The organism is Sphingopyxis macrogoltabida (assembly GCF_001307295.1).
In the GTDB taxonomy this organism is placed as follows: Bacteria; Pseudomonadota; Alphaproteobacteria; order Sphingomonadales; family Sphingomonadaceae; genus Sphingopyxis; species Sphingopyxis macrogoltabida_B.
This window is the reverse complement of sequence record NZ_CP012700.1, coordinates 4,204,753-4,319,474: the sequence shown is the minus strand read 5'-3', so window position 1 is coordinate 4,319,474 and position 114,722 is coordinate 4,204,753. Positions and strand designations below refer to the sequence as shown.

Sequence of the window (114,722 nt, the reverse complement as noted above, 5' to 3'; positions counted from 1 at the left end):
TCACTTCGGCGAGAATGTGCTCGTCACCCGCAAGGGGGCGGTGCGTGCGGCGAAGGGGACGATGGGGATCATCCCGGGTTCGATGGGCGCGAAATCGTTCATCGTGCGCGGGCTGGGCAACGCCGAAAGCTTCGATAGCTGTAGCCATGGCGCCGGCCGCGTCATGAGCCGCACCGCGGCGAAAAAGCTCGTCACTCTCGATGAGCATATCGCCGACACCGCGGGCGTCGAATGCCGCAAGGACGAAGGCGTCATCGACGAGACGCCGAAGGCGTACAAGCCGATCGAGGCGGTGATGGCGGCGCAGGCCGACCTCGTCGAGATCGTCCACACGCTGAAGCAGGTGGTGTGCGTGAAGGGGTGATCCCGTTCACGCCGCCATCGGGGAAAAATCATGTCATTGTCCGTATCCACCGCGATCGATCCCATCGTTCGGCAAGAGATTGACCATCGTCTCGGCAGGCTGGCGAGCGAAGAGGACGTGCGCCTGCTCCTTGCGATCGAATCGGGGTCGCGTGCGTGGGGCTTTCCCTCGCCTGACAGCGACTATGACGTGCGCTCCTCTATGTCCGGCCGCGCCGCGACTATCTGGCGCTGAGCCCGGTGCGCGACGTCATCGAGCGGGAAATCGTCGACGAGATCGATCTTAACGGCTGGGACATTCGCAAGGCACTGGGGCTGATGCTCAAGAATAATTCGGTGCTGTCCGAATGGGTCGGATCGCCGATCCGGTATCGCGACCCCGACCCAGTCATCGCGCGGATGGCCGAACTCAAGGACCGCCATTTCGACCCGAACGGGTTCGCGCTGCACTATGCGAAGCTCGGCAGGACCGCGATCGCGCGCTGGCTGAGCGATCCCGGCGAAGTCGCGGTGAAGCGCTATTTCTATGCGCTGCGCCCGGCCCTCGCCATCCGCGTGCTGCGGCGCGACCCGTCGCGCCGGCCGCCCATGCAATTGCAGCAATTGATGGCCGAGGCAGCGCTGACGCCGTCGACCGCCGAGGAGATCGAGCGGTTGGTGACGCTCAAGGCGAGCACGCGCGAAGCGGGTCTGATCGCGCGCGTGCCCGAGATCGAGGCGCTGATCGCGGATGAGCTGGCGCGCGCCGGTGAGGTCCCGGCGCGTCCGCCGAGCGAGGCCTTCGCAGCCGAAGCGAACGACCTGTTTCTGGATTTGGTAGAAGAATAATGATCATCATCGACGGATCGGAAGGCGAAGGCGGGGGGCAGGTGCTGCGCTATGCGTGCGCGTTGTCGCTGCTGACCGGTCAGCCCTTCACGATCGAGAATATCCGCGGCGGACGCGAAAAGCCGGGGCTCATGCGCCAGCATGTGACCGCGATCGAGGCGGCATGCGTGATCGGCGGCGCCGAATGCTCCGGCCTCGCCGTCGGATCGAACGGTATATCCTTCCGTCCCGGACGCGTGACGCCGGGCGACTATCATTTCGCGGTCGGTACCGCCGGCAGCACCGGGCTTGTCCTCCAGACGGTGCTCGTGCCGCTGATGACGGCCGATGCCCCGTCGCGTCTCGTCATCGAAGGCGGGACGCACGCGATCGCCGCGCCGCCGTTCGAGTTTCTGGAGCGTACGCTGCTCCCGGTGATAAATCGCATGGGACCGACCGTGTCGGCACGCCTTGTCCGCCATGGCTTTTTCCCGCGCGGCGGTGGCCGGATCGAGATCGATATCGCGCCGGCGCCGCTGCGGGCGATCGAATGTGTCGATCGCGGCCGCGCCGTGTCGGTGCAGGCAACCGCGATCGTCGCAGGCATTCCGTTCGACATCGCCGACCGCGAGCTGAAAAGCGCCCAGAAGACCCTCTCCGGCTGGCCCGCGGAGGCGTTCGTGACGCGTCAGCTTCCGGCCGATCAGGGACCCGGCAACGCGCTGCTGCTAGAGGCTCGCTTCGACAACGTAACGGAACTGGTGTCGGGGTTCGGGAAGCTTGGCGTTCCCGCGGAGCGGCTGGCGACGACGGCCGCGCGGCGCATGGCGGGTTATCTCGCGTCGGACGCCTTTGCCGGCCCCTATCTGCAGGATCAGCTTCTCTTGCCGATGGCCATCGCGCGCGGCGGGAGATTTACGACGGTCAAGCTCAGCGAGCATAGCAACACCGCTGCTGCGCTCATCGAACGGTTTACCGGCAGTCGTTTCCATATCTCCACCGGCGACAATGGAAATCTCGTCGAACTGATCGTCTGACCTCTCCGGTTGCCGGATGCCGGCTTTTGGGACCAGGCGCCCAAAGCCGGCATCGGCACACGACCGATCAGCCGTTACGGCCTTCGGACCGCTTCCGCACCGCGTCGAAGTCGTGGCGGACGAGCAATTCGCCGTTCCGCCACACCGGCACCAGCAGATCTTCGCCCGCCGCGACGCTGTCGAGTCGGGCCGTCGCCATCTGCTGTCCTTAATCACGACCGCCTACCGTCCGGCCTTGCTCGCCTTGCCGGGATCGGTGCTCGAATAGCGCCGAATAAATTGCCCTCACCACAGGCGACCTCCGACAATCTGATTGCTGGCACCGCGCCAGCTTGCTAGAGGGCCCAGCCTGCGCACCCGTAGCTCAGCTGGATAGAGCGCTGCCCTCCGAAGGCAGAGGTAAGTCAAGTGGCTTTGTTGTGGGTGTAGAAAATGTCGATAGAAACCAAGGAATTGGTGGAAGTCGATAGAACTGTGAAAATCGCTCTCTTGGTCGCGGAAGCACCACGGAAGCAAACTTTAAGGAGGTTGTAGAGTAAGAACGACGGAAGTTGGCGGCCCTCGGAACCGCATGAATGACGTTGATTCGAGTAACTGGTTTCGGGATTGACCTTGGTTGATCTCGCACACTATCAAAACGACGATGCACCCGTAGCTCAGCTGGATAGAGCGCCACCCTCCGAAGGTGGAGGCCACACGTTCGAATCGTGTCGGGTGCGCCACCCTCTTTTGAGGTTGGCTTGATGGGTCGAGCCTCGCTCCCCTAAACTAATTTCAAATTCACAGCGTGCTTGTCGTAACCGTCATAATGGCGTCGGCTGCTTAATCTACGAATGACATGCTTTGGAACTTAAAAAAGCCCGTCGGACGCCAGCTTGATAACAAGCTGTTGACTTGCCGTCAGGGGCAAGCCTTTTCCATCGTAAGCGAGCCATTGGGCAGCACCAGTGCGGGTCCTATCCAACGCGGGAATACGGATAAGCGTTCCTGATATAGGTGTTGAGGAATTGCCCTTTTGACGGAGCTGCCATTAGCTGCTCATGCAATCCGGCAGGTACGTTGAAATACTGGTATATCGAGCCGTTCGTGAATTCGATTTCCAGCGTTTCACTACCGGGATCGTAGCCGATGGACGCGATGTTGCTGGAGGAAACAGGGTCTCTAAGCATGTGTCTTCCTATTGCTCATCTTCGTTGATGGGAATTCGATCTATTGCAATGTTCCGTACGACAGCGGTTGTTCGTTGCGCCCGCCACGACGCCACCATGCGATCATAGCCTTCCGCCACGCGTCGGGTCCGCCAAGCTGCGCTTACTTCGGGGTCAGAACTGCGGGGCAAGCAATCTGCCGGGGGAAGCGATACACGGCAACGCACGGGCAGTCGTGCGGCTTCACCAGAGATGATGGTCTCCCCCGTCCGCAAGACTGGCAGTAGGTCCATGAGGCCTGATAAATTGTCAGGAAGAGCACCCTTCACGCGGCCGCGATCGGCTGGGTTGGAGAGGCGCAGTGCTATGAGCGTTCCGCACTGGGTGCTGTCGCGAATGTGGTGGAGTTTCGGGGTTGGCGTAGTCTCCGGGCATTGACCCAACCCTGAACGGCGGTTGCCGCCGCCGTGGAGACCACGCCATGGATGAGACTACGACGATGCAGACGCCCTCGCCACTTTTCGGTGCGGGCTGGAGCGATCCGCTGGAAGACGAGGTGCGCGGCCGGGTTCGCGCCTTCATCGAGGAGATCCTTGAGGAGGAGCTTTCGGCCGCGCTCGGGCGGGGCCGCTACGAGCGCGGCGATGAGGTCGGGCTCGGCTGGCGCAACGGCCACCGCGTTCGGCAGGTGATCGGCACGTTCGGCGCCGAGACGGTCCGCGTGCCGCGGGCGCGGCTTGTGCGCGAGGATGGCGGGACGGCGGAATGGCGCTCGAAGGCGCTGCGCCGTTATCAGCGACTGACGAAGCGGGCCGAGGCGTTGATCGCCGGCGCCTATCTCGCGGGGACGAACACGCGCCGGGTGCGCCGGGCCCTGGCGGCGCTGTTCGACGGTGCCGTGGGCAAGGATGTGGTCAGCCGCACCTGGCGCAAGCTCCGGACCGACTGGGAGGCCTGGAACGCTCGGGATCTCCGCGATGAGGACATCGTCCGGCTCATTCTCGACGGCACGGTGGTCCGGGCGAAGATCGACCGCAAGGCGACGGCGATCTCTCTGCTGGTGGCGATCGGCGTGCGCCGGGACGGCCAGAAGGTGCTGTTGGCGTTGAAGAACATGGGCGGTGAGAGCACTGCCGCCTGGACCGCCTTGCTCGAGGACATGACCCGCCGCGGCCTGAACGCGCCCGAACTGGTCATCGTCGACGGCGCGCCCGGGCTCGAGGCCGCCCTGGCGGCGCTCTGGCCTGACGTTCCGGTCCAGCGGTGCACGGTGCACAAGCACCGCAACCTGCTCGCGCATGCGCCGAAGCGGCTCCATGACGAGCTGACCAACGACTACCGCGACATGATCTACGCCGAGACCGCCGCCGACGTGGAAGGCCGCCGCAAGGCCTTCCTGCGCAGATGGCGCCTGAAGTGCCGGGCCGTCGCCGACAGCCTCGAGGAGGCCGGTGACCGGCTCTTCACCTTCACCCGCCTGCCGCCGGGCCAATGGAAATCGGCCCGGACCACCAACGCCGTCGAGCGGCTGCACGAGGAGTTCAGGCGACGCATCAAGACCCAGACCGTCCTGCCCGAGGCCGAGACCGCGCCCATGCTGTTCTGGGCGCTGCTGGCCTCTGGTCAGATCGTCATGCGCAAGGTCGATGGCTGGGAGACGCTCGCCGAGCCCCTCGCCGCCACGTCCATTGATCTCGCCGCATGATCGCGTAACCTTCGCCGCACCGGAGATCGCCAGCCGCGAATTTCCACCACTCCCCAGACAGCACCCCGCACTGGGAGAGGATAGTCTCATCGATTTCGGAAGGGCGCTGCGAGACGAGCATGGCTCCAACTCCGTACTTGCGACCCTCTTTTGCGATGCGCTTCACGACATCCGCAGCGACATTGCCGCTATCTGGGCCCACGTACCGATGGGCTTCCTCCATCACGATCAGCAGAGGCCGGAGCACGCCACCTTCTGTCTTTTCCCGGCTCCAATAGAGCGCCTCGTAGACAACGCGGAGTATGGAACCAATCAGCCGGACCAAGACGCTGCTGGGTACGCCGGAGAGATCAAGGATTGTGATTGGACGGTCGTGACCAAGCCAGCCGGCGAGCAGCGTATCAAGATCCTGTGCCGTTTGCCCGGCGAGGTCGGGCTCCCAAGGGCCGGGATGGAGGACAAAGTCGTACCGCCGGTCCAGAAGACGAGAGCGCAGCAGGTTAATCGGGCGGCGGATGCCCTTAGCGGCCTGATTGAGGAACGGCCCAGCAGCTCCCATAGCGTGCGGCGTGTATCGAGGAGCGGTTAAAGTTTCCGGGTTGCCCGCCGCTTCGAGTGCAGGCTGGTCGCGCTGCGGCCCGGTGAATGTGGCTGTTTCAAAGTCAATCAGGTCATACCAGAGCTGCTTCAGCGAGAACGGCACCGGACTGTCAACCGTGAGGGATTGAGGGTCGAGCCCGGGCAGTGCGCCAGCGCCCAGCCGGTTTTGCTTCAACTCCTGAATCTTGTCGGTAAACGCCATCAGATGATTGTCGCTGAGGCTGCCAGCGACGAAGTCGAGCAGTTCTTCAGCTTCCAGCGCCCAATAGGGCACAAACAGAGGCTCCTCACCGGGGGACGGCGTAGCACTGAACGTTTTGGCGAGATCTCCGAGTGCAGCGGAATACTCCCCGTGCACATCCAATAGAAGTATCCGGGCGCCGCTAGTGGCTACACTCTCCGACGAGCGAACTATGGAACGCAGTATACTCGCAACGGTTGTTGACTTACCTGCGCCCGTCGAACCGACGATGGCGCTGTGGCGAGTTACAAGCGCGTCGAGTGACAGCCGCACAATGATATTCTCGGCGCTTGAAAGCGTTCCAATTTCGACCTGATCTTCCTCTGTCCCGCCATATATGCGGAGGAGATCTTTCTGGGTCACCAAATGGACTGCATCATCAACATTGGGATGTTGACTGAGGCCACGCTCAAAATATTCGCCTGTGGCTTCGCCAGCCAGTTCGACCCGCATCCAGCGCCCGGTGTCCTGCCCGTCGGCTTCCAGAACGGCTACGGCATCCGTCACAGCTCCCGCCCCAATCTCGGCAACAACACCGTAGAGGTCCTGATAGCCAAGAGGTATACGGACAAAGCTCCCGACCTGACCGACGCGGTAGGTATGACCAGCTATCATTGCCAGTCCGGACGAGAGGGATTCTGCCAGCCTTACGGTGATGGTCGAGCCGGAAACAGCACTTACCCTTCCGAGATAAGTAGGGTCGGTTGCACTCATGCCGGCACCTCACTCGGATCAGTGTCGTCAATCGCGAGACCCGCGGCAGCTTGGCGAGCCAGGTCCGGCGAGTAGGACAGCGCGCAGAAGCGACTAAAACTTGCAAAGTCGCCCAGGAGAAAGGCATCTCCGCTGCCACGTTTGCCCCAGAAACTGGAACGGATATCCCCCCAGTTCTTGGGCAAATCACCCAATCGCCACTGTCCAGGAATACCGCCGATCACAGCAGCATCTGAGGCATAAACTGATAGGTTTGGGTGTTCGAACGCAAGCTTCCGTGCGGGTTCCTCTTCAGCAAGAGTCTGGAATTGCAACGCAATGACCGCGGTCGCGTCCGTCAAGGTGGTGTAATTTCGGCTGTGGCCGTGGGCCATCGTCAGGCGGCTTTGGCGGTGATGTGTAGGGGCTGATTTTCCTCCTCGATCATGGGTTGGTTGAGTTCGGCCATGCCTTCGATCTGCATGTATCGGTGCTGGAGCTGCCACTCGTCGTTCTGCTCCATCAGCACAGCCCCGACGAGGCGGATGATGCTGTCTTCGTTCGGGAAGATTCCGACGACGTCGGCGCGGCGCTTGACCTCCTTGTTGAGCCGCTCGAGCGGATTGGTTGAGTGTAACTTCGTGCGGTGCTGGGTGGGGAAGCCGGTGTAGGCGAGCACGTCGGTTTCGGCCTCGTCCATGCAGGCGCCGAGCTTGGGCCAACGGGTGCGCAACTGGTCGGCGACCTGTCGCCAGACCTGCGTTGCGCTTTTCTGATCGGGCTGCAGGAAGACCTGGCGGATCGCGGCGGCGACGACAGTGTTCTGGCCCTTGGGCACATAGGACAGGGCATTGCGCATGAAGTGCACCCGGCAGCGCTGCCAGGTGGCGCCCATGACGCGGGTGATCGCGCCCTTGAGGCCCTCGTGAGCATCGGAGATGACCAGCTTCACGCCGGTAAGACCGCGCCGAACAAGGTCCTTCAGGAAGTCGGACCAGAAGACCTCCGCTTCCGAGGGGCCGATATGCAGGCCGACGATCTCGCGCCGGCCCTCGGTGTTGACGGCCATGGCGATTATTGCGGCAACGCTGATGATCCGCCCGCCTTCGCGTACCTTGAGATAGGTGGCATCGAGCCAGAGATACGGCCATTCGCCGGTGAGCGGGCGTTTCAGAAAGGCATGGACGCGCTCGTCAATGTCCTTGCAAAGCTTGGAGACGGTGGACTTGGAGATGCCGGTCATGCCCATGGCCTGGACGAGTTCATCGACCCGCCGGGTGCTGACCCCGCCGATCCACGCTTCCTGGATCACCGCAACCAGCGCTTTCTCGACCATCTTGCGGGGCTCAAGGAAGCCCGGAAAATAGGACCCAGCACGCAGCTTGGGGATTTTCAGGTTCAGCGTGCCTACCCGGGTATCCAGCGAACGGTCGCGATAGCCGTTGCGCCAGGTCGCGCGCTCGCTGCTGCGTTCGTGGCGACCCGCGCCGATCAGGCCATCAACGTCGGCCTCCATGATCAGCTGCAGCACGTTCTCGGCGATGGTGCGCAAAAAATCCGGTTGGCCGCCCTTTGCAGCCAGCTCTTCGATCAGTAATCTGTCCTCGGTCATCGGGAACTCCTCTTCGTCACGGTTGAAGTGTGCAAACTCCACCATAACGATGAACCCGGTGGCCACCAGCGACGCCGCATTCCGGGGTGGGGCATGCCCCACCCCGGAATACACCATCGCCTACACCGGAAATTACACCACGAGCGCGGACGCTAACATGACCGCTGCATTGGCATTCATTGCGAGCGCCTCGCCCAGCACTGCACAGATATGGGCATCTCGAAACGAAAATCCCGTCGTCAGAAGCACCGTATCCGGGGTCAGCAAAAACCGCTTCAGTCTCTCGAACAGCGCCGCATAAGGCTGCTTCTGAGTGAGATCGTACTTCAGGTGGTCCGGGTATACGAGTTCGGTACAATCTGCACCTCCGCTCCTCACCACAGTACCATTCTCACTTTTCCAGCCGAGTGATCCGTGCAGTTTCCAAACGCGCGACCAACGCGGGGGCAAATCGTTGCCTGCTACAGTGACCGGATCAAAAAAGGGTGCATGCCCCCCAGAAAAGCCGTCGAAATACGGTGCTTTTGCCTGCTCAAAGGCGGATTCAATCAATAGGTCGTAGTTTGTCGTGAATATTTCTATGGGATGGGCCCGCTGCGTACCGCTCACCCAAGATACCAGTTCGTGATATGGCGTTCGACCTTCAGGTAGCTTGGCGCCGACGATCTCTCCGATAGCTGCGCAAATCGACTTCCCCAACCCAGCATAGCCTGCACCATCCAGCCCGTGCATTGGCGTGTCCCCCAGCGCTGTCTGAAGGAGACGAACCTTAGACAATATGGTCTCGATGTTGCCGCCATCCGGCAGCGAGTTGCGGATTGCAGCCGCTGCGGTTGCTTCCGTTCCAGTAAGGTGAACCAACGCCTGATCTGTCAGAACATTTACGCCCGGGATCAGCGGCTGACCTGTGGGGTCAAGTTTGCCGTGTGCATCTACTCTTACGGATAGCGGGCCACCCGCGCCGATTAGAACACCAATGCGTTTGCGACCTTGTGACAAGATCTGGCGAAGATCCGCCATAAAACGATCTGGATTATGCACCGTATCTAATACGCTCATCGTTCCTGTTGCCTTCCCCGCACCAAAGTAATTGTGTTTGATGTTCGAATAAGATTGCCTGCTTGAACAGCGTTACAACGCGGAGCTTTGTGAGGGCAGAACTGGTATGACCACTCCGGGTGTCATCAGCACAATCAAGCCGCGCTCTGCTCTGGTCACGTCGAGATAGGCCCTCACCTGCGCGCGATAATGATCGAGTGTCTCCGCCGCCGCCGTCACATCACTTTTCCAGTCCACGACGACGGCGGGGCGGCCCTCGGCCATCAGGGTCAGGGCGTCAGCGATCCCGGCCGTTGCGATTTCCACGCCGTCGGACATCTGTGCGGAGTAGACAGGAAATTCGGCAACAAGCTCCGGCCGCAAGGCTTTGATTTCAGGCAAAGCAAGAGTTCGGGTCACACAGGCCGCCAATTCCAGCGCCGACAGTCCTGTCGCCGCGTCGGCAGCCGGAGCCTTGCCGAGGGCACGGATAAGCTCGCCAGCTCGTTTGGTCAGGGCGGCTTCCGCTTCTTGGACTTCACCTGTCAGCACCTCTTCCATGAGCTTGTGGAGGATCAGCCCGCGCTCGCGGCCGCCCTGTACGAGGGCAGCGGTTTCCAGCACGGGGCCGGGGTCATCGGACGATCCCGTCCAGAGGGAGGTTTCTTCTTCTCGCAGTACGGTCCCGGCGGCATTTTCGTCACGGCTGGGCGCAAGCCAGGTCAACCGCGCCTGCGCGGCTTCGATGGCTTCGGCTTCCTCGGCAAAGCTCACGCGTGTCTGGGTGTTGTCTGCGCTCGCACCGGCGGCTGCGAGATCGGCAGGCAGGTGAGATACGTCCAGACCTGGCAGGTCGGCCAGCGACAGGTCGACGAGACCGATCCAGGCCGATTTCGAGGGTGTGACATCGAGCCGAGGCAAGACGAGGAGTTCACGGGCGCGGGTGGCCGCGACATACCAAAGCCGGATACGTTCGCGGTCCAGCTCATCCTTCTCTGCTTGGCGCGCTGTTTCGTAGCCCTCGGGCGTAACACCCAGGACTGGGCAATAGAAGGTCTCGGTCTGACGTTCGATGATGGCGTTGTCGGGCGCCATGACGCCGGTCATGGTGTTGATCGGAATGACGATCGGCCATTCCAGCCCCTTGGCCGCGTGCATGGTGAAGAGCGCTACCGCTTCCTCCTGCGCGTCGGGTCGTCCCTCAACTGCGCGGGCCTCGTCGGACCACGCGGCTGTCATCGCCTCGGAGAAGGCGCGCAGGCCGCGCACAGCGTAGCCAGTCGACAGACTAAGATAGAGATCGACATTGGCGAGCGCGCGCTCGGCCTGACCGCGGTGACGCTCAAGGAGAAGCGGACGGACGCGCAACACGTCTACGGCCTGCGAGAGTAGCTCGTGCGGGGTCGTGCTGTTGCCGCGCCGGGAGAGCGATTGCAGCCGCTCGATGACATCGCGCGCGAGCGGATGCATGATGAAAGCAGGGTCGATGCTGAGGTCCAGGCGCGGAATCCGATCCGGTTGTTCCTCCGAGCGGGGAAGTCCCCAGATGATGTCCAGCAGATTTTCTTCGGTGAGGCCAACCAGCGGCCCGCGCAGCACCGCGCCGAGCGCGAGCGTGTCGCGGCGGTCGGCCAGAACGCGGGTCAGCGCGATCAGATCCTGCACCTCCTGGCGGCGGAACAGCCCCTTGCCGGCCTGGGTCGCGACAGGGATGCCGCGGCGTTCGAGGGCTTCCTCATAGCGCCACAGCTCCGCGCCCGTTGGCGCCAGCAAGGCGATGTCGCCCGGCTGGCAGGGGCGCTCTGCGCCGCTGCGACGGTCGATGATGGGGTGGCTTTCGATCAGCCGGGCGCACAGCTCGGCGATAGCATCGGCTTCGGCGTCGCGCTGCTGTTCGGCGCTGGCCTTGCCGTTTTCGTCGGCCACGGCGATGTCTAGAGCCGCCACGCACAGGCCGCCCCGATCGTCATGGAACGGGTCGAGAGCGGTGAAGCCCGGCTGGCCATCGGCCGAGAGAACGGCCTCAAAGCGTTCATTGACGAATGTGAGGATCGAGGCGCAGGAGCGGAAATTGGTTGAGATCGACAGGAGACTGTCGGCGTCCTGGTCGCGGAAGGCATCACGTGCCTGCACATAGGCGCCGACATCGGCGCCCCGGAAGCGATAGATCGCCTGCTTGGGGTCGCCGACCAGGAAGAGCGCCCCCGGCCGGATTTGGAACCGCGTCCAGTCATCATGGTCATCGACCGGCTCGCCACACAACCGCCAGAAGATTTCTGTTTGCAGGGGGTCGGTGTCCTGAAACTCGTCGACGAGGACATGGGCGAAACGCTGTCCCAGAGCTTGGCGCACGGCGTCATGGTCGCGGAGCAAGTCGCGAGCAGCAAAAATCAGATCGTCAAAGTCGAGGTGGGCGCTGGCGCGCTTGTGGTCGCGGTAGCGTTGCAGGATCGGACGCGCTTCGTCGATCAGCGCGGCCAGGGCATGACCGGCGACGGCCTGCGTCAATGTAACCCAAGCGTCGCAACAAGACGTGTAGTGTGTTTCGGCGGTGTCGTTCAGCCGGTCGCCATCGGCCTTGGAGAGGCCAGCCTGTTTGGCTGTAGCGGCCCATTTGCCCTTTTTGCGGTAGGACGCGAAAGTGCCGGTCTTGGTACAAAGGTCCGGGTGTGGTCGCGCGGTCAGGAGCCTAACAAGGCCCGCAGGCGTCGCAGGATTAGGGCCGTTCGCCACGTCGGCCGCCATTTCGGTCAGCCGCTCGACGATTGTAACCGTTTCTGGCTCGGCCGCAGCCACGCCTTCCATGAAGCTCGCGAAATCCGCTGTGGCTTGCCGAAACGCCGCGAGGTGGCCGTCAAGTGGAGAGACCGGCGGCGCTGTGAGTGTGGGGCGACGGCGCATATTCTCGGTGATCTTGTGGATGAGCGCCACGGTCTCACCGGGGCTGTGCAGCACCATCTCGGCCAGGACACCGCCTTGACCGCCCGACAGGCGTTCGCGCAGCCAACCATCGACAATCTCAAGGAAGGTGAGATCGGCCTGGTTACGATCCATGACGCCTGCGCCAGGATCGATGTCTGCCTCCGCCGGATAGGGCTTAATCAGGCGCTGGCAGAAGCCGTGGATGGTTGAGCAGGTGATTTCGTCGATCGCTGCGCTGGCGGCGGCGAGATTGTCGCGATGGGCCTGGGACAACCCATCAGGCAATGCCACGCGCAGTTCGGTCGCAATCGTGCCGACCGAGAGATCGGCGACGAACTCGCGGACACGCGATAGCAGCTCACTCGCTGCGAGTTCGGTGAAGGTGACGGCGGCAATGGAGTACGGCGCGACGCCTTCGGCCAGCATGGCAGCGATGCGGCCAGCCATGACGGCGGTCTTGCCTGAGCCCGCGCCAGCCTCGACCAGGATCGAGCGATCATGGAGGCTGATCGCGGCGCGGCGCGCACCGTCGTCTTGCAGTACCTTGGACACGCTATTCATCATTCCGCCTCCCAGACCTGAGCGACTTCGCCAAGCCGCTCCGTGGCGGCAGGCATTTTGCGTTTGCAGTAGGTGGCGCTGGCATTGGCCGGCAGGGCGAAGGCGAGGTCGTCATAGTCGCTGCCGGTGTCCGGGCCAGGCAGGGCCGCGCCTCCGGCGAGACTCGACCGTGCCGCGCGCAGATAGCCTGTGATCTCCGCCAGCACGGCCTCGGGATCGTCGAGCTGGAGATCGACGGGCTCGCGCGGGTAGAGCAGCGAGGCGCTGATGGCGACATCGTCGCCGAGAAGCGCCTTCACCGCGAAGGCGTAAAGACAGCGCTGAAGCTCGCGTCCACCGTTCAGACGTATCTCGCCGCGCGGCGGCCGTCCGGTCTTGTAGTCCCGTACGAGGGCGCGCTTACCATCGCCCGAGATGTCGAGCCGGTCGATATAGCCCGCAATGTTGAAGCCCGTTTCGGGGATAGCGACCGGCGCATTCGCATCCCAGGGCGTCTCTGCCTCGGATTTCGGCTCGGAGCCACCGAAGGGCACCTCTCCATAAGAGCGTGTGCCCGGAAGGACATCATCACCGTAAGCCAAGGCGCGTCCCGCCAGCACGCGAGCGTCCTCAAGCGTACGGCTCCAGATGACGGCTGGCGGAACCGGGCGCTCGCTTTCCCAATCGGCGGCGACGGCTTGTGCAGCTTGCGCAACTGCGGCTTCGATAGTCGCGGCGTCGGCGTCGGCGAGCCCCTCTCCGGTCTCGAGGTCACGCAAGGCGCGGTCGAGAACCAAGTGAACGAGATCGCCGGTCCCGAGCGCGTCGAGCACGAGCGGTTCGGCGCTGCTCTGCGGTTCACGCCATCCGAATGCATAGACCCACACGAAGCTCAACGGATTGCGCAGCAGACGGCGTAGCGAGCTTGCCGACTGGGTGCGGCCGAGGATGGCGAGAACGAGCGGATGATCCGCCCGCACGAGCCCGTCATGGGGTGTGATCTCGGCCTGCCGCCAGTCCCGCCAGCAACTCAGCGCACCGATTGCTTGCGGATCGGCGGCGAACTCTTGGGGCCGGGCCATGAGGCGGTCTGTCTCGCTGAAGGCGTGCGCCGGCGTCGCGTTGCGACGCAGATAGGTTTCGTCGCCACGCCCGGCGAGCAGAGGACTGCGACCGAGCAGACGCCCGTCGCTGTCACGCCGGGCGCGCGACAGGACAACGGTATCGGCTGTCGTCGCGAGGATCGTCTCGAAGTCACGGCGGTCGGCGAGGTTGACTGGCAGAGGGTCGAGCACAGGGGTCGGAATGATATGGTGCGGGATCAACCGATCCTCGGTGATTCCGCGCGGCCAGCGCGAGGAATTGAGCCCGAGGAGCCGCACGAAGCGACGCGGCGATGCCGCGAGCGCGCTGGCCGGCATCCAGGCGATAGAGACGCACGCCTCCAGTTCGTCGTCCTGCTTCAGGGTTTCCAATGTTGCATCGATCGAGGCAGCAGGACCGGCGAGCAGAGCTTTGCGCCAGATCGAGAGAGCGCGGCCCGCGAGGAAGGCTTCTCCGATCTCGCTGGCGGCTTCTGATCCCTTCACAAGGATCTCGACTGCCATGCGTAGCGCCGCAACATGGTCGGCGCCGTCGGGCCAATCCTCCGGCGTCAGCCTGGCCAGCAGGCGATTCCATGCTTCCGCGGTCGAAAGCGGCGCATCGGTCGGCAGCACCCGCAGCCAGCCTTCGGGAAGGGTCTCGAAAGGCCCGCTGTCCCGGCAGAGCGCTGCGAGGCGGCGTAGCCGCGACTGCGACAGGCCGCGGATCACAATGTCGGCCAGCGCAGCAGCAGCCTGACCCTCGCGGGTAGTGACAGTGCGGATACCATGGACGAAGTGCAGGTCTATATTGGCATCGTTGCGCAGGGCCAGGAAATGATCATCGTAGTCTGCGGGCGAAGCGGTCGCGATGGCGATCTCCGAGGCCGATACGCCCGAAGAGAGTAGTCTTCGAGCCCAGCGCATTGCTTCAATGGCCTCGTGATAGGATGTCGCCGCGCTAACGGAACTGACCCCCGGCGTCTGCTCCGGTGCGCGCGCGATCGTGACGCCAGTGCCCTCCAGCCACGCTGGCACGCTTCTTGGGCCGGCCGTCCATTGCACGGGGATATGAGCCGTCAGGGCCTGGAGCAACGGCCGCCAGCAGGGCGAGAGTTCGGTAAGGCCAGCGATCTCAATCGAACCAAAGACCGTCTGCGCATGGGCGATACGGGCGGTTGCGGCCATGACGATGTCGAGAGGTCGCATCATGCCAGGCGGAAGCTGTTCGAGGACGGCAGCTTCCAGGCGCGCGAAAGCGGCGAGACGTGGATGGTCGGCCGCGCGAGTGGCAAGATCGATGCCCGCACGCCATGCTTTGTGAAGCGTGTCGACCGCCGCATCGATCATGCCCGGAAGCGCCTTGATTTCCTCTAGTTCTCCCATCGGGGTAGCGGGCAGAGCTGCTTGGATAGCCGCACGCAGGCTGTCGTCATCAATGGCCCGCGCAAAGCCGCCCGCCAGCCGAACTGCGGCCTGCTCGAAGGACATAATCTGAAGACCGTGCCGGCCGCTGCGGGCCGCCGCCAGGCGACTCTCACGCATGGCAAGGCGGCCATGAACGACCAGAGTGGATCGATGCGAAAGGGCCATAACCGTCTTCCTCCTCCCGGACTCCGCCTTGGGCTGAGAATCATGCCGGCGCTCTGGCGCTCCCACCATTGCCGCCGCATGCTTTGCCTCCCGCCCCGAATCTGATCGCCCATTGACGACAGACCGCAATGAGCATAATAAATACACGGACTATTATGGATTGTCCATATAGTTTTGATTCTGACTTGCGTGAGGCGAACACGATGGCGGAAGCCGCGACGGTGCTGAAGTGGGGGGTGGAGCGCCGACTCGAATTCATCGAGTTCCGACTGTTCTGGGAGGGCTCTATAAACCGCGCCGCCCTCGTTGAGACGTTTGGGGTGTCGGTGCCGCAGGCGTCCAAGGATTTGGCCCTGTATCAGGAGCGCGCTCCGGGCAACATGGAATATGACACGCGCGCCAAGCGCTATGTCGCCGCGGAACGGTTTGTCCTGCGTTTCCTTGAACCTGACCCTTACATCTACCTCTCGCAGCTTCGTTCGATCGCCGAAGGTTCTGTGCCGGCAAGCGATTCGTGGATTTCGGTTTTTCCTGGTGCTGATGTCGCGATGGCACCTCGACGGGACATAGACATAGCTGTCCTGCGCAAGATTCTCGACGCCACCCGCGAAGGCGTCTCTATCGACATTTTCTATCAGTCGATGAACAAGGCTCGGCCAGACCCAATCTGGCGTCGCATCACCCCCCACGCATTCGGCTATGATGGTTTTCGCTGGCACGCCCGAGCCTATTGCCATCTAGAGCATAAGTTCAAAGATTTCCTGCTGCCACGCGTTCTGGATGCTGGCGCCAAGAGTGAACCGGGAGAACTCGGTGAGCGGGACTGGCTCTGGAACAATTATTTTGACGTGATTATTGGTCCGCATCCCGCTCTGACGGCCAGTCAGAAGCAGGTTGTCGCCAAAGATTACGGATTAGATCACGGCAACGACGTACTCACGGTTCGTTATGCGATGCTCTTCTATGTATTGAAGCGCCTTGGTTTGCTTGGTGATGCTGCAAAGCAAAGTCCATACACTCAGCATATCGTGACTATAAATCGCAAGGAAACTGAAGACGCGCTTGAACGAGCGGAGCTTCAGCTATGAGTGCCCGGGGAGATGAATGATGGCCGCGAAGCTTGAGGAGATTAAGAACGGCGCGTCCGTTCGAGGCGTGGCTTCGGCGCAAGCTGTGCATGTTGTTTCCGTCGACTGGATCGGGGACCAGGCGATCAGTGTCGTTTTTCGTGATCACAACGGTGCGGTGGCAGAGGCCATTTTGTACCGAGACGACGAGCATCGCCTTGAAGTTGAGCAAAACGGACGGGCTTGGTCGTTCGATGCCGATGGGGCGTTGCTGCGCTTGGTGACGGAGGCCAATCGCATCAAGTTGGCGCATTTTTTCGACCCGTATCTGGCGATTCACACGAGCCTTGTCGATCCGCTGCCGCACCAGATTTCGGCGGTCTATGGTGAAATGCTGCCGCGCCAGCCGCTTCGCTTCCTCCTCGCGGATGATCCCGGTGCGGGCAAGACCATCATGGCCGGTTTGCTGATGAAGGAACTGATTGCCCGCAGCGATCTTGAACGCTGTCTAGTTGTTGCTCCGGGCAGCCTGGTCGAGCAGTGGCAGGACGAGCTCGGACAAAAGTTCAATCTCGAGTTCGACATTCTCTCCCGCGACATGATCGAGAACTCGCGTTCGGGCAATCCGTTTAGCGACCGGGATCGGCTGATCGTCCGTCTCGACGTGTTGGCGCGCAATGAGGAGCTTCAGGAGAAGCTCATGAGCGCGCGCGAATGGGACCTGATCATCTGCGACGAAGCCCATCGCATGTCGGCCACCTATTTCGGCGGCGAGGTCAAATATACACGGCGCTATCAGGTCGGCCAGAAGCTTGGCCAGGTCTGCCGCCATTTGCTGTTGATGTCGGCGACGCCACACAACGGCAAGGAAGAAGATTTCCAGCTCTTTATGGCGCTCCTCGATGGTGATCGATTTGAGGGCCGGTTCCGCGACGGTGTCCATTATGCCGATACCGAAGACATGATGCGCAGGCTGACCAAGGAGGAACTGCTAAAGTTCGATGGTCGGCCGCTGTTTCCCGAGCGACGGGCGCGTACGGTCAAGTATCAGCTGTCGGAAGGGGAAGCTGCGCTCTACACCGCCGTCACCGAATATGTGCGCACCGAGATGAACCGTGTGCAGCGTTTTGCCGAGGGCGACGGGAAGAAGCGCAACAATGTCGGTTTCGCTTTGCAGATCCTTCAGCGGCGTCTCGCCTCGTCGCCGGCGGCCATCTACCAGTCCCTCAAGCGTCGCCGGGAACGGCTGGAAAACGAGTTGGGCGAAGCCCGCTTGGCCTCCAAGGGTCGCAGGGCCGGCGCAACCGAGCCCGCGATCAACGCCGACATGCTGCGGAACATCGAAGAGTATGGTCAGGAGGAGATCGACGAGCTTGAGGATCTGATCTCGACAGGCGCGACGACGGCTGAGACGGTCGAGCAGCTTGCCCTGGAGGTCGAGACCCTGAAGGGGCTGGAGGCGATGGCGCTCGGCGTGCTGCGCTCGGGCGTGGACACGAAATGGAGCCAGCTCAACCGGATCCTCGACGACGATTTGATGATCGACGCGGCCGGCAATCGTCGCAAGCTGATCATCTTCACAGAGCCCAAGGATACGCTGCACTACCTGCTCGACAAGGTGCGGGCACGGCTCGGCAACACCGAGGCCGTCGAGGTGATCCATGGTGGCGTGTCGCGCGAGGAGCGGCGCAAGGTCGTAGAGCGCTTCATGCAGGACAAGGACATGCTGGTCCTGATCGCCAATGATGCGGCGGGCGAAGGCGTGAACCTTCAGCGCGGCCATCTCATGGTCAATTACGATTTGCCTTGGAACCCGAACAAGATTGAGCAGAGGTTCGGCCGCATCCACCGCATCGGCCAGATGGAGGTCTGTCATCTGTGGAATCTCGTCGCGGCCGATACGCGTGAAGGCGAGGTTTACGCGCGTCTGCTGGAGAAGCTGGAAGCTGCGCGCGAGGCGCTTGGTGGCCGTGTTTATGACGTGCTCGGCGAATTGTTCGATGGCGTGGCCCTGAAGGATCTGCTGTTCGAAGCGATCCAGTATGGCGAGCAGGAGGACGTTAAGGCCCGTCTTTTTCAGCAGGTCGATGGTGCGGTTGACCAGGGGCATCTGATTGAATTGCTGCGTCGCCGCGCCCTGACCAACGACACCATGCCGGAGGCAAGGGTCGAGGAATTGCGACTGGAGATGGAGCGCGCCGAGGCGCTGCGCCTGCAGCCCCACCACATCCAGAGCTTCTTCGTCGAAGCGTTCCAGCATCTGGGTGGCAAGATCAAACGCCGGGAGGAAGGGCGTTGGGAGGTTGCGCATGTGCCGGTACGCATCCGCGAACGGGATCGCCAGATCGGAACCGGCGCACCGCTCCAGACACAGTATGAGCGCATTTGCTTCGAGAAGGATAAGATCAACCAGCAGCCGGTTGCGGCCTTCGTTTGTCCCGGCCATCCGCTGCTCGACGCCGTAATCAGCCTTGTCCGTGAACAGTATGAGCAAATCATGCGGCAGGGCGCGATCCTTGTCGATGACACCGACGCGGGTGATGCGCTATCGGCCATTTTTCTGCTGGAGCATGTTGTCCAGGACGGCCGCGTAACCAGCGCTGGCAAGCCGCATGTGATCTCGCAGCGCCTCCAGTTCGCCGCGATCGACAAGGCTGGAAACACCGTCAATGCCGGTATCGCGCCGCATTTGAATCTGCGTCCTGCCAAACCGGAGGAGATCGACAGCGTACGGGACCTTCTGGACGAAAGCTGGCTGACCACTGATCTGGAGAAAGCCGCTATCCGGTTTGCGACGGTTGAGCTGGCGCAAGGCCATGTCGCCGAGGTCAAGGCACGGCGCCTGCCTGAGATCGAAAAGGTCGAGCAGGAAGTTCGCGCCCGGCTCAAGAAAGAAATCAATTACTGGGACTCACGTGCCTTCGAGTTGAAGGAAGAGGAACGCGCCGGGAAGAAGACTCGGTTAAACTGGCAGAACGCGCAGCGCCGGGCCGAGGAGCTCGCGGATCGGCAAAAGCGCCGTATGGACCAGCTTGAGCGGGAGCGCTTCATCTCATCGCAGCCGCCGCGTGTGCGGGGCGGCATGGTGGTTATTCCCCGTGGGCTGCTGGAGGCACGTAGGGCATCAAGCGCGCCAAGTCATTTCGCGGAAGACCCTGCGGCACGCCGCGCCATCGAACTTGCGGCGATGGAAGCCGTCATGGCAGCGGAACGGGCGTTGGGTAATGAGCCGGTTGACGTCTCCGCCCAGAAGATCGGCTACGACATCGCGTCCCACGATCCGAGGTCGGGGCATCTGCGCTTCATTGAGGTCAAGGGACGCATCGACGGCGCGGACAGCGTGATGGTCACGCGGCAGGAGGTGATCACCTCGCTGCACGAGCCAGAGAAGTTCGTTCTCGCTATCGTCCAAGTCGCTTCAGGCTTCGCCCAGGCTCCGCGCTATGTGCGCGGCCCGCTCGTGGAACGCGAACCCTCGTTCCTCGAAACCGCGATCCAGTTTGACCTCCGACGTCTGCTGGAGCGGGCGCAAGAACCGGCATAGGGGGTGATATGACCGACATTGCGGATTTTTCCATCTTGGCCCCCGTGCCGCTTGAGCACCTTCAATCGGGGGGAGCTATCGCCAACGCCAAGGGTTTCGTCGCTTTCGGATCACGGAAGTGGGAACTGTTTCGCAAGGTCGATGAACTGCGCGGCTGTGCCCGGGTGCCGGTCCTGATCTATCCGTCGCACGAGGACGTGGCGGCTAAGTTCAGTTTTGTTGCGTCCTGGTTGGGTTGGTATGTCGGCTGTGAGGAAAGTGGAAACGGCAAGCATTCAAAGGGAATGACGCATCGCCCGCCGACGACGGGCCAATATACGTCCGACAATCAGGGCCATTGGGCGGTGTTCTGGCACGTTTGCGATCTGCACGAACTGCCAACCGCGCAACGGTTGCCGATCTCCGCCATCCAGACCGTCAAGGGCGGCTGGCGCAAGACGGCCCCGCCGCGCGGACCCGAACTGGTCGCCACGCCGTCGAGGCTGGAGGCGCCGCTATGAGCGGGGGCCGCCAGATCGAGACCATCCTCACCGATCCTCCCGACTATTTCCGGTCGATCCAGGAGCGCGCGACCAAGCGCTGGGACCAGCTTGAGGCGGACCCGGAGCTTGCTGGCCCTTGGCACCAGCTCTTCAAGCAGGTGCAGAGCCCCCGCCATATTCTGTCAGAGCTGCTCCAGAACGCCGATGACGCCGGCGCCAGCGAGGCCCGGGTTTCGATCAAGAACGAACGCTTCGTTTTCGAGCACAATGGCGAGGACTTCATCGAGGCCCATTTCGCTTCAATCTGCCGCTTCGGCTATTCCAATAAGCGCGCGCTGCACACGATCGGCTTTCGAGGGATCGGCTTCAAAAGCACGTTCAGCCTGGGCGATCGGGTCGAGTTGTTCACGCCAACTCTGGCCGTGGCCTTCGAGCGTGCGCGGTTCACCGAGCCCCACTGGATCGAGAGCTATTACCAGACATCGGGAACCACGCGCGTCGAAGTGGCGATCGCCAACCCGCTGCTGCGCCGCGAAGTCGAGAAGAATCTCGACGAGTGGCTGAAGAGCCCGGTGTCTCTACTGTTCTTCAAGAATATTCGTCGCCTGCGGATCGGCGATAGCGAGGTGCATTGGCAAAGTCTCGGACCTGGGCCAATCGCCGAGAGCGAGTGGATGGCTTTGGATGAGAAAACGGATGATTCGTTCCTTCTCGTGCGGTCGGGGGAGGAAGCCTTCCCGGTTGAGGCGCTCGATGAGATCCGCAAGGAGCGGATGCTGGGGGCCGAGGACAACGGCGATTTCCCGCCCTGCCGCGTGGAGATCGTACTGGGCGCGAAGGGGCGGCTCTATGTCGTGCTACCGACCGGTGTGGAAACGGCGCTACCTTTCGCCTGCAACGCGCCCTTCATCCAGGACCCTGCTCGTCTCAAGATCAAAGACCCGGAAACCTCGCCAACCAACCGCTGGCTCCTGAATCGCGCTGGAGAATTGGCCGCCAGCGCCATGATAAAGTGGCTGGAGAAGACGAAGACCAGCGCGCGGGATCGGGCGGACGCCTATGGTCTGCTGCCCGACGTCGACCGCGAGGCGACCACGCTCGAAGGGGCGTGCGGCGCGATCGTGGAACTGGCGTTTGACGCGGCCATCGAAGGCCAGCCGATGCTTCTGACAGAAGAGGGGCGGCTGGTCGATGCCAAGGCCGCGATCACTATGCCGCGGCCTGTCTTCGACATCTGGCCGGCCGATCAGGCCATGGCGCTGCTCGATGCCAAATCCAGGCCGGCGCTGTGCCAGCATGTATCGGCGAAGAACCAGACCAAGTTGGTTCACTGGGATCTGGTCGAGGAGTTCTCAAAGTCCGACTTGCTCGAACGCCTGCGCACCAATCATTTGCCGCGGCCCGCGACCTGGCGGCACCTGTTGAACTTGTGGGCCTATATCGCGCCCGAGGTGACGGGCTGGCAGTGTCACGACACCGATGGCCTGCGGATCGTGCCTGTGCAGGGCAAGGAGGTGCTTTACGCGGCGTCGGAGATCGTTCGGCTCGGCGAAAAGAAGCTGCTTCAGTCGGAAGAAGATTGGGAGTTTCTCGCCAGCCATCTGATCGTCCTCAACCAGAACTGGACCCGGTTCCTTGCCGAGAAGCGCCGTGACAAGGCGGCGGGAGAGAACCACAACGACCCGGTTGAGGCGGCCTTCGCGGTGCTGGAGGAGATCGGCCTCGACGGGACAAGCGACGTCAACGCCGTGATCGAGCGGGTTGCCGTTGACTATTTCGGTTCCGATCAGCCGAAACTTGCCGAGTGCGTCCAACTTGCCCAGATCGCTGCCAAGCTTGGCGTCACGATCGGCGAATCTTTCCGATATGCCTGCGCTGACCGAACACTGCGGGTGATCAGTAAGGGCGTGTTGTTCGACGAGAACGGCGCGCTGGAGGAGCTACTGCCGGAGACGGTCCGAAAGGCGCAACTCCTGCATGGTGACTATGTTGCGAGTTTCAAATCCTGCACGCGGGAGGATTGGCTGCGCTGGGTGTCGTCTGGCCGTTCGGGGCTTCAGACGATGGCGCCCCTGGTCCAGAAGCGGCAGAGCCTATACGGGCGACAGCAGCTCACAACGGAAGCGCAGGCGCGCGGCGCCCGCAGCGCGCTCTACTATCCCTATGTCACCAACCAATTCGTCATTGAGGACTGGGATTTCCCTGCGGATTATTGGCGGCATTGGGAGGTGCTGGCGAAGACGGACGCAGGCATCTGGACGAAGATCGTCGGCAAGATCCTGGATCAGCGCGACACTTATTGGTCGCGGGCCGTCAGCGCTCGGCTGTTGCAGGTAGCGACCACCGGGTCCACGCGATCGGTTTCATCCGAGCGCCTGCTGACCGATTGGCTGCTGAAGTTGCGAGCCAAGCCTTGCCTTCCCGATACCCGCAACATGGTCCAGCTTCCGGCAGATTTGGTGCGCAGGACGCCGGAAACGGAGGCGTTGATCGATGTCGAGCCTTTCGTGCATGGGCTGCTTGATCGCGAAACCACCCGACCACTGCTTGACCTTCTGGGCGTCCGCAGTACCCCAAGCGGTCCCGAGCGTTTGCTCGACCGGCTGCGCGCCCTGGCCAAATCCGACACGGCTCCAGCCCATGAAGTTGAGAAATGGTATCGTCGCCTTGATCAGATGCTCGACGGATGCTCGACCGCCGACGCTCAGAACATCAGAACCGCCTTCAAGGCGGAGAAGCTGATCCTCGCCCACGACGGGACGTGGGTGACGTCCGGTGGTGTCTTCCTGGCAGGGGACGAGGAGGATGTTCCCGGCGCTGCCGTCGTGCGCGCGTCGGTGCTAGATCTCAGCCTGTGGCACCGTGTCGGTGTCGCGGATCGCCCATCGGCGGACCTTGCGCTGCAATGGCTCGGGACACTGGCCTCGGGAAAGGGGCTGTCGGCCGACGACGCCCGGCGGGTTCGCACCCTGCTGGTCCGTTACCCCACGCGCATCTGGGAGGAGTGCGGACACTGGCTGAACCTCGTGGGCGAGTGGGCGCCCGTTGAGACGCTCGCCTATGGCCTAAGCATGCAGACCCTGTTCCGGTGGAGCCACCTGCACGAATGGGTCAAGCGCAAGACCGCAGATTTTCAGCGCCTGTCGGGAGAAGTCGTGCAGGCGTCACCATTCTCGGCATTGCCGGCGCTCTCGGACCTTGTCGAGGAACACTTCAATCAGCCGTCGCTGCTCGCCAGCATGGATGATCGCCGCGACTGGCTCACCGCGTTCGGAAATCAACTCGGACGGATTGAGCTTGCCGACGCCGGAGAGACCGAGCGTGTGCGGGCGCTGGCGGAGGCGATCGCTGCGACGAGCTGGGTCCAGACTCCAAAGTTGGAGGTCGTTCCGTATATCGATGGCGTCCCGGCCGGCACCGCGCGGCTCACCGACATTCTATGGCTCGAGCGCAAGCTGTTTGTCAGTCCGCTGTCCAAGGCCAAGCTCGCCAAGAGAGTGCCTGAAGAGATCGGCAGGAGCCTGAGTTCGGATATTCGTGCGGCGCTGGCGTATGCGTTCGAGCGCTCACCGGAGGACATCAGGGAATATCTCGAAGAGAATTTCACCCTCGGCCCCGAGCACATCGTCGTCGCAGCGATGGTCCAGCCCGTCACCGAACCCGATGATGACGATGGTATCGACGGGCTTGCGGAAGAGGCGAACAGTGTTGGCGAGCCGGTCGCTGGGGAATATCTCTACCTGCAAGAGGATGAGCCCGAAACGCAGCCCACAGCTGAGTCATCGGCCGGGGAGCCAGAGCGAGAGCTGATCGAAACGGAAGTGGCGACCAGGCCCCGGGCCGCGCCGAAGCCGCCCCGTCCGAGCGTGATGGCGCGGTTTGCGTTGGCCCAAGGCTATAAGGCCGATGGCGAGGATCGCTTCTTCCATACGGACGGAAGCTGGATAGGCCGTGGCAACGGCACGCGCTTTCCGTGGGAGCGCCGCTCGGTGGGCGGCGAGATCCTGCGGCACTACTATCCCAAAGACCATTGCTTGGAGCACGAACCGCTCCAGCTTGAAGCTGACGTTTGGGGCCTGCTGGACCAGAAGCCGGACCTCTATTCGTTCATTCTCATCAACCCGGAAGGTGGTCCCGTCGAGATGACGGGTGCCCGCCTGCGCGCTTTGCGCGACGGCGGCGAACTGACCATCCATCCCGCAACGTACAGGCTTGTTTATGACCTCGACGACTAACACAAAGAAGAATCCGTCGGTCGTTTATTCCTTCAATGGGCGATGGGAGGAGCCATTGCGCCGTGGAGAGATTTCCGTGTTCTTCAGGAAGAGAAGGCCAATAAAGTTACCTGATAAAGTGTTTTTTTATATTGGTGTTCCCGTAAAATCTATTGTCGGATTTTCGACTGTTGGATCTATCACCGAGGTTTCCCTCGAAGAGGCTAAGTTATTTAGGAATGATGGGGCTATAACTGAAAATGAACTTATTGAATACATAGGCCACAACGGAACAGTTCATGCGATCCGTATTGGGAAACCGGTCCTGTTCGATCAACCCAAGAGATTATCCGACCTGAACGCAAAGTTCGGATTCAATCCTCCGCAAAGCTTTTCAATTTTAGAGGCGTCCTTCGAAGGCGCGCTCGTGGGTAGTGCAGAATGAAGAAAAAACTGATTGAGGTCGCGCTTCCATTAGAGGCAATTAACGCCGCTTCGGTGCGGGAAAAATCAATTCGCCATGGCCATCCCTCCACGCTTCACCTGTATTGGGCACGTCGCCCACTTGCTGCGTGCCGAGCCGTTCTGTTTGCACAACTGGTGGATGATCCCTCCAGCCATTCAGATCAGTTCCCTACCCTCGAAGATCAGGAGCGTGAGCGCCAGCGGCTATTCACCATCATTGAGGACTTAGTGAAATGGGAGAACTCGACCAACGAGGAGGTTCTGGAGCGTGCCCGCAGCGAAATCCGCAAGAGCTGCGGGGGCGAACTGCCGCCGGTCTATGATCCCTTCTCGGGTGGTGGGTCGATCCCTCTAGAGGCGCAGCGCCTCGGTCTGCCTGCCTATGGGTCTGACTTGAATCCGGTCGCGGTCATGATCGGCAAGGCAATGGTCGAGATCCCACCGAAGTTTAGAGATTTGTCCCCCATTCATCCCGGTCTCAAGGAGCGATCGTTCTACCGCAATGTCGAAGGATTGGCCGAGGACGTGAAATACTACGGCGAATGGATGCGCGAGAAAGCATGGGAGCGTATCGGCCATCTATATCCGCAAGTGGACCTACCGAAGGAGTATGGCGGCGGGAAAGGAACAGTGATCGCTTGGATTTGGACTCGAACCGTTCCCAGTCCAGACCCCGCCTTTGCGGACGTGCAGGTTCCAATTGCTTCGAGCTTTGTTTTGAGCACCAAGGCTGGAAAGGAAGCATGGGTAGAGCCGATTGTCGATAAGCAAGCAAAGACAATTTGCTACTCAATGCACAGCGGCGGAACTGCCAGTCAGATCGCCCTTGCAAAGGAAGGGACGAAGGCGGGCAGAGGCGCAAACTTTCGGTGCGTTATCTCTAATACCGCAATACCTACTGAGTATATCAAGAATTGTGGGATGTCAGGGAAGATGGGAAGAGCCCTTATGGGCGTGGTCGTTGAAAGAAAAGGTGGAATGATTTTCGTCGCGCCTGATGAAATTCAAGAGAAGGTAGCTCGGAGTGCGGAGCCAGACTGGCGTCCAGATGTCCAACTGCCCAACGACCCCAGAAACTTCTGGACGGTAGATTACGGTATTGCCAATTTTGGAGACCTATTCACTACGAGGCAGCTCGTTGCTCTTAATTGTTTTGCAGGCCTGGTTTCTGCCGTGGTCGACAAGGCGACGCAAGACGCCTCAAAGGCCGGCATGGCCGTGGATAATTTAGGTTTGGCCTCGAATGGTGGTGCAGCAAGAGCTTATGGCGAAGCGGTAGGATTCTACCTCGGTTTGGCGATTGGACGGTCGGCGAACTACTGGTCATCGCAGACCCCCTGGGGAGGAGGTTTTATTGTTCAAACATTCGGGCGACAGTCGCTTCCTATGGTGTGGGACTACGCTGAGGCGAATGTGTTTTCATCGTCAACGGGGGTCGCGTCCGTCAAGGTGGTGTAATTTCGGCTGTGGCCGTGGGCCATCGTCAGGCGGCTTTGGCGGTGATGTGTAGGGGCTGATTTTCCTCCTCGATCATGGGTTGGTTGAGTTCGGCCATGCCTTCGATCTGCATGTATCGGTGCTGGAGCTGCCACTCGTCGTTCTGCTCCATCAGCACAGCCCCGACGAGGCGGATGATGCTGTCTTCGTTCGGGAAGATTCCGACGACGTCGGCGCGGCGCTTGACCTCCTTGTTGAGCCGCTCGAGCGGATTGGTTGAGTGTAACTTCGTGCGGTGCTGGGTGGGGAAGCCGGTGTAGGCGAGCACGTCGGTTTCGGCCTCGTCCATGCAGGCGCCGAGCTTGGGCCAACGGGTGCGCAACTGGTCGGCGACCTGTCGCCAGACCTGCGTTGCGCTTTTCTGATCGGGCTGCAGGAAGACCTGGCGGATCGCGGCGGCGACGACAGTGTTCTGGCCCTTGGGCACATAGGACAGGGCATTGCGCATGAAGTGCACCCGGCAGCGCTGCCAGGTGGCGCCCATGACGCGGGTGATCGCGCCCTTGAGGCCCTCGTGAGCATCGGAGATGACCAGCTTCACGCCGGTAAGACCGCGCCGAACAAGGTCCTTCAGGAAGTCGGACCAGAAGACCTCCGCTTCCGAGGGGCCGATATGCAGGCCGACGATCTCGCGCCGGCCCTCGGTGTTGACGGCCATGGCGATTATTGCGGCAACGCTGATGATCCGCCCGCCTTCGCGTACCTTGAGATAGGTGGCATCGAGCCAGAGATACGGCCATTCGCCGGTGAGCGGGCGTTTCAGAAAGGCATGGACGCGCTCGTCAATGTCCTTGCAAAGCTTGGAGACGGTGGACTTGGAGATGCCGGTCATGCCCATGGCCTGGACGAGTTCATCGACCCGCCGGGTGCTGACCCCGCCGATCCACGCTTCCTGGATCACCGCAACCAGCGCTTTCTCGACCATCTTGCGGGGCTCAAGGAAGCCCGGAAAATAGGACCCAGCACGCAGCTTGGGGATTTTCAGGTTCAGCGTGCCTACCCGGGTATCCAGCGAACGGTCGCGATAGCCGTTGCGCCAGGTCGCGCGCTCGCTGCTGCGTTCGTGGCGACCCGCGCCGATCAGGCCATCAACGTCGGCCTCCATGATCAGCTGCAGCACGTTCTCGGCGATGGTGCGCAAAAAATCCGGTTGGCCGCCCTTTGCAGCCAGCTCTTCGATCAGTAATCTGTCCTCGGTCATCGGGAACTCCTCTTCGTCACGGTTGAAGTGTGCAAACTCCACCATAACGATGAACCCGGTGGCCACCAGCGACGCCGCATTCCGGGGTGGGGCATGCCCCACCCCGGAATACACCATCGCCTACACCGGAAATTACACCACGAGCGCGGACGCTAACTCAACGGGTAATTTCGGTGGGGCCGTTGAATGGGTTTCCAAGGTCTTGGAATATTTTGTGCCGAGAGAAACCGGAACTGTTGTTCAAAAAGAAGCCCAGGAATTGGACGGAGTGCCAAGCGGAGCGGTATTTTCCACCGACCCTCCATATTATGACAACATAAACTATGCCGACTTATCCGACTATTTCTACATATGGATGAAAAAAACTATTGGAGTCATTTTCCCGGAAAACTTTTCTACCGTCCAAACTCCTAAGTCTTCTGAGCTGGTAGCCTCGCCGTATCGGCATGGCGGAAAGGTTTCGGCGGAAGAGTTTTTTATGAATGGGATGTCGCGAGCGATGGTAAGAATTGCTGATACGACAAATCCCGATTTTCCGGCGACAATTTATTACGCCTTTAAGCAGAGTGAAATTGAAAAAGAAGGAATTTCATCAACAGGTTGGGCCACTTTTCTGGAGGCGGTTATTCGCGCTGGACAAGTTGTTGTTGGCACATGGCCTATGCGAACTGAGCGGGACACTGGCTTCAAGGCTGGTAAAAATGTGCTTGCAAACTCGGTCGTCTTGGTATGCCGGAAAAAGGAAAGCACGGCAGAGGTTATTACTCGTGCGGAGTTCATCCGCGCGCTGAAGCGCGAACTGCCACCGGCGATCGCCGAGCTGCAGGCTGCTAACATCGCACCAGCAGACATGCCGCAATCAGCCATCGGACCTGGCATGGGCGTATTCTCGCGATACAAGGCTGTGCTTGAGTCAGACGATAATCCGATGAGCGTTAAAACAGCGCTCCAGCTGATTAACAAGGAACTCGACGAGTATCTGGGCGGCATCCAAGGTGAGTTTGATCCAGATACGCGCTTCGCCATCACGTGGTTCGAGCAGAACGGGTTGAAGACTGGTGAGTACGGTACGGCCAACAGCATCGCCACGGCACGCGGCATCTCAGTTGAGAGCGTCAAGCACGCGGGTATCGTTGAAAGCGCTGCCGGCAAGGTGCGAATCCTTAGCCGAGACGAACTCGACGAAGATTGGCAACCGCACAACGATGGCCACCTAACGGTGTGGGAGTGTCTCCAACATCTGGTACGTCTGTACGAGAAGGATGGCATTTCGCACGAGACCGCTGTTCTTTTGAAAAAGATCAGCGCCCAGGCCGAGGCAGTAAAGGATCTCGCCTACTGCCTCTACGACATCAGCGCCAACAAGCGGAAGGATGCGAAAGAGGCCACGGCCTACAACGCTCTGATCGCCGATTGGGCCGAGTTGACCAAGGCGGCTGCGGCCATCCACGACACGAGCGGGGATCGTCAGACCCGCTTGGATATTTGAGGGGGAACGGGACATGGCAAAAAGCACCCGCCAGTATGTTTTTGAAGGCATGGAACTGCTGCCGTCGGCGTTGATCCCTTTCGTAGAAAAGCGGCTGGAGACCTCGCTCAAAGGTCATTGGCAATTAGAAGTCATCGAGCGCGTTCAGGGTCTCCGGCCGAACTCGACCGGAGAAGTCGGCTGGGACCAGCAAGGTCTGCTCAAGACCATGATGGCCTTCTGGAAGGACGCTTTCGCGAACGTCCTAGGCCACCCAGAACGCTCCTATGTTTCGGAACTCCTCGATGTCCGAAACAAGCTCTCGCACAATGAGAATTTCTCATACGATGACGCCGAGCGTGCCCTCGACTCCATGCGTCGCTTGATGGAGGCCATCAGCGCGGGTGAAGTCGCCGAGCAGCTTGGAAAGATGCGCGACACCATCCTCCGGACGAAGTTCACCGAACTTCAGCGCAATGAGGAGCGCCGTAAAACACAACGCCTCGAGATTTCGGTCGAGACCGTGGCGGGTTTGCTGCCGTGGCGAGACGTGGTCGAACCGCATCAAGACGTCGCCACCGGGGAATTCCAGCAGGCCGAGTTCGCTGCCGACCTCGCCAAGGTCCATTCAGGCAGCGCGCCGTCTGAGTATCGTGATCCACGCCAGTTCTTCAGCCGCACCTACCTTACAGAGGGCTTGAGCACGCTGCTGATCGGGGCGGCAAAGCGCTTGTCCGGCAGCGGCGGCGATCCTGTCGTCGAACTGCAAACTAACTTCGGCGGCGGCAAAACCCACTCGATGCTGGCCCTCTATCACATGGCAGGCCAGACACCGGTGCAGTGTCCGCCGTCAGCACCAATGGCACATATTTGAGGTTGAGATGTAAGGAGGATTTGGGCTTCGTCGTAGAGACGAAGGAACGAAGATGAAGCCCAAATCCTCCTTGAAGAAATCGGGGCCGAAGGCCCCTGCTGAGCGGGTGGTGAAGGACATACGGCGTGCGACGCGCCGGCACTTCTCTGCAGAGGACAAAATCAGGATCGTGCTGGAAGGCCTGCGCGGCGAGGACAGCATTGCCGAGCTGTGCCGCAAGGAAGGCATCGCCCAGAGCCTTTACTACACCTGGTCGAAAGAGTTTATGGAAGCGGGCAAGCGCCGCCTGGCGGGCGACACCGCGCGTGCCGCGACCACCGGCGAGGTGCACGACCTGCGCCGCGAAGCCCGGGCGCTCAAGGAATGCGTGGCCGACCTGACACTCGAAAACCGCCTGCTCAAAAAAAGCATGGTCGGGGATGGGGGCGACGACGAATGAGGTATCCGGCATCCGAGAAGCTGGAGATCATCCGGATCGTCGAGCAATCGCACCTGCCTGCCAAACGCACGCTGGACCAGCTCGGCATTGCCCGCCGGACCTTCTATCGCTGGTACGACCGCTACCTCGAAGGCGGGCCGGAGGCGCTGGAGGATCGGCCATCGGCGCCGAGCCGGGTGTGGAATCGCATCGGTGACGACATCCGGGACCAGATCGTCGAGATGGCGCTGGAGACGACCGAGCTATCCCCTCGCGAACTGGCGGTGCGGTTCACCGACGAGAAGCGCTACTTCGTGTCGGAAGCCACGGTTTACCGCCTGCTCAAGGCCCATGGTCTGATAACCAGCCCGGCCTTCGTCGTGATCAAGGCGGCCGACCAGTTCCACACCAAAACCACGCGGCCGAACGAGATGTGGCAGACCGACTTCACCTACTTCAAGATCATCGGGTGGGGCTGGCTGTACCTGTCGACCGTGCTCGACGACTTCTCGCGCTACATCATTGCCTGGAAGCTGTGCACCAACATGCGGGCCGAGGACGTGACCGACACGCTGGACCTCGCCCTGGCGGCTTCCGGCTGCGACAGCGCCACGGTGCTGCACAAGCCCCGGCTGCTCAGCGACAACGGCCCGAGCTACATCGCCGGCGAACTGGCCGAATATATCGAGGCCAACAAGATGACCCATGTCCGCGGTGCCCCGATGCACCCGCAAACCCAGGGCAAGATCGAGCGCTGGCACCAGACCCTGAAGAACCGCATCCTGCTCGAAAATTACTTCCTGCCTGGCGATCTTGAAACCCAGATCGAGGCCTTCATCGACCATTATAATCACCGCCGATACCACGAAAGCCTCGGTAACGTGACGCCCGCTGACGCCTACTTCGGCAGGGCACCGGCCATCATCAAACAGCGCGAAAGGATCAAACGACAGACCATCGAATATCGGCGCTTGCAGCACCGAAAGTTCGCCGCCTAATATCAAACCACAGACGAGGCCCGCTCTCCGCTAATTTACGCCACGAGTTGCGCCAAATGTTCTGACGACGGACAATAACCGTCAACCTCCCCTGTACGAAAGCCACCACTGGACGGGACCTTATCAACGAGAATTCCAAAGACGTTCATTTGGTGAAGTTGTCGGTCGTGGCAGGCGCAGATGCCAGTCGTACCCGCCTGCTTGAGTCTGGCAAAGAATTCGGAGGTCCTATCCCACTGAAATCTCAGCTAATCAATATCGAAAGTCATAACGTACCCTTTTCACCCTTGTTGTCATTGTTGGTGTACCGGCCTCAACAGCCTGTCCTAATACATATCAAAACCCAGAGTTATTGTCAAATCTGGTGTATGCCCATCAGGCAGCGTTCCTGTCAGATTGATCGTCCACCGGTATTCCATCCTGAAACCGGACGTTATTCACGACCAGCTTCAGCCGACATTCCCCAAGTGGCCTGCCGCTTGACTTCAAGATCGCCTGATTTTGCTCGCTGGGCAAGCGTTTTTCGCCCCGAGCGGTGTCTGTCGTCGCGCAAACGGCCGAAGTCGGGTGGATCAAGCCTCGAACCCGCAGCATTCTGGCCCGGCAGAGCCGCTTTTCCGCGCGGCAGACGGACCTGTCCTGCCGCTTTCGTTCAGCTTGGGCATGGATCGTGGTCATGCGCATGACGGAGGCGTTCGAAGACGGCGGATGGCGGCAAGGACGGCCCGCACCATCGGGCCGGTGACGGCGACCTCGGCCAACTGGAAGGTAATGGCGCGGGCGTGGCGGACGACGCGGGCGCCGATCTTGATCAGCTTGAGTTGCAGGCTGGTCAACGACCAGTCCGCCATGGCCTCGGGCAGTTCGATGCAGCGCAGGAAGGTTGCCAGGTTGTAGGCCAGCGCGTGCAGTTGCAGCCGCACCTCGTTGTGCCGGAACTTCCGGCATGACAGCCGCGTCCAGCGAAAGGCATATTTGCCTTCCTTGATGTGCTGCTCTGCGGTGCCGCGCTGGTTGTAGAACCTCACCACCCAGTCTGGCTCCATCGGCAGGTTGGTGACGATGAAGCCGACTTTGGGGAACAGCTCGCCCGGATGCCATTCGATCTTGGCGATGACGCGGCGCGGCTTGTCCCAGGACGCCGCCTGATACTCGAAGTCCTCGAAGAACCGTTTGACCTTGGTCAGCGAAGGCCGTCCCACGGGCCGTGTCAGCCGATGCGCGATCTTCTCGCGCAAGACGGCGTTGGCGGGCAGACGGATGGCGTAGAAGAACCTGGCTTCTTCCAGCCGCATATAGATCGCGGGGATCGCGTAGGCAGCGTCGGCCCGGAAGAAGCGTCCACCAAGGTCGCGGCCAGCATATCGGGCAATGACGGGATCAAGGACATCCCGCCAGCCATCGGCGCTGTGGACATTGCCGTTACGCAGGGCGCAGCGCTCCAGCATGCCAAACTGGTTGAACAAGAAGATGGGGTGATAGCAGGTGCAGTCGAAATGCCCGTTCCAGGCAGTACCTTCCTGATCGCCGTGGGTGGGGCTGACCGAGCTGTCCATGTCCAGCACGATGTATTTCAACCCGTTGCGGTCATGAAACCGGTCGATCCATTGGCCGTTCAGATCGGCCAGCGCCGCCCGGTTCGCGGCCAGAGCCAGCGTCTCGGTCTCGAACCGTCCCATCTGCGATGCCGAAGCAGCTTGCGCCTCGACGGCCCTGCCGCCAACGACCTGACGCATCACGGGATCGAGGGCCAAGCGGTCGGCATCGTTCACATCCTCGTATCCGGCCAGTCGTCCGAACACCGATTGCCGGAACAATCCGTCAAGCCGATGGAGCGTGTTCTTCCCGGTGCGGCTGTCTCGCAGCGCCTCCGACGCCAGATTGGACAGGCCGAGCACGTCATCAAGCTCGCGCATCACCAGCAGGCCACCGTCTGAACTGATCTGCGCACCACGGAACTCCAGACGCACACGGCGGTCGAAATCAACCCGATCTCCCCGCGCCAAGCCCGCACCCTCCAGGTGATCCATGAAACGCGCCCCTCGCAGCCGTCAACGCCATGATTTATATGCGAAATATCACGATTACGACAGCGAAATCAGCGACTTACTTGGAGAATGTGGGTTGATGCTTACGCCACCGCCAAAGCTCGAGGTCAGCGGTGATCCATGGGCAAGCGAAGCTGGTAGCAAGATACTGAATCTGCTGCTGGCTTGTCTGCGCAGCTCTCAGGAAGAAGGCTATTTGCCCGGCATTGACCTGAAGCGATACAGCTTCATGTATGGGTCAGCTGTCCACGGCGCTTTGAGCTTCATCTTGCAGAATCGAGAAATGGAAGAATCTGCCAGATGGGACGCATCGCGAGAAGCCATCGACACACTGATGGATGTCATCGCAGCGACGCGATGTGTCGAGTGCGGCTCGTCATGAACCGGTCTTTCTGGCGCGAGCGAAGCCTCGATCGGTGGCGATGAAGCGTTCCAGCATCGGCACGATGAGCCGGACAGGATCGGCGGCTGGTTGGCCACTCTCGCGGGCCAGCACCTCGGCATAGGCGATCAGATCGCGGTGGAGCGCGCCCGGGAGCTCCACTGTCACTTTCAAGGGTTTATCTTCGATGAACGGCCCAAGTTTCAGCTTTGTCATGGTCAATTCCTGTAAGGTTCGAGTACGAGATCGCGGGTGACAATGACCCTGATGGGATAGCCAGGCCGGACGGTCAGCGTTGGCGCGACCTGCAACTGGCGCTGGACGATCTGCTGTCCGGCCTGGTTGATGGTGTCCTGCGCCCCGTCACGGATGGCGCGGATCAGGCGATCCTCGTCATCGGTCGCCAGTTCCGTTCCGATGCCGAGCAGCGTGGACAGGCCCGCCGCTTTCATCAGATCCCACCAGTGGTAATCGACGCCATCCTCCAGACCGGCATAGCCGGAAGCGTCAGCACCGGGCTGGCGCTCCAGCACGATGGAGCGGCCATTGGGCAGGATCAGGCGATTCCAGATCAGGAGCACACGGCGCTGGCCGAAGGTCACAACAGCATCGTACTGGCCGATGATGCGCGTTCCCTGCGGGATCAGGAGCAGCGCGCCGGTGGGGCTGTCATAGACATTTTCCGTGACCTGTGCGGTGATCTGGCCCGGCAGATCGGAACGGATGCCGGTAATCATAGCAGCCGGGATTACGGCCCCAGCCTGAAGGATATAGGGCGAGGCTGGCGCCATGATCCGGTTGGTGGCGACGGTCTGCCGATCCACCGGACCATTCAGAAAAGCCGTGTGCCGGTCCTGCGTTGTGGGCTGACCGCCAAGGTCAAGGCCAGCGAGGCCCGGCATATTGGAGCCGGGTGTCGTCGCTGATCGCTGCCCCGACTGGAAGAACACGGTGCTAAGACGCGCGGCTTCTTCCTCGGCGAGACGACGCTCCTCGGCGGGGTCGCGAGTGGGCGCTGCCATAGCCGGCGGCGTAACGGGCTGCCCCCTGTTCTGCGCATCGAGGATCGGGCCACCGAGGTCGCCCGGCAAAGCTGGCCCCAGGACGGGGCCGGTATAATCGCGCGGCAGACCGGCCAGACCGTCCGCTGTGGGGCGGTTCTCGGTCGAGTAGAGCTCTTCGGCATTTCCGCCCATGTCTCGGGTCTGGAGCGCATAGATCAATGCGCCGCCAATGCCGAGGAGCGCGACGGCGCCAACACCAGCCAGCATCTTGCGCGACAGGCGCGTGACGCGCGGCGGCTCGGCGCGCAGACGCATAGGAGGCGCATTGGTGGTCGTCTCTTCGCTCAAGACGGCTCCTCCCCGGTATTCGCGGGCCGGGCCGCATGCCTTTGTTCAACGCGGACAATCCTGACGGTCTGCTGACGATCGCGGCTGCCAAGGCGCAGCTCGGCAGCACCGAACAGGCGATCCACGATCAGAATGTTCTGGTGAATGCGGCTGTTGACGATCTGCGTTTCGCCCTCGGAGCCTATGACGAATATTGGCGGCATCTCGCCCTGCACGATGCCGCGCGGGAAGACGACATAGACACGGCGGCCATCATCGAAGACGGAAATCGGCCGCCACGGTGGCGTGTCTCCGGTCAACCCGTAACGATAGTTTCGGGCCGTCTCGACAGGGATGATGGGGGCTGCCGGAACAGTCACGCGATGATCGGCAGGCAGCGCGGGATAGGCCCAGGCCACAGCGGGCATATAGAGCGCCGCGCGGGCGCGAAGTTCAATGAGATAGACGCGGCGATCCGTGCTGATGACAAGATTGGTGGAAATATCCTCACGGGTCGGTTTGACAAGGATATGGACGCGGCGGCTCGTACCCGATCCGCTTTCGGTGTCACCAATGATCCAGCGCGCGGTGTCGCCTGCTGCAATCGGTCCTGTGCCGGTCAGGCTTTCGCCGGGTTCAAGCGCAATTGTCGTGATCTGCCCCGGTGCGGCATAGACCTGAAACAGCGCGCCTTCCGACCAGGGGTAGATCTGGATGGCGTTGTAATAGCCTTCCCGGCGTGGTTCGACACGGGCGGCGGCATTGGCATTCTCGACGCGGCCTGCCGGTGTTCCGGCAGCGCTCCCGCCGCGTGCGACCGTCCAGGCCGGTGGCGTATGCAGCGGCCGAGGCCGGTCATCGGTGACGGCGGCAGGCACGACAGGCAGCGCCGGCACATCGGTATCATAGCTGAACTGCGGCGCTATGTTGGTGGCGCAACCGGCCAGCATGGTGGCAGACAGCAATAAAGCCGCGAAGGCGGGTTTGCGGGTCAAAGTGCTCATTGGCTCATCTCCCGCGACCAGGAGATGGCGTTGACGTAGATGCCGAGCGGATTGGCGCGCAGACGTTCAGCATCGCGCGGCGTCTGGATCACGATGGTCAGGATCGCGGTCCACCGTTCGGTCGTGGAAAGCTGGCCGTTCTCATAGTGGCGCTCGGTCCAGGCGACACGGAAGCTGTCATTCGAGGCGCGGATCACCGACGACACTTCAACCGCAATTTGCTGCCTGCCGACCTTGGCGAACGGGTCATTGGCGCGGGCATAGTCATTGAGGATTGCCGCACCCCGGTCCGTCGTGAACTCGTAGGCACGAAGCCAGTTCTGCCGCACGATGATTGCGTCGGCGGGGATCGAGCGCGTCTGTTCGATGAAGCGGCCGAGATGAAAAGCGATCTGCGGATCGGTCGGGCGATAGTCAGCCACGGCGGGCGCAACGGCCTGCGACTGGCCGAGATTATCGACCTGTACCACCCAGGGCACGACCGTCCCGCGCGCCGATTGCCAGACAAGGGCCGAGGCGAAACCGGCAGAGAGGATCAGCGAGCCGAAGGCCATGACGCGCCAGTTCTTTGCCTGCACGCGAGCCGAACCGATGCGCTCGTCCCAGGCCTGGGCAGCTTTCTGATAGGGCGTCTCGGGTTCGGGCGATTTGCCGTAATGGGCCGATGGACGTTTGAAGATGTTCATGAGCGGTCACTTTCAGAAAGATTGATGGAGGAGCCGCCGCCATGGCTGTCGCCGGAGCGCACGGCATGGGCGGCCATCGACGTGCCGTGGCTAAGTGTCTGCTTGCGCTGCATCTGCTTTGCCCATGCCGGAGAGCCGCCAGCCTGCGTGGCGGGTGACGGGGCAGCGCTTGCAGCATCGCTGGCGCCTCCGATTGTTCCAGCCGTGGAAGAGCCGCCGGTGACGCCGAATCCGGCACGCGCTCCATCGGAAAAGCTGGACTTGACGCTTTCCGATGCCTTCGAGGCAGCACGTTTCAGGGGCGATGCGGCGGCAGAGCCTGCGGCACGGGCAACACCGCCCAGACCGGAAGCGACGCCGGCAGCGCCGGACTGGCCAAGCGAACCGACACTATAGGCGGCGCTCGCCGCACCTGCGGCGGCAGCACCACCCCGCACGGCTGCCGCTCCACCAGAGAGCGCTGCTCCTCCTCCCTTCGCGGCCATGCCAGCGGCGGCACCCCCGGCAAGCATCATGCCTCCTGCGGCAAGGCCGGTTCCAACGGCAGCACCCGCACCAAGCTGGGGACCACCGGAAACCAGACCAGAAGCGATTCCGGGACCGAATATGCCAAGGCCGAGAAGGGAAAGGGCTGCCAGCACGATCGCCATGGCATCATCGATGGTCGGCGTCACGCCGCCGAAACCTGCGGTGAACTGCGAGAACAGCGTCGATCCGATGCCGATGATGACGGCCAGCACCAGCACCTTGATGCCGGAGGAAACGACATTGCCCAGCACGCGCTCGGCCATGAAGGCGGTCTTGCCGAAGAGGCCGAAGGGGATCAGCACAAAACCGGCCAGTGTGGTCAGCTTGAACTCGATCAGCGTGACGAAGAGCTGCACGGCGAGAATGAAGAAGGCCAGGAGCACCAGCACCCAGGCGAACATCAGGCAGGCGATCTGGATGAAGTTCTCGAAGAAAGACCAATAGCCCATCATGTCAGAGATGGATTCGAGCAGCGGGCGACCGGCATCAAGGCCGGTCTGCGCCACCTTGCCGGGACGCAGCAGATCGGCGGCGGAAAAGCCGGTGCCCGAACCCTTGAGGCCCAGACCGGCAAAACTGTCGAAGATGATCTGGGCGAGACTGTTCCAGTTGCCGATCAGATAGGCGAAGACGCCGACAAAGAGCGTTTTCTTGACCAGCCGGGCGATGATGTCGTCATCCGCGCCCCAGGACCAGAACAGTGCCGCCAGCGTCACGTCGATGACGATCAGCGTGGTGGCGATGAAGGCAACTTCACCGCCGAGCAGGCCGAACCCACTGTCGATATAGGAGGTGAAGACCCCTAGGAAATTGTCGATGACGCCGGTGCCGCCCATGGTTCACTGTCCCCCGTTCTGATGCGGGGCGGCGGGCACCGGCGTTCGGCCGAGAAAGCGGTCGCGGTTCTCGGCCCAGGTGGCGAGGCAACCGGGATCACTCACGGCGGCCTCGCCTAACTGCTGGCAACGGCGCAGGCTCTGGCGCAGCGGATCGGCAGAGGGCTGAAGCGATGGCGCTGGGCGGTTCTGCGCCGGATCATCCTCGCGGGTCATTTCGATCACCGTGGCGGTGATGGCGATAGCCACGAATATGATCGCGCCTAGCCGTGCTAGCATCTTGCCGTCCATGTCGCGCCCCTCCTGTCCGGTCAGTTGTTGCCGTTGCCGAACATCCGGGCATTGCCGGGCTGGTAGCCCGATCCCGGCGTCAGGAAGCGTTCGCGCTGGACGCGGCCCTGTTCGGCAGCCGTGGCACGCTCAGCCTCAATCAGCGCCTCGGATCGGCCATTGGCCGACATCAGTGCGATCAGGTCGGAAAGCTGCTGTGACTGGAGGGCGAGAAGCTGATTGCCCGCCTGCGTAGCTTGCAACGCCCCGGTCGCGTTCTGGCTCTGCCCGACCAGTTCCGACATCTGTGTGCGGTTGGTGTCGATGTTGCCGACGACGCCGGCCTGCACGCGCATGGCGTCCTGCAAGCCACCGACCGTATTCTGCCAGCGGGACCGCGCGTCGGCGACAAGCTCGCCATCGGTCGCAGACAGCGAGACGTTGCCGTATTGGGTCTGGAAGATCTGATCGACCTTCTGCACGTCGAAGGCGATGTTCTGCGCCTGGCTCAGGAGTTGCTGCGTGCGCTGGAGGTTCTGCTGCAAGGTCTGGAGCGAGGAATACGGCAGGCTGGTGAGATCGCGCGCCTGATTGATAAGCATCTGCGCTTCGTTCTGAAGCGAGGCAATCTGGTTGTTGATCTGCTCCAGCGTGCGCGCGGCCGTAAGCAGGTTCTGCGCATAGTTGGTCGGGTCATAGACGATGCGGCCGAAGCCGAACTGCGCGTGGGCCGGACTGGTCAGCATGGGCGAGAGCGCAAGCGGCGCGGCAAGCAGTGTTGCCGCCATGAGCATGGCCCGCGAACGGGGAAGACGGATAGTCATGGTCAGGACTCCTTTTCGGTCTGGGGGATGAGATTGGTGAGAGCGGGGATCAGTTCTGCTGCCCATTCAACACCGCGATCGCGCAGCCAGGCGGCGAGGAAGCCGTCCTGCCCATGCTCGGCGACAAGATCGGCGATGCGGGTCTGATCGGTTTTGGATGATGCGGCGCAGAGCGCGAGACCGACTTCGGAAAGGCCCAGCTCGAACAGCCGATCGCCGCGCCGCGACTGGCAGTAATAATCCCGCTTGGGCGTGGCCCGTGCGAGGATCTCAATCTGCCGATCATTGAGGCCGAAACGGCGATAGATCGCGGTGATCTGTGGCTCGATCGCGCGCTCGTTCGGCAGGAGAAGTCGTGTCGGGCAGCTTTCGATGATGGCCGCAAAGGCAACCCGCACATGGCAGTTGTCCAAAATGGCATTGTTCTGCCCATAGGCGCGCTCGATTTGGTTGAGCGATTGGGCGATCAGGAACGCTTTCAGGCCGTAGCCGGCCATAAAGGCCAGCGCCGATTCAAAGAAATCCAGCCGCCCCAGTGCCGGAAACTCATCGAGCATCAACAGGAGGCGATGCCGCTTGCCGGAGGTTTCCAGTTCCTCGGTAAGCCGCCGCCCGACCTGATTGAGGATGAGGCGGATCAGCGGCTTGGTCCGATTGATGTCCGAGGGTGGCACGACAAGATAGAGACTGACCGGCTCTTTCGCGCCAACCAGATCGGCGATGCGCCAGTCGCAGCGCTCCGTCACGCGGGCCACAACCGGATCTCGATAAAGTCCAAGAAACGACATGGCCGTCGAAAGCACGCCGGAGCGTTCGTTCTCGGATTTGTTCAGAAGCTCACGTGCAGACGAGGCAATGACGGGATGCACCCCGGCTTCGCCCAGATGCGGCGTGTCCATCATCGCGCGTAAGGTCGCCTCGACAGGACGGCGCGGATCGGACAGGAAATTGGCGACGCCCGCCAGTGTCTTTTCCTTCTCGGCATAGAGAACATGCAGGATCGCGCCGACAAGCAGGCTGTGGCTGGTCTTTTCCCAATGGTTGCGTTTGTCGAGGCTGCCTTCGGGATCAACGAGAATGTCCGCGATGTTCTGCACATCGCGTACTTCCCATTCCCCCTGCCGGACTTCCAGCAACGGATTATAGGCTGCGGAATGCACATTGGTCGGATCGAACAGCAGGACACGGCCATGATGGGACCGAAAGCCTGCGGTCAGGTTCCAGTTCTCACCCTTGATGTCATGGACAATGCAGCTTCCCGGCCAGGTCAGCAGCGTTGGCACGACGAGGCCCACGCCCTTGCCGGATCGGGTCGGCGCAAAGCACAGCACATGCTCGGGGCCGCCATGACGCAAATAATCCTTGCTGTGCCGCCCCAAAACGACGCCATCCGGGCCGAGCAATCCGGCAGCATGGATTTCCTTATCCTCGGCCCATCGCGCTGAGCCATAGGTGGCGACATTGCGGGCCTCGCGTGCCCGGATGATCGACATGAGGAAGGCGGCAGCTATAGCAAGAACCGCCCCGGACGTGGCGATGAACGCGCCTTCGGTAAAGATGCCCGGCGCATAGGCGTCGTACGAAAACCACCACCAGAAGAAGGCCGGTGGATAGTAGAACGGCCATCCGGCAACATCGAACCAGGGATCGCCGAGCTGTGGCTGGAAGCCGAGCCGGAAAGCCACCCATTGCGTTGCAGCCCAGACCATCACCACGACGATGGTGAACACGACAATGATCTGGCCCCAGAGTATTCGGCCTCCACGCATACAGGCTCCAATCGACAAGAGAGACGGAGCCGATCAGAAAATAGACGTTTTCGAAAGCCACAACAGGAAAAGCAGGGGTATCGCGTTGCTGGATACCATCGGCGGCAAATCGGACAGGCCTTTTCATATGCCGATTTCGACCGAACAATTTATGAGGCGCGAGTTCGGCAAAGGCTCAAACGCCGAGCCCTCGCGTCCGTCCCATTTGCCATGAGACTGATCCACCCTGCACGATGCCCGCAACCTCGCGGCCGAGCTGACGGTCGATGACCGGCCGCCAGGGGACAAGGGTAAACTCGTGGCTCTTTTCGACGATGGCGAACTTGCCGCTCGATAGATGTGCGGTCCCGGTGAACTTGCCGCTGACGTTCTCGCCATCGGCAGCCGCACGGAACGGCAATCGTTTGCTCCCGGCCATCTCCGCACCGACGCGGGCCACTTCCCGTTCCCGCAGATTGGCGAGTAGATTGCGCCGATAGAGGATGCGTCCATTCTGCTGCCGCGTGGCATCGCCCTGTGCGATATGGTGTTCACGCCGCTGGTCCATAGCCTCGCGCACCTGCTGGCCGAACCCTGCCGGGGTAAGGTCAGAGGCGTCCGATGTGACCAATCGCCGGTCCAACCAGGTCGCGCCATCGGCGCCGATCTGCTTTTCCAGATCGAAGGTCGAGACGACACGGATGCTGGCTTGCCGGTTGCGACCGGCATCATAGGCGGTGGCGCGGCTCTCGAAGTCTTCCGGGATGCGCCACTGGTCGGCGTCGATCCGCTCGGCAATCCCGGCCCGGCGTAGCGCCTCCAGTCGCCGGACATGGGCATCGACATAGCCCTCGTAATCACCACCCGGCACACGTCCCTCGAACTTCACCTGTTCGAGGTGGCGGCTTGGTCTGTAGATACCATTCTCCGAGATCGTAGCGATGGTGCGATCAGAGGGACGTTGTGCTGTGTCAGTGGGGCCGACTTCCACGATACTGCCGATCCGGGCGTCCTCGACGCGGGCCGGATCAATGCCGGGAAGATGGTGGGTTCGCCCGTCGATGCCGTCCACCACGAGCGTCAGGTTCTCGCCCATCTCGTCGGTGAGGTATTTGTCCACGACGCGACCGGTGATGGGTGCCGCCGGTGCTGCATCGTGAAGCTGGAAGGTCATCGGGTCGCGCTCCTGCCCATCGGCCTTCAACGCCTTGTGCATGTTGCCGATGATGTCGCCGCGTTCTCCGAGATCACGCAGCGCCGATTCCATCTTCGCGCCAAGCTCCCAAACGCCGGGTGCATGTTCCGTGGCCAGCCCCATCTTTTCCAGCTTGGCGAGACGGCGCAGGCGAAGCGTGCGGTTGAACTGGCGGCGTGCATCTGCGGGTTCATGGCGCAGATCGAGGAACCTTTCATCGGCCTCCTCGGCCATGGCGCGGTCGATGCGCGTGAAGCGGTCCTGATCGATTTCGGCAGACAGCTTGCGGCTCTGTTCGATGTCGGTCACGGGGCCGAGTTCCAGCGTGGTCAATTCGCTGGCCCGCTCGCGGATGCCGTTGGCGAGATAGTCGCCGTTGATGACAAGATTCTCGCCCAGGTCATCCTTGCCCCGGACGATGACGTGCACATGGGGATGGCCGGTATTGTGGTGATTGACCGCCACCCAATCGAGTTTCGTGCCAAGGTCGGTCTCGATGCGGCTCATCAGATCGCGGGTGTGTTCGGTGAGGTCGGAAAGATCGGCAGCATCTTCGGGCGAAACGATGAAGCGGAACTGATGGCGATCATCCTTGCCGCGATCAAGAAAGGCATCTCCATCAGCACGATCGTCGGTGGCGGAATAGAGCTGGCCACGCTCGCCATCGCGCGAGGTGCCGTCGCGCTGGATGTAGCGCAGATGGGCAGACCCTTTGCCATTCTTCCCCGCGCTCTGGACGTACCGGGTCTTGACGACGACGCGGCGCACGCCGGCCGCACTGTGACGCCAGCCGCCCGACAGGGTTCGGGCGCGGACAAAGGCCGCGCCGCGGCCACGCCTGACGCCCGGACCTTTGCCAGCCCGCGACGCCTTCCCGCTCTTTCCGGCCGAACCAGATGAAGGCGACGAGGACGTCCGTGATGCGAATGATGATGACCTGCCCGGGCTGTTGCTATGCTGACGCGCCAGCTTCTTCGCCTGCGTCAGAAAGCTCTTCGCCTTGCCCGCCTTCTGGACGTCGGATTTGATCCGGCCCGGCCTGGGGCGAAAGCGGTTGTCGTCGTCGCCACTCATGGGCGCATCCCATGCTGTTTAGGCACGCAAACGGCAGGTATTTGGCTATAGTGCCGGTCAAAACCCAGCAAAGCCAAGGCTTTGCGGCAGATCGCGGCACGCGAGGCCCAAAAGCAGGGTGCCGTGCGCCGCGCCTCAAAACAGTGTGCAGACAAGGGCTTGCCCAGAAACCGACCCGACAGGGTGCCGGTTTCCTTTATCTTGCCCTCCGCCTTTCTTTCCCTTTTTGCCCTTCCTGCCGGGAATGCAGCCAGGCGACCCCTTGCCTGACTGCACACCGGAAGCGGACCGAAAGCGCGTGGAGCCGCCATGCTCATGGCGCATCTCCATTGCTCGCACGGGCCACGAATATGCCGCCGTCCTGCGGCTCCTGATCGACGGAATCGCGCAGAGGAACGGTTGCGCGGACGTCGTTCGACGGCTGATTGACCGCCGCCGAATTGCCGCCGGATTGCGCAACAAAGAGCGGAGCTTCGCGCCAATCCGGCGGCGGCGGCACGATCGTCGGCACATCTGGCGCAGCCGCATGCCCGAGAACAGGTGCGAGCGTGGCGACATAGGCGCGTGTTTCTGCGGGCAAAGTGCGACCTGTCGCCAGATGCTCGTCATAGCGACCGGGACCGGCATTGTAGGCGGCAAGCATGGCCGCGACATTGCCATAGCGGTCCCACATCTCCCGCAGATACGCGGCACCTGCGAGGATGTTGTCGCGCGGATCGTAAGGATCGCGCCCGAGGCCGTGGCGGCTGCGCAGGCCCGCCCAGGTATCGGGCATGACCTGCATCAGTCCCATTGCACCCGCCGATGAGATGGCGCGCACATCGCCCGCGCTTTCCACACGCAGCACGGCCCGAATCCAGTGCTCTGGAATGCCGAAACGCTGTGACGCCTCGGCAATGAAAGCAGCATGGGGATGCGCAGTGACAGGCGCGGGTTGCGGCGTGACCTGCGCAATGGCTGGCGTCAATCCGCTACCCGCCGACAGAAGGGCCGTGAAGAGAAGAAGGGAGCGGGATCGCATGATCTCAGTCCCGATCTTCGCGGGGCCGCGGGCGGCTCCAGTGCAGCGACCATGACGAGCCTGCATCGTCGTCGCGGAACAGATTGGCGCGGATCGGCTGCGGCAAGGCGGGATCGTCGAGCAGCACCGAAAGATATTCGCCAGCCTTTTCGCCGGTGCGTTTCCATGCAGCACCGACTTCCGGCCCGTCATGTTCAATGTAATGGACGCGATAGTCCGGCGCATTCTCCGCATCGGAATGTTCAGCGGGCACGATGACGAGATCGCGCTTCATGGTGAGCGTGACGAGCTGACCGGCGAAGCCGGATGCGTCACGCGCAAATTGACCGATCTGTGGCATGGTATGTCTCCTGTGTTGGTGGGTTTGGCGTGGGTTCAATGCGTGGCCGCCCGCCATTCGTAGCGGCCATCGCCTTCCCCATCGGTCCAGAGCGGGAGCGCCCGGCCGATGACGGAACTGGCGGGAACAGGTCCGAAGTAACGGCCGTCGAGGCTGTCCCGAATGTCCCAATTCATGAGGAAGAGTTCACCGTCGCCGATGATGCGGCAGCCCTGCCAGACCGGCAGATCGCGGCCCATGCGGTCGCGCTCCAGCGCGTCCCCCATCTCGACATTATCGACGGTAATGGTCGCACCGTTACGGCAGACGCGTTGCCCCGGCAGGCCGAGGACACGCTTCAGCAACGGCACGCCGCGTCCGATATAGCCGCGCTGGACCATGAACCGCTCCAGCGGCTCAGACGGCATGATGGCGACCAGTTCGGGAACTTCGAGCGCTTCGGTGGGAGCAACTGTGTAGAAGCCGATGGGCGCGCTGGCAGTCGCATTCCAGATCAGCCGGGTTGGCAGATCGGCAACAGCCGTGGCGACAAGCGTGCCGACGGCCAGCATGGACACGGCAAGGATATGACGGCGGCTCATGGTGCGATCCTCCGTCTGCTGGCCCATGCAGCATGGCGCTCCGGGGTGTAGGTGTTGGGTTCCTGACCGGCACTCAAACGGTTGTGGACGTGCCGCCAATGGTCCGGGGCAACATCCGCCGGATCGACGCCAAGCGCGTCCACCGCATCGATCAGGGCCAACACCCGCTGGACCTTTGGCCAGCCGTCGATACGCAGCAGGATCTCGCCGCCAGGTCGAACGAAGGGCACGGTCTGGTACGGTTCGCCACGCCTGACAGCGCGCAGGATGTCGAGCCGCGAAACGATGGTGCCGTAATCGTTGGAAGCCCAGCGGACGAAGGCGAAGATGCTTTCGGGCTCAAAACCGATCAGACTGCGGCGGCGGTCGATGATCTGCTCAAAGCTCTTGCGTCCAAAGCGTATCCACCGCTCGACCTTCTTTTTCTGGAAGGTCAGTTCGACCAATGTGGTGAACGGAGCTGGCCCTTCCGCCTGCGGATGTTCATGCGCTGCCCGCGCGGTTGTACCGGTCATGGCTGATCTCCTTCGGTGGGTGGAAACTCGCGGACCAGCAGCTCGCGCAGCATCACGGCGACGGTGACGCTGCGCCGGAAAGCGGCGACCTTGATGCGCCCGCGCAGTTCGGGCGTGATGTCGATGGTCAGGCGCGCGGTGAACGCCTCCGTAGCCGTCTTGCCGGTTGCCGGCGCATCGGCGGCTCTGACCCAGCTATCGGGATTGCCCGGACGCGATGCGAAGCCAGATTTGACGGGTGGCCGTGTCATGGCACGATCCTCCCGATACCGAGGCCATCGATTTCGGCCGCCAGTGCTGTGACCTCCTGTGCGGCCCGTTCGCCGCCATCGGTCTCGGGGACCAGTCGCCCGGTCTGTGCGGCTTCGGCGAAGGCGACACGCTGGCCGATTGTCGTGGCCAGCAAGGGCGGATCATGGTCAGCCAGTGTCTCGGCCGTTTCGCGGGCGATGACGGTGCGCGCAGCGCATCGGTTCAGCAGAAAACGGGCAGACAGCTCCGGTCGATAGATGCGCGCTTCGTTCAGAAGCGCCAACATCTCGGCCGAGGCCCAGCCGTCGAAAGGAGATGGCTGCACCGGGATCAGCACCAGATCGGCTGCAAGCAGCGCAGAGCGCATCAAACCAGCGACACGGGGTGGACCATCGATGACGACATGATCGGCGTCACGCGCCAGCTCCGGCGCTTCCCGATGCAGGGTATCGCGGGCAAGGCCGATGACGGTGAACAGCCTTGGCAGTCCTTCATGGCTGCGCCGCTGCGACCAATCGAGTGCGGAGCCTTGCGGGTCGGCATCGATCAGGATGACGCGCTTGCCTTGCGCAGCCCAGGCTCCGGCGAGATGCAGCGCCAGCGTGGTCTTGCCCACGCCGCCTTTCTGATTGAGGAACGCGACGATCATCGCCGCTCCCCAAGCTTGCCAAGAGGAAGTTCAGGCGTAGTCGCGCGCGCGATTGTTCCTGAGTTTGCGTGTGTCAGCTTGCCTTTGCGGACACCCGATTTCAGTGCCGCGCCGGCCTTCGCGATGAGCTTTTCCACATCGCGCCGCCGCTCTTCAAAGTTAGATTCTGTGTTAGACTCTAAGTTAAGGGCACGATTTTCGCTTTTATTACTTGATGATAGGAGCCGTTTGGGTTCCCGATAGCACGAGCCGCCGGTTCCTGATGGCACGATAGTCCGGGTTCCCGATAGCACGAGGCCATCCACAGGTTTTCCACAGGACGGAGAAGGCTCGAAAGCGAGCAGCATCCTGCCGCCGGTTTCGACCTCTGTGAACAGGGTGTAACCCGGCAATGGCTGACGACGGATAATGTCGCGCAATTCGAAAGCGAAGCGCTTGAACGGCGAGAGACTTCCCGATTTTTGGTACAGGTGCCGGAAATCGAACCGCCAACCATTCTTCTGCCGTCCACCATGCTTGCGCACCAGGCGATAGAGCCAGCGATCGAGTCCTCCGGTTAGATCGAAATAGGCCCGGTCGATGGTGAGGATCAGGGCGTCGTCCAGAACCGCACTGTAGAACCAGTCGGGAACGATCATCTCGATCCCGTCCGGGCGGCCGTTGGCATCGGTTCGTTCATGCCACTCGTTGATCCAAGAAAAGCGATGGCGTCGCCCGCTGGCGCGCTGGCGGATCGAAGTCGCAACAGTGGTCGATTGCAGGCGGTCCAGCGCCGCTTTCAGACGCTGATAGTCACGTAGCGAGGTTCCCCGCCCGGTGAATGTCAGGATTTCATACGGCGTTGCCGCCATCAGGCGGGACGTGCGCAGACCGGCATCCCGGGCTTCCACAATCTGACTGGCCGCCCAAATCAGAATATCGGCGTCCCAGATCGTCGCCATACCGTGATCAGGAACAGCTTCGACGCGGATCGAGACACTGCCAAGCTCGAAATCAATCGGGCGTGTCCGGTGTGACTTGGAAAGAGAGAAGAAGGGATAAGCCATGAGATCCTGCGCGTCTCGTGGAGCGAATTCACCGGGAAGCGCCCGAAACAAATCGAGCTGTCGGCGCTCCGAGGCAGGTGGATATTGGGGGGCCATCAGCCGGTCAGCGCGTGATACGCTTGGGTGACGTGAATGCGGCCTGCGGAAGAGGTTTGGCCGGGAGAACCTGTCCACGTGGATCAGACGTTGATGTCACCGCCCCGCGCGCAACCCAGGCTGCGAGATCCTCGACCGAATAGACCACGCGACCGCCGAGTTTGTGATAGGCCGGCCCGGTTCCATAGGTCCGGTGCTTTTCCAAAGTCCGTGCGGAAAGGCTGAGGAAGTCAGCGGCTTCCTTGGTGCGCAGGTAGCGTGGCGGCAAGGCGGCGAGATCAGGTCGCATGAGGTGGCCTCCGTGGTTGTGCAGGATGCCGCTGACGATCAACGGCATGACATGCGCACGGTGGCGAAGACGCTGCGGTATGGGGGATGAGGAAGATTGCAGGGGGCAAATCCTCACCCCCGATCAGGCGACAGCGTCAGGGTTTGCGACGATGGTGCAAAAGATCTCGGTAGCCGCCATCGATCAGCGCAGCAGCGGAACGGACAAGGGCGATAACAGAAGCGCGCAAAGCAGATGTCTTCCAGGGCTCTGAACGAACACGCGCCTCTCCGTAGATAGCGATGGCAATTTCACGATAGGTCGCGTGATTGGCGTTTCCGTCCGCAGCCTGCATCATCAAGCGGAAGCGTCGGCGCTGATATGGCGTCATTCTGGAATCGCGGCGCACGGGCTTCGCGGCCAGCATTTGCCATAGCCTGAGAATGGCTTCGAGCCGATCCGGCAGATCGCCATCCAGAGGCAGGATGAGCGCTGGCTGCGCATCAGCACTGGTTTCGGCGAGGATCAGATATTGAACGCCGTCCCTGGCGCCGCAAATGCCATATGCACCTTCTGGTCCGCGGATGCCGTCAGCAATATCGACGGATAACGCGGAGGGTGATGGTCGGAGAAAATCTGGGGCCGTTCCGAGTATCAGCATGTCCGGATTGGCGACGGGCGACCAGATCACGGGTTGATCGAGAGCAGAAAGCCTGGGGTCTGCCGGGAAATCGCAACCCCCAGAGTTCCTGGTCATCATCCGAAAGGGGAAGGTCTCTGTCGCCTTGCGCTACGATATCATCGAAGCTGGCTTGATAAGCAGCACTACGGCGCAGACATTCCCAGGCGACGCCCTCAACGGGAAGGTCATCGTAGAATTCATACTGGTCCTGATCGCGCCAGCGGGATGTATCCGGCTTCATGCTCCGCTCCTGGTTGAAACCGCACAGGTGGAGCTTGAGAAGATTGCGGCGCTTCTCCCGCGATGGAAGCCGAGACGAAAACATGAGGCGATGCTCTCAGGGCATCGCTGGCGTAACGGCGGTAAGGTCAGTTCCGATCTGGATGACGCAGCAGCTGGCGATAGCCGCTCTTTGTCATCCATCGCGCGCGGGACAGGTGGCTGTCGTGAACATTTCGGGCACGCTCTGGTTCCAGAACAGGGTCGATACCGAACAGAACATTGACGGCTTCGGTCCACTCCGCACCATCAGTGGCAGCGTCAAGCAAGCGCATGTAGAGCTTTACATGCGCCCGGTCATATTCGGTCAGCTTGTCCCCGACAGGTGCGATGTCATCGAAGGGCATGAGCGCAGATGTCATGTCGGGTGTCACCATATCACACAGGCGGTGTCATCGGCGCGTCGACAGTTCAACCCGCGCCAACCAGGCATCATGGCTTTACGAGTATCTTTTCTCGTCCTGATCATGAACCAACAACACTCCTTGCCCGCGATCCGTGGACAGGAGAACGATCCCTGCTGCTTCAAGCGCCCGCCGCACCTGATCACGCGTTGTCTCATACACCTCGAGCCGGCTCTCGGACTCGAGGCGCTTCAGGGCAGTCAGCGATATTCGGGCCTTGTCAGCGAGCGTCTCCTGCGTCCAACCCAGTAACGCGCGTGCGGCCCGCGACTGTCGAGCGGTGATCATGCATGATCACCTCCCATCGCGACCGGCGCGCATTCCAGAACTACGGCTATTTTAGTCGTTCTTGTGCGATGCGCCACATGATTTCTACGAAACTGGCGATGGCGATGCTTCTACAAAGCAGCACATCACAGGCCTGATTCGGTTTCTCTGTGCAGGCGCAGCACCTGCAGAGGTGCTCGGTCGCGATCTGGTAAAAGTGATCCCTAAACATATCTCCTGAACGCGAAGTGACATGTTTGCGGATCAAATCCATTGCAAATTCTGGGAGGTGTGATACCTATTCAGATCAATATTATTATGAATGATCCTTAAGGGTTCCACATGAAGTCAGAGGAAGAAACGCTAGGGTTGGTCGGCGACCATTTTCGCCGTGCCAGGCTGTCCATGGGTATGACCCAGGGACAAGTGGCCGATCTCGCCGGCATTTCGCGGCCACGCTACCGGGATATCGAGACGGGGGCCGCGGCCGCACGCACCACGACATTGATCAACATCGCCCGGGCGCTTGGTCTGGAAATGATGCTGGTCCCGCAGGTGATGGTGCCCGCCATCGAAGCGCTTCTGCGCCCCGAGTCCGAGGACGATCAGCCCGCCTTCAGCCCACAACCGGAGAGTGACGATGACAGAAGCCCGTACCGCTGAGATCATCACTTCGCTCGATGTGTTCCTGAACAATACGAAGGTCGGCACGATCGTTAGGACGCCGGGTGATTTCAACGCCTTCAGCCTTGATCCCGCCTATCGCGCGACCGGCGGCTTTCCGGTTCTGAGCCTGTCCCTGCGCGCGGCATCGGGGGGCTTGCGCAAGGATCCGCGCCCTGTCGCTGGCAGCCTGCCACCTTTCTTTGCCAACCTGCTGCCCGAAGACAGATTGCGCGATGCGATGGAAAAGCATCACGCGGGCAATGTGCGACCGGGTAACGATTTCGACCTCTTGGCCACCCTTGGCGCGGACTTGCCGGGGGCTGTGCGCGTGCTGCCGAGTGAAGGGCAACCCGGTATCGGAGCGGCACCCATGCAAGGCCAGCCCAAGGCCCGCTTCTCACTGGCAGGCGTGCAGATGAAGCTCTCGGTGATGAAGAACACCGGCAAGGGCGGTGGACTGACCCTGCCGCTCGGCGATGACCAGGGGCAGTATATTGCAAAATTCCCCTCGACCGCCTTCCCGGGCGTGTCGGAGAACGAGTTCGCAAATCTCGCGCTTGCCGAAGCGATCGGCATGGACGTGCCCGCACGCGAACTGGTCAGCAGAGACCAGTTCGAGGGCATTCCCGAGGAATTTGAGATGCTTGCAGAAGGTCTGGTTTTGCTCGTTCGACGCTTTGACCGTGGAGCAGATGGGCAACGCATCCATATCGAAGATTTCGCGCAGGTTTTTGGCCTGTATCCAGCACGTAAATATGATGGCGCCGCTTCCCACGACATCGCATCTGCCCTGAACGTGGCAATCTCGCCGTTCGCCGCGCTGGATTTTGTCCGGCGGCTGACATTCTCGGTGGTCATGGGCAATGGCGATATGCATCTCAAGAACTGGTCGCTGATCTATCCGGGAAGTGGCGACACGCCGGCGCTTGCCCCGATCTATGACATGCTTTCGACCGTTCCCTATATTCCCGCCGATGGGCTTGCGCTGTCTCTGGGCGGCGAGCGTGTCTTCAAGGGCCTGACTCCGGCCCGATGGAAGGCGTTTTCCAATAGGGCTAGGCTGCCCGAGCCTGCTGTCCTGAGGGCGGTTGCCGAAACGGTGAAGCAGATCGATGCAAAATGGTGGACGCTGCCGGAGCGCGAAGTGGTCCCGCCGCCCGTGCTGGAACGGATCGACGCCCATGTGAAAACCATGATTCCGATCCTAAACGACTGATCCGTGCCAAACACGGCAGGGCGCGGTGGCGTGACGGCTTTCCCGCGGGCACGAGAAAGGCCCCGGCCTTGCGGTCGGGGCCTTTGTGCCGCGCCTTAGTCGCCGCGGCGACCGTTGGGGCGGGACCAGATGAGGGAGAAGGTTTCGCCTTCTTCGTCATCGAAGAGGTTGGCGTAGATCGGAGCGTTGAAGCTCGGATCGTCCAGCTTGAGGCCCAGATAGTCGCGGCCCTCGTTGGAGCGCTTGGACCAGGCGGCACCGATCTCGGCGCGGCCGACCAGAACCCGGTGGCTGGGGGCGTTCTCGCCGGTGGCGCGCAGGTCGGGAACGATGCGCACGCCCTTGGCCTGGACGCTGAGGGTGACGATTTCGCCGGTGAATTCGTTCGAGCCGGTCTTCTTGAAGGTGCCGATGGTTGCCATTTTAAGTCTCCGTTTTCCGTTTCCGAGCCCGCACCATTGCGGCCTCTATGGCGATCGACCGGCCGGAGACGAACGCTGGCGCACCCCCCTTTGGGGGCTGGACCGCACAGGAGAAACTTTCTTGTTCCGCGCGGAATGGCGGCTCTGCCGTCAGGGGAAGAAAGTTGTGACGACGCTGTTGCGCTAAAGCGGTCGAAGCGCATCGCGCTGTTCTTCGGCCAGATCAGGCCATTGAAGAGGCCGTTTGGAGCGGTCGAGACACGGGGGGCTGAACGGAGAGGTGGCAATCTTGAGGCCCCATCATTATGACCAGACGGAAACACCGGCCTTGCCTGTCGCTCTGCGTCTCTGGCATGCGCATCTATCTTCCCGACTGTTTTACCGGCATTGCCCCAACCGGGTTCTGGTCAGTCCGCAAACGCTGGTGCTCCCCGTTCTGCGCTCCTATGGGCCGCATCTGTGCCTCAAGCTGATCCGATGCCTGGTCGCTGTCTGCCACCATTTTCCTGACGAAGATGGAATGATCCGCACCCGCTTCTGGTCGCCATCAGCGGATCATTCCGGTTCAGGTGCGTGCAAGGTTCCCGTCCGCAGGGTAGGTTGCCGTAAGACGTAGAGAACCTGCCACGCCCAAGGTAGGGCAGCTATGCGGGCCGCTTGCTGCGGCGGTGCACAATATCTGCTTTTGGCGGGATGGGAACTGGCGGGTTTAGGTTATGATCTAACAAGATCGGACTATGCTTGTTCGACCAGTTTGTTCATAAAATTGCCTTTAGTGCAATTAGGGGGAGGCCGCGGTGATTAATAACAAGCTGCTTAGGCGTTTCGACGAATTATTATGTCAGGCTGTGGACCTGGAAGCGACAAAACAGCATCGGCAGGGTGCCATGTCCGATGGCGATTATGTCGACAACGACCTCTATCTAGCGTGGAAAGCCAAAGCGAAGAATCTACTGGCTCTCGCCTGTGGAGAACAATCTGAACATTACAAAGCTTTCACCTCAAATGAGAAGGGCAATTACGGCACAAATGCTCAGATATTGATCAACCTCAAATCACTGATAGCTGGTGCGAAGGAAGACTATGCCGGAGGATATTGTAGTTCGGCACGGTCACTGATCCAAGCAGAGGTGTTCGATAGTGAGTTGGATCAAGCTACGGAGTTGCTGAACAGCGGCTATCATCCTGCCGCTGCTGTGATCGCTGGGGTGGTTCTTGAAACTACGATTCGCCAGATGTGCGACGAGGAAGGTATTGTCCATGGGAAGCTGGACAAGATGAACAGCGATCTTACGAAGGCAGGCCGATACAATGTTCTCGTGCAAAAACAGGTGACTGCGCTCGCGGACCTTCGGAACAAGGCCGCCCATGGTCAGAACGATCAATTCAGCAAGGATGATGTGAAAAATATGATCGCTGAGATCAGCCGCTTCGTGGCAGAGCGAGTCTAGGCCCGCAAATGGGTATACCTGCGCAAGTTCTTCGTTCGTGATGCAGCCGCCAGCGAAAACGTCTTGAAGGGCAACTATTTGAAATGCGCAAAACTCGGTTGCTGAGGCGATGACGCCCCGAATGCACCAGAAGGTTAAGGTCTGCTATCGAGCGGACGCTATGGCCTGCGAACGGCAAAGAAGCGGTCGCGCAGATATGCTGCGGGAACTAACCACTTGGGGCTGCTATGTATTCCTCGCAACTAAGCTCGGCATTTCATGCACGAGTGAGACTACAATCCGCTGGACCGGCTGCCGCCATGCCTGCAACGCGCAGGAAAGCCGTCACGCCCACCGCAATCGCTCCGATCACCGAGAAGATAAGTTGCCATGTCTCAGACGGCATCATGTGCTTAACGATACCGAGGGTAGCATAGAACCCGGCCATCCCCGCCGGAGCGACGAAGGCCAGAGTGATCAGCAGCCGCGCCCAGAGCGGGCGCAACAGCATGAGCAGGCCCTGACCGACGGCCAGTGTCAGACCGGCGGCGAGAAGACCGACGACGATGCCGCCGAGCCAGCCAGCCCCCGTGCCATAGGCCCAGCTGCCTGTGTTCAGGCCGATGAAGAACGGCAGGGCGAATACGGTGAGATTGAAGAGAAGCCAACACATGGTGCCAATGGCTGCGATGGAAACGAGGAATCCGAGAACGATCATGGTGGTGTCTCCGTGCAAAGGTTGGACGGTTGCGCCTTCCACCACCACCATGGCGCACTGCGACATATAGCATAAATCTGCCTGTCTGTGCGACATGGAATGATCAGCGGGCGCTGTCGTCATGCTCATGATGAGGTGGGAAGGCAGCGCTCACGCGCTGCCAGTTCCGAAGCGATAGACCGGGATGCCCATCTTGCGGGCCTTGTCGGCCAGGTTGTCCTGAATGCCCGTGCCGGGGAAAATGATGACCCCGATTGGCATAATGCCGAGCATCTGGTCGTTGCGCTTGAAGGGTGCTGCCTTGGCATGTTTTGCCCAGTCGGGTTTGAAGGCGACCTGTGCGACCTTGCGGTTATTGGCCCAGGTGGCCGCGATGCGTTCCGCACCCTTGGGCGATCCGCCGTGCATCAGCACCATGTCCGGGTGCTTGGCGTGGACCTGATCGAGCTTGGCCCAGATCGTCCGGTGATCGGTGGTGTCACCGCCCGAGAAGGCGATCTTCGGTCCGGCGGGCAGCAGCACCTCGTTGTCGGCCCGGCGTTTGGCGGCGATGAAGTCGCGGCTGTCGATCATGGCCGAGGTCATCTGGCGATGGTTGACCCGTGAGCCGGAGCGTTGCGACCAGGGCGTGCCGGTGGTGCGCAGATAGAGGTCGGCGGCGGTATCGCGGAAGGTTTCCATGCTGTCGCGGCGATCGATCAGACTTTGGCCCGCGCCGATCAGGGTTTCGAGCTGGACGGATTTGACCTCGCTGCCATCCTGTTCGCGCTGAAGGCGCTTTTGTGCCTGCTCGTTATCGTCGAGTTTGGTCTCGATCCGCCCGACAGCGCGGTGGAAGGTGTTGACCGTGGACCAGAGGATCTCGTCGAGGTCGAAATCGAGGCTGGTGTCGGCCATGGTGGAAATCAGGGCGTCGAAGATGTCGGAGACTGCGCCCTGGATAACGTGATCTTCGGGTGTGATCCGGGGATCGACCTCGTCTTCGGAGGGACGGTAGCCGTAGAGTTTGAGTTCTTCGATGGCATGGCCGGTCGGGGACGTGCTGTGATCGGGTTCGAAATCGTCATGCGCGTACATGGGATGCTTCCGTCAGTTGGACCGCGACCGTCGCGGCCTTCATGGCGACGAAAGCCCACGGGCGCTCCGGTCTGGCAGCGCGAGCCTCTGGCGAGGGCCTTGATGGCAAAGCCCGGCTGATTTGTTTCGCGCTGTAAAGGCGGGCTTGCCCGCCGACGGAAATCAGTCGGGCGCCGCCATTGCCTGACCGGAGCGTTTGTGGGCCGATCGCCCTCTCGGAAGGCCAAGGCGCGGTCCTCTGCTGATGACAGGATGCAGCCTATGCGCATGACAGGATCGGAACGGCCCGATCACGGCCCCGTACCGGCTATGCACTTGAAGCCATGAAGTGGCTGACATCCTCGGGAGCGATTTGCACCCGGATCTCTGCCCGAACGGCATCCAGCCCGTGAGTTGCAAGATCCTCGTTGAAGTCCCCCATCAGGGGCGAGAGCGTGATGGCCTCGATCCCGACCTCGTGCGCCCGGTCCACCAGGCTATCGCGTGCGCTGTCACCTGCCGGATCATTGTCGCGGACGATATAGAGCCTGCGCAGGTGCGGCGGGAACAGGATGGCCGCGAGGTGTCCGGCCGAGAGTGCGGAAACCATCGGCATGGTTGGCAGAGCCTGACGCAGCGACAGGATGGTTTCGATACCTTCCCCCGCTGCCATGACATCCTGCGCATCACCGAAACGCACTGCATGTCCGTGCAGGTCGCCCATTGCCTTCCTCGGCGGATCGACAGATGCCTTGCCGGAACCATCCGGGGCCAGCCATGTGCGGTGTGCGCCGGTGATCCTGCCATCGAGGTCGGTGACAGCGGCGATCATGGCGGGCCATGCTTGCGTTGGGCCATCGTCCTCGGGCCGCCAGTAGCAGTTGGGATGGAACCGCAGATTTGCGGCTTGGCGTAAATCCGTAATGCCGCGTCCGCGTAAATACGCTTCTGCGGTACTGCCGATCAGCGGCTGCGTCATGCGCCAGAGGCGGCGTGCGGCCTCGGATGATCCCGATGGTGCTGGCGTTCGGGACGGACGGCATGGTGGCTGCGGTTCAGGATGCGGCAGGCTGAGGAAGCGCCGGGCTTCTTCGGCAACGTCTGCGAAGTCGATCAGACCGAGCGAGTCCCGGATCACGTCCAGTAGATCGCCATATTCCCCCGTGGCCGAGTCCTGCCATTTACCGGCAGCGCCTTTCACGCTGTCGTGCAGCCGGACGAACATCGAGCGGCCAGCCGTGTTTCGGACATCGCCAACCTGCCAGTAATTGCCCTGTTTACGCCCATTCGACAGATAGTGGCGGCACACCGCCTCGGCCTGTCGGCCGAGATGCTGCGCCAGTTCGGAAGCGTTGAGACGCGCCATTATGCGGCCTCCCGCTCACCGATGCGTTCAACCGGGAAGCGGTCAAGCAGTTTGCCTGTGATCTCCGGTCCCATCGCGCCGACCGGCACGAAGAAACGCAGTTTCCACGAGATGATCTCGCTGAAGAGGCCATAGGCCCGCAGCCGGTCGCGCATCGCGTCAGTAAAGCCGGTCAGTTCGATCCGGTTGGCGCCCATGACGCGGACGCGGCGCAGTTGCAGCCCTTCGGCGAGATCAAGGATCGTGCGACCTTCGATCAGCGCGGCATAGGCGGCATCCGATGTGAGGCTGCTGGTAACGCCGCTGGTCGAGGCATTGGCGGCCCATGCCGGCGATACCCGGCGACCGATGATGCGTTCGCCCTCGTCGGTCTGGAGCCGATAGACGCGGGAGGAGTCCTGCGGCAGGCGTTTCCAGATTGGCAGCAGCAGCCCCGTCACCATATGCAGGATGTTGTCGGTGAACTCCGGCACCTCGGCCAGTTCCGCCTTCCAGGCCGCAGTGAAGGCGGCACGGTCAGCCTCAAGCCAATGTGTCTCACCCATCGCCCGCACCGGAATGTTCATCGCCTCCATCGGCCGGATCAGCCGCACACGGCGTTCGATCTCGCCATCATCCAGCATGACGCTGGTGGTCGGGATCTGAACGGCGGCACGACCGGATCGTTCGTTGATGAGCAATCTTGCACGGGGATCATCCAGTTCAGCCAGAGCGGCATCGAGCGTGACCGGCTGATTGCGCTTGCGTTCAGTCAGGGTCATGAGCCGGGTTTCCGCCCCCGTGCCCGGATGGGTATGGATCACCTGGCGGCCGGTGACGATGAAGCTCTCCGCCTTCAGAGTTTCCAGCCCCATGTCATAGGTGCCGGATGCAATCGCCCCGTCGATCCGGGCTTGCAGAAGCTGCTCGAAGGCCGAGAACAGGATGCCCTGCAACTCGATGGTCAGGGCCAGCAGGCGATTGAGGAAGGTGGTGATCGGCGGCAGTTCGTCCTTGATGCCGGTCGAATCCATCAGTTTCAGGCCGGTGGCGGATTCAAACCGTTCCAACGAGCAGCCGTCGACCTTGCCGCGCACGATCAGCAGATAGAGCTGGCGCAGCGCATCGCGGGCATAGGCGGATTCCAGATTGTCCTCGGGACGGAACAGCCCTTGTCCGCCGGTCTGGCGCTGGCCGCGTGTGATCGCGCCCAGCGTGTCGAGGCGGCGGGCGATGGTCGAGAGGAAGCGCTTCTCGGCTTTGACATCCGTGGCGATGGGCCGGAACAGCGGCGGCTGCGCCTGATTGGTCCGGTTTGTGCGGCCCAGCCCCTGAATCGCGGCATCGGCCTTCCAGCCCGGTTCGAGCAGGTAATGGACGCGCAGACGCTGGTTCCGCGCCGAGAGTTCGGCGTGATAGCTGCGCCCTGTGCCACCGGCATCCGAGAAGACCAGGATGCGCTTCTGGTCATCCATGAAGGCCGAGGTCTCGGAAAGATTTGCGGAGGGTGCACGGTTCTCGACCGCAAGGCGTGCCGATACACCTTCGCCCTTGCGCACGATCCGGCGCGAACGCCCCGTGACCTCGGCCACCACATCCGTGCCGAAGCGCTGCACGATCTGATCGAGCGCCCCCGGAACGGGTGGAAGCGAGCCGAGTTGCTCCAGCATCTCGTCGCGCCGGGCTACGGCTTCGCGGCATTCCACCGGCTGACCATCACGGAAGACGGGGCGTGACGAGAGGTTCCCCTCGCCATCGGTAAACGGCTCATAGAGCTGGACCGGGAAGGAATGCTGCAAATACGAGCCTACGTACTCCCTCGGCGTAACGTCGACGGAAATATCGTTCCATTCCTCGGTCGGGATCTCGGACAGCCGCCGTTCCATCAGGGCTTCGCCGGTCGAGACGATCTGGATGACAGCGGCGTGACCCGCTTCCAGATCGCTCTCGATAGATCGGATCAGTGTCGGGGTTTTCATGGAGGTCAAGAGGTGGCCGAAGAAGCGCTGCTTGGTGCTCTCGAAAGCCGAGCGGGCGGCGGACTTCGCCTGACGGTTCAGCGTGCCCTCGCTCCCGGTGATGTTGGCCGCTTCCATCGCCGCGTCGAGATTGTTGTGAATGACGGCTTATCGCGAGGAAGCGGTAATGCGGAGGAACGCGGCGTAGTCCTGCAAAGCTGCGGAACATTTCGCCACGTCCTTCACATTATTCTATAGGGTGTCGAGCCATCCCATCAGATTGGCATCTCGCTTCCACGAAGGTGGCACGTTGCTCGCCGCCGGGGCGCCAACCTGTTCCAGCGCCTTTCGTTTGGTCTCCAGATTGGCCTGAGCATAGTGATTGGTCGTATCGAGACTGACGTGCCCGAGCCAACTGCGGATGACGGTGATATCGACTCCGGCGGCAACGAGGTGGACGGCGGTCGCGTGCCGGAAGCTGTGAGGCGTAACGTGTTTTGACTGGAGGGTCAGCGTCGATTTCGCGGCTTGTTCCACGTAGGCGTTGAGCTTGAACCGCACCCCTGACGCCCCTAGCGGTTCACCGTATCGATTGACGAAGATCCGCTCATCGGGCGCACGCGGCTGTCGCTCCAGTAGCTTCCTGAGCAATGCCACGGTTTCTGGCCAGAGCGGGCAGATGCGTTCCTTGCGCCCCTTGCCGTAAAGACGCACGAAGTTCGGTGCATCGAACCGGATTGCTTCGGGACAGAGGTCAAGCGCCTCTTGGATTCGCGCGCCACTGTTATAGAGGAACGAGAGCAGTACATGGTCGCGCAGCCCTTCGAGTGTCGATCGGTTGGGCTGGGCGAGGATGGCCTCGACCTCCTCGGGCTCGAGGTAGCACGGCGCGGAGGTGGGCTCCCGCTTCAACGGAACAGCCAGGACCTCTGAGCACTGCGCGATGTATTCCGGATTCTTGTCCGCCACGAAGCTGAAGAAGCTGCGGATGGCGGCCAGTCGGCAGTTCCGCGTGCCGATCGTGGTCTTGCGGCCATGCTCGGTATGATGAAGGAACGCGCGCACCTCGCCGGCCGAGACGTCGGTGAGCGTCAGCCGCGCGACCCCGCAGCCTTTTCGCTCCGCGACGAACCGAAGCAGCAGCCGCCAGGTGTCGCGATAAGAGCGGATCGTGTGGATTGACGCGCTGCGCTGCTCGGCCAGCCACTCCTGGAAGAACGCCCGCAACAACGCGGGCAATGGATTGCCTTTCCTCATGGCCGCGCCTCCGTGACAAGGCACGGGGCGCCGAGCGCGCGGAACCGTTCACTGGCTTCCTGCAACAGATCCTGCGTGACGGTGATGTAGACCAGCGTGGAGTGGAGATCCCGGTGCCCCATGTAGGTCGAGAGGAAGTGCAGTTTTTCCTGAGGGTTAATGCCGGACCGGTACCACTGGAGGATGCGGTTCACCACCATCGAGTGACGAAGGTCATGGACCCGCGGCCCGGTCCGGCCCGAAGCGGGCTTGAGCCCAGCACGGCGCATGACGTTGGTAATCATTGTCGTAACCGCCTCGGGCCTGTAGCGGTCATTTAAGTGGGCATGCCAGAACAGCCCTGATTTCGGGTTCTGTGGGCCGCCAGCGCGCCGCCTCGCATCGATGTACGCGCGCAGTTCGACCGCGACACTGTCGGATAGAGGCAAGATCCTGGTCTTGTAGAACTTCGTTTCCCGGATCGTGATCGTGCTTGATTGCAGGTCCACGTCACCAAGATCGAGCCATGCCAGCTCGCTTCGCCGTAGCCCGGCACAATAGGCCAGCATGATCATGGTGTAGAGGGTCAACGGCCGCAGCGGAGCGTCCGGCGACGGATAAGTCCGTGCGGTATCGAGCATACGCCGAACGTCAGCCGGGCTGAAGATATGCGGTTGCCGATGCTCCCGCGCTACTTCCCGCTCTGGCCGGGGATTGAAGCGCTTTGGCGGGATAGTCGGATCGAGGCGGAACCGCGCCTTGGTCAGGATGCGCGCCAGCTTCTGGCATTCAGCCGCGTGGTTGCGGGTCGGCTTGGCAGCCGCCCAGCTCGCAATCATTGCCTCAAGTGGTTGCTCCGCGAGGTCGGGACGGGCCTGAAGGAACCGATCGAACCGCAGCAGCCAGTGAGCCTGCGCTTCATATTGATATCCCCGGCTGCGCATCAGCATGACATGGTCTTGCATGAAGTCACCCAGCACGCTGCCGAAGGGCGCAGGCCGTCGTAACGCGGCCAAGGATTCGTCGGGATTCGGGGAAGCCAAGGCCCGCCAGATCGGCTTGCTTTGCTTGACGTTGTACCGACGGCGAAGTGCAGCAACAGGGTTGTCGGCGATCAGCCCGATTTCGACGAGGTGGTCGAGGAAGCGGTCGACAATGCAGACCTGATTGAGCAGCGTCGACAATCGCCAACGTTTTTGCATCTCCTTCAGCCAGGCGTCGAGCATCTGCCGGTCCACCGCCGGATGCCGGCGGGCAACATCTTCGAAGGTGCAAAGGAACCAGCGATATGTCGGTACGCTTCCCGGCCGGAACTGCGATTTTACCAGGAAGGCGTCGACGACGGTGCGATCGGGATCGTGCCAGGCGCTCATGACAGCACCTCCATTCCAGGCACCTCGAGTGCCACGGCTCGGAGATCATCTGTTGCCAGTTTGAGATAAGTATTGGTGGATTCGGTGGATCGATGCCCGAGCACGTCGCCGATGATCTTTTGCGGGACCGATGCCCGCAGCATTTCGACCGCACGTGCGTGGCGGAAGACATGCGGCCCCCGCTTTCCTGCTGGCACTACGCCTGCGGCGGCCAACCGACCGCGGATCATGCCGTACAGGTTCGTCATTGCGATATAGGGTGCGCAGGATCGGACGAAGATTTCCCGCACTTCAACCTGGGGCCGCCCAAGGCGCAGATAATCCAGCAGCGCTTCACCAACAGTCACCATTAGCGGCATGTACGAGTACGCGTTGGTCTTGGTGTGGCAGATCCGGAGGGATTCTGCGCGCCAGTCCACGTCATCGAGCCGAAGGCGGCATATCTCACCTTCGCGCAGCCCATACGTGGCAAGCAGCTGAAGTATCGCATAATCGCGTAGTCCGCGTGGCGATCTGTCCTCCTGCGTTGTCGCCAGAACCGCGGCGATTTGGCTCCTTTCCAGCGTCGACGGCACATCTTCGTAGGCATAGAGCATGGGGCCGATGATGTGTGGCGTCAGATCGGTCGGGATGCAACCCGTCCGATGCAGATGGCGAACCACCGAACGGAGACGCTCAGCGACATCGGCCAATGATTTGCGCCGTAAACCAGGCGCGCGCATGTCCATGTAGAGATCGATGTCCACGATGCTCAACGTTTCGAGGCTGGCGGCACCGGCCCGGTCGAACTGCCATCGCAGGAAGTTTCGCGCCTCCCACATCAGCGCCGCAATGGACGCGCTTGCCAAACCGCGCTCCTCGCGCAGCCATGCCTCGTATTCGCGGCAAATTTCATGTCGATGCTCGTCATCGGGACCGATCATTTCTGCGTCCGGGGGCCAATTGCCTTGAGCAAGCCGGAGGAGCTTGGCGATCGCGGTGCGGGGCAACATGTGCCAACGCGCACTGGGAGGCCGACCGTACTGGATCTCAAAATCCTGAACCGCATAGCCAAAATACTGATCGACCTGCTGCGGCGTCACAGTCTCGACCTGTATATCGCACTCGGCCAGATAATCGAGAAACGCGCGGGCGTAGAGACGGTGGTTCGCCACGACCACGGGATTGTAATTCTGTGTGGTGAGCGAATTCGAGAGTTCGGTGATCAACTCGTCATGCAACTTCAACATGATTGCCTCCTCAGCTGGTCCAGGGACCGCCGAGGTTCGCAACCAATATAATGCGCAGCAACTGCGCACACTATCATGGGAATTCGCCGGTTACGCCGCGCTCCTCCGCATTACCGCTTCCTCGCGATAAGGTATCTTATGCGCAGCTCGCCATAACACGGTGAAAGCCCCCGCGTAGGCATTGTAAATCCGGCGCTGTTCGTCGGTGAGCTGATGCTCGACCAGTTCATATTCGACGCCATCATAGGAGAGCGACCGCGCGGTATAGAGGCCAAGAGATCGCAGATCGCGGGCCAGCACTTCCATGGCCGCCACGCCGCCGGCCTCGATTGCCTCGACGAACTCGGCGCGGGTCTGGAATGGGAAATCCTCACCGCCCCAGAGGCCAAGGCGCTGCGCATAGGCGAGATTGTGGACGGTAGTGGCGCCGGTCGCTGAGACATAGACAACGCGGGCATCAGGCAGCGCGTGCTGGAGCCGCAGGCCCGCACGTCCTTGCTGTGAGGCGGCGACATCGCCGCGTTCTCCTTTTCCGCCACCGGCGTTCTGCATGGAATGGCTCTCGTCGAAGATGATGGCTCCATCGAAATCGGACCCCAACCATTCGACGATCTGTTTGACGCGCGAAACCTTCTCGCCACGGTCGTCGGAACGCAGCGTGGCATAGGTGGTAAAAAGGACGCCTTCCGACAGCGCGATCCTTGCGCCTTGAGGGAAGCGCGACAGCGGCGTCACCAGCAGGCGTTCCATACCGAGCGCCGACCAGTCGCGCTGCGCATCCTCGATCAGCTTGTCGGATTTGGAGATCCAGATCGCCTTGCGCCGACCGCGAAGCCAGTTGTCGAGAATGATGGCGGCGGACTGGCGGCCCTTGCCAGCGCCGGTTCCGTCACCGAGCATGAAGCCCCGTCGAAAGCGGATCGATCCGGCAGCATCTTCGGGCGCGGCGCTCACATTGTCGAAATGCTCGTCCACGGTCCATGCACCGGCGAGATGATCGGCATGGGCTTCACCGGCATAGATCACCGTTTCAAGCTGGGCGTCCGACAGACGCGCGCAGATGTCGGTGGGCAGCATGGGGCGGTAGGAGGGCTTCGGCGGTGCGACCGAGGCCATGGCGGCGGATTGCACCAGCTTGGTCGGATGCGACTGCGCGCCAGCAATGCGCAGCGATTGCAGCGCATATTCCTCATAGATGGCGTCGGAGAGGCGAGCGCCGTCCGGTGGTGTCCAGTCCACGGTGTCATAGGCAAGTTCGACGCCCTCCGGATCACTGGCGGGAGCAGCGGCTGGCCGCGTGGCGGCTGAACGGGCGAGATAGCCTCGCACGGTCTTCGGCGCGGAGGTTGAAGGGGGCACCACGATCTTCGGCAATGATACCGGCGAACGCTGCGGGACATGCGCCTCTATCCATCCGATCAGCGTGGCAACATCAGGCGCGATCCCCAGCGAGGCCGGGAAACTGGCCGAATCCTCGGCGGGCAGTTTGTCGATCACGGTCAACCGCGTGTCGATCGTGGTGCCGTGCTTTGCATAGACCGCGCCATCGACGGCGGCGCTGAACACCACACGGCCACGGGCCTGCAAGCGGATGAAAGCGTCCCGCCATGCCGGAGCCTCGGGACCAAAGCCTGCGCCAGTGATCGTCACCAGCCGACCGCCGGTGGCAAGACGGGCCAGCGCCGAGGCAACATGGCGGTAGGCCGCATCAGCAACACGCCCGCTGACATTGGCCATGACCGAGAATGGCGGGTTCATCAGCACCACGGACGGGACGGCATCCGGGGCCAGATGATCGTCGATCTGGGCGGCGTCGAACCGGGTGACGGCAAAGGCCGGAAAGAGCGAGGCGAGACAATCGGCGCGGGTATCGGCGAGTTCATTGAGGATCAGCGAACCGCCGATGGTCTGCGCCAGGATCGCCAGAAGGCCGGTGCCAGCCGATGGTTCCAGCACCCTGTCATCAGGCGTGATCGCAGCGGCTGTCAAAGCGGCAAGGCCCAATGGCAGAGGTGTGCTGAACTGCTGGAAGTTCTGGCTTTCCTCGGAACGCCGGGTCTGCGTGGGCAACAGCCCCGCGATCTTTGCCAGCACGGAAATCCGTGCGGCCGGAGATACGGCTTTGCGGAAAAGCGCCTTTCCGTATTTGCGCAGGAAGAGGACGGTGGCGACTTCGCACGCCTCATAGGCCAGCTTCCAGTCCCAGGCGCCAGTAGCGTCGGACGCTCCGAAGGCCGTTTCCATCGCGCCGCGCAAGGTGGCGGCATCGATGCGCTGGCCGCGTTCCAGATGGGGGAGCAGAAGATTGGCCGCAGCCAGGATCGCGGGCGCAGCCGCCAGCGGCGTGACCGGATCGGCCACGGGGGAAACCATGTTCATGTCGGGAACCTCAGGAGAGCGGGAAGGACAAGCCCGGACGGCGCTCTCTCTCGACCACCCGGACCTGACCCCTTCCGGCCAGCCTCTGACTCTCAAAGCGCAGCATGAAAAAAGCGCCCCGACCGGACGGCGGGGCGCTTGGCAGTGTCATCTCAGGATCATCCGAAGCGGCGACCGCCCTCGGTGAAGGTGTATTCATTGGCGGCGATGGTTTCATCGACCACTTCATCCGAGGACAGATAATCATATTCGCGCTCAAGCTGGCGGTAGAGCCAGCGAGCCAGATCGCGCAGCGCCTCGATGATCGTCTCCTCGGCATCGGCGGTCATGTCCTGCCAGGTCGGGCTGTCGCGCTCGACCGAGATCGACATGCAGTATTCATGATAATAATGGCCGCGATGACTGGCATCGGCGCGAAGTTGATAGAAGTTGCGGCGCTGGATCGCCTGAAGGGCGTCGGCGATGCGGTGCAGTTCGGTGTCCTGCGGGGCGTATTCCCGGATCAGGCGTGGCGCATGTTTGCGGTAGGAATACCAGGTTTCAAAACAGGCACCGTCACCTTGCGACCAAAAGCCCCGGAACCAGATGCAGGGTTCCTGCCGTGTGCCGCCGCCCATCAACCGAACGGTGCGGGTCTTGAGGTTCAGCCCGAGGATTTCGGCGATGCGCTGGAAATCCTCATAGACGGCATCGTACCAGTCATAGTCGAAGCCGCCCTCACGATACCAGGCGCGGGCCTTGTCCTTCGCCGCATCGGACAATTCGCCCAAGCGATAGACGGTGGTTTCGATGATCTCAGGCATAGGGATCTCTCCCGTCGAGAACCGAGGAAAGCCAGCCATCGGTATAGATCCAGTCGACCGTTTCGCCTGTGGCGAGATCGAGAACATGCGCGCCGCCACCAAATCCATCGATGCGCGGTTTTGAGCAGCTGTTTGCGTATTGAAGGCCCCATAAGCCCGTCAGGCGGAACTCGGTGGCGCAGCGTTTGACGAACTGGATGACATGCTCGGGATCGCCAGTGACATCGTCACGCATCCAGAGTTGTGTGCCACCATGTTCTGGCTGGATGGAGAGCAGGAAGCCGTCCGATGGCGGATCTTCGGCAGCATTTTCAGCAGCCAGAGCGTTGTAGAGATTGAGCGCGCGGGCGGCGTTCTCGGGAGTGCCCACGTCAAGCAGGCAAGAAAAGTGCGTGTAATAGTCGGCCATGACGGTCTCCGGACATGACATGGCTCGGCATAAGGCCGAGCCGAATGGTTTTGAATGGGTGAAGCTCAGGCGGCCAGCGGCAGGCGAAGCAGATCGGCCGAGGTCTCGCGCCAGAAGGGATCGACCAAGCGGGCCTCCAGCGTGGCGGCGCGGTAACGCAAGGCGCGGGCCTCGGTTGAGGCCGCTGCCCGGAATGCCATACCGCGCAGGCGGCTGGCCTCTGTCACGATCCTGCGTGCTTCGGCATCGGATGCGACTGGCTGTTGCCAGAGGATAAGGCCGGCGCGGATTTCGCCGGCGAGGACCAGGCGCTGATCTCGGTCCTGAATGAGCGGGATGCGGGGCTGGAAATACGGGAAGCTGTCCGGCCCCGTGCAAATATCACCGCGCGCCACGCGCAAGGCTGCGGCCTGGATGGCCTCTTCCGGTGACGGGCATTCCCCAAGCGGGATCACGCGGTCGAAACTGTTCGCCGCGTCACTGGCGTCATAGCTGGCCACGCCAAGGCACGAGATGCGCAGCGGCAGCTTTTGCGCTCGATAAAGCGCGGGCAGAACATCGGCAGCCAGAATATGACCGATGGAACGGAAGGTTTCGGAACGGGCAAAGGTCATCGGGATTACTCCATGACGGGCGCCGGTGAGCCTCTCTCTCCGACCCTCAACCCGTCACGGCCGAACGGCCCGCACTCTTCCTCTCTGACCGGGTGCGCCCCGGTTCCGCTGCTGGCGATGGGCAACCATCGCAAAGCTGAAGGCCCGAAGCGCGGGCTGCCGCGCTCGGGCCGTCGAGGATGAGGCGCTTTCGCGCCTTACTCCCACGGGTCCAGCTCCAGCTTCACCATGTCGTCGTCGCCGTCGAACTCGGCGGCGGGGCAAGCGGCATGGGTGCCGTCCCCGGCCTGGAACACAACGATCGAAACCATCAGCGTGGTGGCGAGGCTGGCGGCGAAGGCGGTGGCATCTGCATAGGACATGGGTTCCGGCTCCTGTCTTTGGAGGCGGGGGACCATCCCCCGCGCGACAGGCGCCCGAAGTGTCTGACCGGATCTGCAATCACCCGAGGGCGTTCGGACTCTTCCCGAAACCCGAGGGCGGCACGCGCGCGTAAGCCGACCCTTCATGGGTTGAATGCTAAAGAGACGGATCAGACCAAGGTTTGCGAATGGAAGCGGGGGTGGTTTTTCGCATCTGACAGAATGCCGGATACCCGTCGCAGATGCTCTGCCGCGCCAGCCTTGCCGCCATGCTGGCTTCAGGATCATGTTCCCTTCAGGCCAGAGACGGCACCCATGCGGCTTGTCCTGATGGGAATGGCGGATTGCATGGTGAAGCCGGATTGGACCCGTCCGGTGCAGACCTCCCATCCTCACGGCCAGACGCCCTGCGATTGGGTCTTCAGCTCCAAAGCCCATCGGCAAGTTCTCGGGCGATCATCGCGCGCGCCTTCATTATCAGATCATCGCCCGAGGTATCGATATGACCGAAGAAACGGGCACGAGCACCATGAGCGGTCCACTCGGCGTAGCGGCAATACTCACGGGCATCGAGCCGGAACACCCGCATGTCTTCGGCCCAGTGAGGCTTTGGCTCAACGACAACAGTGATTCCATCGCGGGTTTCGATCCACGGTAAGGTGCGATCCGACGGGGGATGTTCACGGTCCTCCCGAAAAATCTGATCGATGCCGATGTTGGCAGACATGGAAATCTCCAAAGAAAAAGCCCGATCACGAGGACCGGGCAAGTTGCGGAAACGGAGGGTGGTCAACGGGGCGACCGAAGCCGCCCCGCATGTGTGCTATTCAGCAGCGACCATATGCAGTTCTTCCTCGTCGTCAGCCGGGTCGTCCTCGCCATCGCCGGAAAGGAAATCGGGCAGATCGTCGGCTTCCGCCGCAGCGCCCGATGCCGGATCGACTTCGATACCGTCGTCCACCATGCGCAGCGGCTCGGGCAGCCAGCCGGTCTCGGCCAGCAGGCGTTCGGCCTCCTTCGCCATGTCGCCCTTCTTGAGATGCCCGATCAGATCGGCGGCCCGGTCTCCAGCCCCCTCACGCACGGCTTCGAGAATGCGCGGCTTGGTCACTCGGCCGAGATAATTGCCGACTGTGGGTCGCCAGCCCACAGCCACCATATCGAGGCCGGTCGAACGGGCCAGCCGGTCAGCCTGCGACAGGCGGATGTCCAACCCGTGCTGGCTGACGCCCATGCCGCTGTAGGGGTTAGGCTTCTCATAGAGCGCGTTGATACCGAAGCTGACGCAATGGGCGAGCAGGTCCATGCGCGGACCGTCATCAAGATCGGTCAGCCAATCCCAGAGGGCGGCATCGTCTGCCGGGACATGATCGCCCCAGCGTTCGTGCCGGTCTGCGATCGACTTGGCGGACGCGCTGTCGCGCAGATCCTCGGTCTGTGCGGGCAGGTGCACCTCGCGGACCTGTGCTTCCAGGCACCCGCGACTGGAATGCGGCATGAAGCAATCCATGACCAGCCGGTGCAGCAGTGCCGTCATGGCGACCTGCGGGTTCACGGCCACCGCATCCCGCAGTGCCAGCGTGCGATGGGCGGTCAGCTCGCTGACCAGGCGATCGGGCAGCGGCTTGATGGTGTCTGCCTCGTCTTCCTCCTCAGTTTCGACAGACTGGCCGCCCAGTGTGATGACTGCACGCATGCGGCCTTCCTCCGGTTCTGCCCGCTGGATCACCTCGCCGGTTTCCGGGTCAATGATCTCAGCCTCCGGTTCCGCAGGCGTTTCATCCTCGGCGCGAACATAGCCGCGTTCGACCAGCAGGGAGCCATCGGAGTCGATACTGACGAAGACGCCAGCCATGCCGATTTGATCGGGGTCGAAGGTCATCGGGCGGCGCTCGAAGGTTTCCAGCGCCTTTTCGATCTCACCGAGGCGGGCGTCGATCTCGTCAGGCAGCTCTTCAGCCTCGCCATATTCGGCTTCAAGCCGGTCATATTCGTCGCGCAGCGTCTCGCGCGTTGTGCGCTCTTCCTCGGTCAGGTCGACGGTAGTGCCGACAAGTTGCCGCAGTCCATGGTCGTGTCCATAGGGAAACGTGATGGCGACCTCGATCCACTTCCAGCCCTCGGCAGCGATGGCTTCGGCTTCGGCCTTCAGCTTTTCGCCCACCAGCCGATCGAGCAGCACCGGATCTTGCAGCCAGCCACCATCGTCCTGCTGGAAGAGATCGCGCAAGACGCAGCCGCCGGCTTCCTCATAGGCGGCAATGCCAACAAAAACCGCCCGCTTGTCGGCGGCGCGGACCGTGGTTTCGGTCAGCAGGCGGCGGATGTGGTAGGGTTCTTTCTGCCAGCCATCCTTGATCGCGTCCCAGACCTGCTCCTGCCGCGCATGGTCAGAGCTGACGCTGAAGGCCATGAGCTGCTCCAGCGTCATGCCGTCCTCGGCATAGACGTCGAGCAATGCCGGTGAGACAGAAACCAGACGCAGGCGCTGCTTGACCACCTTGGCGTCCACGAAGAAGGCGGCGGCGATGGCTTCCTCGGTCATGCCCTTTTCGCGCATGGCCTGGAAGGCGCGGAACTGGTCGAGCGGATGAAGCGGTGCGCGCTCGATGTTCTCGGCGAGTGAAACCTCGTCGATCAGCACATCGGCGCTGGCTTCCGACACAACGCAGGGGACCGGTGCGATTTTGGCGAGACGCTTTTGCTTGACCAGCAATTCCAGTGCCCGGAAACGGCGACCGCCGGCGGGCACCTCGAATATGCCGGTTTCCTTGCCCTCGGCATCCACGACCGGGCGGACATGCAGGGACTGGATCAGGCCGCGACGGGCGATGGATTCGGCCAGTTCCTCAACAGAGATGCCGGCCTTGACACGCCGGACGTTGAACTGGCTGAGGACCAGCTTGTTGAAAGGAATGTCGCGTGAGGACGACAGGGTGATCTTCTGAACGGCAGTGGCCATGTCAGTGACTCCATGACGGACGCCGGTGAGCCTCTCTCTCCGGCTATCAGCCCGTCACGAAGCGAAGCGCCGCCCTCTTCCTCTGAAGAGAGCGACGCCAGCCGCAGAACCTGAAACCCGGAAATCAGGCACTCCGGTTTTCTGTATCGGCGGATGTACGGGAAAAGCTCGCACCGACGCGGTAGAGCAGACGTTCAGCGGCGCGGATGCTGCCGGTCTCGCGGGCGGCCTCAGCCCAGACCGAGATCGAGAAATCGCCGGTGAACAGCAGATCGCGCTCGATGCCCATGCCGAAGGGCAGCCGGACTGACTGCATCTCGCTCAGGCTCCACGAGCCCAGTTCGGGATAACCGAGATCGGCAAGGCCGAACATGATGTCGCCATCCTCATCCAGTTCGGTGGCGAGCCAGACGCCCGCGCCGAGGGGGTTGAAGAACTTCACGACCGGAATGTGATCCTGATCGCGCTGACGACCATTGGCCAGCAGGCGGTCGCGCTGTGTGCCGGTCAGGAGGATCATGCCGCAGCCCTCCGATCGGTTTCGGTTACGCTGGCATCCGGCTCCCCGGCGTTCTCGGCCGGCAGATGCGACAGTAGCCAGTCCGCGGCCTTGCTGGCCTGCGAGGCTGCGCGAACAATGGCGCGGGAGTCCTCGCGCATGACCTCCAGCCACGACCCGATATAGTCGGCATGGCGCACGGTCGGCACGATCCCGAGCGCGGCGCAGCTGAAAGCCGCGGTTTGCTCGGCAATCATTTCCTCGAAGGCGTATTTCTTCGAGCCGAACGAGCCGGTCAGATCGCGGTTGAGACGGCTATGATGGCCGCTGGCGTGACCCAGCTCGTGCAGGGCCGTTCTGTGCCAGTTGATCGGCTCGAAATAGGCTTGCGGAGGCGGCACCTGCACATAGTCGAGCGAGGGCATGTAGAAGGCGCGATCGCCGCCAATGCGGAAGTCGATGCCGGTGGCATGGATCAGCGCCTCGACCCGAGGTTCGATCAGGCCCGGCGGCGGTGGCGCCGCGACTGCCGTGATGTCATCGGGCAGACCATCGCATTGTGCGGCATTGAAGACTGTGAACCGCTTCAGAAACGGTATGGCATGCGCATCTTCACCCGTCTCGCGGGCACGGCGTTTCTCGTCCTCGGGGGTGAAACGATCTGCATAAACGACGGTGGTGCCACGTTCGCCCTTCCTGACATTTCCGCCGAGCGAAAGCGCCTGGCGGAAAGTCAGCCACGCCTGACCAGGGAAGCCGTGCTGGATGACAGCGCCCCAGAGGATGAGAATATTGATACCAGAATAGGACCGGCCGGTTGAAGCATTTCTCGGCAGGCCCAGCGGGGCGGTATCAGGCGACGCACCCCAAGGCTGGACCCATGGCAACCGCCCTTGCTCCAGCTCGGCGATGATCTTGTTGGTGATGTCGTCGTAAAGGTTGCTGCGCGCGCCACCTTCCGCGAGGTTACGACCCTGTCTGGCCATCGGGATGATCTCCGCGACGGGCGCCGGAAGCCTCTCCTCCAGCCATCAACCCGTCACGGAAAATCCGTCCGCACTCTCACTCTGAAGGGGGCGTTGCGGGGTCTCCCCGCAGAAGGGGTCGGCCGAGACATTGGCTCGTCCGCAGGGGAAGGCTTTCCCCTCAAGGTTTCCCTTGTCGGACACTCCATATTGAAAACTGTCAGAAAACTGCCTATCTTTCTGACAGGAGTTTTGCTGTGCAACATTTGACCGAACAGATACTGGCCTATGCCGAGGGACTTCCGGAAGGAACGCCGCTGGCCGCGAAGAGCCTGCTCCATCTCGGCAACCGCGCGGGGGTGGATCAAGCCTTGTCGCGTCTTGCCGTACGCGGACAACTGATCCGCGCCGGACGAGGCGTTTATCTGCACCCCATCAAGAGTCGGTTTGGCACGCGCGCTCCTTCGGTAGAGCAGGCGGTCGAGGCTCTGGCGGCACAACGAGGTGAGATTATCGTACCGAATGGCGCGGCTGCGGCAAACGCGCTCGGGCTGACGACGCAGGTCCCGGTTCGCTCCGTCTATCTGACATCAGGTCGTAGCCGCACCATGACCCTGGGCAAGCAGCTTGTGGAGTTGCGGCATGCACCGCGCTGGCAGCTCGCTCTGGCCGATCGACCGGCAGGACAAGCGGTTCGCGCTTTGGCCTGGCTCGGCCCTGAGAAGGCAGAAACGGCGCTTAAGACCCTGAAAGGAAAATTGCCCCCAACAGCGTTTGGCGAATTGGTGACGGCTGCACCTCAGTTTCCGACATGGCTGGCTCGAAGCGTCAGCAAGGCTGCTCATGGCTGAGCCCTTTTTGTCTTTGACAGCCCAGGATCGTCGCGACGCATTAGGCGTAGCCGCCGATCGCTCGGGACGGCCCGCCCATCTGCTTGAAAAGGATGTCTGGGTCGTCTGGGCGCTTCAGACAATTTTCGGTTCTGCCTTCGGCGACCATCTTGCCTTCAAGGGTGGAACCTCGCTTTCAAAGGCCTATGGCATCATCCAGCGCTTCTCGGAAGATGTCGATCTGACCTATGACATCCGGGCAATAGCGCCTGATCTGGTCGGCGATAATGGTGAGGGCCTGCCGACAACACGTAGCGAAGAAAGGCGCTGGTCCAAAGCAGTGCGCCACCGGCTGCCGGAATGGATTTCAGCTACAGTGCAGCCATTGATCGCCGACGTCATTGGCGCGCAGGGTGTTTCGGCTGTGACGCGGGTCGAGGGAGAAAAGCTCTTCATCGACTATGAGGCGACCTCCGCCGGTTCCGGTTATGTCGCGCCCAGCGTCATGTTGGAATGCGGAGCTCGCTCGACGGGCGAACCGGCCAGCCTGCGCGATGTGATCTGCGATGCAGCCGGTCTGGTTGACGGTGTGACATTTCCGACAGCGACACCGCGGGTGATGCATGCCGAGCGAACGTTCTGGGAGAAAGCGACCGCGATCCATGTCTTCTGCTTACAGGAGCGGCTTCGCGGGGAGCGCTTTGCACGCCATTGGCATGACATCGTCCGTTTGGATGGTTCCGGGATTGCGGCGGCAGCATCGGCGGATCGAGATCTTGCCCAAGCAGTGGCCAGACATAAGAGTATGTTTTTCGCCGAGAAAGCGGCTGATGGCGCGTCCGTCGACTATGAGGCTGCTGTAAATGGATTGTTGCAGCTCGTGCCGGGCGGCGAAGCGCGCACGGCACTCGCCTCCGATTATGCGCAAATGATTGAGGACGGGCTATTGCTTGAGGACGCGGAGTCGTTCGAGGTTCTGATCGAGCGATGCGCAGACATTGCCGATCGAGTGAACCGCTCTGTGAAGTGAGGGGGAAAAAGGTGACGACCTATTTTACGGATCGTGAGTACGGGGCACGTCCTGCAACAATCGATGTCATTGACGAGCGCCTGTGGGCGGGCCTTTTCAGCTTGATCCAGACGAGGATTGGCGATGGCTCGTTTGGCTTTCGCTTTCCAGAACAATGCCCCGACGGGAACAGTCCGTGCGGATGCGATGTACAGGCCTTCAGCCGGGTGCTCAGCGCTGAAGTGCCGTGGGTCGAGTGGCCGCTTTCTGTGAACGAAGCGCCTGATACGCCGGTGATCCTCGATTTGCTCGAGTTTTGTGCCAGTGCTGTCGGCGAACCAATTCAAGGCAGATATCACTCTTACTTCAGTCACCATCATTTGAGCCCACATTTCCCAAGTAAGGCGCTGATTTCGCTGTCCTGACCATTATATTTCCTATATAAAACATGGTGTTGAAGGCTGCGAGGAGCGCGTCTCATGGATCACCCAGAGGGTGCGGGCTTGCAACGGGCAGATCGGGTGGATTTCGACCCTCGCGTGCGGCTGGAATTTCGCGGCACGCAGCTCAGTTCCGACGGCGGCCTTCTGGTGATGCGCGAGCTTGATGACGCGCTCGGGTTGTCCGATTTGGCGTCAGCGGCGCTGCGCGATACTCGCTCTGGCAAGAACACGGTCCATCGGCTCGACGGCCTGTTCCGGCAATCAGTCTTTGGGCGGCTGGCCGGATACGAGGATGTCAACGACGCCTACCGTCTCGCCTGCGATCCGGTCATGCGCCAAGTTGTCGGCGGCAGAGCGGTCGATGCACAAGCGGCCTCGGCATCGCAGATGGGACGGTTCGAGACCGAGACGCTGGCTCTGGCCGGGAACCGTGCCGCGCTGGCCGACCTGAACGGGCAATGGATCGACCGGCTCCATGACCGGAACGGGCTGAAGTACATCGTTCTGGACATGGACAGCTCGGTCAGCCCGACCCATGGCGACCAGGAAGGGTCCGCCTGGAATGGCCATTTCGACTGTAGCTGCTATCACCCCAACTTTCTGTTCAACCAGTTCGGGATGCTGGAACGCTGCGCCCTGCGCCATGGCAACGTCCACAGCGCCGATGGCTGGCGTGATGTTCTCGACCCCGTCATTGCGCGCTACGCGGAGCGCGACCTTGGTGGCAGGTTCTTCCGGGCCGATGCTGCCTACGCGATCCCGGCGATCTATGAGCGATTGGAAGAAGCGCGGTTCTTCTACGCCATCCGGCTGCCCGCAAACGCGGTCCTCAAGGACAAGATCGCGCATCGGCTAACGCGCCCTGTCGGGCGGCCGTCACTGACCAAGGTCAAGCGGTTCTTCGAGGAATTCGAGTATCAGGCGGCGTCCTGGGACAAGGAACGCCGGGTGATCGCCAAGATCGAATGGCATCCGGGCGAACTGTTCCCGCGTGTCGGCTTCATCGTCACCAACCTGCCGATGGAGCCGGACTGGGTGGTGCGGTTCTACAACCAGCGCGGCACCGCCGAGCAGCACATCAAAGAGGGCAAATACGCCTTTCGCTGGACGCGGCTGTCGTGCCGGAAGTTCCGCGACAATGAGGTGCGGCTGCAACTGCACGCCCTGGCGTACAACCTGGCCACCTTCTTGCGCTGCATCGAGCTGCCCGAGGCCATGGCCGACTGGTCGTTGACCAGCCTGCAACTGAAGCTGATCAAGATCGGGGCACGTGTGGTCCGTCACGCCCGCACCATCACCTTCCAGCTGGCCGAGGTCGCTGTCACCGGCACGATGGTACGCGCCATCCTCGCCGCTATCCGCCGATTGCGAGCGCCACCGCTATGCGCATGATCGCGATCCACGCTCAAACTGAACGAAAGCGGCTGGACAGATCTGTCCGCTGCGCTGAAAAACGCCGCCCCTGGGCAAGGAAACAGCGGCTTCGCGGTCTGATCCGTCCAGATCCAGCAGTCTGCGCGACCGCAGGTGCCGCTTGCGGCAGAAAATCCTTGTCTAGCGCTCGGATACATGCGATCTTCACCTCAAACGACACGCCACTTGGGGAATGCAGGCTAAAAAGCACAGTCATGATTTGCGGCGCAATGAAAACAACTCTCTCTCGTTCGGATCTCATCTGTGCACGGCTCAGGAGAAAACTCGACTAGCGCATCCTCCTGAACGCGTGGAGGACCACCGATCCAGGCGATCCACAATCAGGTGAGAAAGATATACTCAGGCGCATGCAAACAGTGGTGGCACGCAATATTTGCGTCACCGCAACCCAACCAATGGAGAAGTCTACATGGGTAAGCTAAACGATAAAGTTGTTGTGGTTACGGGCTCGGTCTCTGCGATCCCGGGATATGATTCGATTGGGTCGGCAACGGTTCGCGAAGCTCTGGCAGAAGGGGCTGCGGGAGTCGTCATCTCCGATATCAACGACGAACTGGGCGAAGCCTTCGCGAAAAGCCTGAACGAACAATATGGCACCGGACGGGCTCTTTATGTCCATACAGATGTAAGAGACCCGAAGGATGTCGAAAAGCTGTTCGATATCACCGAAAAGACCTATGGCCGCGTCGATGCTGTTATGGCCAATGCCGGGGTGGCAACGGCCGAGGACTTCGACAAGGATCCGGAAGCTGTCCTGAAATCCCATAAGTTCATTCAAAGCATTAATGAGGACGGAGTTTTCCACACCGCCCTCTACGGTTCGCGTCTGATGATCAAGCACGGGACGAAAGGCTCCATCGTGCTGGTATCCAGTATTCACGGTGTCGTCGGTCGCCCCAAGGTCGTGAACCCGGACACGGGCGATGTGCTAATCGATCGCTTCAACGCGATTCAATACACGATGGGCAAGCATGGCGTCGTCGGCCTGTCGAAGGCCTTGGCTCTTCAACTGGCGGAATATGGCATTCGCGTTAATACGGTGAACCCGGGCTATATCATGACCCCCCTGTTTCAGGCTGCGGTCAATGCCGATAAGGGCGAGTTGGCAAAAGAGAAGACGCTGGCAACAGATGCTTTCGACTTCACCCAACTGGCGGCACTGCACCCGCTCTGCAACGACCCGGTAGAACAAGCCGATATCGTTCCACGGGGCAAGTTTGGTGGTCGCATGGGCGTTCCTGTCGAAATTGCCAAGCCCGCAGTCTTCCTGATGTCGGACGAATCTTCCTTTGTTACAGGCCAGAAGCTTGTAATTGACGGGGGGTATACGGCAGGCTGAGATCGCCTTGTGGGAGGCTCCCACACTGGCTCGCTGCATCGCCGGGGTCGAAGTCGCCTTCGCCCGGGTGCGCGCGCTGGTGACCGAACATCTGAGATGACCATGTCCCCCGGCACGACCGCTGTCACCGCAGGTCGGGCGAGCTTACTCGTGCCGGGGTTCTCATGGTCGCGCGCGGCTTCATCGGGGCCTTCCTGCCACTGGTGTCGACTACGATCTTCCTGATCCTTGCCATAGGCTGCTTTGCTCAGTCGGGTATCTGGAATGCCATCACAAGGTGATCAAACCGGCAAACCCTGCCAACGACAATACATGATTAATCACAAGTATTTGAAAATATTGCGCCCTGGGACACAGCCCTCTTAAGCTTCGCTTAATCCCTGCAAGTACGATCCGGGTTCGTGAGGCAACTGTGTCGTCGGTGTTACTGGTTACAAAACCACTCACAGTTCGCAGCACCCGCCCAAAAGGGGGGCGCGGAAAATTTATCTAGTTGATTGCCGGAGGTACTGCGGCATTGGATAAGGTATGCAACGTATGCAGATTGAAGGGTTCAAGCCATCCGAGGCCGACGAGCAGCGGGCCGCCCGGTTTGTTGCCGGTGAAATCGACCTTGCCGAGTTCGTGAAGCCGGCGCGCTGAAACTGTCTTGCGTGGTGACAGCTTCACGACCTGGCCAGCTCCTTTTTGTCGCCAACCGCTGGCCGGGCCATCGCGCAAACGCGCTTCACTTGGCTTTGACTGCACCCGGCCAGCTTCGCGGTTTCCGCAATGCTCTTGCCGCCTTCGCGCAGGGCCACGATGCGGGCATGGGTGGCGGTATCGGTCTGGCGGCCGGCATACCGGCCCGCAGCCTTCGCCAGTTCAATGCCTTGGCGCTGGCGTTCGCGCCTGTCCTCGTAGTCATCACGGGCCATTTGCAGGGCCAGCTTTAAAAGCATGTCCTGCACGGACTCCAAGACGATGCGGGGCACGCCCTGCGCTTCGGCCGCCAGTTCGTCCAAGTCGATGATGCCGGGCACCGACAACCGGGCACCCTTGGCGCGTATCGAGGCCACAAGCCTTTCGGCTTCGGCCAAGGGCAGGCGGCTGATGCGGTCGATTTTTTCGGCCACCACGATTTCACCGGGTTGCAGATCGTCAATCATGCGCAGCAGCTCGGGACGGTCAGCGCGTGCCCCTGATGCCTTTTCCCGGTAGATGCCGGCGACGTAGTACCCGGCCGCCCTTGCGGCCTGCGCGATGCCTTCCTGTCGCTCCAAATCCTGCGCCTCGGTGCTTACTCGCATGTAGATGCGGGCCACTTTGACCGGCGCGGCCGGGCTGGCCGGTTTTCTCTTTGTCGTCATTGCATGGCCTTTTTGGGTATAGCTATCTTGGCCTAGCGTAGCAGACCCGGCCAATAACTCAAAGTGCAATCTAAATTGGCTAGTCTGTTTTTGGCTACCCAAATTGACCATATGCGCGAAACGCTTGCATGAGTTCTATCAATCATGCACAATAGAGGCTTGCAAGTAACCTTGATTGATAAAGGAGCGCACCATGCAGAGCATGACCTTAGAGCAGCTACGCGCCACGGCCAGCGCCGGCGGCGTGACGGGTGTAACCCTGAAAGGGCAGGGCGGCGGCTTCTTCGTCGAAATCGCCACCCGCAGCGGCCAAGACGCCTTTTTGGTGAAGGCCCGCACCACCGAGCCGCGCCGCTTTGGCAATCCCACTTCCGCGCTGATCGTGTTGCGTGACGTGGGCATTGCCGTTGCCCAGCTCGACGCCACCAACTGGAACCCCGAACAAAAAGACATGACCCGCAGCCGGCAGAGCCGCGCCGAGGCCATGCGCGGCGCACATGAAGCCGCCGCCTATAACCAGTGGCTGGCCGGCGAGATTCAGGCGTCCATTGACGACCCCCGGCCGAACATCCCTCACGATGAAGTCATGGCCGAGATGGACGCCGACATTGCCGCCTTGCCGAAGAAAAAGCGCGCATGACGGCCAAGCCTTACCGCATTGAGTGGCGGCCTATGGCCCGCGAGGATTTGCGCGGCATCGTGCGCTACATCGGCAAGGACAACCCGACGCGGGCCAAGAGCTTCGGCAAGGAATTGCGCGACAAGACCAAGCCGCTTGCACAGCATCCAGAGCTTGGCCGCAAAGGGCGGCCGGGCTTGCCCGAGTGGCTGCGCGAACTGGTGGTGCATCCCAACTACATCATTTTTTATCGCGTGCTGGCCGAGGCCCGCACCGTCGAGATTTTGAGAGTGAAGCACGCGGCCCAACAGGTGCCGTGATTACAACCCCGGCGCTCTAACGCCGGTTTTTTCAGGTTGAGCTGGGATAGGGATGCCGGCCTTACGCGGTTTGTAGCAGACGTGAACCTCCTGTTTCGGCGGAATGCAGTTGCCTATGAAATCACATCGACCGGGCAGGCGCGTCGGTTGCTCCCTCAGCCGCTCGCCGACACTCTCGGCTGGGCGATGTTTCAGACTGATGATGCAGAGACGGACCGGTTGCTTGAAGTCGCTCGCCAACGGTTTCTCTCACCAAAGCCTGACGATCGGCAGGACGCGCTGGAAAAGCTGTGGGACGCTTTTGAGCGACTGAAGACGCTGGAGCTGGGTGCCAATAAGCGCGCGCAGGCCGATGCGCTTCTGGATCGGGTTGCCGCGGCGGGCTCTGGGTTTAGGGAAGCCCTTGGGCGGGAGGCCGCTGAGCTGACATCCATAGGGAACAGCTTTCGGATACGTCATTCCGAGACGACGCAGGAAGCGCTGACATCTCTGGATCAGTTCGACTATCTGTTTACGCGGATGTTTGCATTCGTGCGCATAATCTTGAAAGGGACCGGGCGTGGCGGATGACGATTGCCGGTCTACCAAACGGGCCTTTGGTCGCTTAGCTTGAAATGATCAAAGACGTCGACTTCTTCCTCCTCGGCCTGCAAGCGCGGACCGTCCGTTTCGAACTGCAGCACGGTGATCTCCAGATCATATTTGTCAGAGCGAAAGCACATTTCGTGGACCGGCTCTGGAAACCAGACGCCAGCTTGTTGTGTCATGCCTCTCAGAGCATTGTCCGAATAATCGCGTCTGGCGGCAAAGGCCTGCGATGGCAGCTCGTAGACAGTGTTCCTTGTCCTGATGAAACGCCCCGACTTTAGCGCAGCCCGACTGGGCTTCGCCCAATGTGCAAAGCCCTCGTTTGATACAACCATCATGGCCGGTGTTTCGGTATATTCTAGCCAGCGTAGGATCGCTGCCGTCAACGAGACCCCATAGCGTTTCGCCAGGCGGCTGAGCGTGTCAAAGTCAGCCTTTGCCGTGGCCGGCTGCTGTTTACGAAAGTCGTGAAGCGGCATCAGCAAGGCCGCAGTAAACTCGTCGGCTTCCTGCTCAATGCCAGACCCACCGCGGCGATCCACCGCGTTCTCATCACAATAAATACCGCCGTCGAAATTCCCATCCTGCTCGATTAGCTGACGATGCAGGATGTAATGGGCGAACTCGTGTCCGACGGTAAATGAGCGACGCCCGTCCGATTGATCGACATGGTACATAATTGCCCATTGGCGTGGTCGCGCTTCCCCATAGACTAACGCGCCGACGCAGCCAGGCATTTCTCGCGCGACGACTTCGTGGATAGGGCTATCGGGCGCGACCTGGCGCGAGTATTCCAACGCTAGTCCGATCACATCGACCGGCGCCTTATCAAAGCGATCCGCTCCGAGCACGATGTCCAGCATCTGCGTGATGCGCGCAGCCTCTTTTAGCGGGCGAGGACGGGTTGCTTCGTTCATTTGCGCGATTTCGTATCCAAGATGCTCGCCATCTCGCGAATCTGCCGACGCGTCTCCTCGGGAAGGCCGCTATATTGCCGGAAGAACGCGGTATCCTCCGCTTGGCTGAGTGTCTGCTTGTCGCTTCCTATCAAGTAGTCGACGGTCACCCCTAGGGCACTCGCAATCGCGGACAATTTTTCGGCAGAAGGTCTGGGTGGATTCTTGTTCTCTAGCTCCCAGATGTAGCTCTTCGATGAGCCCGTTTCCTGCGCAAGCTGATCGAGCGTCAGGCCTTTTCTTGTCCGCAAGTCTTTGATCCGTACACCAAATTTCATAATTAGTCCTTTCGCTTAGCTCAACCCAAGCTCGTGTTCGGAGTAGCTATATTCTATGCCCCTTGACAGACGTATTCAAGCTCCCCATTTTGTTCGGAGTAGAGGTATCTAAGCTCATATCATCCCGAACTCCGCGCGGGCGGTGACGAGATGCAAAAATGCAGTCCAGCCCGCCATGGAGATCAATGTGAACACCCAGATTATGCCGACAGGAATCAATCCCTTCGACGACCCTCTTGACCGTATTCTTGCCGAGGTCGCCCTCAGCGTTCAGCTGCCGCCTTCGCTGCATGACAAGGCGAAATCACGCTACGAAGCGGTACGGCGCCATATCGAGGGTAAGGCGGCCTTCGCTGACCAGATCGAGCACTTTTATCCGCAGGGATCCATGGCGATCGATGCTACGATTTCGACGCGCGGCACTGATGACGAATATGATCTCGACATTGTTTCACAGCTCGGGGGCCGTTTCCGCGATATGGCGCCTCTCGAAATCCTGACTGAGCTCGAATCCGCGCTGAGTGACTATCCTGTGCAACGGGTGCTGCGACAGACGCGCTGCGTCACCCTGTTCTACGCTGATAAGATGCATCTCGATGTCACCCCATCGCTACGCGCCTATGGTACGCTCGATCGCGAAAGTCTGATCACCCACGCCAAAGGTCCGCGCCGCTCCGAAGACGATAGTTTTGTCGACATGAACGCCTACGGTTTTGCGCAGTGGTACGCGAGCCGGACGCCGCTGGAAGTCCGCATGGCGAAAGAGTTCCACCGGAGGTGGCTAGACCATGCCGGTCTTGCCACGCGCGCCGATGCTGACGTCGACGATGTGCCGGAGCAATGCGATTTCATCGTCAAGAATACGGCGACGCTCGCGCTGCAGCTCCTGAAGCGCTACCGCAATATCCGTTATGCCAGCTACAGTGGACGTATCCCACCTTCGGTGATGCTTTCCTACTATGCCGGACTCGCTGCGCATCCGAATATGTCGCTCAGCGCCATGCTTGTTCGCATCGCAAACTGGGTTGTCCGCGACATAGAACAGGCCTCGCTCTACGGGCGCCTCCTGCATGTTGCCAATCCGGTATGCGCGGCCGATGTCTTTACAGACCGCTGGCCTGAATCTGGCGCGCAGCAGAATGAATTCGCTGAGTATCTACGTGAGCTCGTGCGCTCGCTGGAGGCTATGCGCAAGGGTGAGATGTTCCCCAACACGATGATGGACGTCTTGCGTGAGAATTTTGGTGACCGCGTTGTGACGCGGGCCGCCCATCAGATTGCAACCGAAGTTGGCGGCGGCATCCAGCAATCCCGCCAGCTCTATAGCCGGCGGGGCGCTGTGCTATTGCCCTCTGCCGCAGCGGTCACTGCCCCTATGATTAACCCGGCGGTCGCGACAGCGCGGCCGCACACGTTCTTCGGGAAGAAGCTATGACGATGGCGGCTATCCTTTCCATCGACAAACAGGTCAGATCTATGAAAGCCGCCTGGCCGCAGTTCGCTGCGCGGGGTGTCGACCGTCGCGCGCAATCGGCCCGCTGGGTAGGGTGTGTTAGGCCGCAATATGCGAACTACTCACTGGAGATACGATACAAACTCGGAGCATTTCCTGAGGTGCGCGTGCTCTCACCAGAGCTGATCCGTTTACCGGGAAATTCCGAGGGGCAGCTGCCCCATGTCTATCCGCCCGCAGAGGATCCTACGCTTTGTCTATTTGATCCTCGTGAGCACGAATGGACAGCAGCAATGACTATTGCCAGCACAACCGTGCCTTGGGCGCTCGATTGGCTCGCCTGCTACGAACTTTGGTTGATGACTGGGCGCTGGACCGGCGGCGGACGCCACGCCGGATTGCAATCCCCTGAGGCAATGGAGAGCATCCAATGAGTTATATTCCACCGCGACGGTCGGACGGCACGATTCAGCACACGCGTCTGAAGCAGCCATGGCCGCAAGGTCGCCCTTTTCGCATCTTGTCGATCGATGGCGGCGGCATTCGCGGCGTCTTTCCTGCGGCAGTCCTTGCTGAGCTCGAAAACCGTTTTTTAAATGGCGGTTCGATCGCCAATCACTTTGACATGATCGCAGGCACGTCAACAGGCGGTATTATCGCGCTCGCTCTTGCTCACGGTGTGACTGCCCAACAGGCGCTAAACATCTATCTCGAACGCGGCGAGTACATCTTTCCGCCAGCGGCCGGGATTGGGAAGGTGTCGAGGGTTCTGCGCTGGCTGTTCAAGCCGAAGCACAACCAAGCTGCTCTCAAGGAGGAGTTGCTGCGGATATTCGGCGACAAGGTGCTGGATAGCGCCGTCACCCGGCTGGTGATCCCGAGTTTTGAGGGACGCCACGGCGAGCCCTTCCTCTATAAGACGCCGCACCACCCCGATTATCAGAAGGACCGCCACAAGAAATTCGCGCATGTCGCACTCCACACGACCGCTGCGCCGTCCTACTATCCTGGCGTTGAGGACGACGGCTATGTCATGATCGACGGTGGCATCTGGGCCAACAATCCGGTCATGAATGCACTCGTTGACGCTCTTGCTTGCTATGATCTTGCGCGCGAGGATGTGCGTATCCTCAGCCTCGGAACGGGCGAAGCTACTTTCACCATCGATGAGCGAGTGCGAAACGGTGGCGTTAAGGATTGGGCGTTTTTGCGCGCCTTTAATGCGGCATCGCGAGCACAATCACGTAATGCTCTCGGTCAGGCTTATTTGCTGGCAGGCAAGAACAACGTGACACGCATTGATGTGCCAGAAAGCGACAGTCCGATCGCGTTGGATGACGTTCAGCGTTCAATTCGCGAGCTGCCAATGGTAGCGCGTAGCCTCGTTGAAGGCGCAGGACATCACATCGAACGCGTGTTTCTCGACGGCGCTGCCGAGAAATTTATACGTTGTCCTGCAGCATAGGACTTAAGCGCGGCGCGGACCAGGCCGACGTCAGGCCCAGTCCGCATCCTTTGCTCGAAAAGCTCCAAGGCTAGGAGGCGACTGATAACTTTTCCTGCTCTTTTCCCGTCGCATTCTCAAGGAACAGAGCGAGCGCCGCCTTTCGAGAACCCCAATCCAGCGCGTAAGCAGTCTGTTTGAACTCAATTCCGTCTAGCAGGCCTTGAATGTAGCCGGAGATCGTATCGGCAGCCATAATCAGGGCAGTGTCTAACGTATGGATGTATTTGCTGGTGACGGTTCCTTTGGAATGGCCAACCAATGCGGCAATCGTGACCTCGGTAAACCCAAGGTCATTGGCGATGCTCGCGAAGCTGTGACGCAAAACATGCGGGGTCACATCGGAAAGCAGAGAGTTTCTGAAAATCTGTTTCCAGTGATTGGGGAAGCTGCCAAACGCATTGTCTTCGTCCTGGCCAGGAAAAACATACGAGCCCGTCGCGGTCTTTCGGCGCTCCTCCAGATATTCGACGACGGCGAGCCCGACAGGGCGAACAGATGCGCCCTCTTTGCTGTCCGTTAGGCGTAGGCAGCTTGCGTCCGTATCGGCTTCGCGCCACATGAGCCCGATGATTTCACTTCGCCGGCACCCGGTAAGTGCAATCTGCCGAATAACATCGACCGTCATTGTAAATTTGGGGTTCGCGGCTGCTGTTCGTAGAATTTCGCCCAAAATCCTATATTCAGCTTCCGTCAGACGCCGGTCACGAACATTGTCCTTCGGCTTGCGGATGCCATGTGCCGGATTGGTCGTTATGACCCCGGCTTCCATTGCGTAGGTGAAGATACCACCCAAAAGCCCGACCGTTCGCGTGGCCGTGCCGGCACCGCCCGTGACGACGGCCTTGCCGCGCAGTTTCTTCGTTTTGACAGACACAGCGGTCTTACCGGCCATGATGTCCTTCATGACCTTGGTGATGTCGGTTTTCGTGAGATCTTTGACGCGCCGGTTGCCAATGAGGGGCATGATGTGTCGGTGGATTCGGCCAGTGTCAGTGATGATTGTCGTTGTCTTTTTCGGCCGACCGCCTTTCCCAAGGATAAGACCGGCGTCGAGATCCTTCAGATACATGGAGCACAGCTCCTTCACGGTAAGCGCTTGATGATCGAGCAGGCGTTCTTCTGAAGGGTTGTCACCCTGTGCCACCCGACCGAGTTGCACCTTGGCTTCCTGACGCGCAGTTTCTGCGGTCCAGATTCCGTGAAGCCCGATGGTGTAGCGACGGGTCCGACCCGCAGCCCGATACTGGATCAGATAGCTGCGCTTGCCAGATCCGAACACGCGCAGGCCAAAACCTGGCAGTTCGTCGTCCCAGATGAAATAGTCCTTCTCACGGACCGCTGCCGCGTCCACGACGCGCTTTGTTAGTTTGGCCATTATGCGATGCCTCCTTCGTGAACCTGCTGTTTCCGCGGAAGCACCACGGAAGCAGCAGGAGGAAAGTCAGAGCGAAGCTTCGGATATGAATTTCGGTGCAAGGTAGTAAATTGTCTATTAGTTTCAGTGACATATCGTGTCATGGCGTGTCCTAGCGTGCAATTCGGATAGTCAGCCCAAATTGCTCCGAAGGCAGAGGCCAGGGGTTCGAATCCCTTCGGGTGCGCCATTTCTCGTTATATTTTGAGGACTTGAACGGATCTCTGCGACGGGTCCGGGAGCATGGATTTTCCCAAGTAAGCAGCTCGTTCGTTCGACAAGACTGTCCCGCGCCGAATCTATGTTGTTATGACCAGAATCGACGGAGGCACCGCTCAATAATTTCAATGCTTTAGAAGTAAGTTGAAAGCCTTCGAAGATCGACACCTGCCTTCGTCGGAAATTCAACGAAATACGCCAACTGCCGCCCAACACGCTCACTGATTATCGAGAGTTTCTCATGTTGGGGCACGATAACTTTGCGCCTGAGACCCGACATTGAGAAGAACGTCAGAACAGGTTGAAAGGGAAGCCTCGCCGATGATCGCGATGTCCCCTGTCGTCAGCAGCGTCATGGAAGTTCGGTGGCGAGTCTGATATTGTGACGGTCAATGGGGGCCGCCATGCGCAAGGTGCTGATCGGACTTTTCATAGCGGTTGCGACGTTCGCAGCCGCATTCCTTCTCTCGCCGTGGCCGAGCGTCTTGGTCATTCGTGCGATCTTCGACAGCGGAGCCGCCGAAGCCTCCGCGAAACTTGAAAAGCATCTGCCACGCTCGATCCAGACCGAGACAAGGCAATACGACCCTAAAGATGCGGATGCATTCATGGATATTCATCGTCCGAAGCGCGTTCTGACCGGAGCGCCGACCGTCGTCTGGGTGCATGGCGGAGGGTTTGTCTCCGGCAGGCGGAGCGACCTCGCCAACTATACGAAGATACTGGCGGGACAGGGATTCATAGTCGTGAATATCGACTACACGATTGCCCCGGGCGAAAAATATCCCATGCCAGTCAGGCAGGTGAACAGAGCGCTGGGCTATCTGTCGCAAAACGCACAGGCTCTGGGTGTGGATCGGGACCACATCGTTCTCGCCGGCGACAGTGCCGGCGCGCAGATCGCAGCGCAAACGGCTGCGGTGATCGCGGACCCGGATTATGCCCGAACCGTCGGCATCGTGCCGTCGATATCGTATCAGCAGATCGCCGGCGTTCTCTTGTTCTGCGGCGTTTACGACATCACCAAGATGGGCGAAGGTGGCGGATTAATCGGATGGTTCGTGAAATCGACGAGTTGGGCCTACAGCGGCAAGCGTGATTGGCGCGACGCCCAGGGCTTTGAGTCTATAAATTTCGGACCGAGCATCACGTCGAACTATCCCCCCGCATTTGTCAGCGCAGGCAACGCGGATCCACTGGGGCCGCAATCGGTCAGTTTCGCCGATAGCCTTGAGGCTAAGGGCGTTGCCGTCGATCGTTTGTTCTTTAAGGCCGAATATGAGCCTCCACTCGGGCACGAGTATCAGTTCGATCTCGACACCGCTGCAGGAAAGGCAGCACTTTCCCGGTCGGTCGTATGGCTCCGAAGTCTTCCGCGCCGGCAGCTATCTTTGCCCGTTCGGTTAGATCAGGCCGACCATGAATGACTTGAGAGGATAGTCACGTGCCGGGCAATCCTGCCAGTTGGGCGGGTGTCACCACGGGCTCCTTTCGATCTTTACGTTCCGAATAGCGGTCGACAAGCTGGTCCGCATGACCGCGCGTTAGCACGGTGAAGCGGACAAGTTCTTCGGCGACATCGACGATACGGTCATAATAGCTCGATGGCAGCATGCGCCCCCCCTCGTCGAACTCCTGATAGGCCTTGGCGACACTCGACTGGTTCGGGATGGTGATCATCCGCATCCAGCGGCCGAGGATGCGGAGCGTATTGACGCTGTTGAACGATTGCGACCCTGCCGACACCTGCATGACCGCAAGTGTGCGCCCCTGTGTAGGGCGGAGGCCTTTGTAGGCAAGCGGAAGATGGTCGACCTGCGCCTTCATGATGCCGGTGATCTGGCCATGCCGCTCGGGGCTGCACCAGACTTGGCCTTCGGACCAGATGGAATGCTGCCGCAGCTCCTCGACTGCCGGGTGATCGTCGTCGGCGATCTGGTCGGGGAGGGGCAGGTCGGACGGGTCGAAGATCCGCGTTTCGCAACCGAAGAGCTGGAGAAGGCGCGCCGTTTCTTCGACGACGAGCCGCGAATAGGAGCGTTTGCGCAAGGATCCGTAGAGCAGAAGAATGCGCGGCGCTGGATCGAGCAGGCCGAATCCGAGCGCCGGCTGCGTGCGGATATATTCGGCATTCAAGGCGGGGAAGTGGACGGGATCGGCCAGCGAGCGCAGGCGCGTGTAGGGCAGTTCTGTCATGATACTCAGGCTTGTGAGGGAACGGTGGTCGGAAACCAGCGGCGTCCGAGGCGGAAGGCGACGCCGACAAGCAGGATTGTCAAACGGCGTTCAAAAGGGACCCCCGATCGGCGTCGAAGAGGGACCCCCTTTTCGGATAATATGATGCTGGTTTGTTGAAGATGGCCTTGCGCTGCGTGCGGCGGAGGGCGGGCGTAGCCCGACCGGAGGCGCGCGCAGCGCAAGATAGATTTTTGAAGGCGCCGAAGGTGGCTGTCAGCTGCGGTTTTTGAAGCGCCAGCTGTCGTTGCCCGTCTCGACGATATCGCAGTGGTGGGTGACGCGGTCGAGCAGCGCCGTGGTCATCTTGGGATCGCCGAACACGGTCGGCCATTCGCCGAAGGCGAGGTTCGTGGTGATGATGACGCTGGTCCGCTCATAAAGCTTGCTGATGAGGTGGAACAGCAACTGCCCTCCCGAGCGGGCGAACGGCAGATAACCGAGCTCGTCGAGCACGATCAGGTCGAGCCGCGACAGCTGCGCCGCCAGGGTCCCGCCTTTGCCGATCCGGGTCTCCTCTTCGAGGCGTGTCACCAATCAGGGAGAGATTATGCTTTTTCATGGTCGTTGCTCCTTGCGTTGACGCGGGCTCCCTGCACCCAGGTGCGGTCACCCTGCATTGATGCCGCGCAATCTGTTGGTTGATCTTGGTCAATGTTTTTGCCCGCCCGCGCGGCCAAGAGCGGTGCCGAACCATGCGGCAACGAAGCCGCATCACGCAGGGGCAAGCGATATGGACACTCTGGTAGCAAAGGCGGGGGGATGGCTCGGGCTGGCCCTGTTGGCGCTGGTGATGGCGGCCGTGGCAGTCGATGCGCCCTTTGCTGTCCACATGTTCATCGTCGCGCTCGCCTGCCTGCTGATGCTCTGGGCGACCGTGTCGCGCGCCGATTATGAGGCGATCGCGCACGGCTTGCTCAAAATGCCCGCGGACGAGGGCGTCTATGATGACGACCCGATCCGCTGGGGCGTCATCGCGACACTTTTCTGGGGCCTCGCGGGCATGGCGGCGGGGCTGTTCATCGCGCTGCAGCTCGCCTTTCCGGCGCTCAATCTAGGGTTCGAATATACGACCTTCGGGCGCCTGCGCCCGCTGCATACCTCGGCGGTGATCTTCGCCTTTGGCGGCAATGCGCTGATCGCGACAAGCTGTTATGTCGTCCAGCGTACCTGCCGCGCGCGGCTCGCTTTCCCCACGCTCGCACGTTTCGTTTTCTGGGGTTACCAGCTCTTCATCGTACTCGCCGCGACCGGCTATTTGATGGGGGTCACCGAGGCGAAGGAATATGCCGAACCCGAATGGTATGTAGATCTCTGGCTGACGATCGTCTGGGTCGCCTATCTCGTCGTCTTTCTCGGCACGATCGTGAAGCGCCGCGAGCCGCATATCTATGTCGCGAACTGGTTCTACCTCAGTTTCATCATCACCATCGCGATGCTGCACCTCGTCAACAATCTGTCGATGCCTGCGAGCATCTTCGGATCGAAGAGCTATGCCGCCTTCGCGGGCGTCCAGGATGCGCTGACGCAGTGGTGGTACGGGCATAACGCGGTCGGCTTCTTCCTGACCGCGGGCTTCCTTGCGATGATGTATTATTTCGTGCCGAAGCAGGCCGAGCGGCCGGTCTATTCCTACCGCCTGTCGATCATCCACTTCTGGTCGCTGATCTTCCTCTACATCTGGGCGGGACCGCACCACCTTCACTACACTGCGCTGCCCGACTGGGCGCAGACGCTCGGCATGGTCTTCTCGATCATGCTGTGGATGCCGAGCTGGGGCGGGATGATCAACGGCCTGATGACGCTGAATGGCGCGTGGGACAAGATCCGCACCGACCCGATCATCCGCATGATGGTGATGGCGCTCGCCTTCTACGGCATGAGTACCTTCGAAGGCCCGATGATGTCGATCAAATGGGTCAACTCGATGTCGCATTACACCGACTGGACGATCGGGCACGTCCATTCGGGCGCGCTCGGCTGGAACGGCATGATCACCTTCGCTTGCGTCTATTATCTCGTGCCGCGCCTGTGGGGCCGTCCGCGCCTCTACAGCCTGCGCATGGTCAACTGGCACTTCTGGCTCGCAACCGTCGGGATCGTTTTCTACGCCGCGTCGATGTGGGTTGCGGGCATCATGCAGGGGCTGATGTGGCGCGAATATGGGGCTGACGGCTACCTCGTCTACAGCTTTGCCGAAAGCGTTGCCGCGATGCACCCGATGTATCTGATCCGCGCCGCAGGCGGGGCAATGTATCTCGCGGGCTTCCTCATCATGATCGTCAATGTCTGGGCGACGCTCGCCGGCAAGGTGCGTGCCGAGAAGCCGATGACCGAAACTCCGCACAATGTGGCGGCGGATCGCCCGCTCGCCCTCGCGCCCGCCGAATAAGGAGCCCATCCATGGCCAAGAACAACGACGAAAAGGGCTTCAGCCACAAGATTCTCGAGCGCAATGTCAGCCTGCTCGGTCTCTTCGCGCTCGTCGCGGTCACGATCGGCGGCATCGTCGAAATCGCGCCGCTGTTCTGGATCGACAACACGATCGAGAAGGTCGACGGCATGCGGCCCTACACGCCGCTCGAGCTTGCCGGGCGCAACATCTATATGCGCGAAGGCTGCTACACCTGTCACAGCCAGATGATCCGTCCGTTCCGCGATGAGGTCGAGCGCTATGGCCATTACAGCCTCGCGGCCGAGAGCATGTACGATCATCCTTTCCAATGGGGATCGAAGCGCACCGGACCCGACCTCGCCCGCGTCGGCGGGCGCTACTCGGACGAATGGCATCGCGCCCATCTGATCGATCCCAGGAGCGTCGTGCCCGAATCGATCATGCCGCCCTACGCCTTCCTCGCCGACCACGACCTCGAGACCGGCGACATGCGAAACGACCTCACCGCGCTATACCGGGTCGGCGTGCCGTACACGAAGGCCGATATCGCCAAGGCGAACGACGATATCGCGGCGCAGGCCAATCCCGAAGCGGGGGCGGGCGATCTCGCCAAGCGCTATCCCAAGGCGCAGGTCCGCGACTTCGACGGCGATCCTGATCGCATTACCGAGATGGATGCGCTCGTCGCCTATCTCCAGATGCTCGGCACCCTCGTCGACGTCGACAAGGCAGGACCGCAGGAACGTCCGCACGAAGCGGAAATCGCTCCCGCCCAGGCGAAAGCGCCATGACCTACGACGCGCTCCGCCATTTCGCCGACAGCTGGGGGCTGCTTGCCATGGCCGTCCTTTTCCTCGGCCTCGTGGCCTGGCCGTTTCGCAAGGCCGCGCGCACGCGCAACGATGAAGCCGCGAACATGATCTTCAAGGACGACGAACATGGTTGAGCAGAAACGCATCGACGAAGCGACCGGCACGAGCACGGTCGGCCATGAGTGGGACGGCATCGAGGAGCTCAATACGCCCTTGCCGCGCTGGTGGCTGTGGACCTTCTATCTGACGATCGTCTGGGCGCTCGGCTACGTCATACTCTACCCGGCCTGGCCGATGATCGATGATGCCACGAAAGGCGTCCTCGGCTGGTCGAGCCGCGGGCAGCTCGAGCAGGAACTCGCCGCCGACGCGAAGCGCCGCGCGCCGACGGCCGACGCGATCGCCGCGACCGATATCGTCGATCTGCCAGCCAAGCCCGCGCTGATGCAGGCTGCGGTGCAGGGCGGCGGCGCGGCCTTTCGCGTCCATTGCGTTCAGTGCCACGGCGCGGGCGGGGCGGGGCTCAAGAAGCTTTATCCGAGCCTCACCGACGACGACTGGCTCTGGGGCGGCGATCTCGGCTCGATCCATTACACGATAACCAACGGCATCCGGAACCCCGACCATCCCGGCACGCGCACCAGCCAGATGCCCGCGTTCGGGCGTGACGGCATCCTCGACCCGGCGCAGATTTCCGATGTCGTCAGCTTTGTCCGTACGATCAGCCGTCAGGAAAAGGCCAGCGCTTCGTCGGCGCGCGGCGCGACTCTGTTTGCCGACAATTGTGCGGTATGCCACGGCGCGGGCGGCGAAGGCGGGCGACAGGTCGGCGCACCGAAGCTCACCGATGCGATCTGGCTTTACGGCGGCGGCCGCGAGAGCCTCACCGCGACCATCAACCAGCCGCGCAATGGCGTGATGCCGCGCTGGGGCGAGCGCCTCGACCCGGTCACCATCAAGATGCTCGCGACCTATGTCTATTCACTGGGCGGTGGAGAGAAGGTGCCTGCGGCGCCCGCCGCGAAAGGACAGGGAGCCGATGGCCAGCCCTGAGGACCTGACCGGCGCCCCGGCCTCGCTCTATGCAGCGCGCAAGGGCGTCTATCCCAAAAAGGTCGACGGCTTCTTCCGCCGGCTGAAGTGGGCGATCATGGCGGTCACGCTTGCCATCTATTACGGCACGCCCTGGATCCGCTGGGACCGCGGTCCCTACGCCCCCGATCAGGCAGTGCTCGTCGATCTCGCGCATCGACGCTTCTACATGTTCCAGATCGAAATCTGGCCGCATGAATTCTATTATGTTGCGGGCCTGCTCATCATGGCGGGGATCGGTCTCTTCCTCGTGACCAGCGCGGTGGGGCGCGCCTGGTGCGGCTATGCCTGCCCGCAGACGGTGTGGACCGACCTCTTCCAGCACGTCGACCGGCTGATCGATGGTGACCGCAATGCGCAGTTGCGTTTAGCGAACGGGCCTTGGTCTTTCGAGAAGCTTTGGAAGCGCGGCCTCAAATATCTGGTCTATCTCACCGTCGCTTTCTGGACCGGCGGCGCGTGGATCATGTATTTTGCCGACGCGCCGACGCTGACTCATGATTTCTGGACCGGGCAGGCGGCGCCGATCGCCTATGGAACGGTTGCGGTTCTCGCCGCGACGACCTTCGTTCTCGGCGGCTTCATGCGCGAACAGGTATGCATCTATATGTGCCCTTGGCCGCGCATCCAGACCGCGATGATGGATGAAAAATCGCTGTTGGTGACTTACAAGGACTGGCGCGGCGAGCCACGCGGCAGCGTCAAGAAGGCGGCGGCCCATCCCGGCGCCTTCGGTGACTGCGTCGATTGCAACCAGTGCGTTGCGGTGTGCCCGACGGGGATCGATATTCGTGAGGGACCGCAGATCGGCTGCATCACCTGCGCGCTGTGCATCGATGCCTGCGACGGGGTGATGAGCCAGATCGGGCGGCCGCGTGGGCTCATCGACTATTGCACGCTCGACGATGCGGCGTCAGAAAAGGCCGGAGGCGCGGCACAACCGGTCCGCAACACGCTGATGCGGCCGCGCACCCTGATCTATCTCGGCGTGTGGAGCGCGATCGGTGCCGCGATGCTCTTCTCGCTCGGCCAGCGCACGCGTCTCGATCTCGCCGTCCAGCACGAGCGCAGCCCGCTCTACGTCCAGCTCTCCGACGGTCAAATCCGAAACACCTATACGCTGAAGCTTCGCAACATGGAGGCGCGGCCGCGCCGGGTTGCGGTGACCGTCGATGGCCTCCCGGGGGCCGTGCTCTGGTCCGAGACGGGGTCGCGTGGAGCGGCCGGGGAACGGATCGACGTGCCGCTCGCCCCCGACAGCGTTACCCGCGTCAAGCTCTTCGTCGCCGCACCCGGCGGCGGACCGGCGCGACAGGATTTCACCATCGCGGCCCGCGCGCTCGATGGCGATCCCGGCGGCGACGCCGAGACCATCCAGTTCGACCAATCGGAGGCAGGACAATGACCGAGCGACCGACCCCCAGGGCCGTCACCGGCTGGCACATGACCGCGATCCTCGTCGCCTTCTTCGCCGTCGTGATGACCGTCAATTTTACGATGGCGCGCCTCGCATCCTCGACCTTCGGGGGGACGGTCGTCGACAACAGTTATGTCGCGAGCCAGAACTATAACAGATGGCTGAAACGGGCCGACGCGCAAGACCGGTTGGCGTGGAGCGAGACGATCAGCCTCGATCCCGCGCGGCATGTTCTATTGACGGTACGGAAAAATGATCTGCCGCTCGGCGACCTTGTCGTGTCGGCGACTGTCAGTCACCCGGTTGGGCGTACCGCGCCCGTCGCGCTCCATTTCGAGGCGGCGGCGGACGGCGTGATGCGCTCGGTCGAGCCGCTGGCGTGGGGGCGCTGGCGGCTCGACCTCATCATCCGCCGCGGCGCCGAAGAAGCGCGTTACCGGAAGGATGTGCAATGAGCGCCGTCGCTCTGATCGAGCGCGATTTCGCCGTTCCTGACATCCGCTGCGCCGGATGCATCGCCAAGCTCGAGCAGGGGCTGGTACGCGACCGCCGCATCGCCGCCGCGCGCGTCAACTTCACCGAAAAGCGGGTTCATCTCTCCTGCACGCCCGACGCCGACATGCCCGATCTTCTCGGCGCCTTCACGACGCTCGGCTTCGAAGCGCATCCGATCGGGACGGGCGAAGAGGCCGACGCCGAGGCGGAAACGAGCCGCGCGCTGCTGCGCGCCGTCGCGGTCTCGGGCTTCGCGATGATGAACATCATGCTCTTGTCGGTATCGGTCTGGTCGGGCGCGATGGGTGCTACCCGCGACCTGTTCCACTGGCTGTCGGCGATGATCGCATTGCCGACCGTAGCTTATGCCGGCCGCCCGTTCTTCCGTTCGGCCTGGCGCGCGCTGCGCCATCGGCGCACCAACATGGATGTCCCGATCAGCATCGGGGTGCTCCTCGTGAGCGTGATGAGCCTTTACGAGACGGCGACGCACGGCGCGCATGCCTATTTCGACGGCACGGTCATGCTGCTCTTCTTCCTGCTCTGCGGCCGGTGGCTCGACAGCGTGATGCGCGACCGCGCGCGTGGCGGCTTCACCGCTTTGCTTCGCAACATGGGCACCGGCGCGATGGTGTTTCGCCATGAGCGCTCGGCGCACTGGGTCGATGCCACGGCGCTGGAGCCGGGCATGGAGATGCTTGTTGCGGCTGGCGAACGGCTTGCGGCGGACGGTGTTGTCGCCGGCGGGTCGAGCAGCATCGATCTGTCGCTGCTCACCGGCGAAAGCGCCCCGCAGACGGTGCGCCTCGACGATATCGTCCACGCCGGCACGCTCAATCTCGATGCACCGCTCCGCGTGCGTGTAACCGCCGCCGGCGCCGATACCGCGATCGCCGATATAGCGCGGCTGATGGGCGAGGCCGCGCAGGGTAAATCGCGCTATGTCCGCATCGCCGACCGCGCGGCACGGCTCTACGCACCCGCCGTCCATACGCTTGCGCTCTTGGCCTTCGCGGGGTGGATGATTGCGGGCGCCGGATGGCATCACAGCCTGCTCATCGCAGCGGCCGTCCTGATCATCACCTGTCCATGCGCGCTTGGTCTCGCCGTGCCCGCGGCGCAGATCGTCGCCGCCGGCGCACTGATGCGCAAGGGCGTGCTGATCAAGGACGGCTCGGCGCTTGAGCGCTTGTCCGAAGTCGATCTCGCGCTTGTCGACAAAACCGGAACGCTGACGCTCGGACGCCCCGAAGCGCAGGGCCTTGATCGGCTCGATATCGGGATCAAGTCGCTGATCCTCGCGCTGGCGCAGGCGAGCCGTCATCCGCTCAGCGAAGCATTGACCCGCGGTCTTCAGGTCCATGACGTCCGTCCGGCCGATATTCGATCGATCCGCGAGACGCCGGGCTTCGGTGTCGAGGGCCGCTGGTCCGACCGCATGGTAACGCTTGGGCGTCCGATTGGCACCGAGCTCGGCGAAGCGCTGGCCACCCAGCTCGCGGTCGACAGCCGCCCCGTCGCAACCATTCGCTTCGCCGACCGGTTGCGTCCCGACGCCGCCGAGGCGATCGAAGCGCTGCGTGGCGAGGGGATAGGCGCGATGATCCTGTCCGGCGATCGCGCCGAAGCCGTCGCGCCCGTCGCACGCGAACTCGGGATCATGGCGCAGACCGCGATGAGCCCGCAAGACAAGCTCGAGGCGATCGCGCGCCAAGCAGCGCTCGGGCACAAGGTCCTCATGATCGGTGACGGGCTGAACGACGGGCCTGCGCTCGCGGCAGGCCATGCGTCGATGGCGCCGGGCTCGGCGAGCGATGTCGGGAAAAATGCCGCCGACTGCATCTTCCTCGGAGACCGGTTGATGCCCGTCGTCGAGGCAATCCGGATGGCGCGGCGGACGCAGGCGGTTGTGCGGCAGAATTTCATGCTGGCGATCGTCTATAATGTCGTCGCCGTGCCGCTCGCCTTCCTTGGGCTGGTTACGCCGCTTGTTGCTGCGATTGCGATGTCGGGGTCCTCGCTCCTTGTCGTCGGCAACGCCCTTCGCCTCAAGGCCGCAATGTGGTGAACGGTCTTGTCCTCCTCATTCCGGTCGCGCTCGGGCTTGGCTTGCTTGGGCTTGCCGCCTTCTTTTGGTCGCTTCGCCAAGGCCAGTTCGAGGATCTCGATGGCGCAGCGCTTCGCATCTTTGTCGAGGACGAACAGGATCGTCCGACATGACCGCGCGCCGAATCATCGCCATAGCCGCCGCGGCTGGATTAGCGCTGGCGCCGCTTGCGAGCGACGCCCGTGTCCTGCGCGTTCCGACCTGCGGCGGAGGGGTGCGGCATCTCATCCTGCCTACCGATCCGGCCGCCCCACCGCGCGACGAGAATGGCTGCGCCAAAGCCTGTCACGCCGTCACCGAGCGGCGTGACAGGCTGGCAGGAAAGAGGTCGGGATGTTGCTGACGCGACGAGCGTTGATCCCGATCAATGCCGACGCGTTGCACGGCGCCTAGACCGGCATTATGTGGTCTTATCATCCCGATCTGCTCGCCCGGCCCGTGCCGCGCTACACGAGCTATCCCACGGCGATGGAGTTCGCCGACGATGTCGGGGCCGAAGCCTATGGCGAGGCTCTCGACAGGGTTGAAGCCGGCACGCCCCTATCGCTCTATGTCCATATCCCCTTTTGCGAGCAGATTTGCTGGTATTGCGGATGCAACACCGGCGCGGCGGGGCGTAAGCAACGCCTCGCCGACTATCTCGCTGCGCTCCAGTCGGAGATCGCGCTTGTCGCGAAGCGGCTCGGCGGCCGCGGCCGCGTCCGCCGCATCGCCTTCGGTGGCGGCAGCCCGAATGCCATCACGCCGGTCGAACTCGTCCGCCTGCTCGATCTCCTCCTGACGCTGTTCGATGCGCATCGCCCCGACATATCGATCGAACTCGATCCGCGCGGCTTTTCGTCCGAATGGGCGCTTGTGCTCGCCGCGGCCCGCGTGACCCGCGTCAGCCTCGGCGTCCAGACCATTGCGCCGCATGTCCAGCAGACGATCGGACGGATCCAGCCGCTCTCGCACATCGAACGCGTCGTCGCGGCGTTGCGGCTCCGCGACATCGACGCGATCAATTTCGACCTGATGTACGGACTGCCGGATCAGAGTCTCGCCGATCTCAACGAAACGCTAGACGAAACGATTCGCCTCGCGCCGAGCCGGATCGCGCTTTTCGGTTATGCGCACCTTCCGGACATGATCCCGCGCCAGCGGCGGATCGAGGCCATCAATCTGCCCAACGCGAAACTGCGCTTTGCTCAGGCTGAACTCGGTTTCGAACGCCTCACACAAGCTGGCTACATCCCCGTCGGCTTCGATCATTTTGCCTTGCCAAGTGACTCGCTTGCAGTCGCGGCAGCGGAGGGGAGGGTTAGCCGAAATTTTCAGGGGTTTACCGACGATGATGCGCCAGTGCTGATCGGCTTTGGTGCCAGCGCCATAAGTCGCTTTCACGACCTCATCATCCAGAATGAAAAGAGGGCAGGTCACTATCGTCAAATCGCTGCAGAGGGGCGGCTCGCTGCGGTTCGCGGAGTACATCTTGGTAGCGATCAACAGCGCCGCGCCGACCTTATCCGAGACCTGCTGTGTCGCGGTCGCACGCTTCTGGATGCCGGCGATCAATCGACCGTCCGCGATGCCTTGGAGGAATATGAGCGGCGCGGCCTTATCGAATGGAATGATACTGATCTAATAGTCTGCGACAGCGGACTGCCTTACGTCCGACATGTCGCTTCCGAGTTCGATAGCGTTCGTGGGAGTCTAACTCGCGCACGATTTGCGAACGTCTGAATTCGAGTTGTTCCGTCCAGAACCAGACGGTCTACTACCGTTGAGAGTTTCGGACGCCGCGAGGCGTCGGAAAGTCTTCGATGCCCGAACCGCGGTGGTCATGGAGTGAGCTATGGGGAAAGCTGTTTTGCGGAGATCGTGGGGTAGCTAGGAGCTGCCGAAAAGCGGACGTGCGCGATAGCGGACCGTCTGGATTTAGATCGCAAAAGCGGACGCCAAAAAGCGGACGGACCGATTTTGGTGGTGCGACGTCTGCTTTTGGGCAGCGCCGTGGCGAGCTGGTCCGCTTCCGGGCGCGGGTCTGCCCAGGACGAGGAAGGCGACGGGCCGTGCCGGGTCACGGCGCAGGTGTCCCGGGTGCGAGGGATGGCGGTGGCGGCGCGCGGGACTGGTAGCGGCGCTCGAAGACCTCGATGATGATCATGGTACCACCGCAGCACGGGCAGGTCGGTCGGGGCTCTGCATCGTCGGCGGGCTCGTCGGTCGGTGGAGGTGCGACATCGAGCAGGCGGCGGGCGCGTTCGAGATGATCCTTGCGGTGTGCGCTGGCGAGGAGGCCATAGTGGCGGATGCGGTGGAACCCGCGCGGCAGGGCGTGGAGAAGAAAGCGGCGGATGAACTCGTCGGCGCCGAGCGTCATGACCTGCTGCCGTCCGGCGCCGGCCTTGCGGTAATCCTTGTAGCGGAAGGTGACCCCGGCCTCGTCGAACCGAAGGAGCCGGCTGCTCGATATGGCGACCCGGTGGGTGTAGCGCGCGAGGTAAGCGAGCACGGCCTCGGGCCCGGCGAACGGCGGCTTGGCATAAACGACCCAGCGCTTCTTCCCGACGGGCGAGAGGTGCCGCAGGAAAGCGCGTCGTTCGGCGAGATGCGTGAGGCTGCCAAAGAAGGCGAGCTTGCCGGCGTCGTGCAGCGCGCGCAGCCGGGTGAGGAACAGGCGTCGGAACAGGGCCCCAAGGACGCGGACCGGCAGCAGGAAGGCGGGGCGTGCGGATATCCAGCGCGTTCCATCGCGCGAGATGCCGCCGCCCGGCACGATCATGTGGATGTGCGGATGATGGGTGAGCGCCGAGCCCCATGTGTGAAGTACAGCGGTGATGCCGATCCGGGCGCCGAGGTGCTTGGGATCAGCGGCGATGGTCAGCATCGTATCGGCCGCGGCCTTGAACAGCAGGTCATAGACCAGCGCCTTGTTGTAATAGGCGATAGCGGCGACCTCGGCAGGCAGGGTGAACACGACGTGGAAATAGCCGACCGGGAGGAGATCGGCCTCGCGCGCTTCGAGCCATGTGCGGGCGGCGGCGCCCTGGCACCTCGGGCAGTGCCGGTTGCGGCAGCTGTTGTACGCGATCCGCCAGTGGCCGCAGTCGGTACAGGCTTCGACATGTCCGCCGAGCGCGGCGGTGCGGCAATGCTCGATCGCTGACATGATCTTGAGCTGATGCAGGCTGAGGTGGCCGGCATGGCCGGTGCGATAGGCAGGCCCTGCGGCACGGAAGATGTCGGCAACCTCGAGTGAGGCGCGCACGGACCTTAGCCGTCAGGAACCTCCCCGCTCGGCGATGCGAGCGCGAGCCTGTCGAGCGGGCTGACGATCGACCGAACGGTCTTCGTTGCGACCTGCGTATAGAAGGCGGTGGTGTTTAGCTTGGCATGGCCGAGCAGCGCCTGGATGACGCGGATATCGACGCCGTCCTCGAGCAGATGGGTGGCGAAGCTGTGGCGCAGCGTATGCGGTCCGACGCGCTTGTCGATATCGGCGGCCTCCGCGGCTTCGACGACGACACGGTAGAGCTGGCGCGTGCTGATCGGCGCCGCGGCGCTCTGTCCGGGGAAAAGCCAGCCATCGGGAACGAGGATGCCCTGTTGTCGTCCAGCGCGCCACCAGTCGCGCAGGAGCAGGAGCAGGCCTTCGGGCAGCATGGCATTGCGGTATCGGCCGCCCTTGCCGCGCTCGATCCGCAGCAGCATCCGCTTGCTGTCGATATCGGTCACCTTCAGCGCCGACACCTCGGCAACGCGCAAGCCCGCGCCATAGGCGACCGACAGCGCGGCCTGGTGCTTGAGCGAGCGCGTGGCATCGAGCAGCCGCTTCACCTCGGCCATCGTCAGCACCACCGGGATCTTGCGCACCTGCCTGGTGCGGACCAGCTTGCGCGCGAGATCGGGGCGATCGAGCGTGTGGGTGAAGAAGAACCGCAATGCGCCCACGATGCTGTTCATCGTTGGCGCGGGGACGCCTGCCTGCTGCTGCTCGATCTGGAACTGCCGGATATCCTCGGCGCTCGCAGTGTGGGGCGAGCGTCCGAGCCAGGTCGCGAACCGCCCGACGTCGCGCAGATAGTTACGCTGCGTCTCCTTCGAGAAGCGGCGCATGGTCATATCGTCGATCAGCCGCTGGCGTAGCGGGCTGATCGGGCCAATCTGGATAAGCTCGTTCATCGTTCGACTCCTCAGGTAAAGGAGTCGAAAGGGTCTGCCTGTGGCCGCCGGCGTTCAATCAGGCGCGGCGCTCGCGGGACCGCTTTACATCGAGGCTAGCGCCAATCCGCGGAGCGGTTCGTGCACCGTCGCCATGCTATTGTCAGAACCGGATGGTTCCGCTGATTCCGTAAGTCCTCGGCTCGTTGGCCTGGATGCGGTTCGCCGTGCTGCCGGGGAAGGCGCCGTTATTCAGGCCGAGCACGGCACCGAGCGGCTGGTAGACAGCCAGCGGGCGATAGTGGGTGTTGGTGAGGTTGCGCGCGAAGACGGCGAGCGACCAACGGTCATCGCGGCGGTTCAGTGCTAGACGGGCTCCGAGAACGGCATAGCCGTCGGCAATCGATTGCGGATTGGCGTCGTTGACCGTGCCGACATATTGGTCCGACACAAAGGCGACGTTCGCATTGGCGGCCCAGGTGAGGCCGGTCGATCCGATATCGCCGTTCCAGTCGACCGCGACGCTGCCGGGCCAGGCGGGTGAGAAGCTGTTCGGTTTGCTGGTCAGATCCTGCCTCCCGCCGATGCCGGGCACGCCGGAAGCGTTGGCAAAATCAGTGAATTTGGAGTCGAGATAGGCGAGCGAGCCCGAGAGCGAGAAGCGGTCGCTCGGTGCGAGCACGAGATCGAGCTCGAAACCCTGCTGGCGGAGGTTGCCGGCGTTGCGGACGACGAAGCTGACCCCGTCGAAGGCGCGATCCTGGAAGCCCGCAATGTCCATGCGATAGAGGGTGAGGTTGGCGGTCAGGGCGCGGTCGAGCCAGCTCGATTTGACGCCGAGTTCGTAATTCTTCACCGTCTCGCGGTCGAACACGCGCCGCGTCGAGATCAGATTGCCCTGCGGGTCGAAGGTCGAGAGCGACGGCACGCCGCCGCCCGAATTATAGCCGCCCGACTTGTAGCCGGTCGAATGGGTGGCGAAGAGCATCACGTCATCGGCTGGCTTGTAGTTGAGGCTGACGCGATAGGTGAAGCGGCTTTCCGAAAGACCCGGATAGGTCAGCACCTCGGGCGCACGGATCGTCTGGGTGAAGGGGCTCGAAACCTGCGAATAGCTGCCGCGCTTGCGGTCGTTGGTCCAGCGGCCGCCGAGCGTCAGCGTCAGCGCGTCGGAGATATAGACATTGCCCTGTGCATAGGCGGCGATGCTGCGAACCTTCTGATACACGTCCTGATCGGTCGCCGCGACGCCGCCGGTGCTCGCATAATAGGCGGCGCAGGCGGTGCGGCCGGGGCCGGCGGGGACGAGGACGTTGCAATATTGCGTGTCCATGTTGAGCTGTTCGCCTAGCGCGAATTTCTCTTCGAAATAATAGAGCCCCGCGACCATATCGAAATGGCCGCCGAGCCATTCGCGTTCGGGCGAGATGAACTGCAGCTCGTGGTTCTGGCTGCCCGAATCGAACAGGCTGCGCCGCGTCGCGAGCGGGACGGGGAGGAAGACGATGTCGCCGTCGAGCTGGTCGTTGGTCCATTTGCGATAGCTGTTGATCAGTCGCAGCGTGGATCCTCCGGCAAGGTCGAGCGAGGCGGTGCTCGAAACGCCCCAATTCTTGTCGACCAGCCCCGAGGCGACCGACTGGTTCATCACCCGGTCGTTCAAATTGGTGTCGGGGCCGCCGCTGAACGCCGCCTGCAGGAAGGCGAGGCGTGCAGGGGTCACCGATGCGGCGTCGAAGTCGAAATTGACGACGCCGTCGCCGTCGAGCCGGGTAAAATCGCCGCTCGACGCCGCGGCATCGGCGCAAGGCTTTGTCGCCGTGTCGGGCAACCGCCAGGCGGTCCAGCACCGTGACGGCGGTGTCGTCACCGCACTGCATGTCGTCGAGGGACAGTCGGTCACCAAAGGCGAACCGCTGCTCAAGATATCGGCCTCCGAACTGATCGCCACCGAACGCGGCATGACCGGCGAGGTCGTCGCGCTGCTGGCGCAGCGCGCGCGGCTGGTCGCCGAGCAGAACGGCTTGCCGCGGGTTGCCGAGCCCGCCGAGTTCGCGTCCTTTGCGCCCGCCGATCGCGTGCTCGCTGCAGAGGCCTTGCGCGGTCAGCGCCGGTTGTTCGAAGCGCGGCGGGGCTCGCTCCAGACCGAGCGCGGGGTGCTCGGCCAGCGGATGCGCCAGCATGCGGAGCAGATCAACGGCTATGCCCATCAGATGCGCTCGAACCAGGAACAGTTTGGGGGCTCGAATTTTGCCGCCCAGGCGTCTCACCAATCGCTGTTCTAATGGCAGAATGCGTCGATCTGCTCGTTGAGAGCGGCCGTGATTTGCGCGACGTGATCATCGTCGCCCGCGGTCCGGGCAACGACGCGCTGTCCCGAGCGGAAACCGGTCAGGCTGGCAATCATCATCACGGCGCGAACCCTGCTGTCGGTGGTCGAGAGGCGCCCTCCCGCCGCGCGCTCCAAAAGGGCCGCCGCGAGTTCGATGCCCGGCTGCCAGAGCTCGGCGTAGAGGATTTCGAACGCCGGCCCGGGGCTGGTCATTTCGCGCTGGACGAACATCGCGCGGTCCTCGGCTCCCGCTTCCGACAAGAGGAAATGCGCGAGCGCCGCGAAGAGTTGTTTGAGATGCCCTGCCGCGTCCTCACGCGCCAATGGCCGCGCCAAGGCGCCGCCCGCCGCCTCTCCCACGGCGCCGATGCCGCGCCGGAAAGAGGCAACGATTTCATGCGCGCAGGCGAGATAGAGCCCTTGTTTGTTGCCGAAATAATAGGTGAGTCCGGGCAGGTTGGTACCGGCCGATTCGGCAATCTGGCGCGTCGTCACGGCCGCAAATCCCTTGCTGCCGAACGCCGCGAGCGCCGCGTTCAGAATGCGCACCCGCGTTTCCTCGCCCTTGCGATAGCCACCGTCGGTCGAACGTAGGGGCACAGTTTTCTGGGCATTTTTTCCGTTCGAGGGCGGCATTGCTGAACCTGCTTGAATTTCTATCAAATGATACATATCATCCGGGAACCGAATGGAAGGACGAATCCCGATGAGCGAGCTTGCGACGGAAAGCCTCTGGGCAAAAGTGGAATCGCAGAAAGCCGCGAATCCCGGCATGTACGGCTCCTTCGATTTTACCGTCGTGCCGGAGCGCTTCGCCGACCAGCCGGGCGACGTCACCCAGCTTGGCGACGGGACCGAGAAGCAGCGCCGGGCCATCCTGTCGAATCGCGAGCGCGTCGAGGTGATCCGTGCCTATTCGATGATGGGCGACCTGGTTGCCGACGCCTATGCCGCGCTGATGCGCCAATATGGCTTTCGCGCGCTCGTCGACATGCTCGTCCTGGCTTGCGACAGCGGCATCGAAAGCGTGGCCGGGGCACCGCCCGAACTCGCGGCCTTTATCGCCGACATGGAGCGCAAACCCGACTGGGTCGACATGGCACTGGTGGAGGAGGGTGCGCGGATTGACCGGAACTCCGCCGCCAATTTCGGGCCCTTCATCATTCGCGGCGCCTTCATTGCGACGTTCATGAACAAATATTCGGCGCTGCCGATGGCAATCACCAACACATTGTCGAGCGAGACCGCCGGTCGGCGGGTCAAGGAGACGGCGACCTTCTTCTCGACATCGGTGCTTCCGGGCGCGCTGGAGCGCTTCGGGCCGGGGTTCAAGGCGGCCGCGATGGTGCGTCTGATGCATTCGATGGTGCGGGCGAACATCTTGCGGCGCCCCGGGGACTGGGACCAACGCGTCTACGGCTTCCCGATCCCGCAGGTCGACCAGATGCCCGCCGGACTGATCCCCATTTTCCTGCTGTCGTACAAGATGATTGCCGAGGGGCGCACCGAATTTACCCGCGAAGAGCGCGCGCGCGTCGAGCTTGCCCGCTATCGCTGCTTCCTGCTCGGCCTTCCCGAAGAACTGCTTGCCGATACCCCTCAGGGCATCGTCGATTTGATGTCGACCCGTGCCGCGACGCTGCGCCAGGACTATGACGACAATATTTGCGGCGAGCTTCTGCGCGCGACGATGGCCGCGGACCTCCGGGCGAGCGATAGCTTCGCCGAAACGGTGCATGCCTTCTTCGAGCGGGCGATGGCGAAGCTCTTTTTCCTGCGGAGCTTCATGGGCGGTGACCGGGCGAAGGCCGCAGCGATCGGCGTCGATATCGGCGTCGGCGACCTGATCGTGGCCGGCGCTGCCGGGGCTTTCGTGGCGGCGCGCATCGGGCTCTTCGCTCTGGCATCGCGGCTGCCGGGATTACGCAACATTGCCGACCGACGACTGGTCGCCAAAATCGAAAAACAGCTTGCCGGCTATGGCAAGGCGCACTTCACGACAGACGCCACAAGCTATCGCTCGCGGCAGGGGGAAGGCAACCTCGCCGCCGACCATTCTCCGATGTAAGGGCCTGGGGAACGGCGTCTATCTTCGCAGCCGTCGATATCTTTACTGCCAATGCGAGCCTTCTTCGCCGGATCGGCGTCGGCTTGAGGAAGCGGCCGAGCGCGCCATTTCTTCGACGAACGCCTTGCCGGCTTCGCGGCGCCGACAGCCAGACCATTCGCCGGCAGTGACCGCGGTGACGATATCGGCGAGATCGGGGGGCAGAACCGCGCGCCGGTGCTTTCCCGACGGGTCGAACGGCTCGGTCGATGCTGCTTTGGAATAGGACGCCAGCGTCGCTTCCAGCGCCGCCGGGGCGGGCGGCGGGCCTTCGTCGCCCAGATGACGGCGGAGCTTGGCGAGGGTTGCGGCGGGGTTGCCGACGATAGCCTCATAATCGACGAACATGATGCGCTCGCCGGGCAGGTACCGTGCGGCTGCGACCGTGCTTCGCCAGGCTTCGGCGAAGAACCGGACCGCGCCGGCCCTTTCGTTTGCCGCGAGCTCCGCGCTGGCGGGGCCATACCAATGCGGCGGTTCGGCAAGGAAGGAGGCGACCGTTTGCCAAGGGTCGCGGACGACGACGATGACCGGGGTGCCGGGGAAGCGCGCCAGCAGCGGCGCGGCGAGCGGGGTTGTCCACGAACTGAGCTTCACGAGCGATTTGCGTGGGCGCACGGCGCGGGCGAGGCAGCCCGCCAGCTGCTCGGCCAGCGTGTCGATGCGATCGATCGCGGCCGGATCGCGTGTCGCGGCGCGGGCGAGGAACAGGCCGTTCAAAAATTCGGGTTCGCGCAGCGCGGCCCAGTCGCCGTTGCTTGCGAGCAGGTTGCAAAGGAGAGTCGAGCCGCAGCGGCCGACGTGGAGGATGATGCCGTCCGGGGCGGCGCGCGGCTGCTCGGCGGCAGCGATGGCGTTGGCCGGCAGGCTGAACGTTCGGGGCGACCCGGCCCGCGACTTTGCGTGATCGACGCTATCGTCGAAGGTCGGCGCATCGAACGCCTCGCCCGCCATGTCGAGGAAACGGATATCGAGATTGTCGCCGACCCCGACGGGGACCATCGCGCAGCGCGACAGCGCCAGACTGTCGAGCAGTTCGCGCAGCTCGGCGGGGCAAATCCCGAGCCGCGCCGCCGTCTCCGCCTCCCCGGCCAGGCCGGTGAGAAACAGGCCGACTTCGATCGCCGCCCTATCACTGATCGCGGCGCGGGGTGGCGGTGCGAGCCGTTGCATCGTCAGGCCGCAGGCACCTGGACCAGGAAGCCGTCGACAAGCAGCTTGCGCGCGAGGTCGGTTTGCTCGCCCGCCGATATGCCCGGGATCTCGGCAACGCGGAACGGATCCTTTCGCCGCGACAGGAACAGCATCGCGTCGCGGTGGTTGCTATCCGCGGTGACGAGCGTCTGCGCGAATTGCAGCCCGACCCCGCCGGGCAGCGCCATGACGCGGGCATAGAGCGGCTGGTTGCGCGCGAGCCGGCTCGCCTCGGTGATGTGGCCGCTGCCGGTCACGTCGTCGACGAGCCGGCCGGCGGGCGGACAGCGCCCGCGGCGGAGCAGGCTGTCCTCGATCGCGCCGACCGCATCGCCGATCGCGCGGTCGTCGATCATCGCCGCCAGCTCGCGCGCCAGCCCGGCGAGGCGAGCGCGCTGCGCCGGGTCGTTGAGGTAGCGCGGCGGCAGCCGTTCGAGCACCCGGTCGTCGCGGATCGCCATCGTGTCGAGCGCCGCCTTGACGAGTTCGAGCATGTTCGGCGGATGGATGCCGAGCGTCAGGTGGATCGACGTCTCGTCGAGCGTTTCGGCGGCGTGGACCCGGCCGCGCGGGACGTAGAGCACGTCGCCGGCGCGAAGGATCAATTGCGTCGCGGGCGACAGGTCTTCGCCGACGAACAGCTCGCGCTGCTGCAGCTCGCTGGCGGGCACGTCGCCTTCCTGTTCATAGATGTGCCAGCGCTTCGAACCCTGAATCTGCAGGATGATGACGTCATGGTCGTCGTAATGCGGCAGGAACCCCTGCGACCCGGGCGGGGTGATATAGGCGTTGACCTGCGTTTCGAAGTTGAGCTCGACCTCCAGCGAGCGTGCCAGCGCCGCGACCGCGCCGACATAGCGTTCGAGGCCGTTGAGGATGATCGTGAAGCCCGCCGCGAAATCGTTGCGCAGCGCAACCATGTCGATCGCGCCGTTGCCGAGGCGATAGGCGGCGAGCTCCTTTTTCTCCTTGCCCTTGACCAGCCGGACACCGGCAGGGTCGGGGCGGCCATATTCGAGGAATTCCTCGAGCGCCCGGGCGCTGAACAGGCCGGCGAAATAGCCAGGGTCGTTGCGGCGGACGAGATGATGCTCCTTCGCCCAGAAGTCGGACAGGAAGCGGTCGGTGGAAAGCGGATGGAACAGCCATGCCGCGGTCTGGTCGTGAGTCATAGGGCACCGAATTTTTCTGTGACGAGATGAGCGGGATAACCGCCTTCGACGAGCCGCTGGCAAACCGTTGCGTACAGGCCCTTGTACGCGCCGCAATAGACCGAGGGGTTGTCGAAGCCGCTCGCTGCCGAGAAACGGTTTTCGAGGTCGCCGCCGCGGCACATGTCGCGCCAGCGGCAGTCCCGGCAGCCGGTGGGGATGCTGTTCGCCGTCGTCTCGATCTCCTGAAAGATCGGATTGCCCAGGAAATCTCGCAGCGAATGCGTTGCCATCGGCCGCACCGGGGCGCGGCTGTACCAGTCGAGCGCCGGGATATAGCTGTCGTCGATCGCCACCGTGCCGTCGCTGCGCGCGATCACCACCTGATTGCTCTTGCGCCCGCGGCGAAAGATCGCGCCGGGGGTCACGCTGGCGCGGAAATGGACCATCGTCTGGTCGATGAACTTGATGCGCACCGCCTGATTGTCCTCGGCGAGCCAGGCGTCGAAGATTTCCGAGAGGCAGCGGCCATAGTCGGCCGCCTCGTCCGAGGCGCGGAAGGCGGTATCGTCGACATTGCGGTCGGGGAGCAGGAAATTGAGTTCCTCGACCCCCAGATCGCGCAGATAATGATAGATGTCGCGATAGTCGTTGGCGCTGTGCAGCACGCTGATCGTCGAGGGCAGCGGCGCGCCATAGGGGCGCGCGGCGACGAGGCGGCGGATCGCATCCTCGCTGCGCTGGAAGGTCGACCGGCCGCGCTTGTCGAGCCGGAAGCGGTCGTTGGCCGCCTGCGGGCCGTCGATGCTGATCCCGACGCCGACCGCATGTTCGATGAACTGGTCGGTCCAGCGCTCGTCGAGCAGCACGCCGTTGGTCTGGATCGCAAGCGACAGCGTTGCGACGGGTTCGATCACGTCGCGCAGTGTCCGGCAGGCCTTGCCGAACGCGTCGGCGCCGATCATCGCCGGTTCGCCGCCGTGAAAGGCGAGCTTGGCATGCGGGATGCGCAGTTCCGCGCAGCCGTCGGCCATCCAGTGCGCCAGCCGCTCGGTCACCGCATGCGGCGCATAGGCGGGGCGTTCGAGCGGCGTTTCGTCGCCCATGTGGAAATAATAGCAATAGCTGCAGTTGATGTTGCAGCGCTCGGCCACCTTGTAGACGACCTGAAGCGCGTCGATCGAATCGGGCTGGCTGGCCCGCCACTCGCGGCGACGAACAAGGGTGTCCGCCGCCGGAGCGATGCCGAGTTGCTGGTTCACGAGCAATCCTTCATCGTCTCGAGATAAATGAAGCTGCCGCTTTTAGCGGCCGCCGCCGCGTGTAACGCCGCCTGCGACATTGCCGGGCTGAACGACATTGCCCGGCTGGATGACGTTGGTGACGAGATCGCGGATGTTGGTGAGTGCCTGCGACTGGTTATAGTCGCCGCCGCCCTGCTTGTGGTCGCCGCCCTTCTGAGTGTAGCCGCCCTGACCCTGATTATAGTCGGGGTCGGCCGCTACCGGCGAAAAGGCGGCTTCGCCGGGCGAGATCAACCCGTCGATAATCGCCTGGCCGATCAGCTTGCGGCGTTCGGTCGAGACCGATGCCAGGGTCTTGAGCTTTTCGGCATCATGTTTTCCAGCCATTTCCATTCTCCTTGTGCATTGGGGTTTGCCCACGCGCCAAAGGGCGCGCGTCGACAGACGGCGGGTTTTGCTTGGGTAGCGGACAGCGGTTATTCGGCCGACGATGCGGCGCGGATCGCTGGCGTCCCTATCGATCGGGCGCCGGCCAGCCTGTGCCGTATCTGTTGTCGGCCTAAGCGTCCCTGCGCTGGCCGTGGCTACGGGATGCGCGCCGGGTGCGCGCAATCATTGGATCAAAACGACAATCGGCGGCCGGTCGAGCGGAAAGGACGACGAAAAAAAAGCCGTATCGGGACGGGACGGATTCGGTCCCTTTTTGGCACTCTTATCCCGATATCATTTCGCCCACGCTTCGAGCCGCTGGCGCGCTTCGGCAAAGCGGGCCTTGAGGCGCGCGCCGCTGTCGCCCGGATAGCCGGTTGCGAGTCGCGCTTCGCCGACCGGCATCCAGCGGAGCAGGTCGGCGGCGGCACTGCGCGCCGCAGCGGGGTCGGTGCTGCCGACGCGGCCGATCCAGACCGGCGCGCTGTGCGCAAAGGGCGCCCCGTCCTGCACCGGCCAGACTGCCGGGCCGCCATGGACGCGCGCGGCGACCCAGCCGCCCGCGGGTACCTCGATCGTGCCGCTGTAGCTGCGCTTCCCGGCGGCGGGGAGCCCCTTGCCGCTCCATACCACGCGCCCGTTGACGAGGACTTCGACCGTCTCGACCGCGGTTGGCGAAAACAGGTCGAGCGACCAGGGGATCGAGGTGCTGCCGCCCGCGACGACCTCGCCCGGCCCGGCGCCCGCCGCGGTGAAATCGATCATCGGCCCGGTGGTGACGAAGCTGCGTCCCTTGCGCAGCGCGTCGAGGAAGCTCGTCATCCCGACCGGCCCCTCGGGCTTGGCGTAGACGCGGGTCGAGCCAATCGCCATCATGCGGTGGATATTCTGCATCGTGTCGCTGCCCGCGGTCGGGGCGACCGGCAGGCCGAGGTTGAGGAGGCGATACCAGAGCTCGCTGGTCCCGAGCTCGTCGCTCCACAGGCACGCGATCTCGATCGCGTCGACGTCGCCGAGCACCGCGTCGGGCACCAGCGCTAGCGGGAAACCGCCGGGGTTGCCCTCTGCCGGAAAGGGATCGTTGCCGATCACCGGATGGACATAGATATTGAGCCCGCCGTGCGCGCGGGTGAAGCGGAGGACATCGGCGTTGGTCAGCTCGCTCTGCGCGCGGACCGGGTAGCTCGGGCCGAAGAACCACGGGTCGAACGGCGCATCGGTACCGATCACCCCGATATGGCCGAGGAAATGCGCACGCACCTCCTGCGAGACGCGGATCAGCGGCAGTTCGGTGCGCTGCCAGCCCCACCATTTGGCGTCGACCTGCCGCGTCTGGAGATTGGCGAGCTGCGGCGTCGCGACGTCGAGCCCTTCGGCGCGCATCATCGTCACCAGATCGCCGGGTTCGAGCTGATAGGGGCCGCCGTAATTGAGATGGTTGTGGAGGTCGCCCGAATACCAGCCGCGCGCGGCGGCGTCGAAGCCGGTCGAGGGCAGATCGAGGTCGATCGTCACCGTGTCGCCGGCGCGCACCTGCCGCGTTGCTTCGGCAACCCCGTCGAACCCGTGCGTCGCGCTCAGCCCGATCGCACCTGCCGGGACTTCAACGGTCACCACGCCGGGCGAATGGGTGAAGACGCGGCCTTGCTGGAAGTCGAAATAGGCAAGGCCGGTCGCGGGAACCGCGGGATGGCCGCTGCCGTCGACGATCGCCAGCCGGGCGGGGGTCAGCTTCCCGGCCTGCCGGGTGCGGATGGTGACGCGCGCGGTGCGCTCGCCGAAATCCCAGTCGAGCGGCGACATGTCCTCGCTGGCGCCGCCGTCGGCCGGGGTGCGGTACAGGGTGAATTGCTTGTCGCGGTTCGGCTGGACGAACCATAGCGCGCCGCCGTGCGACCAGCTCGGCGCGAGCGGATAGGTCGCGTCGGGCGCAACGCGGATCGTGTCGCCGCCACCCGCGTCGAGGGTGATCAGTTTCAACCGGTCGCCATCGGGCTCGGTGATCGCGACCGAGCGCCCGTCGGGCGATGCGGCGACGCGGAGCTGCGGCGCCATGCCCGTCGACAGCAGCGTCCGGCGCTCGCCATCGGCGAGCGAGAGGGTCGCAACCGCGTCGCTGAAATATTTGGCGCGGTTGACATAGGCGAGCCCGGTGCCGCCGCCGATCGGCTGTGGGTTCAGTTCCTGACCGGTATCGGTGGTGAGGCGGGTTTTCGTTCCGGTGGCAAGCTCGACCCGCCACAGGTCGAAATCGCCCGCCTCGGCCGAGCTGTAGAACAGCGACTTGCCATCGGGCGCAAAGGCGGGGTCGAGGTCGAGCGCCGGGCTTGCGGCCAGCGGGCGTTCCTTGCCCGTCGCGACGTCGACCAGCATGATGTCGGTGTCGCGCCCGCTGTCGCGGACGAAGGCAATCTGGCGACCATCGGGCGACCAGGCCGGGCGCGAATCGATGCGGGGTCCGCGCGTCAGCCGCCGCGCCTGCCTTGTCGCGACGTCCATCGTCCACAGCCACCCGCGCGCGGCAAAGGCGACCGAGCGGCCGTCGGGCGACGGCGCCGGATCGGTCGGGCTCGCCGCGAAGGTTGGCAGATTATAGGCCTCCAGATAAAGCTGGTGGCCGACATTCTTCGCCGCATTTTCGACGTGCGGATATTGGCTGGTCCATTCGCCCTGCACCGGCGCCGCCGCAAAAAGGCACAGCGGTGCGGCGAACAGGAAGCGGGCTGCGGCGGGCCGCCGGTGGCGTCGATCGGCCAACTGTCCCTCCGCTTTTATTGTGCCGCCGCCGCCGACTGGTCGACCGGCACCACGGGAAGCCACACGCGGCTGCCGTTCGCGCCGCGTTCGAGCGTGATCGTCGCCGCCTTATAGTCCGCCTTCTTCGCGTTGAAGATATTGGGGACATAGGTCTGTGGATTGCGGTCGTAGAGCGGGAACAGGCTCGACTGGACCTGGATCATGATGCGGTGCCCCGGCTGGAACACATGGTTCACGGTCGGCAGGCGGAACTTGTAGCGCTGCGCCTTGCCCGCCGGGATCGGCGAGGGGTCGGAGAAGCTTTCCCGGTACCGGCCGCGGAAAATGTCGAGCGCGATCGCGAGCTGATAACCGCCCATATTGGGGTTGTTGGCATTTTCCTGCGGGAAGACGTCGATCACCTTGACCACGAAATCGCCGTCGGTGCCGGTCGTGCGCGCGATGATGTCGGCGATCGGCGCGCCAGACACACGGACCGGCGCGGTCAGTACCTCGCTGCGATAGGTCATGACGTCGGGCCGCCCGTCGACATGGCGCTGGTCGCTGACCAGCCAGGTCGGCCATTCGGGGGTGTAGACCGAACGCTGCATGCTGAACGGGCGTTGCAGGAAGGGCACCGGCTTGGCGGGATCGGAGACATAGCTATCGCCGCCCGCGGCGCCCGCCTTGAAACTGAGCCCGCCGTCGGCGGCGAGATAGAGCGGGGTCAGCGGTGAGGGGCAGCCCTTCTCGCAGGCGAGCGGCCACGTCGTCAGTCTCTCCCAGCGGTCCTCGCCGGTGTTATAGACCGTCGCGACCGGCATGTTCGACGGCGGGCCGTCCTTCAGATGCTCGTTGAAGAAGGGCAGCACCATGCGCTTCCAATAATGTTCGACGGTGTCGCCGTCCCAGTTGAGCGGCCCGACGCTGCGGCCGCCGGCGGCGCGGTTGACCTGGCTGTGGAACCACGGGCCGAGGATCAGGTGATTGTTGCCGGTCTTGCCCGCGGCGCGCAGCGCTTCGAACGAGTGGATCGCGCCATAGCTGTCCTCCTGATCCCAGATCGGCTGGACCCACAGCGTCGGCACGTTGGACGGATTGGCGGCGAGCAGCTTGTCGACCGCCTGCCCCGACCATGTCGCGTTATATTCGGGATTGGCGACGACCCGCTTGAACGCCGGAAGCTGGTCGAAGCCGCGGGCGCGGGCCCAGTCACCGGCCGACCCTGCTTCGCGGAACACGTCATAATCGTCGCCGCCTCCGTGCGAGGGGGCGCTCGCGAAGCCCTTTTCGCCCGACTGCATCGCGACGAAGCCCAGCATGAGCTGGCGGAAGGCGCCGTAATGGAACCAGTCGTCGCCCATCCAGCCGTCGATGATCGGGCTTTCGGGTGCCGCCGCCCGCAGTGCCGGGTGCGGATTGAGCAGCGCCATCGCGGTCGTATAGCCCTCGTAGGACGAACCGATCATCCCGACGCGGCCATTGCTTTCGGGCAGATTCGCCTTGTTCACCAGCCAGTCGATCGTGTCGTAAGCGTCGGTCGAATGGTCGACCCCGGTCTTGTTGAGCGGCCCGGCGACCGGCATGATCATCGTATAGTCGCCCTCGGACCCGAACTTGCCGCGGGTGTCCTGCCAAACGATGATATAGCCGTTCTTCACGAACTGCTCATTCTCGAACGGCAGCGCGTTGACCATCCGCGTGCTCGTCGACCGCGTCGAGCGCGCCGTCGCATTATAGGGCGTGCGGTCCATCAGAATCGGCGCATTCTTCGCGCCCTTGGGCACGATGATGATCGTCTGCAGCTTCACGCCGTCGCGCATCGGCACCATGACGACGCGCCGTTCGTAATCGGTGCCTTCGCTTTCGGGCGAATAGCTTTTGGGGATGTCGCCACCCGGCTGCACGACGGGTGTCACCGTGCGCTGGGCATGCGCCCCGACCAGCGGCGAAAGCGTCAGCACCAGCGTCAGCGCGGCGAGCGACTTCTTGATCATTTCCATCCCCATGTCTGTTCTGAGCGACCAGAATGGTCGGTACGGGGAAAGTTGCAACGCGGATATGTCTGGGGCAAAGGCCCAGAAATATTACGCCTTTGCGCTCAGCGGCATTTCTCCCAGCCGGCGCCGCGCACCGCGCGGCCTGGGGTGGCGCCGGTCGGCTCGCCGTCCTTGAGCACTGCCGCGCCGTTGACGAAGACATCGCGGACGCCGAGCGAATATTGGTGCGGCGCCTCGAAGGTCGAGCGGTCGGCGACCGCCGCCGGGTCGAAGATCACGACGTCGGCGAAATAGCCGGGCTTCAGCGCGCCGCGTTCCTTGATCCCGAGGTTGGTCGCGGGCAGGGTGGTCAGCCGGTGCACCGCCTGTTCAAGCGGGATCAGCTTCTCGTCGCGGACATAGCGGCCGAGCAGGCGCGCGAAATTGCCGTAGGTGCGCGGATGGGCGCCCGATTTCAGGAAGACGCCCTCGGTCGCCTGCGATGCCGCATCGGACCCGAAGCTCATCCACGGCAACTTGATCTGCGCGCGAACATTATCCTCCGACATCAGGAAATAGACGGTACCGACGCGCGAGCCGTCCTCGACGACGAGGTCCATCGCGGTCTCCTCGGGCGATTTGCCGCGCATCTGCGCGACCTCGGCGAGCGTCTTGCCGGTCAGCGGCTTGAGCGCATCCTTCTTGAAACCCGACAGGATCATCTTGTCGGCGCCGGCGCCGAAGTAGAGATTTTCCCAGTCGTTGCCCGGCTTCTGCATTTCGGCCGCGACACGCGCGCGGATCGCCGGGTCCTTCAGCCGTTCGATCCATTTTTCGAGCCCGCCGGCCTGTACCCAGGTCGGCATCGCCGCGTCGAGCCCGGTCGCGCCAGCGGTATAGGTGTACATGTCGGCGGTGATCCGCTGTCCCGCAGCGCGCGCTGCCTCGACCTTCGCGACGACGGGGGCAAGCTTGCCCCAGTTTTCGCGGCCCGCCATCTTGAGGTGATAGATTTCGGCCGGAGCGCCCGAGCGACGCGATATCTCGATCAGCTCGTCGACCGCTTCCTCGAGCCGGTCGCCTTCGGATCGCATATGGCTGATGTACATGCCGCCGCATTGCGCCGCCTCGCCGGTCAGCGCGACGAGTTCGTCGGTTTCGGCATAGGAGCCGGGCGCATAGATGAGCGAACTGCCAACGCCGAGCGCGCCTTCGTCCATCGCCTGCCGGACGAGCGCGCGCATGCGGTCCAGCTGTTCGGGCGTCGGATCGACATCGTCTTCGCCCAGTTCGTGGACGCGCACCGTCGCGGCACCGACGAAGCTCGCGACGTTGGGCGCGATGCCGTGTTTTTCGAGCCAGGACAGATAATCGCCGAGGCTGGTCCATTCGATCGGATATTTGATATCGCCCTGACGCTCGGTTTCGGTGGCCTTCATCGCCGCGTTCAGCGGCCCCATCGACCAGCCCTCGCCCATCACCTCCAGCGTGACGCCCTGCCTTATGTCGCTCTGGCTTT

The 114,722-nt window shown here is 62.2% G+C and carries 101 protein-coding genes, 1 tRNA gene and 6 pseudogenes (2 of these 108 only partly in view); 42 read left to right on the top strand and 66 right to left on the bottom strand.

What is annotated here, in order from left to right:
- The 3 genes and pseudogenes from AN936_RS19990 to rtcA all read left to right on the top strand — a co-directional run.
- A protein-coding gene (locus tag AN936_RS19990) for an RtcB family protein (RefSeq protein ID WP_054589615.1) crosses the window boundary here: on the top strand, positions 1-364 show its end. It extends 863 nt beyond the left edge of the window; the window shows 364 of its 1,227 coding nt (coding positions 864-1,227); the start codon falls outside the window, past its left edge; its stop codon occupies positions 362-364.
- Between the two features lie 30 nt (positions 365-394).
- Positions 395-1,191 (top strand): annotated as a pseudogene (locus AN936_RS19980) (DNA polymerase beta superfamily protein).
- On the top strand, positions 1,191-2,207 hold the full coding sequence (gene rtcA, locus AN936_RS19975) for an RNA 3'-terminal phosphate cyclase (RefSeq protein WP_054589612.1): 1,017 nt from the start codon (positions 1,191-1,193) through the stop codon (positions 2,205-2,207). The pseudogene AN936_RS19980 and the gene rtcA overlap by 1 nt, the downstream one beginning before the upstream one ends.
- Before the next feature lie 67 nt (positions 2,208-2,274).
- Here the strand turns inward: rtcA and AN936_RS25810 are convergent, their stop codons facing one another.
- Positions 2,275-2,406 (bottom strand): hypothetical protein, encoded by a 132-nt coding sequence (locus AN936_RS25810; RefSeq protein ID WP_257719790.1) that lies wholly within the window; start codon positions 2,404-2,406, stop codon positions 2,275-2,277.
- Positions 2,407-2,852: 446 nt separating this feature from the next.
- Between AN936_RS25810 and AN936_RS19965 the strand changes: the two genes are divergently transcribed.
- Positions 2,853-2,929, top strand: a tRNA-Arg gene (locus tag AN936_RS19965).
- Positions 2,930-3,163: 234 nt separating this feature from the next.
- On the opposite strand, the gene AN936_RS24330 is transcribed toward AN936_RS19965, so the two are convergent.
- Positions 3,164-3,376, bottom strand: a complete 213-nt coding sequence (locus AN936_RS24330) for a KTSC domain-containing protein (RefSeq protein ID WP_084758556.1) — start codon at positions 3,374-3,376, stop codon at positions 3,164-3,166.
- Between the two features lie 460 nt (positions 3,377-3,836).
- On the opposite strand from AN936_RS24330, the gene AN936_RS19960 reads away from it, so the two are divergent.
- Positions 3,837-5,060, top strand: a complete 1,224-nt coding sequence (locus AN936_RS19960) for an IS256 family transposase (protein ID WP_054589611.1) — start codon at positions 3,837-3,839, stop codon at positions 5,058-5,060.
- On the opposite strand, the gene AN936_RS19955 is transcribed toward AN936_RS19960, so the two are convergent.
- From AN936_RS19955 to AN936_RS19930, 6 genes are all read right to left on the bottom strand, one after another.
- Entirely contained in the window at positions 4,987-6,615 is a 1,629-nt protein-coding gene (locus tag AN936_RS19955) for an ATP-binding protein (RefSeq protein WP_201782946.1), read from the bottom strand. The genes AN936_RS19960 and AN936_RS19955 overlap by 74 nt on opposite strands.
- A complete protein-coding gene (locus tag AN936_RS19950) occupies positions 6,612-6,956 on the bottom strand; it encodes a hypothetical protein (RefSeq protein ID WP_201782945.1) in 345 nt (114 codons plus the stop codon). The genes AN936_RS19955 and AN936_RS19950 overlap by 4 nt, the downstream gene beginning before the upstream one ends.
- Before the next feature lie 35 nt (positions 6,957-6,991).
- A complete protein-coding gene (locus AN936_RS19945; RefSeq protein ID WP_006954973.1) occupies positions 6,992-8,206 on the bottom strand; it encodes an IS256-like element ISSpma2 family transposase in 1,215 nt (404 codons plus the stop codon).
- 132 nt (positions 8,207-8,338) lie between these two features.
- Positions 8,339-9,265 (bottom strand): SIR2 family protein, encoded by a 927-nt coding sequence (locus AN936_RS19940; RefSeq protein WP_201782944.1) that lies wholly within the window; start codon positions 9,263-9,265, stop codon positions 8,339-8,341.
- 72 nt (positions 9,266-9,337) lie between these two features.
- Positions 9,338-12,730, bottom strand: a complete 3,393-nt coding sequence (locus tag AN936_RS19935) for a UvrD-helicase domain-containing protein (protein ID WP_234715655.1) — start codon at positions 12,728-12,730, stop codon at positions 9,338-9,340.
- Positions 12,727-15,381, bottom strand: coding sequence for a PD-(D/E)XK nuclease family protein (locus AN936_RS19930; RefSeq protein ID WP_054589608.1), 2,655 nt, complete (start codon positions 15,379-15,381; stop codon positions 12,727-12,729). The genes AN936_RS19935 and AN936_RS19930 overlap by 4 nt, the downstream gene beginning before the upstream one ends.
- 203 nt (positions 15,382-15,584) lie before the next feature.
- Here AN936_RS19930 and AN936_RS19925 point away from each other — a divergent pair, with 203 nt between their 5' ends.
- The 6 genes from AN936_RS19925 to AN936_RS19905 are packed head-to-tail and all read left to right on the top strand — an operon-like array spanning position 15,585 to position 26,611.
- Positions 15,585-16,469 carry a WYL domain-containing protein gene (locus AN936_RS19925; protein ID WP_054589607.1) on the top strand — a complete coding sequence of 295 codons (885 nt, stop codon included), beginning with the start codon at positions 15,585-15,587 and terminating at the stop codon, positions 16,467-16,469.
- Positions 16,470-16,488: 19 nt separating this feature from the next.
- The gene (locus AN936_RS19920) at positions 16,489-19,992 is read left to right on the top strand and encodes a protein NO VEIN domain-containing protein (RefSeq protein WP_054589606.1); all 3,504 of its coding nucleotides are present in this window, start codon (positions 16,489-16,491) and stop codon (positions 19,990-19,992) included.
- Between the two features lie 8 nt (positions 19,993-20,000).
- The gene (locus tag AN936_RS19915; RefSeq protein ID WP_054589605.1) at positions 20,001-20,492 is read left to right on the top strand and encodes a hypothetical protein; all 492 of its coding nucleotides are present in this window, start codon (positions 20,001-20,003) and stop codon (positions 20,490-20,492) included.
- Positions 20,489-24,709, top strand: a complete 4,221-nt coding sequence (locus tag AN936_RS19910; RefSeq protein ID WP_054589604.1) for a sacsin N-terminal ATP-binding-like domain-containing protein — start codon at positions 20,489-20,491, stop codon at positions 24,707-24,709. The genes AN936_RS19915 and AN936_RS19910 overlap by 4 nt, the downstream gene beginning before the upstream one ends.
- Complete coding sequence (locus tag AN936_RS24835) at positions 24,693-25,133, top strand: hypothetical protein (RefSeq protein ID WP_149037736.1); 441 nt, start codon at positions 24,693-24,695, stop codon at positions 25,131-25,133. Before AN936_RS19910 ends, AN936_RS24835 begins: the two co-directional genes overlap by 17 nt.
- On the top strand, positions 25,130-26,611 hold the full coding sequence (locus AN936_RS19905) for a DUF1156 domain-containing protein (RefSeq protein ID WP_084758554.1): 1,482 nt from the start codon (positions 25,130-25,132) through the stop codon (positions 26,609-26,611). The genes AN936_RS24835 and AN936_RS19905 overlap by 4 nt, the downstream gene beginning before the upstream one ends.
- A 25-nt stretch (positions 26,612-26,636) precedes the next feature.
- On the opposite strand, the gene AN936_RS19900 is transcribed toward AN936_RS19905, so the two are convergent.
- Positions 26,637-27,851, bottom strand: coding sequence for an IS256-like element ISSpma2 family transposase (locus AN936_RS19900; protein WP_006954973.1), 1,215 nt, complete (start codon positions 27,849-27,851; stop codon positions 26,637-26,639).
- A gap of 58 nt (positions 27,852-27,909) precedes the next feature.
- Between AN936_RS19900 and AN936_RS25630 the strand changes: the two genes are divergently transcribed.
- From AN936_RS25630 to AN936_RS19880, 3 genes and pseudogenes are all read left to right on the top strand, one after another.
- A complete protein-coding gene (locus AN936_RS25630) occupies positions 27,910-29,340 on the top strand; it encodes a DUF1156 domain-containing protein (RefSeq protein WP_234715654.1) in 1,431 nt (476 codons plus the stop codon).
- A 13-nt stretch (positions 29,341-29,353) separates the two neighbouring features.
- Positions 29,354-30,160, top strand: a pseudogene (locus AN936_RS19890) (Swt1 family HEPN domain-containing protein); the annotation flags it as partial.
- Between the two features lie 85 nt (positions 30,161-30,245).
- A protein-coding gene (locus AN936_RS19880; RefSeq protein WP_149037735.1) for an IS3 family transposase occupies positions 30,246-31,609 on the top strand; the annotation gives its coding sequence in 2 pieces (ribosomal slippage) (positions 30,246-30,593 and positions 30,596-31,609; 1,362 coding nt in all).
- A gap of 375 nt (positions 31,610-31,984) precedes the next feature.
- Here AN936_RS19880 and AN936_RS25625 read toward each other — a convergent pair.
- Positions 31,985-32,293, bottom strand: coding sequence for a hypothetical protein (locus AN936_RS25625; RefSeq protein WP_234715653.1), 309 nt, complete (start codon positions 32,291-32,293; stop codon positions 31,985-31,987).
- Positions 32,284-33,639 carry an IS1380-like element ISPme1 family transposase gene (locus AN936_RS19875; protein WP_011997539.1) on the bottom strand — a complete coding sequence of 452 codons (1,356 nt, stop codon included), beginning with the start codon at positions 33,637-33,639 and terminating at the stop codon, positions 32,284-32,286. The genes AN936_RS25625 and AN936_RS19875 overlap by 10 nt, the downstream gene beginning before the upstream one ends.
- Here AN936_RS19875 and AN936_RS19870 point away from each other — a divergent pair.
- On the top strand, positions 33,638-34,039 hold the full coding sequence (locus AN936_RS19870) for a WHG domain-containing protein (RefSeq protein WP_149037733.1): 402 nt from the start codon (positions 33,638-33,640) through the stop codon (positions 34,037-34,039). The two genes, AN936_RS19875 and AN936_RS19870, sit on opposite strands and share 2 nt — an antisense overlap.
- Here AN936_RS19870 and AN936_RS19865 read toward each other — a convergent pair.
- The 21 genes and pseudogenes from AN936_RS19865 to AN936_RS19780 all read right to left on the bottom strand — a co-directional run bounded on the left by AN936_RS19865 (position 34,034) and on the right by AN936_RS19780 (position 49,956).
- Positions 34,034-34,255: a DUF2274 domain-containing protein gene (locus tag AN936_RS19865; RefSeq protein ID WP_054589599.1), complete on the bottom strand. Its 222-nt coding sequence runs from the start codon at positions 34,253-34,255 to the stop codon at positions 34,034-34,036. The two genes, AN936_RS19870 and AN936_RS19865, sit on opposite strands and share 6 nt — an antisense overlap.
- A gap of 2 nt (positions 34,256-34,257) precedes the next feature.
- Positions 34,258-35,358: a TrbI/VirB10 family protein gene (locus AN936_RS19860; protein WP_054589598.1), complete on the bottom strand. Its 1,101-nt coding sequence runs from the start codon at positions 35,356-35,358 to the stop codon at positions 34,258-34,260.
- A 29-nt stretch (positions 35,359-35,387) separates the two neighbouring features.
- Positions 35,388-36,374, bottom strand: a complete 987-nt coding sequence (trbG, locus tag AN936_RS19855; RefSeq protein WP_054589597.1) for a P-type conjugative transfer protein TrbG — start codon at positions 36,372-36,374, stop codon at positions 35,388-35,390.
- Complete coding sequence (gene trbF, locus AN936_RS19850) at positions 36,371-37,060, bottom strand: conjugal transfer protein TrbF (RefSeq protein WP_054589596.1); 690 nt, start codon at positions 37,058-37,060, stop codon at positions 36,371-36,373. The genes trbG and trbF overlap by 4 nt, the downstream gene beginning before the upstream one ends.
- Positions 37,057-38,424 carry a P-type conjugative transfer protein TrbL gene (gene trbL / locus AN936_RS19845; RefSeq protein WP_054589595.1) on the bottom strand — a complete coding sequence of 456 codons (1,368 nt, stop codon included), beginning with the start codon at positions 38,422-38,424 and terminating at the stop codon, positions 37,057-37,059. Before trbL ends, trbF begins: the two co-directional genes overlap by 4 nt.
- A 3-nt stretch (positions 38,425-38,427) precedes the next feature.
- Complete coding sequence (gene trbK-alt, locus AN936_RS19840; RefSeq protein WP_054589594.1) at positions 38,428-38,715, bottom strand: putative entry exclusion protein TrbK-alt; 288 nt, start codon at positions 38,713-38,715, stop codon at positions 38,428-38,430.
- 20 nt (positions 38,716-38,735) lie between these two features.
- Positions 38,736-39,518, bottom strand: a complete 783-nt coding sequence (gene trbJ, locus AN936_RS19835; RefSeq protein ID WP_054589593.1) for a P-type conjugative transfer protein TrbJ — start codon at positions 39,516-39,518, stop codon at positions 38,736-38,738.
- Between the two features lie 350 nt (positions 39,519-39,868).
- Positions 39,869-41,287 (bottom strand): annotated as a pseudogene (traG, locus tag AN936_RS19830) (IncP-type conjugal transfer protein TraG); the annotation flags it as partial.
- Positions 41,288-41,462: 175 nt separating this feature from the next.
- Entirely contained in the window at positions 41,463-42,695 is a 1,233-nt protein-coding gene (locus tag AN936_RS25620; RefSeq protein ID WP_257719812.1) for a DUF3363 domain-containing protein, read from the bottom strand.
- 1,153 nt (positions 42,696-43,848) lie between these two features.
- A complete protein-coding gene (locus tag AN936_RS19820) occupies positions 43,849-44,556 on the bottom strand; it encodes a lytic transglycosylase domain-containing protein (protein WP_054589591.1) in 708 nt (235 codons plus the stop codon).
- A gap of 4 nt (positions 44,557-44,560) precedes the next feature.
- Positions 44,561-44,896 (bottom strand): DUF736 domain-containing protein, encoded by a 336-nt coding sequence (locus AN936_RS19815; protein ID WP_013368398.1) that lies wholly within the window; start codon positions 44,894-44,896, stop codon positions 44,561-44,563.
- A 35-nt stretch (positions 44,897-44,931) separates the two neighbouring features.
- The gene (locus AN936_RS19810; RefSeq protein ID WP_054589590.1) at positions 44,932-45,477 is read right to left on the bottom strand and encodes a S26 family signal peptidase; all 546 of its coding nucleotides are present in this window, start codon (positions 45,475-45,477) and stop codon (positions 44,932-44,934) included.
- Positions 45,474-45,992, bottom strand: coding sequence for a DUF2840 domain-containing protein (locus AN936_RS19805; RefSeq protein ID WP_054589589.1), 519 nt, complete (start codon positions 45,990-45,992; stop codon positions 45,474-45,476). Before AN936_RS19805 ends, AN936_RS19810 begins: the two co-directional genes overlap by 4 nt.
- The gene (locus tag AN936_RS19800; protein ID WP_054589588.1) at positions 45,989-46,243 is read right to left on the bottom strand and encodes a hypothetical protein; all 255 of its coding nucleotides are present in this window, start codon (positions 46,241-46,243) and stop codon (positions 45,989-45,991) included. Before AN936_RS19800 ends, AN936_RS19805 begins: the two co-directional genes overlap by 4 nt.
- A complete protein-coding gene (gene parA, locus AN936_RS19795; protein ID WP_054589587.1) occupies positions 46,240-46,893 on the bottom strand; it encodes a ParA family partition ATPase in 654 nt (217 codons plus the stop codon). The genes AN936_RS19800 and parA overlap by 4 nt, the downstream gene beginning before the upstream one ends.
- Positions 46,890-47,939, bottom strand: a complete 1,050-nt coding sequence (locus AN936_RS19790) for a replication initiator protein A (protein WP_420496820.1) — start codon at positions 47,937-47,939, stop codon at positions 46,890-46,892. Before AN936_RS19790 ends, parA begins: the two co-directional genes overlap by 4 nt.
- Before the next feature lie 103 nt (positions 47,940-48,042).
- Positions 48,043-48,324, bottom strand: a complete 282-nt coding sequence (locus AN936_RS24320; protein WP_084758662.1) for a helix-turn-helix transcriptional regulator — start codon at positions 48,322-48,324, stop codon at positions 48,043-48,045.
- A 136-nt stretch (positions 48,325-48,460) separates the two neighbouring features.
- Positions 48,461-48,994 carry a DUF2285 domain-containing protein gene (locus tag AN936_RS24315; protein ID WP_234715652.1) on the bottom strand — a complete coding sequence of 178 codons (534 nt, stop codon included), beginning with the start codon at positions 48,992-48,994 and terminating at the stop codon, positions 48,461-48,463.
- Positions 48,894-49,226: a transcriptional regulator domain-containing protein gene (locus tag AN936_RS25935; protein WP_299941432.1), complete on the bottom strand. Its 333-nt coding sequence runs from the start codon at positions 49,224-49,226 to the stop codon at positions 48,894-48,896. The genes AN936_RS24315 and AN936_RS25935 overlap by 101 nt, the downstream gene beginning before the upstream one ends.
- Positions 49,227-49,353: 127 nt before the next feature.
- Positions 49,354-49,626 (bottom strand): DNA -binding domain-containing protein, encoded by a 273-nt coding sequence (locus AN936_RS19785; RefSeq protein ID WP_054590441.1) that lies wholly within the window; start codon positions 49,624-49,626, stop codon positions 49,354-49,356.
- 78 nt (positions 49,627-49,704) lie between these two features.
- The gene (locus AN936_RS19780; protein ID WP_054589585.1) at positions 49,705-49,956 is read right to left on the bottom strand and encodes a helix-turn-helix domain-containing protein; all 252 of its coding nucleotides are present in this window, start codon (positions 49,954-49,956) and stop codon (positions 49,705-49,707) included.
- Positions 49,957-50,277: 321 nt separating this feature from the next.
- Between AN936_RS19780 and AN936_RS19775 the strand changes: the two genes are divergently transcribed.
- Both AN936_RS19775 and AN936_RS19770 read left to right on the top strand, forming a co-directional pair.
- Entirely contained in the window at positions 50,278-50,598 is a 321-nt protein-coding gene (locus tag AN936_RS19775) for a helix-turn-helix domain-containing protein (protein WP_054589584.1), read from the top strand.
- Complete coding sequence (locus AN936_RS19770) at positions 50,576-51,817, top strand: type II toxin-antitoxin system HipA family toxin (protein WP_054589583.1); 1,242 nt, start codon at positions 50,576-50,578, stop codon at positions 51,815-51,817. Before AN936_RS19775 ends, AN936_RS19770 begins: the two co-directional genes overlap by 23 nt.
- A 95-nt stretch (positions 51,818-51,912) precedes the next feature.
- Here the strand turns inward: AN936_RS19770 and AN936_RS19765 are convergent, their stop codons facing one another.
- Positions 51,913-52,239, bottom strand: coding sequence for a DUF736 domain-containing protein (locus AN936_RS19765; RefSeq protein WP_054589582.1), 327 nt, complete (start codon positions 52,237-52,239; stop codon positions 51,913-51,915).
- Positions 52,240-53,036: 797 nt separating this feature from the next.
- Here AN936_RS19765 and AN936_RS19760 point away from each other — a divergent pair.
- The gene (locus tag AN936_RS19760) at positions 53,037-53,690 is read left to right on the top strand and encodes a DUF4145 domain-containing protein (RefSeq protein ID WP_201782943.1); all 654 of its coding nucleotides are present in this window, start codon (positions 53,037-53,039) and stop codon (positions 53,688-53,690) included.
- Positions 53,691-53,946: 256 nt separating this feature from the next.
- Here AN936_RS19760 and AN936_RS19755 read toward each other — a convergent pair whose 3' ends face one another.
- The 16 genes and pseudogenes from AN936_RS19755 to AN936_RS19680 form a co-directional block, all read right to left on the bottom strand.
- Complete coding sequence (locus AN936_RS19755) at positions 53,947-54,387, bottom strand: hypothetical protein (RefSeq protein WP_054590439.1); 441 nt, start codon at positions 54,385-54,387, stop codon at positions 53,947-53,949.
- Positions 54,388-54,537: 150 nt separating this feature from the next.
- Complete coding sequence (locus AN936_RS19750; RefSeq protein ID WP_054589581.1) at positions 54,538-55,464, bottom strand: DUF2493 domain-containing protein; 927 nt, start codon at positions 55,462-55,464, stop codon at positions 54,538-54,540.
- A gap of 307 nt (positions 55,465-55,771) precedes the next feature.
- On the bottom strand, positions 55,772-56,809 hold the full coding sequence (locus AN936_RS19745; RefSeq protein ID WP_054589580.1) for a DUF7146 domain-containing protein: 1,038 nt from the start codon (positions 56,807-56,809) through the stop codon (positions 55,772-55,774).
- A pseudogene (locus AN936_RS19740) lies at positions 56,809-58,914 on the bottom strand (strawberry notch C-terminal domain-containing protein); the annotation flags it as partial. The pseudogene AN936_RS19740 and the gene AN936_RS19745, both read right to left, overlap by 1 nt.
- Before the next feature lie 84 nt (positions 58,915-58,998).
- Entirely contained in the window at positions 58,999-60,003 is a 1,005-nt protein-coding gene (locus AN936_RS19735; RefSeq protein WP_009823939.1) for a site-specific integrase, read from the bottom strand.
- A complete protein-coding gene (locus AN936_RS19730; RefSeq protein WP_009823940.1) occupies positions 60,000-61,355 on the bottom strand; it encodes a tyrosine-type recombinase/integrase in 1,356 nt (451 codons plus the stop codon). Before AN936_RS19730 ends, AN936_RS19735 begins: the two co-directional genes overlap by 4 nt.
- Positions 61,352-62,584 carry a site-specific integrase gene (locus tag AN936_RS19725; protein WP_015449381.1) on the bottom strand — a complete coding sequence of 411 codons (1,233 nt, stop codon included), beginning with the start codon at positions 62,582-62,584 and terminating at the stop codon, positions 61,352-61,354. Before AN936_RS19725 ends, AN936_RS19730 begins: the two co-directional genes overlap by 4 nt.
- 153 nt (positions 62,585-62,737) lie before the next feature.
- A pseudogene (locus tag AN936_RS19720) lies at positions 62,738-64,963 on the bottom strand (strawberry notch-like NTP hydrolase domain-containing protein); the annotation flags it as partial.
- 158 nt (positions 64,964-65,121) lie between these two features.
- On the bottom strand, positions 65,122-65,766 hold the full coding sequence (locus AN936_RS19715; protein ID WP_054589579.1) for a hypothetical protein: 645 nt from the start codon (positions 65,764-65,766) through the stop codon (positions 65,122-65,124).
- Positions 65,759-66,175, bottom strand: coding sequence for a hypothetical protein (locus AN936_RS19710; protein WP_054589578.1), 417 nt, complete (start codon positions 66,173-66,175; stop codon positions 65,759-65,761). Before AN936_RS19710 ends, AN936_RS19715 begins: the two co-directional genes overlap by 8 nt.
- Positions 66,176-66,240: 65 nt before the next feature.
- A complete protein-coding gene (locus AN936_RS19705; RefSeq protein WP_054589577.1) occupies positions 66,241-66,789 on the bottom strand; it encodes a hypothetical protein in 549 nt (182 codons plus the stop codon).
- A 197-nt stretch (positions 66,790-66,986) separates the two neighbouring features.
- A complete protein-coding gene (locus tag AN936_RS25265; RefSeq protein WP_010335706.1) occupies positions 66,987-67,151 on the bottom strand; it encodes a hypothetical protein in 165 nt (54 codons plus the stop codon).
- A gap of 421 nt (positions 67,152-67,572) precedes the next feature.
- Entirely contained in the window at positions 67,573-67,878 is a 306-nt protein-coding gene (locus AN936_RS19695) for a hypothetical protein (RefSeq protein ID WP_054589575.1), read from the bottom strand.
- 96 nt (positions 67,879-67,974) lie between these two features.
- The gene (locus AN936_RS19690) at positions 67,975-70,113 is read right to left on the bottom strand and encodes a ParB/RepB/Spo0J family partition protein (RefSeq protein ID WP_054589574.1); all 2,139 of its coding nucleotides are present in this window, start codon (positions 70,111-70,113) and stop codon (positions 67,975-67,977) included.
- Between the two features lie 124 nt (positions 70,114-70,237).
- A complete protein-coding gene (locus tag AN936_RS19685; protein WP_054589573.1) occupies positions 70,238-70,633 on the bottom strand; it encodes a DUF2958 domain-containing protein in 396 nt (131 codons plus the stop codon).
- The gene (locus tag AN936_RS19680) at positions 70,630-71,598 is read right to left on the bottom strand and encodes an ArdC family protein (RefSeq protein WP_054589572.1); all 969 of its coding nucleotides are present in this window, start codon (positions 71,596-71,598) and stop codon (positions 70,630-70,632) included. Before AN936_RS19680 ends, AN936_RS19685 begins: the two co-directional genes overlap by 4 nt.
- 236 nt (positions 71,599-71,834) lie before the next feature.
- Between AN936_RS19680 and AN936_RS24305 the strand changes: the two genes are divergently transcribed.
- From AN936_RS24305 to AN936_RS25930, 6 genes are all read left to right on the top strand, one after another.
- A complete protein-coding gene (locus AN936_RS24305) occupies positions 71,835-72,428 on the top strand; it encodes a DUF6088 family protein (protein ID WP_084758550.1) in 594 nt (197 codons plus the stop codon).
- Positions 72,421-73,437 (top strand): nucleotidyl transferase AbiEii/AbiGii toxin family protein, encoded by a 1,017-nt coding sequence (locus AN936_RS19675; RefSeq protein WP_054589571.1) that lies wholly within the window; start codon positions 72,421-72,423, stop codon positions 73,435-73,437. The genes AN936_RS24305 and AN936_RS19675 overlap by 8 nt, the downstream gene beginning before the upstream one ends.
- Before the next feature lie 11 nt (positions 73,438-73,448).
- A complete protein-coding gene (locus tag AN936_RS24300; protein ID WP_149037730.1) occupies positions 73,449-73,841 on the top strand; it encodes a hypothetical protein in 393 nt (130 codons plus the stop codon).
- Between the two features lie 54 nt (positions 73,842-73,895).
- Complete coding sequence (locus AN936_RS19670; protein ID WP_084758549.1) at positions 73,896-75,251, top strand: IS1380-like element IS1247 family transposase; 1,356 nt, start codon at positions 73,896-73,898, stop codon at positions 75,249-75,251.
- Positions 75,252-75,702: 451 nt separating this feature from the next.
- Positions 75,703-76,632: an SDR family NAD(P)-dependent oxidoreductase gene (locus AN936_RS19665; protein WP_234715651.1), complete on the top strand. Its 930-nt coding sequence runs from the start codon at positions 75,703-75,705 to the stop codon at positions 76,630-76,632.
- A 528-nt stretch (positions 76,633-77,160) separates the two neighbouring features.
- Complete coding sequence (locus AN936_RS25930) at positions 77,161-77,274, top strand: antitoxin VbhA family protein (RefSeq protein WP_158500121.1); 114 nt, start codon at positions 77,161-77,163, stop codon at positions 77,272-77,274.
- 23 nt (positions 77,275-77,297) lie between these two features.
- Here AN936_RS25930 and AN936_RS19655 read toward each other — a convergent pair whose 3' ends face one another.
- On the bottom strand, positions 77,298-77,981 hold the full coding sequence (locus tag AN936_RS19655) for a recombinase family protein (protein WP_054589567.1): 684 nt from the start codon (positions 77,979-77,981) through the stop codon (positions 77,298-77,300).
- A gap of 193 nt (positions 77,982-78,174) precedes the next feature.
- On the opposite strand from AN936_RS19655, the gene AN936_RS25610 reads away from it, so the two are divergent.
- The 3 genes from AN936_RS25610 (at position 78,175) to AN936_RS19640 (ending at position 79,490) form a co-directional block, all read left to right on the top strand.
- Entirely contained in the window at positions 78,175-78,621 is a 447-nt protein-coding gene (locus AN936_RS25610) for a hypothetical protein (protein ID WP_054590438.1), read from the top strand.
- Entirely contained in the window at positions 78,618-78,920 is a 303-nt protein-coding gene (locus tag AN936_RS19645) for a type II toxin-antitoxin system RelE/ParE family toxin (protein WP_054589566.1), read from the top strand. Before AN936_RS25610 ends, AN936_RS19645 begins: the two co-directional genes overlap by 4 nt.
- Positions 78,921-79,001: 81 nt before the next feature.
- Positions 79,002-79,490: a hypothetical protein gene (locus AN936_RS19640; protein WP_201782942.1), complete on the top strand. Its 489-nt coding sequence runs from the start codon at positions 79,002-79,004 to the stop codon at positions 79,488-79,490.
- Between the two features lie 11 nt (positions 79,491-79,501).
- On the opposite strand, the gene AN936_RS19635 is transcribed toward AN936_RS19640, so the two are convergent.
- Both AN936_RS19635 and AN936_RS19630 read right to left on the bottom strand, forming a co-directional pair.
- Positions 79,502-80,425, bottom strand: coding sequence for an ImmA/IrrE family metallo-endopeptidase (locus AN936_RS19635; RefSeq protein ID WP_054589565.1), 924 nt, complete (start codon positions 80,423-80,425; stop codon positions 79,502-79,504).
- The gene (locus tag AN936_RS19630; RefSeq protein ID WP_054589564.1) at positions 80,422-80,742 is read right to left on the bottom strand and encodes a helix-turn-helix domain-containing protein; all 321 of its coding nucleotides are present in this window, start codon (positions 80,740-80,742) and stop codon (positions 80,422-80,424) included. Before AN936_RS19630 ends, AN936_RS19635 begins: the two co-directional genes overlap by 4 nt.
- A gap of 175 nt (positions 80,743-80,917) precedes the next feature.
- Here AN936_RS19630 and AN936_RS19625 point away from each other — a divergent pair, with 175 nt between their 5' ends.
- Genes AN936_RS19625 through AN936_RS19620 form a run of 3 tightly spaced genes read left to right on the top strand, consistent with a single transcriptional unit; the run spans position 80,918 to position 83,660 of the window.
- Positions 80,918-82,177, top strand: coding sequence for a nucleotidyltransferase (locus AN936_RS19625; RefSeq protein WP_234715650.1), 1,260 nt, complete (start codon positions 80,918-80,920; stop codon positions 82,175-82,177).
- Positions 82,174-82,629 (top strand): hypothetical protein, encoded by a 456-nt coding sequence (locus AN936_RS24295; RefSeq protein WP_084758548.1) that lies wholly within the window; start codon positions 82,174-82,176, stop codon positions 82,627-82,629. The genes AN936_RS19625 and AN936_RS24295 overlap by 4 nt, the downstream gene beginning before the upstream one ends.
- Positions 82,626-83,660, top strand: coding sequence for a CBASS cGAMP-activated phospholipase (locus AN936_RS19620; protein ID WP_054589563.1), 1,035 nt, complete (start codon positions 82,626-82,628; stop codon positions 83,658-83,660). Before AN936_RS24295 ends, AN936_RS19620 begins: the two co-directional genes overlap by 4 nt.
- Positions 83,661-83,730: 70 nt before the next feature.
- Here the strand turns inward: AN936_RS19620 and AN936_RS19615 are convergent, their stop codons facing one another.
- The gene (locus AN936_RS19615; protein WP_035747534.1) at positions 83,731-85,077 is read right to left on the bottom strand and encodes a tyrosine-type recombinase/integrase; all 1,347 of its coding nucleotides are present in this window, start codon (positions 85,075-85,077) and stop codon (positions 83,731-83,733) included.
- Between the two features lie 662 nt (positions 85,078-85,739).
- On the opposite strand from AN936_RS19615, the gene AN936_RS19610 reads away from it, so the two are divergent.
- Positions 85,740-86,762: an alpha/beta hydrolase gene (locus AN936_RS19610; RefSeq protein ID WP_201782941.1), complete on the top strand. Its 1,023-nt coding sequence runs from the start codon at positions 85,740-85,742 to the stop codon at positions 86,760-86,762.
- A 13-nt stretch (positions 86,763-86,775) separates the two neighbouring features.
- On the opposite strand, the gene arsH is transcribed toward AN936_RS19610, so the two are convergent.
- Both arsH and AN936_RS19600 read right to left on the bottom strand, forming a co-directional pair.
- A complete protein-coding gene (gene arsH / locus AN936_RS19605; protein WP_054589561.1) occupies positions 86,776-87,531 on the bottom strand; it encodes an arsenical resistance protein ArsH in 756 nt (251 codons plus the stop codon).
- A 255-nt stretch (positions 87,532-87,786) separates the two neighbouring features.
- Positions 87,787-88,107, bottom strand: a pseudogene (locus AN936_RS19600) (ATP-binding protein); the annotation flags it as partial.
- A 196-nt stretch (positions 88,108-88,303) separates the two neighbouring features.
- On the opposite strand from AN936_RS19600, the gene ccoN reads away from it, so the two are divergent.
- The 9 genes from ccoN (at position 88,304) to hemN (ending at position 97,610) form a co-directional block, all read left to right on the top strand.
- Positions 88,304-89,962 (top strand): cytochrome-c oxidase, cbb3-type subunit I, encoded by a 1,659-nt coding sequence (ccoN, locus tag AN936_RS19595; protein ID WP_054589560.1) that lies wholly within the window; start codon positions 88,304-88,306, stop codon positions 89,960-89,962.
- Positions 89,963-89,973: 11 nt separating this feature from the next.
- On the top strand, positions 89,974-90,756 hold the full coding sequence (gene ccoO / locus AN936_RS19590) for a cytochrome-c oxidase, cbb3-type subunit II (RefSeq protein ID WP_054589559.1): 783 nt from the start codon (positions 89,974-89,976) through the stop codon (positions 90,754-90,756).
- Positions 90,753-90,911, top strand: coding sequence for a cbb3-type cytochrome c oxidase subunit 3 (locus AN936_RS19585; RefSeq protein WP_054589558.1), 159 nt, complete (start codon positions 90,753-90,755; stop codon positions 90,909-90,911). The genes ccoO and AN936_RS19585 overlap by 4 nt, the downstream gene beginning before the upstream one ends.
- Positions 90,904-91,830, top strand: coding sequence for a cytochrome-c oxidase, cbb3-type subunit III (gene ccoP / locus AN936_RS19580; RefSeq protein ID WP_054589557.1), 927 nt, complete (start codon positions 90,904-90,906; stop codon positions 91,828-91,830). Before AN936_RS19585 ends, ccoP begins: the two co-directional genes overlap by 8 nt.
- The gene (ccoG, locus tag AN936_RS19575) at positions 91,817-93,274 is read left to right on the top strand and encodes a cytochrome c oxidase accessory protein CcoG (RefSeq protein ID WP_054589556.1); all 1,458 of its coding nucleotides are present in this window, start codon (positions 91,817-91,819) and stop codon (positions 93,272-93,274) included. The genes ccoP and ccoG overlap by 14 nt, the downstream gene beginning before the upstream one ends.
- Positions 93,271-93,741: a FixH family protein gene (locus AN936_RS19570; RefSeq protein WP_054589555.1), complete on the top strand. Its 471-nt coding sequence runs from the start codon at positions 93,271-93,273 to the stop codon at positions 93,739-93,741. The genes ccoG and AN936_RS19570 overlap by 4 nt, the downstream gene beginning before the upstream one ends.
- The gene (locus AN936_RS19565) at positions 93,738-95,849 is read left to right on the top strand and encodes a heavy metal translocating P-type ATPase (protein ID WP_054589554.1); all 2,112 of its coding nucleotides are present in this window, start codon (positions 93,738-93,740) and stop codon (positions 95,847-95,849) included. Before AN936_RS19570 ends, AN936_RS19565 begins: the two co-directional genes overlap by 4 nt.
- Positions 95,846-96,001, top strand: coding sequence for a cbb3-type cytochrome oxidase assembly protein CcoS (gene ccoS / locus AN936_RS19560; protein ID WP_054589553.1), 156 nt, complete (start codon positions 95,846-95,848; stop codon positions 95,999-96,001). Before AN936_RS19565 ends, ccoS begins: the two co-directional genes overlap by 4 nt.
- Positions 96,002-96,290: 289 nt before the next feature.
- The gene (hemN, locus tag AN936_RS19555; protein WP_054589552.1) at positions 96,291-97,610 is read left to right on the top strand and encodes an oxygen-independent coproporphyrinogen III oxidase; all 1,320 of its coding nucleotides are present in this window, start codon (positions 96,291-96,293) and stop codon (positions 97,608-97,610) included.
- 337 nt (positions 97,611-97,947) lie between these two features.
- On the opposite strand, the gene AN936_RS19550 is transcribed toward hemN, so the two are convergent.
- From AN936_RS19550 to AN936_RS19540, 3 genes are all read right to left on the bottom strand, one after another.
- The gene (locus AN936_RS19550; protein ID WP_054586745.1) at positions 97,948-99,138 is read right to left on the bottom strand and encodes an IS91 family transposase; all 1,191 of its coding nucleotides are present in this window, start codon (positions 99,136-99,138) and stop codon (positions 97,948-97,950) included.
- A 5-nt stretch (positions 99,139-99,143) separates the two neighbouring features.
- Positions 99,144-100,052: a tyrosine-type recombinase/integrase gene (locus tag AN936_RS19545; protein WP_054586746.1), complete on the bottom strand. Its 909-nt coding sequence runs from the start codon at positions 100,050-100,052 to the stop codon at positions 99,144-99,146.
- A gap of 142 nt (positions 100,053-100,194) precedes the next feature.
- Entirely contained in the window at positions 100,195-101,862 is a 1,668-nt protein-coding gene (locus AN936_RS19540; RefSeq protein ID WP_054589551.1) for a TonB-dependent receptor, read from the bottom strand.
- Here AN936_RS19540 and AN936_RS19535 point away from each other — a divergent pair.
- Complete coding sequence (locus AN936_RS19535; RefSeq protein WP_054589550.1) at positions 101,852-102,316, top strand: biotin/lipoyl-binding protein; 465 nt, start codon at positions 101,852-101,854, stop codon at positions 102,314-102,316. The genes AN936_RS19540 and AN936_RS19535 overlap by 11 nt on opposite strands.
- Here AN936_RS19535 and AN936_RS19530 read toward each other — a convergent pair.
- Positions 102,313-103,137 (bottom strand): CerR family C-terminal domain-containing protein, encoded by an 825-nt coding sequence (locus AN936_RS19530; protein WP_234715649.1) that lies wholly within the window; start codon positions 103,135-103,137, stop codon positions 102,313-102,315. The genes AN936_RS19535 and AN936_RS19530 overlap by 4 nt on opposite strands.
- Here AN936_RS19530 and AN936_RS19525 point away from each other — a divergent pair.
- Entirely contained in the window at positions 103,136-104,431 is a 1,296-nt protein-coding gene (locus tag AN936_RS19525) for an oxygenase MpaB family protein (protein WP_201782940.1), read from the top strand. The genes AN936_RS19530 and AN936_RS19525 overlap by 2 nt on opposite strands.
- Positions 104,432-104,473: 42 nt before the next feature.
- Here the strand turns inward: AN936_RS19525 and AN936_RS19520 are convergent, their stop codons facing one another.
- From AN936_RS19520 to AN936_RS19490, 7 genes are all read right to left on the bottom strand, one after another.
- On the bottom strand, positions 104,474-105,643 hold the full coding sequence (locus AN936_RS19520; protein WP_054589547.1) for a sulfotransferase family protein: 1,170 nt from the start codon (positions 105,641-105,643) through the stop codon (positions 104,474-104,476).
- Between the two features lie 2 nt (positions 105,644-105,645).
- On the bottom strand, positions 105,646-106,836 hold the full coding sequence (locus AN936_RS19515) for a cupin domain-containing protein (protein WP_054589546.1): 1,191 nt from the start codon (positions 106,834-106,836) through the stop codon (positions 105,646-105,648).
- Positions 106,833-108,077, bottom strand: coding sequence for a radical SAM protein (locus AN936_RS19510; RefSeq protein ID WP_158500120.1), 1,245 nt, complete (start codon positions 108,075-108,077; stop codon positions 106,833-106,835). Before AN936_RS19510 ends, AN936_RS19515 begins: the two co-directional genes overlap by 4 nt.
- A gap of 42 nt (positions 108,078-108,119) precedes the next feature.
- Positions 108,120-108,446: a hypothetical protein gene (locus AN936_RS19505; RefSeq protein WP_054589544.1), complete on the bottom strand. Its 327-nt coding sequence runs from the start codon at positions 108,444-108,446 to the stop codon at positions 108,120-108,122.
- 336 nt (positions 108,447-108,782) lie between these two features.
- Positions 108,783-111,245, bottom strand: coding sequence for a CehA/McbA family metallohydrolase (locus AN936_RS19500; protein WP_054589543.1), 2,463 nt, complete (start codon positions 111,243-111,245; stop codon positions 108,783-108,785).
- Between the two features lie 14 nt (positions 111,246-111,259).
- Complete coding sequence (locus AN936_RS19495; protein ID WP_173585676.1) at positions 111,260-113,221, bottom strand: CocE/NonD family hydrolase; 1,962 nt, start codon at positions 113,219-113,221, stop codon at positions 111,260-111,262.
- Between the two features lie 104 nt (positions 113,222-113,325).
- Positions 113,326-114,722 carry the 3' portion of an N-acyl-D-amino-acid deacylase family protein gene (locus AN936_RS19490; RefSeq protein ID WP_054590435.1) on the bottom strand. It continues 286 nt past the right edge of the window, so the window shows 1,397 of its 1,683 coding nt (coding positions 287-1,683); its start codon lies off the right edge, out of view; the stop codon is at positions 113,326-113,328.

Bases quoted from the DNA above. Each gene is read 5' to 3' on its own strand.
- AN936_RS24295 (WP_084758548.1), top strand. From the start codon at position 82,174: ATGACGATGGCGGCTATCCTTTCCATCGACAAACAGGTCAGATCTATG.
- hemN (WP_054589552.1), top strand. From the start codon at position 96,291: ATGTGGTCTTATCATCCCGATCTGCTCGCCCGGCCCGTGCCGCGCTAC.
- AN936_RS19515 (WP_054589546.1), bottom strand. From the start codon at position 106,836: ATGACTCACGACCAGACCGCGGCATGGCTGTTCCATCCGCTTTCCACC.
- ccoG (WP_054589556.1), top strand. From the start codon at position 91,817: ATGGCCAGCCCTGAGGACCTGACCGGCGCCCCGGCCTCGCTCTATGCA.
- AN936_RS19810 (WP_054589590.1), bottom strand. From the start codon at position 45,477: ATGAGCCGCCGTCATATCCTTGCCGTGTCCATGCTGGCCGTCGGCACG.
- AN936_RS19495 (WP_173585676.1), bottom strand. From the start codon at position 113,221: ATGATCAAGAAGTCGCTCGCCGCGCTGACGCTGGTGCTGACGCTTTCG.
- trbG (WP_054589597.1), bottom strand. From the start codon at position 36,374: ATGAGCACTTTGACCCGCAAACCCGCCTTCGCGGCTTTATTGCTGTCT.
- AN936_RS19735 (WP_009823939.1), bottom strand. From the start codon at position 60,003: ATGAGGAAAGGCAATCCATTGCCCGCGTTGTTGCGGGCGTTCTTCCAG.
- AN936_RS19635 (WP_054589565.1), bottom strand. From the start codon at position 80,425: ATGAACGAAGCAACCCGTCCTCGCCCGCTAAAAGAGGCTGCGCGCATC.
- AN936_RS19905 (WP_084758554.1), top strand. From the start codon at position 25,130: ATGAAGAAAAAACTGATTGAGGTCGCGCTTCCATTAGAGGCAATTAAC.
- AN936_RS25265 (WP_010335706.1), bottom strand. From the start codon at position 67,151: ATGTCCTATGCAGATGCCACCGCCTTCGCCGCCAGCCTCGCCACCACG.
- AN936_RS19935 (WP_234715655.1), bottom strand. From the start codon at position 12,730: ATGATGAATAGCGTGTCCAAGGTACTGCAAGACGACGGTGCGCGCCGC.
- AN936_RS19530 (WP_234715649.1), bottom strand. From the start codon at position 103,137: ATGCCGGGATTCGCGGCTTTCTGCGATTCCACTTTTGCCCAGAGGCTT.
- AN936_RS19705 (WP_054589577.1), bottom strand. From the start codon at position 66,789: ATGACCTTTGCCCGTTCCGAAACCTTCCGTTCCATCGGTCATATTCTG.
- AN936_RS25810 (WP_257719790.1), bottom strand. From the start codon at position 2,406: ATGGCGACGGCCCGACTCGACAGCGTCGCGGCGGGCGAAGATCTGCTG.
- AN936_RS19960 (WP_054589611.1), top strand. From the start codon at position 3,837: ATGGATGAGACTACGACGATGCAGACGCCCTCGCCACTTTTCGGTGCG.
- parA (WP_054589587.1), bottom strand. From the start codon at position 46,893: ATGATCGTCGCGTTCCTCAATCAGAAAGGCGGCGTGGGCAAGACCACG.
- AN936_RS19690 (WP_054589574.1), bottom strand. From the start codon at position 70,113: ATGGCCACTGCCGTTCAGAAGATCACCCTGTCGTCCTCACGCGACATT.
- AN936_RS19900 (WP_006954973.1), bottom strand. From the start codon at position 27,851: ATGACCGAGGACAGATTACTGATCGAAGAGCTGGCTGCAAAGGGCGGC.
- AN936_RS19655 (WP_054589567.1), bottom strand. From the start codon at position 77,981: ATGACGACAAAGAGAAAACCGGCCAGCCCGGCCGCGCCGGTCAAAGTG.
- AN936_RS19625 (WP_234715650.1), top strand. From the start codon at position 80,918: ATGGAGATCAATGTGAACACCCAGATTATGCCGACAGGAATCAATCCC.
- AN936_RS25625 (WP_234715653.1), bottom strand. From the start codon at position 32,293: ATGCGCATGACCACGATCCATGCCCAAGCTGAACGAAAGCGGCAGGAC.
- AN936_RS19685 (WP_054589573.1), bottom strand. From the start codon at position 70,633: ATGATCCTCCTGACCGGCACACAGCGCGACCGCCTGCTGGCCAATGGT.
- AN936_RS19785 (WP_054590441.1), bottom strand. From the start codon at position 49,626: ATGACATCTGCGCTCATGCCCTTCGATGACATCGCACCTGTCGGGGAC.
- AN936_RS19565 (WP_054589554.1), top strand. From the start codon at position 93,738: ATGAGCGCCGTCGCTCTGATCGAGCGCGATTTCGCCGTTCCTGACATC.
- AN936_RS25610 (WP_054590438.1), top strand. From the start codon at position 78,175: ATGCAGAGCATGACCTTAGAGCAGCTACGCGCCACGGCCAGCGCCGGC.
- AN936_RS19570 (WP_054589555.1), top strand. From the start codon at position 93,271: ATGACCGAGCGACCGACCCCCAGGGCCGTCACCGGCTGGCACATGACC.
- AN936_RS24330 (WP_084758556.1), bottom strand. From the start codon at position 3,376: ATGCTTAGAGACCCTGTTTCCTCCAGCAACATCGCGTCCATCGGCTAC.
- AN936_RS19665 (WP_234715651.1), top strand. From the start codon at position 75,703: ATGGGTAAGCTAAACGATAAAGTTGTTGTGGTTACGGGCTCGGTCTCT.
- AN936_RS19915 (WP_054589605.1), top strand. From the start codon at position 20,001: ATGACCGACATTGCGGATTTTTCCATCTTGGCCCCCGTGCCGCTTGAG.
- AN936_RS19745 (WP_054589580.1), bottom strand. From the start codon at position 56,809: ATGGCGCGTCTCAACGCTTCCGAACTGGCGCAGCATCTCGGCCGACAG.
- AN936_RS19805 (WP_054589589.1), bottom strand. From the start codon at position 45,992: ATGACCGGTACAACCGCGCGGGCAGCGCATGAACATCCGCAGGCGGAA.
- AN936_RS19800 (WP_054589588.1), bottom strand. From the start codon at position 46,243: ATGACACGGCCACCCGTCAAATCTGGCTTCGCATCGCGTCCGGGCAAT.
- AN936_RS19710 (WP_054589578.1), bottom strand. From the start codon at position 66,175: ATGGCCGACTATTACACGCACTTTTCTTGCCTGCTTGACGTGGGCACT.
- AN936_RS25935 (WP_299941432.1), bottom strand. From the start codon at position 49,226: ATGAAGCCGGATACATCCCGCTGGCGCGATCAGGACCAGTATGAATTC.
- AN936_RS19695 (WP_054589575.1), bottom strand. From the start codon at position 67,878: ATGTCTGCCAACATCGGCATCGATCAGATTTTTCGGGAGGACCGTGAA.
- trbL (WP_054589595.1), bottom strand. From the start codon at position 38,424: ATGGGCGGCACCGGCGTCATCGACAATTTCCTAGGGGTCTTCACCTCC.
- AN936_RS19870 (WP_149037733.1), top strand. From the start codon at position 33,638: ATGAAACGCGCCCCTCGCAGCCGTCAACGCCATGATTTATATGCGAAA.
- AN936_RS19505 (WP_054589544.1), bottom strand. From the start codon at position 108,446: ATGGCTGGAAAACATGATGCCGAAAAGCTCAAGACCCTGGCATCGGTC.
- trbF (WP_054589596.1), bottom strand. From the start codon at position 37,060: ATGAACATCTTCAAACGTCCATCGGCCCATTACGGCAAATCGCCCGAA.
- AN936_RS19615 (WP_035747534.1), bottom strand. From the start codon at position 85,077: ATGGCCAAACTAACAAAGCGCGTCGTGGACGCGGCAGCGGTCCGTGAG.
- ccoN (WP_054589560.1), top strand. From the start codon at position 88,304: ATGGACACTCTGGTAGCAAAGGCGGGGGGATGGCTCGGGCTGGCCCTG.
- AN936_RS19725 (WP_015449381.1), bottom strand. From the start codon at position 62,584: ATGTTGAAGTTGCATGACGAGTTGATCACCGAACTCTCGAATTCGCTC.
- AN936_RS19790 (WP_420496820.1), bottom strand. From the start codon at position 47,939: ATGGCTTATCCCTTCTTCTCTCTTTCCAAGTCACACCGGACACGCCCG.
- AN936_RS19815 (WP_013368398.1), bottom strand. From the start codon at position 44,896: ATGCCACAGATCGGTCAATTTGCGCGTGACGCATCCGGCTTCGCCGGT.
- AN936_RS24320 (WP_084758662.1), bottom strand. From the start codon at position 48,324: ATGCGACCTGATCTCGCCGCCTTGCCGCCACGCTACCTGCGCACCAAG.
- AN936_RS19765 (WP_054589582.1), bottom strand. From the start codon at position 52,239: ATGGCAACCATCGGCACCTTCAAGAAGACCGGCTCGAACGAATTCACC.
- AN936_RS19945 (WP_006954973.1), bottom strand. From the start codon at position 8,206: ATGACCGAGGACAGATTACTGATCGAAGAGCTGGCTGCAAAGGGCGGC.
- AN936_RS19645 (WP_054589566.1), top strand. From the start codon at position 78,618: ATGACGGCCAAGCCTTACCGCATTGAGTGGCGGCCTATGGCCCGCGAG.
- AN936_RS19820 (WP_054589591.1), bottom strand. From the start codon at position 44,556: ATGCGATCCCGCTCCCTTCTTCTCTTCACGGCCCTTCTGTCGGCGGGT.
- AN936_RS19940 (WP_201782944.1), bottom strand. From the start codon at position 9,265: ATGAGCGTATTAGATACGGTGCATAATCCAGATCGTTTTATGGCGGAT.
- AN936_RS19930 (WP_054589608.1), bottom strand. From the start codon at position 15,381: ATGGCCCTTTCGCATCGATCCACTCTGGTCGTTCATGGCCGCCTTGCC.
- AN936_RS19910 (WP_054589604.1), top strand. From the start codon at position 20,489: ATGAGCGGGGGCCGCCAGATCGAGACCATCCTCACCGATCCTCCCGAC.
- AN936_RS25620 (WP_257719812.1), bottom strand. From the start codon at position 42,695: ATGGCCGAGGAGGCCGATGAAAGGTTCCTCGATCTGCGCCATGAACCC.
- rtcA (WP_054589612.1), top strand. From the start codon at position 1,191: ATGATCATCATCGACGGATCGGAAGGCGAAGGCGGGGGGCAGGTGCTG.
- AN936_RS19545 (WP_054586746.1), bottom strand. From the start codon at position 100,052: ATGAACGAGCTTATCCAGATTGGCCCGATCAGCCCGCTACGCCAGCGG.
- ccoP (WP_054589557.1), top strand. From the start codon at position 90,904: ATGGTTGAGCAGAAACGCATCGACGAAGCGACCGGCACGAGCACGGTC.
- AN936_RS19755 (WP_054590439.1), bottom strand. From the start codon at position 54,387: ATGATCGTTCTCGGATTCCTCGTTTCCATCGCAGCCATTGGCACCATG.
- AN936_RS19775 (WP_054589584.1), top strand. From the start codon at position 50,278: ATGAAGTCAGAGGAAGAAACGCTAGGGTTGGTCGGCGACCATTTTCGC.
- AN936_RS19750 (WP_054589581.1), bottom strand. From the start codon at position 55,464: ATGTACGCGCATGACGATTTCGAACCCGATCACAGCACGTCCCCGACC.
- AN936_RS19865 (WP_054589599.1), bottom strand. From the start codon at position 34,255: ATGACAAAGCTGAAACTTGGGCCGTTCATCGAAGATAAACCCTTGAAA.
- AN936_RS19680 (WP_054589572.1), bottom strand. From the start codon at position 71,598: ATGGCCAGACAGGGTCGTAACCTCGCGGAAGGTGGCGCGCGCAGCAAC.
- AN936_RS19675 (WP_054589571.1), top strand. From the start codon at position 72,421: ATGGCTGAGCCCTTTTTGTCTTTGACAGCCCAGGATCGTCGCGACGCA.
- AN936_RS19620 (WP_054589563.1), top strand. From the start codon at position 82,626: ATGAGTTATATTCCACCGCGACGGTCGGACGGCACGATTCAGCACACG.
- ccoO (WP_054589559.1), top strand. From the start codon at position 89,974: ATGGCCAAGAACAACGACGAAAAGGGCTTCAGCCACAAGATTCTCGAG.
- AN936_RS19925 (WP_054589607.1), top strand. From the start codon at position 15,585: ATGGCGGAAGCCGCGACGGTGCTGAAGTGGGGGGTGGAGCGCCGACTC.
- AN936_RS19920 (WP_054589606.1), top strand. From the start codon at position 16,489: ATGGCCGCGAAGCTTGAGGAGATTAAGAACGGCGCGTCCGTTCGAGGC.
- trbK-alt (WP_054589594.1), bottom strand. From the start codon at position 38,715: ATGGACGGCAAGATGCTAGCACGGCTAGGCGCGATCATATTCGTGGCT.
- AN936_RS24835 (WP_149037736.1), top strand. From the start codon at position 24,693: ATGACCTCGACGACTAACACAAAGAAGAATCCGTCGGTCGTTTATTCC.
- AN936_RS19715 (WP_054589579.1), bottom strand. From the start codon at position 65,766: ATGCCTGAGATCATCGAAACCACCGTCTATCGCTTGGGCGAATTGTCC.
- AN936_RS19770 (WP_054589583.1), top strand. From the start codon at position 50,576: ATGACAGAAGCCCGTACCGCTGAGATCATCACTTCGCTCGATGTGTTC.
- AN936_RS19520 (WP_054589547.1), bottom strand. From the start codon at position 105,643: ATGCAACGGCTCGCACCGCCACCCCGCGCCGCGATCAGTGATAGGGCG.
- AN936_RS19525 (WP_201782940.1), top strand. From the start codon at position 103,136: ATGTACGGCTCCTTCGATTTTACCGTCGTGCCGGAGCGCTTCGCCGAC.
- AN936_RS19780 (WP_054589585.1), bottom strand. From the start codon at position 49,956: ATGATCACCGCTCGACAGTCGCGGGCCGCACGCGCGTTACTGGGTTGG.
- AN936_RS19730 (WP_009823940.1), bottom strand. From the start codon at position 61,355: ATGAGCGCCTGGCACGATCCCGATCGCACCGTCGTCGACGCCTTCCTG.
- arsH (WP_054589561.1), bottom strand. From the start codon at position 87,531: ATGACAGAACTGCCCTACACGCGCCTGCGCTCGCTGGCCGATCCCGTC.
- AN936_RS19585 (WP_054589558.1), top strand. From the start codon at position 90,753: ATGACCTACGACGCGCTCCGCCATTTCGCCGACAGCTGGGGGCTGCTT.
- AN936_RS25930 (WP_158500121.1), top strand. From the start codon at position 77,161: ATGCAACGTATGCAGATTGAAGGGTTCAAGCCATCCGAGGCCGACGAG.
- AN936_RS19670 (WP_084758549.1), top strand. From the start codon at position 73,896: ATGGATCACCCAGAGGGTGCGGGCTTGCAACGGGCAGATCGGGTGGAT.
- AN936_RS19630 (WP_054589564.1), bottom strand. From the start codon at position 80,742: ATGAAATTTGGTGTACGGATCAAAGACTTGCGGACAAGAAAAGGCCTG.
- AN936_RS19875 (WP_011997539.1), bottom strand. From the start codon at position 33,639: ATGGATCACCTGGAGGGTGCGGGCTTGGCGCGGGGAGATCGGGTTGAT.
- trbJ (WP_054589593.1), bottom strand. From the start codon at position 39,518: ATGACTATCCGTCTTCCCCGTTCGCGGGCCATGCTCATGGCGGCAACA.
- AN936_RS19955 (WP_201782946.1), bottom strand. From the start codon at position 6,615: ATGAGTGCAACCGACCCTACTTATCTCGGAAGGGTAAGTGCTGTTTCC.
- AN936_RS19860 (WP_054589598.1), bottom strand. From the start codon at position 35,358: ATGCGTCTGCGCGCCGAGCCGCCGCGCGTCACGCGCCTGTCGCGCAAG.
- AN936_RS19610 (WP_201782941.1), top strand. From the start codon at position 85,740: ATGCGCAAGGTGCTGATCGGACTTTTCATAGCGGTTGCGACGTTCGCA.